The organism is Paraflavitalea devenefica (assembly GCF_011759375.1).
GTDB classification, from domain to species: Bacteria; Bacteroidota; Bacteroidia; order Chitinophagales; family Chitinophagaceae; genus Paraflavitalea; species Paraflavitalea devenefica.
Genome location: NZ_JAARML010000003.1, coordinates 576,714 through 692,056, shown reverse-complemented (window position 1 = coordinate 692,056; position 115,343 = coordinate 576,714). Strand labels below are relative to the sequence as shown.

The 115,343-nt window shown below is 46.4% G+C and carries 83 protein-coding genes and 6 tRNA genes (1 of these 89 only partly in view); 31 read left to right on the top strand and 58 right to left on the bottom strand.

Translation table 11 applies throughout. From position 1 onward, the window contains the following. Window positions 1-22: 22 nt before the first annotated feature. Window positions 23-1,231 (top strand): sensor histidine kinase, encoded by a 1,209-nt coding sequence (locus tag HB364_RS21135; protein WP_167290308.1) that lies wholly within the window; start codon window positions 23-25, stop codon window positions 1,229-1,231. 14 nt (window positions 1,232-1,245) lie between these two features. Here the strand turns inward: HB364_RS21135 and HB364_RS21130 are convergent, their stop codons facing one another. Beyond that, entirely contained in the window at window positions 1,246-1,719 is a 474-nt protein-coding gene (locus tag HB364_RS21130; RefSeq protein WP_167290307.1) for a carboxymuconolactone decarboxylase family protein, read from the bottom strand. 176 nt (window positions 1,720-1,895) lie between these two features. Beyond that, the gene (locus HB364_RS21125) at window positions 1,896-3,863 is read right to left on the bottom strand and encodes a glycoside hydrolase family 97 protein (protein WP_167290306.1); all 1,968 of its coding nucleotides are present in this window, start codon (window positions 3,861-3,863) and stop codon (window positions 1,896-1,898) included. A 391-nt stretch (window positions 3,864-4,254) separates the two neighbouring features. Here HB364_RS21125 and HB364_RS21120 point away from each other — a divergent pair. The 3 genes from HB364_RS21120 to HB364_RS21105 all read left to right on the top strand — a co-directional run bounded on the left by HB364_RS21120 (window position 4,255) and on the right by HB364_RS21105 (window position 6,500). Beyond that, window positions 4,255-4,328 (top strand) — tRNA-Asp (locus HB364_RS21120). A 544-nt stretch (window positions 4,329-4,872) separates the two neighbouring features. Further along, the gene (locus tag HB364_RS21110) at window positions 4,873-6,102 is read left to right on the top strand and encodes a hypothetical protein (RefSeq protein ID WP_167290304.1); all 1,230 of its coding nucleotides are present in this window, start codon (window positions 4,873-4,875) and stop codon (window positions 6,100-6,102) included. A 131-nt stretch (window positions 6,103-6,233) separates the two neighbouring features. Continuing rightward, complete coding sequence (locus HB364_RS21105) at window positions 6,234-6,500, top strand: hypothetical protein (protein ID WP_167290303.1); 267 nt, start codon at window positions 6,234-6,236, stop codon at window positions 6,498-6,500. A gap of 14 nt (window positions 6,501-6,514) precedes the next feature. On the opposite strand, the gene HB364_RS21100 is transcribed toward HB364_RS21105, so the two are convergent. Further along, the gene (locus HB364_RS21100; protein ID WP_167290302.1) at window positions 6,515-7,012 is read right to left on the bottom strand and encodes a hypothetical protein; all 498 of its coding nucleotides are present in this window, start codon (window positions 7,010-7,012) and stop codon (window positions 6,515-6,517) included. A gap of 162 nt (window positions 7,013-7,174) precedes the next feature. Here HB364_RS21100 and HB364_RS21095 point away from each other — a divergent pair, with 162 nt between their 5' ends. The 6 genes from HB364_RS21095 to HB364_RS21070 are packed head-to-tail and all read left to right on the top strand — an operon-like array spanning window position 7,175 to window position 13,684. Beyond that, window positions 7,175-7,384 carry a helix-turn-helix transcriptional regulator gene (locus HB364_RS21095; RefSeq protein ID WP_167290301.1) on the top strand — a complete coding sequence of 70 codons (210 nt, stop codon included), beginning with the start codon at window positions 7,175-7,177 and terminating at the stop codon, window positions 7,382-7,384. Between the two features lies 1 nt (window position 7,385). Next, complete coding sequence (locus HB364_RS21090; RefSeq protein WP_167290300.1) at window positions 7,386-8,672, top strand: DNA double-strand break repair nuclease NurA; 1,287 nt, start codon at window positions 7,386-7,388, stop codon at window positions 8,670-8,672. 11 nt (window positions 8,673-8,683) lie between these two features. Next, complete coding sequence (locus HB364_RS21085) at window positions 8,684-10,519, top strand: ATP-binding protein (RefSeq protein ID WP_167290299.1); 1,836 nt, start codon at window positions 8,684-8,686, stop codon at window positions 10,517-10,519. A 6-nt stretch (window positions 10,520-10,525) separates the two neighbouring features. Next, entirely contained in the window at window positions 10,526-11,428 is a 903-nt protein-coding gene (locus tag HB364_RS21080; protein ID WP_167290298.1) for a class I SAM-dependent methyltransferase, read from the top strand. A 5-nt stretch (window positions 11,429-11,433) separates the two neighbouring features. Then, complete coding sequence (locus HB364_RS21075) at window positions 11,434-12,189, top strand: DUF5131 family protein (protein WP_167290297.1); 756 nt, start codon at window positions 11,434-11,436, stop codon at window positions 12,187-12,189. 1 nt (window position 12,190) lies between these two features. Then, entirely contained in the window at window positions 12,191-13,684 is a 1,494-nt protein-coding gene (locus tag HB364_RS21070) for an RNA-binding domain-containing protein (protein WP_167290296.1), read from the top strand. Between the two features lie 305 nt (window positions 13,685-13,989). On the opposite strand, the gene HB364_RS21065 is transcribed toward HB364_RS21070, so the two are convergent. The 6 genes from HB364_RS21065 to HB364_RS21040 all read right to left on the bottom strand — a co-directional run bounded on the left by HB364_RS21065 (window position 13,990) and on the right by HB364_RS21040 (window position 17,926). Beyond that, window positions 13,990-14,727 carry an alpha/beta fold hydrolase gene (locus HB364_RS21065; RefSeq protein ID WP_208420033.1) on the bottom strand — a complete coding sequence of 246 codons (738 nt, stop codon included), beginning with the start codon at window positions 14,725-14,727 and terminating at the stop codon, window positions 13,990-13,992. 115 nt (window positions 14,728-14,842) lie between these two features. Then, the gene (locus tag HB364_RS21060; RefSeq protein ID WP_167290294.1) at window positions 14,843-15,655 is read right to left on the bottom strand and encodes a DJ-1/PfpI/YhbO family deglycase/protease; all 813 of its coding nucleotides are present in this window, start codon (window positions 15,653-15,655) and stop codon (window positions 14,843-14,845) included. 54 nt (window positions 15,656-15,709) lie between these two features. Further along, window positions 15,710-16,396: a putative quinol monooxygenase gene (locus HB364_RS21055; RefSeq protein WP_167290293.1), complete on the bottom strand. Its 687-nt coding sequence runs from the start codon at window positions 16,394-16,396 to the stop codon at window positions 15,710-15,712. A gap of 141 nt (window positions 16,397-16,537) precedes the next feature. Beyond that, window positions 16,538-17,104: a carboxymuconolactone decarboxylase family protein gene (locus tag HB364_RS21050; RefSeq protein ID WP_167290292.1), complete on the bottom strand. Its 567-nt coding sequence runs from the start codon at window positions 17,102-17,104 to the stop codon at window positions 16,538-16,540. Between the two features lie 16 nt (window positions 17,105-17,120). Further along, the gene (locus tag HB364_RS21045) at window positions 17,121-17,690 is read right to left on the bottom strand and encodes a cupin domain-containing protein (protein ID WP_167290291.1); all 570 of its coding nucleotides are present in this window, start codon (window positions 17,688-17,690) and stop codon (window positions 17,121-17,123) included. A gap of 11 nt (window positions 17,691-17,701) precedes the next feature. Further along, on the bottom strand, window positions 17,702-17,926 hold the full coding sequence (locus HB364_RS21040; RefSeq protein ID WP_167290290.1) for a 2TM domain-containing protein: 225 nt from the start codon (window positions 17,924-17,926) through the stop codon (window positions 17,702-17,704). A 285-nt stretch (window positions 17,927-18,211) separates the two neighbouring features. Here HB364_RS21040 and HB364_RS21035 point away from each other — a divergent pair, with 285 nt between their 5' ends. Both HB364_RS21035 and HB364_RS21030 read left to right on the top strand, forming a co-directional pair. Further along, window positions 18,212-20,686 (top strand): histidine kinase dimerization/phosphoacceptor domain -containing protein, encoded by a 2,475-nt coding sequence (locus HB364_RS21035; protein WP_167290289.1) that lies wholly within the window; start codon window positions 18,212-18,214, stop codon window positions 20,684-20,686. A 12-nt stretch (window positions 20,687-20,698) separates the two neighbouring features. After that, the gene (locus HB364_RS21030) at window positions 20,699-22,678 is read left to right on the top strand and encodes a sigma 54-interacting transcriptional regulator (RefSeq protein ID WP_167290288.1); all 1,980 of its coding nucleotides are present in this window, start codon (window positions 20,699-20,701) and stop codon (window positions 22,676-22,678) included. 155 nt (window positions 22,679-22,833) lie between these two features. Here HB364_RS21030 and HB364_RS21025 read toward each other — a convergent pair whose 3' ends face one another. The 3 genes from HB364_RS21025 to HB364_RS21015 form a co-directional block, all read right to left on the bottom strand. Next, on the bottom strand, window positions 22,834-23,280 hold the full coding sequence (locus tag HB364_RS21025; RefSeq protein ID WP_167290287.1) for an SRPBCC family protein: 447 nt from the start codon (window positions 23,278-23,280) through the stop codon (window positions 22,834-22,836). A gap of 255 nt (window positions 23,281-23,535) precedes the next feature. Then, window positions 23,536-24,246 carry a hypothetical protein gene (locus HB364_RS21020; protein ID WP_167290286.1) on the bottom strand — a complete coding sequence of 237 codons (711 nt, stop codon included), beginning with the start codon at window positions 24,244-24,246 and terminating at the stop codon, window positions 23,536-23,538. 117 nt (window positions 24,247-24,363) lie between these two features. Then, the gene (locus HB364_RS21015) at window positions 24,364-25,341 is read right to left on the bottom strand and encodes a hypothetical protein (RefSeq protein WP_167290285.1); all 978 of its coding nucleotides are present in this window, start codon (window positions 25,339-25,341) and stop codon (window positions 24,364-24,366) included. Window positions 25,342-25,841: 500 nt separating this feature from the next. Between HB364_RS21015 and HB364_RS21010 the strand changes: the two genes are divergently transcribed. The 12 genes from HB364_RS21010 to HB364_RS20955 all read left to right on the top strand — a co-directional run bounded on the left by HB364_RS21010 (window position 25,842) and on the right by HB364_RS20955 (window position 45,401). Beyond that, the gene (locus HB364_RS21010) at window positions 25,842-26,567 is read left to right on the top strand and encodes an outer membrane beta-barrel protein (protein ID WP_167290284.1); all 726 of its coding nucleotides are present in this window, start codon (window positions 25,842-25,844) and stop codon (window positions 26,565-26,567) included. An 83-nt stretch (window positions 26,568-26,650) separates the two neighbouring features. Next, a complete protein-coding gene (locus tag HB364_RS21005) occupies window positions 26,651-28,588 on the top strand; it encodes a hypothetical protein (protein ID WP_167290283.1) in 1,938 nt (645 codons plus the stop codon). A gap of 12 nt (window positions 28,589-28,600) precedes the next feature. Next, the gene (locus tag HB364_RS21000) at window positions 28,601-37,084 is read left to right on the top strand and encodes a SpvB/TcaC N-terminal domain-containing protein (protein WP_167290282.1); all 8,484 of its coding nucleotides are present in this window, start codon (window positions 28,601-28,603) and stop codon (window positions 37,082-37,084) included. Between the two features lie 134 nt (window positions 37,085-37,218). Beyond that, window positions 37,219-40,239, top strand: a complete 3,021-nt coding sequence (locus tag HB364_RS20995) for a sensor histidine kinase (RefSeq protein ID WP_167290281.1) — start codon at window positions 37,219-37,221, stop codon at window positions 40,237-40,239. 62 nt (window positions 40,240-40,301) lie between these two features. Beyond that, the gene (locus tag HB364_RS20990; protein ID WP_208420032.1) at window positions 40,302-40,925 is read left to right on the top strand and encodes a response regulator; all 624 of its coding nucleotides are present in this window, start codon (window positions 40,302-40,304) and stop codon (window positions 40,923-40,925) included. A gap of 71 nt (window positions 40,926-40,996) precedes the next feature. After that, the gene (locus tag HB364_RS20985; protein ID WP_167290280.1) at window positions 40,997-42,400 is read left to right on the top strand and encodes a TlpA family protein disulfide reductase; all 1,404 of its coding nucleotides are present in this window, start codon (window positions 40,997-40,999) and stop codon (window positions 42,398-42,400) included. Window positions 42,401-42,499: 99 nt separating this feature from the next. Next, window positions 42,500-42,820, top strand: coding sequence for a hypothetical protein (locus HB364_RS20980; RefSeq protein WP_167290279.1), 321 nt, complete (start codon window positions 42,500-42,502; stop codon window positions 42,818-42,820). A 193-nt stretch (window positions 42,821-43,013) separates the two neighbouring features. Continuing rightward, entirely contained in the window at window positions 43,014-43,337 is a 324-nt protein-coding gene (locus HB364_RS20975; RefSeq protein WP_167290278.1) for an ArsR/SmtB family transcription factor, read from the top strand. A gap of 6 nt (window positions 43,338-43,343) precedes the next feature. Further along, the gene (locus HB364_RS20970; RefSeq protein ID WP_167290277.1) at window positions 43,344-43,811 is read left to right on the top strand and encodes an SRPBCC family protein; all 468 of its coding nucleotides are present in this window, start codon (window positions 43,344-43,346) and stop codon (window positions 43,809-43,811) included. 6 nt (window positions 43,812-43,817) lie between these two features. Then, on the top strand, window positions 43,818-44,201 hold the full coding sequence (locus HB364_RS20965; RefSeq protein ID WP_167290276.1) for a DoxX family protein: 384 nt from the start codon (window positions 43,818-43,820) through the stop codon (window positions 44,199-44,201). 11 nt (window positions 44,202-44,212) lie between these two features. After that, window positions 44,213-44,791 (top strand): YdeI/OmpD-associated family protein, encoded by a 579-nt coding sequence (locus HB364_RS20960; protein ID WP_167290275.1) that lies wholly within the window; start codon window positions 44,213-44,215, stop codon window positions 44,789-44,791. A 34-nt stretch (window positions 44,792-44,825) separates the two neighbouring features. After that, entirely contained in the window at window positions 44,826-45,401 is a 576-nt protein-coding gene (locus tag HB364_RS20955) for a DUF4256 domain-containing protein (RefSeq protein WP_167290274.1), read from the top strand. 51 nt (window positions 45,402-45,452) lie between these two features. Here HB364_RS20955 and HB364_RS20950 read toward each other — a convergent pair whose 3' ends face one another. The 3 genes from HB364_RS20950 to HB364_RS20940 are packed head-to-tail and all read right to left on the bottom strand — an operon-like array spanning window position 45,453 to window position 49,019. Continuing rightward, on the bottom strand, window positions 45,453-46,841 hold the full coding sequence (locus tag HB364_RS20950) for a PorT family protein (RefSeq protein WP_167290273.1): 1,389 nt from the start codon (window positions 46,839-46,841) through the stop codon (window positions 45,453-45,455). Continuing rightward, on the bottom strand, window positions 46,838-47,389 hold the full coding sequence (locus tag HB364_RS20945) for an RNA polymerase sigma factor (RefSeq protein ID WP_246228559.1): 552 nt from the start codon (window positions 47,387-47,389) through the stop codon (window positions 46,838-46,840). Before HB364_RS20945 ends, HB364_RS20950 begins: the two co-directional genes overlap by 4 nt. Before the next feature lie 25 nt (window positions 47,390-47,414). Then, window positions 47,415-49,019, bottom strand: coding sequence for a PKD domain-containing protein (locus tag HB364_RS20940; protein ID WP_167290272.1), 1,605 nt, complete (start codon window positions 49,017-49,019; stop codon window positions 47,415-47,417). 166 nt (window positions 49,020-49,185) lie between these two features. On the opposite strand from HB364_RS20940, the gene HB364_RS20935 reads away from it, so the two are divergent. After that, window positions 49,186-50,466 (top strand): TCR/Tet family MFS transporter, encoded by a 1,281-nt coding sequence (locus HB364_RS20935; RefSeq protein WP_167290271.1) that lies wholly within the window; start codon window positions 49,186-49,188, stop codon window positions 50,464-50,466. A 96-nt stretch (window positions 50,467-50,562) separates the two neighbouring features. Here the strand turns inward: HB364_RS20935 and HB364_RS20930 are convergent, their stop codons facing one another. The 10 genes from HB364_RS20930 to HB364_RS20885 all read right to left on the bottom strand — a co-directional run bounded on the left by HB364_RS20930 (window position 50,563) and on the right by HB364_RS20885 (window position 65,546). Then, entirely contained in the window at window positions 50,563-51,906 is a 1,344-nt protein-coding gene (locus HB364_RS20930) for a MutS-related protein (RefSeq protein WP_167290270.1), read from the bottom strand. A 1-nt stretch (window position 51,907) separates the two neighbouring features. Next, entirely contained in the window at window positions 51,908-53,257 is a 1,350-nt protein-coding gene (locus HB364_RS20925) for a MutS-related protein (protein WP_167290269.1), read from the bottom strand. Window positions 53,258-53,274: 17 nt separating this feature from the next. Continuing rightward, a complete protein-coding gene (locus HB364_RS20920) occupies window positions 53,275-55,575 on the bottom strand; it encodes a Gldg family protein (protein WP_167290268.1) in 2,301 nt (766 codons plus the stop codon). Window positions 55,576-55,611: 36 nt separating this feature from the next. Beyond that, on the bottom strand, window positions 55,612-56,532 hold the full coding sequence (locus tag HB364_RS20915; protein WP_167290267.1) for an ABC transporter ATP-binding protein: 921 nt from the start codon (window positions 56,530-56,532) through the stop codon (window positions 55,612-55,614). 117 nt (window positions 56,533-56,649) lie between these two features. Next, window positions 56,650-57,558 carry a zinc-binding metallopeptidase gene (locus HB364_RS20910; RefSeq protein WP_167290266.1) on the bottom strand — a complete coding sequence of 303 codons (909 nt, stop codon included), beginning with the start codon at window positions 57,556-57,558 and terminating at the stop codon, window positions 56,650-56,652. A 29-nt stretch (window positions 57,559-57,587) separates the two neighbouring features. After that, entirely contained in the window at window positions 57,588-59,105 is a 1,518-nt protein-coding gene (locus HB364_RS20905) for a RagB/SusD family nutrient uptake outer membrane protein (protein ID WP_167290265.1), read from the bottom strand. Window positions 59,106-59,124: 19 nt separating this feature from the next. Further along, window positions 59,125-62,700 carry a SusC/RagA family TonB-linked outer membrane protein gene (locus HB364_RS20900; RefSeq protein ID WP_167290264.1) on the bottom strand — a complete coding sequence of 1,192 codons (3,576 nt, stop codon included), beginning with the start codon at window positions 62,698-62,700 and terminating at the stop codon, window positions 59,125-59,127. Between the two features lie 41 nt (window positions 62,701-62,741). Next, window positions 62,742-63,920: a FecR family protein gene (locus HB364_RS20895; RefSeq protein WP_167290263.1), complete on the bottom strand. Its 1,179-nt coding sequence runs from the start codon at window positions 63,918-63,920 to the stop codon at window positions 62,742-62,744. Between the two features lie 98 nt (window positions 63,921-64,018). Next, window positions 64,019-64,564: an RNA polymerase sigma-70 factor gene (locus HB364_RS20890; RefSeq protein ID WP_167290262.1), complete on the bottom strand. Its 546-nt coding sequence runs from the start codon at window positions 64,562-64,564 to the stop codon at window positions 64,019-64,021. Between the two features lie 115 nt (window positions 64,565-64,679). Continuing rightward, a complete protein-coding gene (locus HB364_RS20885) occupies window positions 64,680-65,546 on the bottom strand; it encodes an MBL fold metallo-hydrolase (RefSeq protein ID WP_167290261.1) in 867 nt (288 codons plus the stop codon). 124 nt (window positions 65,547-65,670) lie between these two features. Here HB364_RS20885 and HB364_RS20880 point away from each other — a divergent pair, with 124 nt between their 5' ends. Next, a complete protein-coding gene (locus HB364_RS20880) occupies window positions 65,671-67,638 on the top strand; it encodes a M1 family metallopeptidase (RefSeq protein WP_167290260.1) in 1,968 nt (655 codons plus the stop codon). Window positions 67,639-67,727: 89 nt separating this feature from the next. On the opposite strand, the gene HB364_RS20875 is transcribed toward HB364_RS20880, so the two are convergent. After that, window positions 67,728-68,540 carry an alpha/beta hydrolase gene (locus tag HB364_RS20875; protein ID WP_167290258.1) on the bottom strand — a complete coding sequence of 271 codons (813 nt, stop codon included), beginning with the start codon at window positions 68,538-68,540 and terminating at the stop codon, window positions 67,728-67,730. Window positions 68,541-68,718: 178 nt separating this feature from the next. Between HB364_RS20875 and HB364_RS20870 the strand changes: the two genes are divergently transcribed. The 4 genes from HB364_RS20870 to dapA all read left to right on the top strand — a co-directional run bounded on the left by HB364_RS20870 (window position 68,719) and on the right by dapA (window position 72,867). Further along, a complete protein-coding gene (locus tag HB364_RS20870; RefSeq protein ID WP_167290257.1) occupies window positions 68,719-69,090 on the top strand; it encodes a BlaI/MecI/CopY family transcriptional regulator in 372 nt (123 codons plus the stop codon). Then, entirely contained in the window at window positions 69,087-70,559 is a 1,473-nt protein-coding gene (locus HB364_RS20865) for a M56 family metallopeptidase (RefSeq protein WP_167290256.1), read from the top strand. The genes HB364_RS20870 and HB364_RS20865 overlap by 4 nt, the downstream gene beginning before the upstream one ends. Before the next feature lie 165 nt (window positions 70,560-70,724). Further along, entirely contained in the window at window positions 70,725-71,696 is a 972-nt protein-coding gene (locus HB364_RS20860) for an acetyl-CoA carboxylase carboxyltransferase subunit alpha (RefSeq protein WP_167290255.1), read from the top strand. 289 nt (window positions 71,697-71,985) lie between these two features. Continuing rightward, entirely contained in the window at window positions 71,986-72,867 is an 882-nt protein-coding gene (dapA, locus tag HB364_RS20855) for a 4-hydroxy-tetrahydrodipicolinate synthase (protein ID WP_167290254.1), read from the top strand. A 112-nt stretch (window positions 72,868-72,979) separates the two neighbouring features. On the opposite strand, the gene HB364_RS20850 is transcribed toward dapA, so the two are convergent. The 19 genes from HB364_RS20850 to rplK all read right to left on the bottom strand — a co-directional run bounded on the left by HB364_RS20850 (window position 72,980) and on the right by rplK (window position 106,803). After that, window positions 72,980-73,882 carry a ribonuclease Z gene (locus HB364_RS20850; RefSeq protein ID WP_167290253.1) on the bottom strand — a complete coding sequence of 301 codons (903 nt, stop codon included), beginning with the start codon at window positions 73,880-73,882 and terminating at the stop codon, window positions 72,980-72,982. 140 nt (window positions 73,883-74,022) lie between these two features. Next, window positions 74,023-75,018: a bifunctional heptose 7-phosphate kinase/heptose 1-phosphate adenyltransferase gene (locus HB364_RS20845; RefSeq protein ID WP_167290252.1), complete on the bottom strand. Its 996-nt coding sequence runs from the start codon at window positions 75,016-75,018 to the stop codon at window positions 74,023-74,025. An 83-nt stretch (window positions 75,019-75,101) separates the two neighbouring features. Next, a complete protein-coding gene (locus HB364_RS20840) occupies window positions 75,102-76,544 on the bottom strand; it encodes an APC family permease (RefSeq protein ID WP_167290251.1) in 1,443 nt (480 codons plus the stop codon). A gap of 159 nt (window positions 76,545-76,703) precedes the next feature. After that, entirely contained in the window at window positions 76,704-77,294 is a 591-nt protein-coding gene (locus HB364_RS20835; protein ID WP_167290250.1) for an OmpH family outer membrane protein, read from the bottom strand. 214 nt (window positions 77,295-77,508) lie between these two features. Then, window positions 77,509-81,801 (bottom strand): DNA-directed RNA polymerase subunit beta', encoded by a 4,293-nt coding sequence (gene rpoC / locus HB364_RS20830; protein ID WP_167290249.1) that lies wholly within the window; start codon window positions 81,799-81,801, stop codon window positions 77,509-77,511. 114 nt (window positions 81,802-81,915) lie between these two features. Then, window positions 81,916-85,719 (bottom strand): DNA-directed RNA polymerase subunit beta, encoded by a 3,804-nt coding sequence (gene rpoB, locus HB364_RS20825; protein WP_167290248.1) that lies wholly within the window; start codon window positions 85,717-85,719, stop codon window positions 81,916-81,918. A 322-nt stretch (window positions 85,720-86,041) separates the two neighbouring features. Then, complete coding sequence (locus HB364_RS20820) at window positions 86,042-87,055, bottom strand: LacI family DNA-binding transcriptional regulator (RefSeq protein WP_167290247.1); 1,014 nt, start codon at window positions 87,053-87,055, stop codon at window positions 86,042-86,044. A gap of 469 nt (window positions 87,056-87,524) precedes the next feature. Continuing rightward, window positions 87,525-89,822 carry a GH92 family glycosyl hydrolase gene (locus tag HB364_RS20815; RefSeq protein ID WP_167290246.1) on the bottom strand — a complete coding sequence of 766 codons (2,298 nt, stop codon included), beginning with the start codon at window positions 89,820-89,822 and terminating at the stop codon, window positions 87,525-87,527. A 135-nt stretch (window positions 89,823-89,957) separates the two neighbouring features. After that, window positions 89,958-90,656 (bottom strand): basic secretory protein-like protein, encoded by a 699-nt coding sequence (locus HB364_RS20810; RefSeq protein WP_167290245.1) that lies wholly within the window; start codon window positions 90,654-90,656, stop codon window positions 89,958-89,960. 9 nt (window positions 90,657-90,665) lie between these two features. Continuing rightward, the gene (locus HB364_RS20805) at window positions 90,666-92,954 is read right to left on the bottom strand and encodes a GH92 family glycosyl hydrolase (RefSeq protein ID WP_167290244.1); all 2,289 of its coding nucleotides are present in this window, start codon (window positions 92,952-92,954) and stop codon (window positions 90,666-90,668) included. A gap of 198 nt (window positions 92,955-93,152) precedes the next feature. Beyond that, window positions 93,153-94,829, bottom strand: coding sequence for a RagB/SusD family nutrient uptake outer membrane protein (locus HB364_RS20800; RefSeq protein WP_246228558.1), 1,677 nt, complete (start codon window positions 94,827-94,829; stop codon window positions 93,153-93,155). A gap of 52 nt (window positions 94,830-94,881) precedes the next feature. After that, a complete protein-coding gene (locus HB364_RS20795; RefSeq protein WP_167290242.1) occupies window positions 94,882-97,866 on the bottom strand; it encodes a SusC/RagA family TonB-linked outer membrane protein in 2,985 nt (994 codons plus the stop codon). A gap of 328 nt (window positions 97,867-98,194) precedes the next feature. After that, complete coding sequence (locus tag HB364_RS20790; RefSeq protein WP_167290241.1) at window positions 98,195-99,205, bottom strand: LacI family DNA-binding transcriptional regulator; 1,011 nt, start codon at window positions 99,203-99,205, stop codon at window positions 98,195-98,197. 112 nt (window positions 99,206-99,317) lie between these two features. Continuing rightward, a complete protein-coding gene (locus HB364_RS20785) occupies window positions 99,318-100,874 on the bottom strand; it encodes a RagB/SusD family nutrient uptake outer membrane protein (RefSeq protein ID WP_167290240.1) in 1,557 nt (518 codons plus the stop codon). Window positions 100,875-100,904: 30 nt separating this feature from the next. Next, window positions 100,905-104,057 carry a SusC/RagA family TonB-linked outer membrane protein gene (locus tag HB364_RS20780; RefSeq protein WP_167290239.1) on the bottom strand — a complete coding sequence of 1,051 codons (3,153 nt, stop codon included), beginning with the start codon at window positions 104,055-104,057 and terminating at the stop codon, window positions 100,905-100,907. 413 nt (window positions 104,058-104,470) lie between these two features. After that, entirely contained in the window at window positions 104,471-104,872 is a 402-nt protein-coding gene (rplL, locus tag HB364_RS20775; protein ID WP_449406436.1) for a 50S ribosomal protein L7/L12, read from the bottom strand. 141 nt (window positions 104,873-105,013) lie between these two features. Beyond that, window positions 105,014-105,547, bottom strand: coding sequence for a 50S ribosomal protein L10 (rplJ, locus tag HB364_RS20770; RefSeq protein ID WP_167290238.1), 534 nt, complete (start codon window positions 105,545-105,547; stop codon window positions 105,014-105,016). Between the two features lie 68 nt (window positions 105,548-105,615). Continuing rightward, window positions 105,616-106,308 (bottom strand): 50S ribosomal protein L1, encoded by a 693-nt coding sequence (gene rplA / locus HB364_RS20765; protein ID WP_167290237.1) that lies wholly within the window; start codon window positions 106,306-106,308, stop codon window positions 105,616-105,618. A 51-nt stretch (window positions 106,309-106,359) separates the two neighbouring features. Continuing rightward, a complete protein-coding gene (rplK, locus tag HB364_RS20760) occupies window positions 106,360-106,803 on the bottom strand; it encodes a 50S ribosomal protein L11 (protein ID WP_167290236.1) in 444 nt (147 codons plus the stop codon). A 369-nt stretch (window positions 106,804-107,172) separates the two neighbouring features. On the opposite strand from rplK, the gene HB364_RS32945 reads away from it, so the two are divergent. Continuing rightward, window positions 107,173-107,619: a hypothetical protein gene (locus HB364_RS32945; RefSeq protein WP_208420030.1), complete on the top strand. Its 447-nt coding sequence runs from the start codon at window positions 107,173-107,175 to the stop codon at window positions 107,617-107,619. Window positions 107,620-107,749: 130 nt separating this feature from the next. On the opposite strand, the gene nusG is transcribed toward HB364_RS32945, so the two are convergent. From nusG to HB364_RS20690, 13 genes are all read right to left on the bottom strand, one after another. After that, on the bottom strand, window positions 107,750-108,319 hold the full coding sequence (gene nusG, locus HB364_RS20750) for a transcription termination/antitermination protein NusG (protein ID WP_167290235.1): 570 nt from the start codon (window positions 108,317-108,319) through the stop codon (window positions 107,750-107,752). Next, window positions 108,319-108,513: a preprotein translocase subunit SecE gene (secE, locus tag HB364_RS20745; protein WP_167290234.1), complete on the bottom strand. Its 195-nt coding sequence runs from the start codon at window positions 108,511-108,513 to the stop codon at window positions 108,319-108,321. Before secE ends, nusG begins: the two co-directional genes overlap by 1 nt. A gap of 100 nt (window positions 108,514-108,613) precedes the next feature. Next, window positions 108,614-108,684, bottom strand: a tRNA-Trp gene (locus tag HB364_RS20740). Window positions 108,685-108,851: 167 nt separating this feature from the next. Further along, entirely contained in the window at window positions 108,852-110,039 is a 1,188-nt protein-coding gene (gene tuf, locus HB364_RS20735; protein ID WP_167290233.1) for an elongation factor Tu, read from the bottom strand. A gap of 202 nt (window positions 110,040-110,241) precedes the next feature. Then, window positions 110,242-110,313 (bottom strand) — tRNA-Thr (locus tag HB364_RS20730). 81 nt (window positions 110,314-110,394) lie between these two features. Continuing rightward, a tRNA-Gly gene (locus tag HB364_RS20725) sits at window positions 110,395-110,467 on the bottom strand. Between the two features lie 90 nt (window positions 110,468-110,557). Further along, window positions 110,558-110,640 (bottom strand) — tRNA-Tyr (locus HB364_RS20720). Between the two features lie 79 nt (window positions 110,641-110,719). Beyond that, window positions 110,720-110,795: transfer RNA gene (locus tag HB364_RS20715), tRNA-Thr, on the bottom strand. A gap of 473 nt (window positions 110,796-111,268) precedes the next feature. Continuing rightward, window positions 111,269-111,568, bottom strand: a complete 300-nt coding sequence (locus HB364_RS20710; protein ID WP_167290232.1) for an HPF/RaiA family ribosome-associated protein — start codon at window positions 111,566-111,568, stop codon at window positions 111,269-111,271. 295 nt (window positions 111,569-111,863) lie between these two features. Further along, on the bottom strand, window positions 111,864-112,772 hold the full coding sequence (locus HB364_RS20705; RefSeq protein ID WP_167290231.1) for a tyrosine-type recombinase/integrase: 909 nt from the start codon (window positions 112,770-112,772) through the stop codon (window positions 111,864-111,866). Between the two features lie 3 nt (window positions 112,773-112,775). Then, window positions 112,776-113,483, bottom strand: coding sequence for a class I SAM-dependent methyltransferase (locus HB364_RS20700; protein WP_167290230.1), 708 nt, complete (start codon window positions 113,481-113,483; stop codon window positions 112,776-112,778). Next, window positions 113,476-114,189 carry a glycosyltransferase gene (locus tag HB364_RS20695; RefSeq protein WP_167290229.1) on the bottom strand — a complete coding sequence of 238 codons (714 nt, stop codon included), beginning with the start codon at window positions 114,187-114,189 and terminating at the stop codon, window positions 113,476-113,478. The genes HB364_RS20700 and HB364_RS20695 overlap by 8 nt, the downstream gene beginning before the upstream one ends. Before the next feature lie 27 nt (window positions 114,190-114,216). Continuing rightward, window positions 114,217-115,343 carry the 3' portion of a DUF6056 family protein gene (locus tag HB364_RS20690; protein WP_167290228.1) on the bottom strand. Its footprint extends 376 nt past the window's final position, so 1,127 of the gene's 1,503 nt are visible here — the last part of the coding sequence; the start codon falls outside the window, past its right edge; the stop codon is at window positions 114,217-114,219.

Sequence of the window (115,343 nt, the reverse complement as noted above, 5' to 3'; positions counted from 1 at the left end):
ACGCGTAAAATTTTATACTACTATGAAAAGTCCTTCTCCCGAAAGTGTAAAACTGCTCGTTACTACCGTACAGGAACTATCGCTCGCCCGCGATCTTGATACTGTCATGAAGATCGTGCGGACAGCCGCCCGGAAACTGACCGGCGCTGACGGAGCTACTTTTGTACTGAGGGATGGCGATCTCTGCTATTATGCCGAGGAGGATGCCATCAGCCCCCTTTGGAAAGGAAGCCGTTTTCCCATGGATATCTGCATCAGCGGATGGGCCATGCTCAATCGCCAGCCGGCCGTGATCGAAGATATCTATGCCGACAGCCGCATTCCCGCCGATGCCTACCGCCCCACCTTTGTAAAAAGCCTGGCTATGGTCCCCATCAGGACCATTGACCCTATCGGTGCTATTGGCAACTATTGGGCCGTGCAGCGGCAACCAACAGAAGACGAAGTATGGCTCCTGCAATCCCTGGCCGATATTACCGCTGTTACCATGGAAAATGTAAACGTGTATGCAGAACTGGAACAGCGGGTGAAGGAGCGCACCTTACAACTGGAAGCCATCAATAAAGAACTGGAAGCCTTCTCCTATTCCGTTTCCCATGACCTGCGCGCACCACTCAGGGCCATCAGGAGCTATACGGAGATCCTGCAGGAAGATCACGTTGGCAATCTTAGCGACGAAGGGCGGAGAATAACCAATAAGATCATCAAAGGCGCTACCGATATGGGCCTGCTGATTGATCACCTGCTCACGTTTTTTAAGACCGACAAGAAAGAGCTGGCCAAAACCACCATCCCCATGAAGACAATGGTTACAGACATTGTCGACACATTGAAAATACCTGAAAAAGAGCGCAACATTGAATTCCATATCGGAGAGATGCCGGACGCCAAGGGCGATCCATCACTCATCAAACAGGTATGGGAAAACCTGATCACCAATGCCGTAAAATATACCGGCCATAAAGAAAAAGCTGTTATCGAGATCGGTAACCACAATAATGGCAAAGGAAACGTATACCACGTAAAAGACAATGGCGCAGGCTTTAACATGCAGTATTACGACAAATTGTTTGCTGTGTTCCAGCGCCTGCATACCGCTGAGGAATTTAACGGTAACGGTATCGGCCTGGCTACCGTGCAGCGTATCGTTCACCGCCATGGCGGACAAATATGGGCCGAAGGAAAACCAGGCGAAGGAGCCTCCTTCTTTTTTACCTTGCCTTCCTTTTGATTTATGCCATCCGGTTATTTTACCGCTACTGTTTTTTCCCAGGGTTTGGAATCGGTGACTGGTGTGCGGAAAGAAATGTTCATGCGGTTGTAGGTATTGACAGTAGTAACAGCTAGTGTGAGGTCAATAAGTTCTTCCTCCGAAAATTGTTGACTTACCTCCTCGTATACTTCATCGGGCACATGGCCTTCCCTGACATTGGTCACCGCTTCTGCCCAGGCCAGTGCCGCCCGCTCCCGGTCGGTATAAAAAGGCGCTTCGCGCCAGGCATTCAACAGGTATAACCGTTGTTCGGTTTCGCCATGGGCGCGTAGCTCTGCCGTATCCGCATTCAGGCAGAATACACAGCCATTGATCTGTGATACCCTGACATTGATGAGCCTTAAGAGAGATTGTTCTACTGATGACTTCGCCAGGTACATGCTTAATCCAAATAATACTTTTGTGGCGCCCGGGCCTTTTTGATAAAAATTGATTCGCTGTTCCATTTTGTATGTTTTTTATTGAACAATGTTGAACTACACCTGAATAATGACCGGGCCGAACAGAATTGGACAGGGAGTCTCCACTTTTTTTAAAATATTTGTAGGCCAGGGTATTAAACATACAAAAAGCCCTGAATTGCTTCAGGGCCTTACTTAATAGGGAAAAAACGATGTTCTTTTTATAGTGGGGAGAGAATAGCGACCCATCCGCCGCCGGAAGCCATTTTCATGTTTAGTATATCTCCTTTTTTTACCTGCCTGGTCTCCAGTTTATAGTCAACGGCATATTTGGCGGCATTCACACCGTCGGTAAGTATATCCATCCTGTAGTTGCCTTCAGGGAGAAAATCGAGTTTAGCTTCGAGTGTTCTTTCCTCCCAATCGGTCATAGCACCTATGTACCATTTTTCGCCCTGCTGCCTGGCCACCGCAGCATACGTACCGATCTTACCCTGCAAGGGAATGCTCCGGTTCCAGGTAGTGGGTATGCCGGCAATAAACCGGGTGAAGGCTGTATCCTGCAGGTAGAGCGAAGGCGTTTCCGCCAGCATCTGAAGGGGGCTTTCATATAGTACATACATAGCAGCCTGGTGTGCGCGTGTGCCGCGACTTACCGGTTGGTTGAAGGAAACCTGAAATTCTTTTTTAACGGAGTTGCGCATGGCGCCGGGCGTGTAATCCATCGGACCAGCCATCATCCTGGTGAAGGGCAAGGTCAGGTTGTGCTCCGGCGTTATATAATCGGCCCATTTGTTGTTTTCCAGTCCTTTCACGCCTTCGTAGTTGATCACGTTTGGATATTTCCGGTTGAGGCCGGAAGGTTTGTAGGCGCCATGGAAATCTACCAGCAGTTTCCTTGCCATACAGGCTTTGGCCACCCTTTCATAATAATTAACGGTGTATTGATCGGCTCTTTGTATGAAATCGACTTTGATCCCTTTTACGCCCCATGCTACAAACCGGTCCAATAGCGAATCCGTTTTTTCGTCTATGGGGCGCCACAGGCTCCATAAGATGATACCTACTCCTTTAGCCGCTCCGTACTTTACCAGTTCGGGCACATCAATTTCTTTGCGGGGCGCACTCACATCGGTGGTCGTGCGCGACCAGCCTTCATCGAGGATCACGTATTCCAATCCAAAGCGGGCAGCAAAATCAATATAGTATTTGTAGGTCTGGTTGTTGATACCCGATTCAAAATTCACCCCGAAGAGGTTGTTGGCATTGTACCAATCCCAGGCCACTTTGCCGGGTTTTATCCAATCGTAATTCCCTTTATCCGCAGGCGTAGCCAATTGAAAAACCAATTCATTGGAGAGCAGCGATACATCGTCGGGCGCGATCATGATCAGTCGCCAGGGCAAGGTCCTGGTACCTTTCGTATCAGCAATATAGGATGCTTTTTCAGCCAGTACCTCCCTGCGGTCGGTCCGTGGCGCCACATAGCTTTTTAATACAGCGGGCGGGAATTTGCCTTCCAGCTTTCCGCCTCCTTTTGGAAAGAGGAAGAGGTTGGGATAATCGTAGAGGTCACTTTCGGTAATGACCAGTTTTGTGCCGCCGGGTGTGGACTGGTACAGGGGCAGGTAAGCATATTTGTGCTGGGGAATCGTATCCAGCTTCTTTTTGTTAAACAGCGCTTCATAATGGGAGATGAATTCCGGGTTGTTCTCTTCGGGCCACCAGGCCAGGTTGTTGGGATCGAGGTTAAAATTTACTTCTTCGGCGTCTACTTTCAGGGAAGGCTCTTTTCTACCCAGCTCAAAGCGGTAGGCAACGCCATTGTTGTAGGCCCGGAAAACGAGCGTAATGCCGCCGGTAAATAACAGCTTCAGTTCTTTGTAGGTATCGGGTATCCAGGAGTTCTTTACCGGCACGATGGAGAAGATAGAATCCTGGTGGACAGTGGTGAATTGCCTGAGCAGGTGTGTTTTGTGGGCCGGGAATTTCTTCCCATCGAGCGTAATGGAAATGCCGGAGGGGGAAAGAATCGTTTCATTCTTAAACAGCACGCTCCATTGAATGGTGCTGCCCGAACTGACCCTGATGATGATATTACCATCGGGAGAGCGGAGTTCGTGGTCGGCCGCCTGTACAGTGTATAGACAAAGGCAAGCTGCTATAAAAAGACACATGAATTTTCTCATAAACTAAAGGCTGGCTATTTGAAATTACCAGTCGCCAAATTACGAGGTCTGGCAGAAAGGCCTTAAAGGGATTTTAACCAGGAATGGGCGTATTTGCACTTGTTTGGGGTAGCCGGTAGGGCGCTTATGGCTGGACATGAGAACCGGATGCCTGGTGGGGATTTATTGGGAAGATCCCGGTGGTCATGGGGCTGGGAAGAAAAGTTTCAGAAATATGATTTTTTTGTTGGTTCGAATAAAAAAACTGCTATCTTTGCCATCCCAAAAACGATAAAACGGTGAGCAGAAGGGATTGGTTACGAGGGGTTTGCAGTTTGGGACGGTGATGCGGGTTCAACTCCCTTACCGGGTACAAAAGAAGTTCTTCAGCGATCAATTCGCTCAACATATTGGATCGGTAGTTCAGTTGGTTAGAATGCCGCCCTGTCACGGCGGAGGTCGCGGGTTCGAGTCCCGTCCGGTCCGCATCTAAGGTTCATCAGCAATGATGGACCTTTTTTGTTTTTATAGGGCTTTACTTTCAAGGGATTGAAAAAGCACCAGCTCGTTCTTCCCTCCTTTATTTCAGCTTTGGCAATTTGTTTCAACGACCTCAAATCGACCTGCAGGATTATCCGATGCGAGGCCGCAAAAATGTCAAGGAATGGTGCTACCAATTTCCCTCACTTGTCGTGCGAAAGAGTTCATGAAGATGGAACGGCGACTGTGTTTATCCAGTACTGTTACAAAGCACCTAACAGAACACTGCTGCATACGGGAATCAAAATCCCTCCAAATTATTGGAACCAAAACAACGATGTGTTTCCGAAAAATTACCCCCCTTTGGTAATGCCGCTCAACTAAACAAGGAACTCGGGCGACAATTATGAAGATTAGCGGGTACAAACGAACTAAAGATTTTTATAAATATATTCGGATTTCACCCGAAGAAGCAGCGCAAAAAATAAAAGAACTCTGGTTGGCCCGTGATGAATGAGGTTAGTGCGGGGTAATAATTTAACATATATGTATGAAGAAAAAGCGTAGATCTGTAAATTCTTATACTGAAGTCGAGCTAATTCAGATAGCAGCAAAACACAAAACTAAATCTGATTTTTTCGAGAATGAAAGAAATGCACATAGGGCTGCCAAAATTCTTGGTTGCTTCGATCGTTGTGTTGCCCATATGGAAGAAAAGCAGAAACCTAAAGGATATTGGACCAAAAAATTGTGTAGAGTTGAAGCTCTAAAACATAGAAACCGTTTTGATTTTTTCAAAAATGGTTCCGCCGCTTATCAAGCCGCTCAAGACAAAGGTTGGCTAGATGAAGTGTGTACTCATATGGTTTCGAAACGAAAAACAAAAGGCTTTTGGCGCGAAGGTATTAATTTGATATTAGAAGCCATGAAATATGAATCACGAATAGAGTTTTGTAAAGGATCTCCAGGAGCTTACACAGCCGCGCAAAGTATGGGAGTAATGGATGATATTTGCGTGCATATGCGTAGGATCGGTAATGCCCAGAATAAACTAGTGTATGCATATGAATTTTCAGATAAATATGTCTATGTAGGACTTACTTTCGATATGAAAAATCGTGAAAAACACAGAATTAGTTCTCAGACTGACGCAGTCACAATGTATCGCAATAAATCCGGTCTTATCCCTACCCTCATAATAAAAACAGATTTTTTGCCTGTACGTGAGGCCGCGGAAAAAGAAAATGAATGGGTTAAACAGTATTCAATTAATGGTTGGACTATATTGAATAGAATGAAACCTGGTGCTGTCGGTGGCAATATTATATTGTGGACAAAAGGCAACTGCTTAAAGGCAGCTAAGACATGCGCGTCACGAAAAGAATTCTATTCTAAGCATGCCTCGGCCTATGGAGCTGCTCTCAAAAATGGTTGGCTGGATGATTGCTGCAGTCATTTTAAAGGGAAAAGGAAACCTTACAAACATTGGACTGAAGAAAACATTTTAATGGTTGCTAGAGATTGTAAATCAAGAGTTGATTTTGAAAATAATTATGGAAGTGCTTATAACGCTGCCATGCAGAAAGGTATATTACAAATGGTGTGTGCACATATGGCATATTTGAAGAAACCCAATAACTTCTGGAATTATGAACGAATAATTGAATTTGCGAGGAATTGTGAATCAAAGAATGAATTCATAAAAAGGTATAAGGACGCATATCAAGCCGCAAGAAACAAAAAGCTTCATTACCAGCTTTATTCTGATATGGAGTGGTAGGGCTTATGCCACTGAAAATATTTGAACGAAAGTAGTTTAAGTTAAACTAACATTATTATTTCAAATAAGGTAGTACCGTTCTTCACTAAATCTTGCATATACATAACGTTTAGACTGGCAACCTACCTAAAATGGAAGGCAGGAACAAGCTAAGTGTACTTAGAAGTAGAGGAGTTCAGGGTAAAATGAAAAAGTGGACCGTCAGGCTCTTTGCAATTTCGGTTCAAGCTGGTTTAAAACCTGTAGAACAGAAGGGGAATTTAGTGCCTCAAAAAAGATCTTGCTGCCCTTTAGTATTTCCGCCCGGTCTTTCACCGAAAAAAAAACTGGATATTTATAAAGGCGGGAAAGGTTTTGTTTTAGTTTGTCCTTATCTGAACCAAACAATTGATTCATAAGTTCGGCCGATTGGTTATTGACTGCTGGTAGTGGAAACTGACCCATTTTTGAGAAAACGTAAAAAATAATGGTCAAAGTCGGGATGGGAAACTGCGTCCGTTTGCACTTTTTGGCCGATTCTACCTGGCTTAATAGGATTTCCTTCTCCGCCACTCGTATCTAGTTTGGGCATAAAATTGGAATAAAATGCCGGTAAATAGATAAACCCTGTTAGCGTTAGGAAGCTCCCTAAACCACCCATAAAAACAGAAGGTAATACCTCTCGCCAATCCGTGTAAAACGGTATAGTAATCAATAATCCAACCGTTAGGATAATCCCAAAATTGGAGAGTACTTGCCGGAACCAGTAATGGGCAGCCATTTTCCGCCGGGTAGCCTGGAAGGGCCAAAAAGGGAATTGTTGATGGTTTTGTTGGTGCTGGTTGGCAAATTGCTCCGCAATGTAGTTGGTATACAATGGTTGGTTGAAAGTTATAGCCGATATCAACTTCCTCAAATCCAGTCGATCCATATGATAAGTATTTGATGCAATTACAATCAGGCAGCTTAAAAAGTTGAAAAACTGAAGAAGTCAATGTCAATTCTTTGAAATTCCATAACTCATTTAAAATTGATCTAATTTGTTCGTATTTAGATGAAATTTGTATATATATTTGCGTATTACGCTAAAATCATGACAAAAAACGAAATAAACAGGCTTCGCGTGGTGCTTGCGGAAAAAGGCTTGACTAATAAATGGTTGGCTGAAAAAATGAAAAAAAATCCAACAACTGTTTCTCGATGGTGTAATAACGAAATGCAACCATCTTTAGAGACATTATTGGATGTTGCCAACGTTCTAGGAGTGGATGTAAAGGATCTTTTATGGTCATCAAAAAAATAAAATGAATGCTTTGGAAAAGGATATTTTAAGCGCTTTTACTGGCATATTGGATAGCTTAGTTGACGGCGAAAAATACGATTCGCTTCCTCCACGGGGGCCGATTGATTTGCCTTTTTCTTCGGTATCAGATGAGGAGTTGGAATCAATTGATCAAGATATTTATGGCGAAGATGAGGAAGATGATACAATGATTGATGCGAATCTAATAAAGGTTATAGAATCTCCAGAAATTAAGGAAGTGAAATTTCCTGGATCAAACGAGTTGGATGGTTTAAATATAATAGGAATTACCGGTGCTAATAATAGAATCTTAACAACGTCATTTCATTTAATTCTCGCACGATCATCGATTGTAAACTTTAAATATACCAAGGGTTTTGATAAACCATACTTCTATACAAAAAGTAGAGATGCGTCTGCAATCTTAGTATTAGACAACAATATCTTTGATAGTGCATACACTTTGCACACTTATAATGAATTAATTAATTCTTCAGATAGTCCAATTTATGATCATCTCTTAAAAAGTAAGGGTCAGGCTTTTATTTTCAAATACAATTACGAAAAATTTAAAAAGGCTCCAAGTTCTCAATCTCTAGGTTTAGCGGTTAAGTTCCAACATTCACTCGAACTTCTTTCAATTGATGATTTTGAGGTTGCAGATAAAAGTCCTTTGGTCTGTATAAAGGATGGGGCACTCTTTTCAAACAGTAGTAAAGTTTCAGATATCCAAAATGGGTTACAGAAATTATTGGGGTGGTCAAACAAAAAGAAAACTTTTATTGCATTGTCGTCAAAGATAACTGACTCTAGAGTGTTAATTAATACTTTAAATGCATATCCTCATCTTATAGAGAAATATTTCCCAAACCAGCATATTACAGGTAGAGTCATTAATTCCTTTGGTACAGATGTCTTGCTTCTAAAGAAAATACTGAAACCTGGATACCGTACTCCACTAATAGAGTACGTCGAAAAGACTAGGCAACAGATTATTGAAAAGGAAGGCTTTGAAGGATTGAAACCTCTTACCTGCTACTATCATAAAAGGGCTAAACCTTACAGTTTTGTAAGGATCGAAATCCCCAAATTTATGTGGCAGGAAAACAAACAGCAAGTTGAATTTGCAATATCAGCAGCAATCTGGCAGTTTGAGTTAGGAGGAGATAAACCATTAGTAATTGCTGCTGCATCTGAAAGATGTATATTAGATCATGACCGTACGTTAATCGAGCAACAAATGAAAGCCGCATTCGATAAGAAGAAGCTTGGGTTAGTCGAATTCTAAAATTCTTTAAAATGTCACAAAACAGCGAAACGAAATCACATATGCTGGAAGTTGCTAAACCATATCACGATATTAATACTCCGTTTTCTATTGATGAAAAAGGAGCTCTAGCTGAATATGTAATAAATGACCCAGAAAAGATGCCACAATTGGCTTTAGGGGCTTCGATATTGATCAGGGATAGAAAGACAGAAGGTATTGTCACTAATGATTATAAAGATTTTTGGTATGCAGGTAGGATTATAGGTTTGAAGGCTGTTTCACCCTTTAATCCAGAAAGGACAAGCATGCTTTATCAGGAGGATAACCTTATGGATCCTACTGTGCCACTTGAGGAAATCAATGGACCCCACACCCACCAGCCGATGGTAATACAGGTGGCTTTAACAAGAGAATTGTCTCCTATTGCTGGAAAACCTGGGGAGTTTGTAGATTCTGCTGTTCAAAGGCCACCTTCCGGTCATAGTAGGCTTTTTTTCCCAAAACTAAAGCATGAAGATGATGATCCATCTCCTACCTTAAAAGACATCTTAAGAGTAAAAGACAAGGGGCTTAATCTTGGCATGATTGGGTTTGGAAATAAACCGTATGGATGGAATGATAGAGAGTTTATTGAGTATAAATGGGATATTGACAGATTAGACAATAAGCACATCTTCATTGTGGGTGAAAGTGGATCAGGGAAGACTGTTTTTCTAAAAAATCTAGCATATGAGATACGGAAGCATGATAGTAAAAACAAAATAATTCTTACTGATGTACAAGGTGATATTTCGCAACTACTTTTTTGGGATTTTGTAGATCATATTCAGCCTTCAGGATGGCAACCTGAAATCGATGAAAAAGTTTATGAGCAAGCAAAACAGCTATTTGGCAAGTTCAGATTAATTGTACCAATGACTCGTGATCCGTATGCGGATTCGGAGGTAGCTTCTCTTATTAAATTGGCACAAAAAAGATCAGTAGATGTTCGTAGGATTAGTTTACGCTTTCAAGACTTAGATTCGCCAAGGGACGCTGAGTATCTTTTTAGAACTAGCTCAGAACAAGCGGCGTTGTTAATTGAGGATATCGCAGATGGATTGAAATCCAGCGGAGAGCCAGCTTCTTTATCTAGGTTGCAGACTGCGATTTCAAGATTGCTTGCAAGAAATACAACTCCTCAAATTACGATCCCTACGAATGGCATTTCCTATTATCGGAGCACATTTGAAGCAAGTAAAAGGGCGTTACGTAGTTTAGAAGAGTATTTCGATATGGATCCTACAGGTTTGCAGGAGGAAAAGAACCCACTGGATGATTTTGACTTTGACGGGACAACAATTCTTTATTTGGATCATTTAAATCAAGATGAACGATTAATGTGGGAAATGCAACTTGTAAGCTGGTTGTATAAAAAAAAGAAACATATGCAAGATACATATGTATTTTTCGACGAAGCTCATCAGATCATTCCAGCTACAAATTCAAGTGGATCAAATGGAAGCGCAGAAGTATTTAGCAGATTGAGATCGAATTTTGAGAAGCTGGCACGAGAAGGGCGGAAATTTAGGTTAAATCTTGTACTAAGTACTCAAAATCCTCAAGATTTGCATCCAATTGTGCCGGAACAATGCCCCACTAGAGTGGTAATGAAAATCAATCCGAAAAATGCGCAATATGCCTTTCTTGATAAAGAATTAGCTTATGTAGCCAATAGCTTCAGTCAGGGACAGTTTTGGATACAAAGTCCATTTAATGGAACTCCAGATTGGGTAAGAGTTCATAGTGTTGCTCCCCCCATTCCTCACTCCTCAATGGATATTTTTAGACAGAAGAGGTTGCAAATGGCTTTAAAAGAAAAATAGATTATTATGGCACTAGAAAGGCGAAAAGCAAACACTATTCCTTTATCATGGAGTCCTGAGGATGAGAGGCTGCTATTAAAATATTTGAAAAAAGAGTCTTTCGATGCGCAATTTCTAATGGAATTATTTCCTGGAAGAACACTTCCTGGAATTAGAAGTAAAGTTCGAAAATTAAGAATAAAACATGACCTTTTTGGCGAATCCTATCGGGATCAGAAAGAAGACTTCACAACACAAATAGCTCGAAAAGTAAAGCCTAAACATGTCTTTGATGCTTATGCAGGAGCTGGGCATCAGACTTTTAAATGGACAACTGTTGCTGACGTTGTTTATGCCTCTGATATAATGAAGTCAAAATTGAAGCAATTTGAGAAAACAGCAAGAGAAAATAAATTTGAAAAGGTAAATACGGGTGATTGTCTATGGAAATTGTTTACGAACGGGGATAAAAAAGTTTTCTTCTTTATGGGAGATGCTCTTGATGCTGCTGCTGACTTAAAAGTAAATAAACTTCGAATAGATTTAGTTGATTTAGATACATGTGGCTCAACCTTACCAATATTGCCTACGTTGCTAGTTCTGCTAAAACCTAGGCATATAGTTATAACCCATGGCGAATTCCATTCTATGCGTTTTAAAAGGGAGGATGTCTTGCGCAGGCTGTTTTTGCATAGAGATATCAGTAAAAACCCTTTTCCTATGGATGTTGAAACAATGAGTAATGAGTTGGATAAAGCAGTAAAGATTGCTGGCCTTCGAGCACACAATGAGACTACTGATTCATTTTGGTTAGATCTTAAAGAAGAAAAATGGTTAGGAGGAAAGTTTCATGGTATGCTTCGGAGATATTATAAAGTATCGAAGCCTTCGGCAACTGCCGATTGTATAAATGAGCTATCAAAAATCTAGCTCACATGAACCGATCAAATATTGAGTGGACGGAAGTTACATGGAACCCAACAACTGGATGCACTAAAATTTCTCCTGGATGCAAATACTGCTATGCTGAGCGTTGGGCAAAGATGCAACAAAAGCGAGGTATTGCACAATATAAAAATGGATTTCAACTGTCGTTAGCTCCAAATCGATTATTTGATCCAATGAGATGGAAAAGACCCTCGAAAGTTTTTGTTAACTCAATGAGTGATCTTTTTCATGAAGATATACAAGAGCCTTATATTAATCGCATTTTTCAGATTATGAATCAAACACCGATTCATCAGTTCCAGATATTGACCAAACGAATTGATAGGGTAGTAGGATTATCTAAAAGCTTGTGCTGGTCAGATAACATCTGGTTAGGAGTTTCTGTAGAAAGTGAAGATGAAGCTGGAAGAATTGACTTGTTAAAAAGGTCTTCTGCTCAGATTAAATTTGTATCCTTTGAGCCGCTATTAGGTGATATATCTTATAATAATTATTATGGACTATCTTGGATTGTGGTAGGAGGTGAATCTGGAGGAAGGGCAAGGAAGGTTGAAAAGGAATGGGTTTTGAAAATTAGGGATAATTGTAAGAGACAAAATATACCTTTTTTCTTTAAACAATGGGGAAAACGTATTTTTAATCCCGACTTAAGCGATCCTACACTTGTAAAGGCGCATCCCTTGTATGCAAAGGGTGGCTGTATGATTGATGGACAAGTATATAAAGAATTTCCAACTAAATGAAATGGCAATACCAATAAATATAGACGACCTTGTAAATGCTAAAACGGTGGAGTCGGTCAGAATTGAATATAAACGCGGGTGGAATCCTGAGGAGGTTATTCATACGATGTGTGCTTTTGCAAATGACATTAATGAATATGGGAGTGGTTATATAATAGTCGGGATTGAAGAAAAAGATGGCATTCCAATTCTCCCTCCTGTTGGAGTCCAGCTTAATCAAATTGACAAGATTCAAAAGGAGTTTATCGAACTTTGTTTTAAAATTCAGCCCAATATTTTTCCAATCATTGAGCCAATTGTCTACCAAGATAAGCATATAGTAATAATTTGGGTGAATACTGGCGAGGAACGACCATATGAAGCTCCGAATACACTTGGACCTAAAGGACAACTGAAACAGTACGTTAGACCTTCTTCGGTTACTATTCCGGCAACTCGACGGTTAAAAGAACGACTAAATGAATTAGCGTCATATAAATATTTTGATGATCGGATAAATACCAAAGCGAGTATTAATGATTTGGACTTGGGGCTAATTCAAGCATATCTGCAGGAAATTAAAAGCACTTTATACGACGAGATTTCTGGACTTACTTTGACCGAAATAGCTATAAAAATGCAAATTGCAAGGGGGACGCCGGAAAACATTAAGCCTTTAAATGTGGGTCTTTTGATGTTTTGTAAGCATCCAGAGAAATTTTTCGAAGGCTGTGTTACAAATTTAGTTGAATTTGAGGACGAAGCCGGAACTAGATATTCTGAAAAGAAATTCCAAGGTCCTGTTCATATTCAAATAAGACAAATAATGGATTATTTGGATAGTAATGTAATTAAGGCATTTGTTCGGAAGAGTGAATCGCAAGTAGAATCAAGGAGATATTTTAATTATCCCTATCAAGCTTTGGAGGAAGCAATTGTAAACGCATTATATCATAGAAGTTATACAAATCCGACTCCAAATGAAATTAGGGTATATAAGGCAGGTAATGATCGTAGAATTGAAATACTTAGTTATCCAGGTCCATTGCCTCCTATTGATGAAGTGGCTTTAGCGCAACTAAGAATTACTGCTAGAAATTACAGGAATTTAAAACTTGGTGATTGGCTTAAAAATATTAGGCTGGCAGAAAAATATGCAACCGGCATTCCTACAATAGTGAGTTCTTTGAGCAACAATGGTTCTCCTAAACCGATTTTATCGACCGATCCTGAAAGGTCTCTTTTTATGGTAGTAATTCGTATTCATCCAGATGTGCCGTTTGAAATCAATGTTGATAGCGAAAATTTCGAGGTTTACACTCTAACAGATAAACAACAACAAATTTTGGAGAAATTGATGATGGAACCTGCAATGGACGAAGAAATTCCAAAATTATTTCAGTGGAGTATTTCTGACGAAATTAGCTTTTTACTTAAAAACGGGTTAATTGCAATGAAGGGCAATATATACTTTATTACACCCAAAGGAAGAAATGCATTAAAAAGCTCTTTTTAATATTGTGTTGTTTTAACTCGTAAGAATTTAAATCATTAGACATATTTTGTATTTTAATGTCAAGCCACATAAACCCAGGTAAGGTTTGGTGCTTTTGTTCTTTAAAATCGACCTGCAAGTCGACCTCGAAAATTAAAATGCTGATTTTTAGCAAGATACAAACCGGTGGGTTATCCCGTCCGGTCCGCATCTAAGGTTCATCAGCAATGATGGACCTTTTTTGTTTTTATAACACTTCTGGAAGTAAGAACGACCAACCTAATCAATTGATCGTTCTTTGTATTCTACCATAATGTAATAGTATGTTATTCCCCAATTTTAAACAACAGGTTTGCAACCTCATGCGGTTGGGACAGAAATGGTGAGTGGCTTGTATTAACAGCATATACTTTGGAGATACCTGCCCCCGCTATCATCCGGTCCTGTAACGCAGGTGATATCACAATATCCTGGAGCGTTTTAATGTAAACTTTTTCTACTGCACCAAAATGATCATTGGTTAAGGTAACCTTGTTGGTAAAGGGAATTGCCGGTTCAGGGCTATAGTTGGCAAGAACTTTTTCTTTATCTGCCTGTGTACCGTCATTTATAAACAGCCAGGTGAGGCTGTCACGCTTTACATCCAGTGTCAATTGATCGGCAGATGGTACCAGCAGTGGGCCCAATTTTGAATCCGGGTCTGAAAAGGCAAGATCAGTAAGGGCCTGCCCTGATGATGGAAGGAAAGCTCCGATGTACACCAGCTTACTGATCTTTGAAGGAATTTTCTCTGCCACACTTGTTACAACCATGCCACCCAGGCTATGTCCAACAAGGATAATCTTGCCATTTACCCTGGAAATGGATTCGATAACCTTATTGCTGTAAACATCCAGGCTAAGCTTATACGCGGGAGTAGTGTCGGCACCGTGACCGGGAAGTTCTACCACAATTACCTGATTGCCACCTTTAAGCAAGTCGGTACGTACTGCATCCCATACATAAGGGGCCTGCCATGCGCCATGTACCAGTACATAGGTTTGTGAGTTAGGATTAGCGCTCATATCATTTTTAATGTTTGATGCAAGTAAGGAAATTATTAGTGCTGCTGTCATTAGCGATGAAATTGTCTTTTTCATTTCCTTTAATTTTTATAGTTGAAGCCTCCTTTGTGGCTGATTATTTTTTGATCAGCCAACTTTCCACTGCCCTTGAAAAATCAGCCACATCAATAGGATGCCTGCTGGTGATCAGGTTTCCATCTGTTACCACAGGTTGTTCCAATACCGTTCCTCCCGCATTTTTCAGATCCACCTGTATGTTCCAATAACCTGTCAGCTTTCTTCCTTTCAATATATCAGCAGAAGCCAGCACAACCGGGGCGTGACAGATGGCCGCAATCAGTTTTCCCGACTTGTTGAAATCCTGTATAAACTTTATCACGTCCTTGTCATAGCGCAGGTTATCCGGGTTCCATGCGCCGCCGGGAATGAACACGGCATCGTAATCACTTACCTTGATCTGGTCTGCCGTGCGGTCGAATTTTATCCAGCCTACAGGCTGCAGGTATTGTATGGCCATGATATGCGTTTTTGCCATTTCAGGATACATAAGACCATACCTTTCCGGGGCGGGATTATATTTTGGCGCCACGATATCTACTTTAGCTCCCAGTTGCTTGAAATACCATACGGGACCTAATAATTCAATTTCCTCAAAGCCATCAGCAGCAATCACCGCAATCTTTTTTCCTTTCAATACAGTTGAATCCTTTACAGGAGTAAAAAAGAATGCCCGTAAGTCTTCGTTTCCCGGAGCATTCAATAATTGCGATACTGGCATGTTGACAACTACAGAAGGGGATGCCAATTGGTTCAATACAGATAATTCATGGTCATTGATCTGTGCGGCTTTTACTTTTACCTGGGCATCAGCATTAAATGCAGTAAGTGCACCTATTCCTGCCAACATGATTTGTTTGATCGGTTTCATTTTTAAGTTTTTATTGTTATAAGTAATGTTGTTTATTAATCTATGAACCTGTCATTACCGCTTTTTAGGCGCAAACGCTATAAGCCTGTGAAGGCCTGTTTGGAAAGGTTGTTTTTTGATGCTGGTATTCAAATAATCGATCACAGGCTGTATAGGAGGAAAGCTCAGGTGATATTGGAAGGCGTCTTCACTCCGGAATTTTTCATAGGTAACAAACTGAGTGCTGTCTTCTTCCAATTGTGAAAGCTGGTAATTGATAACACCTGGCTCACCCCGGAATTGCGGCATGGCCCTGTGGTACACATCTTTAAAAGCACCTTCAGTTCCTGCCTTGCTATCCACAAACAACATGATAGTGATCGGCTTATCTTCCTCCTCCGGCTCTCTTCTCCATTCTTTTTTTGAGATCGGCTCCAGGTCTTTTACGTAGATTGTTTTTGCAGGTTGTACCAGCTTCTTTTCAGCTAATAACTTTATCAATTTGAATTTTGCGCCGTTCCTCCTGGTCTCCAGTCCGCTTTTGCTATCCCATCTTTCTATGACCCATAATATGGAAGGGTTTTCCTGTTCATAATAGGCTTCTGCCATGATGTTTCTTTTATCGGCAATAGCCTGTCTCACATACTTACGAAGGAGCTTGCGAAACTTCTTTTTATACCCTTTTTTTACCTCGTACCGTGTCAATACAGTCACTTCTTCGCCATTGTATGCCAGGTGTTTGGCATTGGATAATTTTTCCATTGCGTATGTGTTGCTTACCAGGAGGCACATTGTTATCAATACAAGCGCCTTGCTGGATAGTGATAAAAAAACTTTTGCTGTCATGCTTTTGGTGTTAGTCTTAATCAATTACAGTGGATATGTCAGTCGAAAAGAAGGGGGCTACACAAAGGGAGGCGCAGGCATATCAAATCCGTTCAGGATCATGGCGATGAGGCTGTAGCCGCCTACCAGGAAGAAGAGCTCTGCCACACCATGCTGCCCAAGCAACTGTACTGCCTGCTTATAAGTGGAAGCCGGAACAACATGACCAGCAACCAATGCATAAGCGACATTATGCGCGATGGTTTCCTGCACATTTAAACCATAGGGATGACCACCCGCTGCAAGCGAAGCGATGATATCATCCGGCAAGCCAAATGCTGCTGCCATGATCTCATGTGCATACAGTTCGAAGCGGGCGCCAAAGGCAGCCCCTACAGTAAGTATGGCTACTTCACGCACCCGCTTGTCGAGGGTTGCGTGCATGTCAAGGGTTCGTAAAAAGCTCAGCGCTGGTATGCCGAACTGCGGGTAGTGCAGCATGGGCGGGAAAGGGCCCAGCAAGGCCCCCCGTGCATCGAGCATGTTTACCTGGCTTTGACTCCGGCCAATGAGACTGGCAATCTCGTCATGCACATAGCGGACCTCCGGGCTAAGGGAATCCGGAGGTAACGGTCTTATACGCATACTGTTAGTTTACTGGTTAGGTAATTTCATTGGTGAATTCGCCATCGATCAGGATGAAGATCATACGGCAGGGCTTGCCTGACCGGTTTGCCCAGGCATGATTGGTGCCGTTCTGAATAACAATATCACCAGCCTGAATGGTCGCCTCTCCGCGATCAAGGACCAATGTGATCTCGCCCTCCAGTACGATCCCGTAATCGACCGTTTTTGTCCGGTGCATCAATGGATGAGGAGCTGCTTCATCTGATGTAGACGCTTTCTCATCACCCATTGACCTGAATTTGGCAGCCGCATCTGTGGATGTAAGTTTTCTTATTTCTTCGCCTTCCGGTGGAAATTCGATCGCCCGGATACGCGTACCGCTTTTGGGTGGCGGCAATACCAATCCTTTCTCATCCGGCTCATAGGGCCGGGCCTGAATTAAAGCAGGTGTTTCTAACGTATGCCATACTTCAAAGAAGGTAGGCCCTCCAGGGCCGCCCACCAGTTGTGTATGTACAGGAGGTGCATCAGAAATAATGATGGCCTTCCCGTTTGCATCATGACCTGTTACGATACGTCTGAATGTTTTTTGTTGCTTATCCATGATGCTGTTCTTTAATTGTTCTTTGATTTTTTAAAAACAAATACACCCAGGTAGTGGAAGAGTACGCCGATTGCCCATGCCGGGGTGGACCACAACGGCCAGGGATAGGTCCGATCGGTCAGGTACCATACAAGCCAGATTGCAGGGGTGGCAAGGAGGAAAACAATTAAGTGGATCCTGAAACCCTTTTTAGGGTCGATAGGCGTAGGGGCGCCCCATTGAGTTGAATGTGTCATACAATTTGTTTTGCGTATTATGGCTACTTGCATGCCATTTGGCAGCAACAATCATATCAGGAAAGCGTAAATTCTTAATAAACTGGAAGGCAATTTTTTAGGGAACTATCTATAAGGTGAGCCCGAAAGAAATACTGGCAGGCTACTCCGAAACATTGGAGTTCCGGCTCCGAAACTCCAATGTTTCGGAGTAGCATTTCCCGTTCCGCCGCCCGGAAAGCGTTAACTTTCAATTCAGTTTTGCTTTGCAAAAGATTCTGTTACAATATGCAAAAAGAAAAAAATATGTCCAGGGTGGTTCTTATGTGCATGCTGTCCGGTGTATTGATATCTTTTGACGGGCAATCTCAAAGCGCCGTTAAACAAGTCGTTTCGGGATATTCCTACTATCACCCGTCTAAGGACAAAGAATCATGGCAAAGGCTGAACTTGTTGCTTAGCTCCACTTATATCGTTGTTGCCAAGGAAGGACTGGTTGATCATGACACCTGTTTGTATACAGCCAGCCGGTCGCTGGGGTTGAGCCGGTTTCCGGTGCTGGCAGAAGGATTTGGTGACGGGGCATTGTTTGCGCAATCGCAATGGATAGACCGGCGGGAGGCAGGTGTTGGCATGCAGCAGCTTGCCAAAGCAACAGGCCGTAAGCGGCTGGAACTGCTGTTGCTGCTGGGTTCTTACTATGCTTTTCAACCCGGTAATTATTCCAGGTATAGAGACAGTGTTGACTATTTTCTAAGTACGGCCATTGCAGAAAGCAGGTCTTTGAAAGAAGAAAGACTGGGCAGGATAGGGCTTTGCCTGCTTGGAAAAATGTATGTACAGGTCAATCACCCCAAAGGTGATTCTATTTACAATCTCCTGATCGATCAATGCCGGAAAGCCGGCGATAAAGCAACAGAAGCAAGGGCATTTGCCTACCGGGGCATGTACACGGCTCCTATGCAGGCCACCTTTCAAGGTAAAGTGACGGACTTACAGACAGCGTCGGGCCTGTACCATAGCCTGGGCAACACGGAGGGGGAGATCAATGCGTTGACTGACCTGGGTTATATGCTCGTGGTCTCCGGGCAATTGGAAGCTGCCAACAGGATATTCTTACAAGCGATCAGGCTGGAAGAATCTATTCATTATCCCTACATCCATTATAATTCGGACGCTATTGCGATGGTTACATCTTTTCAGGGGCAGTTTGGGGAACCATTGCGCTATGCATTGCAAACGATCAAAGTTGCCGAGAGCAGCCGTGACAGTATCGGATGGGCTCATTTTTATAGTCGCTTATCGGGTTTGTATGCTTTAGAGGGCAGGGAAGACAAGGAGCGATATGATCTTACGCAAAAAGCATTGGACCGGTTTGTGATCGACCGTGACCCGGCGGGATATGGCGTGTTGAACGACATTGTTTCCTACATGTGTGGGCAAGGCCGTTCACAGGAAGCGCTCGACCTGGCGATGGCTATATCAAGAAAGGTAAACGCCCCGTCGAATTTGGCAGATCAATTCCGTTATTTCAACGTGCTTGCTACCTGTTATACATCCCTTGGGAAGCTGGACCTGGCGGAGCTATACATCAAAAAGATGGATTCACTGGAGACGTTGGCCGAAGGCATCAGAGGACCATTTTTGAGGGGCACGGTCAATGATCAGTTTGCCCATTTATACCTGAAGCAGGGGCAATACGGAAAGGCAAAAGCATATTTTGAAAAACTGATCGCAACACCTTTGATGATCAACCAGGAGCTATCGTCCAACCTTTATGCGTATCATTGGCTGATCCATATCGATTCAATTATGAACGATCATGTGTCCATGACAGCCCATTACAGGAAATACAAAGCGTTGCTGGATTCCAATTTCAAGGTGACAAAAATACGACAGGCGGAAGAGCTGCAGGTGATGTACGAGACACAGGAAAAAGAAGATCAGATCGCCTTATTACATGAACAGGCAACACTGGAAAAGGCCAATTTGGAACAGGCAAGACTGGTAAAAAATTTAACGCTCGCAGGTATTGCCGCCGTATTGATCATTGCGGGGTTATTATACCGGCAAAGCCATTTGAGACGAAAGAATAATAAAGTGGTGACTCAAAAAAACGTACAACTGGAACAGCTACTTACGGACAAGGAATGGTTATTAAAAGAAATACACCATCGTGTAAAGAACAATCTTCAAATGGTAATGAGCCTGCTCAATTCGCAAGCCGTGTATATCAATAATGATGCTGCGTTCACTGCTATCCAGGACAGTAAGCGCCGGGTATATGCCATGTCGCTGATCCATCAAAAGCTTTATCAGTCTGAAAATATTGCTTCCATTGCCATGGCTGAATATATCAATGAATTGGTAAACCATGCTCAGGACAGCCTTGGCACGAGGAACCGGATCGTTTTTGAACAGGCTATTGAACGGTTAGATCTTGATGTATCGCAGGCAGTGCCGTTGGGATTGATCATTAATGAGTGCATCGTGAATGCCATTAAGTATGCATTTCCCCATGAACGGAAGGGAATGGTGCGTATCAGTCTGCAACATGACGGAACTGATCAGTTATTACTGAATATATCAGACAATGGCATTGGTTTGCCAGTGGATGTTGATCTAATAGAACATAGCTCGCTGGGGCTTGAATTGGTGCAGGGACTTGCCAGGCAATTGAAAGGCCGGTTCAATATGGTAAATAATAATGGCCTGCATATTACGATCAGGTTTGCCCTTATCAGCAAACAAATAACGGACGAAACTTTGGCTAATTTTTAAACAACAGATCTTATGAGTAAAAAAATACTTATTGTAGAAGATGAATTTGTTGTAGCCAATGATCTGCGGTTAATATTAAGGCAGGCTGGTTACAGGGTAACTGGCATTGCCACTTCCGTGGAAGAGGCCGATGAACTGCTGATGAAGCATAAACCTGACCTTGTGATCCTGGATATCCGGTTGGAGGGAGATCAGTCGGGCATTGATCTTGCCAGGAAGCTAAGGGCCGACAATATCGCTTTTGTTTATTTATCCGCTTATGCAACCCAACCAATACTGGAAGAAGCAAAGACAACTGATCCTTATGGATTTCTTGTGAAGCCATTCAGGGAACAGGATCTGCTGATCACGCTGGATATCGCATGGTATCGTCACACCAATAGCCTTGAATCAAAATTGCGGCAGGAAGAATATTTACAAAAACAGTTAGCAGCAATAAGCAATGAAACTTCAGATGCTCCCCGGAAATTGTTGAAGGTAGCCAGGGCGATACAGTCTTTTATACCATTTGATCTTATTACATCGGGAATCAGGCCACTGGATGCTGAGCAGTTGGGTGATGCGGGATATCTGCGTATCGGGTTTGATGAATACCAGTTTGTCGGTGAAAAGGAATTAATGACCATTACAGGTTTACATAAAAACGAGCTTTCTGTAATCATTGGAAACAGTCATACAGATAGCAAAGCAGGGGTTTATGGCAATGAGCCTGCAACAAAAAAAACTACTAAGACTTCGCTGCAAAGGATCATGTTGGATCATTTCCAACTGAAGTCATACCTTGTATTTCCGGTTACTTTGGGCTACGGACTATCCGTTCACTATTTCTTCTACAGCCGGCAAGCCCGTATTTACACCAAAGACCATATTGGCCTATTGGGACGTTTGAAAACCTGCCTGGAAGAGCTGGCCGAAAAAACAATTTATTATGGTACGGAATCAGCCGTGGCAATAAGCCGGCCTGTTTCTACCAATAAGATACCCGATGAAGTAATGAGCCATGCCGGATTCAAAAGCATTATCGGAAGTCATCATCTGTTATTGGCTGCATTGGATCTTGCGGCACAGGTAGCACCCTATAGTACTTCTGTTTTATTACTGGGTGAGAGTGGTACCGGAAAAGAGCGCGTAGCGCAATCCATACATTCACTTTCGCCCAGGAGGAAGGGGCCATTCATAAAGGTGAATTGTGCTGCTATTCCAGCCACATTGATTGAGTCTGAGTTGTTCGGTCATGAAAAAGGCGCTTTTACAGGCGCTATTGAAAAAAGAAAAGGCAAGTTCGAATTAGCTGATGGCGGAACTATCTTTTTAGATGAGATCGGAGAATTGCCACTTGCCCTGCAGGTGAAATTATTACGTGTTTTGCAGGAAAGGGAAATTGAATATGTAGGGGGAAGTTCACCGGTAAAAGTTAATGTCCGCATTGTGACAGCAACCTACCGGAACCTTGAAAAAGAAGTAGCAGATGGGAATTTCAGGCTTGATCTGTATTATCGTTTAAACGTTTTTCCTATCACCCTGCCACCCTTGCGGGAACGGAAAACGGATATCGAAGCACTATCTCTATTCTTTGCAAATAAGTTTTGCAGGGCTTTCAATAAGCCATTCCATGGTATCGCTGCATCCATGATGGAAGAACTGTATGCATACCATTGGCCGGGGAATATTCGCGAACTCGAAAACGTCCTGGAACAATCCGTTGTACTCAATGATGGCAAGTCAGCATTGCAATTAGCACGGAAGCTTTCCCTAACAACTTCCAAACTGGCCGTTAACACGAGTGTCAATACCCTTGAAGAGATGAAGGATATTCATCGGGAAACTGAAAAGGAATATATTACTTCCATTCTCAGAAAAACAAAAGGCCGGATACGGGGGATCAATGGCGCTGCGGAATTACTGAATATTAAACCTACCACCCTGGAATCAAAAATGGCTAAGTTGAATATAAGGAAGCAGGATTTTACCAATGCAGGGGAAAAATCATAGCCCTGCCTCTCTGTTACTCCGCACCGCCACGGCGGGCCTTCCTTTAAAAAACATCAGTTATACAACTCCTGCTCTTCCCGGCTTAGCAGGGCTATCTCCCAGCCATGCAGCATTTCCAGTGTTGAATCGGTGTTGCTAATCAGTTGCTCTGTGTGCTATTGCAACTTACCAGTATTTATCAACGGCAATAATTTGTTGCGTAGATATTGAGCCCAGGTCGGAGCACAGGCTTCATAACATTCAAATGCTGGATTCAACCCTTCGTGGGTAAATACGAGTTCGGTTTTACCCCCTTTTTCTGAAATGTCAAAAATCACTTTGGTACCCGTCCACTCATGCTTCTCACCAACAAAACTCAGTTCACTTTCCGTTACCAGCCATACCACTTTTTTGTTGGGTATTACTTCTACCAGTTTTTGTTTGCTATAATGTACGCCATCTCCGGCACGAAAACTAAACTCATCACCAGGTTTATCCGTATTGCCTATGATTTCTTCAGAATAATATCCTGACCACCAACCACGAACGTTGGTAATAGCCTTAAACACTTCCTGAGGAGTTTTCTCCGTTGTTAGCGTGAGCGTAAAATCTGTTGTTGTCATTTTCTTGTAGTTTGTTTTGATAATACTTGTTTTTGAACACCGGTGACGAACAGACCATCGGCACCAGCATCCTGATAATGCGCGTATACACAAAACTAAAGTTCAGCGTCTCAGCAGATGGGGTATAAAATGGACTTTATAGCGGGTTGATTTGGACATAGTATTTGCAACAGCCAATAATTATTGGAAGCAAGGCGGGAGAAAAGAATTGTACGGGGAAACGACCAGAACTGCGTAGAACAATTCAAAAGAACATCAGTTATACAACTCCTGCTCTTCCCGGTTTTGAAGGGCTGTTTCCCAGCCATGCAGCATTTCCAGTATTGAATCAGTGTTATTAATCAGTTGCTCTGTGTGGTGGAGGATGGTATCGAGGTAGTGAGCTACATACGACTTAACCAGTACACGGCTATTATTTTCGGTGCCGGCTGATTCTTTTGTTAAAAGCAACTCAAAGTGTTGAAAATATTCCATGATCTGGTACTGGTAATCTTCCATAACGTTGTACACCTTGCTCACCCATTCACTATTTTCCGGCTGGCTGTTTACTGCGGTACTGCATACTGTGGTGGAGCAGGCAATCATTTGAAGACCATGCATCGTAAAAGCATCGATCAGGTCCAGGAAAGAATGAAGCAGGGTTATCAAATGATTATAATAATGGGCTGTATACGGTTCTGCCTTGGCCTGGGCAGCCAATTCCTGACTGGTCTCCTGTACAAATGCGTATAAGCGTTGCGTGGCGGGAATATCATGATTGGCCAGTTTGTCTTGCAGGCCCTGGATAATAGCTTCGTCGTGCAATTGGGGTGCCAGCCATTGACTGAAAGAACGGATGTCAGTTTCGTTGTGGCCAAACGTTTTAACAAGCAGGTGTTGGCAAGGTATTGCTGCTACATCGAAATGACAGGTAGATTCCTGCTGGAATTGCCTGGTAAAACCGCTGCTGAGAAGATAGCGACCCATAAAGTGATTTTTTAAAGTGAAGGATTTAAATCACTGCACAATAATACATCACCGGGGCAGGCAACTACAAGTAGGCGATAGAGTATTCCATTGTATTAATGATTAATCAGCCGGTGGCTAAGGGTATTTATGTAACCCACCCTGGGGCCATTGTTTTGTAGGTGCTGTCTTTACTCCAGCGGGGGCCCTTACTGGGCCGAAAATGGGCGCACAGCTCGGCTTCATCTCGTGTTTCCCTACTTCCTCGCCCACCGAAGCTTCAGCGAACGTGGGATGCCTCAATACATCATTGCCTTCTGGCTCCCCTTCCTCGCTGCCTTGATGCCTTGTTGCCTCGTTGCCTTTTTCTTCCACCCTCACCGCCTCCAGTATCCGCACCGCGCTGCCCTTCACCAACACCTCTTTCCCCTCCACCACCTTATAAAACTCCATACCCAACACTTGTACCATCACCTTTCCGGCGCCCGGTTCCAGCCGGTGTTCAAAACACATCCCTTCCGGCGTTTTCTTACGCAACGGCAACAGCTCACTCCGCTGCACATCCTGCCTGTAATGCCCATGAATAAAATCAATCATTGCCACCCACGATACAATACGGAAATGCGTAGCCGCCACGGGAAACCCTTTTCGCTTCCGGGCAATAAAACAAGGCACTTCCGCCCGGCAGACGCCCGTCTCTACATCCAGTTGATGCGTTAATCGAACAGGCAGCGCCTGCTCCAGCAATAATTGCTTATTAAAATCAAAACCACGCAGCAAACCGGTATCCCCTTTCGAAGCCCGGCGGATTCCCAGTTCACTCACACCATCCTGCCGGGCGGCCCTGCAAAACAAACCATTCATACGCCCGTTCAGGGAAGAACCCGTTTTCCCATTCAGCGCCGTGCCCAGCGCATGACGCAACAACGTCGCCTCTTGGATGGCCAGTTTAAACTCGGCCGCATTGCGCCGTGTACGTTTGAAATTTTCATGCGTCAGCACCTTCTCCCGGGTAGGACCAGGTTTCATACCTGCAATAATACCATCCTCCGTTTTGCGGAACGTCAGGTCAGCAATCGTTCCGCGGAGCTCAATTAAACTGGTCACTTTTGCCATAAGATTGGGTTTTATCCAAACTTACAACGCCGCATACCCCCTTTCCAAATGGGCATGTCCCATTCCGGTCCAAACCTGCACAAATGGCCGATTTGTCCGTTTTTTGCACTTTTTGCACGCCGTAAAAAAGATAATTCATCGGAAACCGTCAGCCGGGGCTCCGCCGCAGGTCCGGCAAGGATGCACAACAGATCAGCCTACCTGGTCGGAAGCCAGAGCCAAGCCAGTAGCAAGATAATAGCAAGACAGTAGCAAGAAAACAAGCCTCAAATGCAGGCGGGACGCGGAAATCGGCGCAGCGGCAGTTGAGCACCAACAGGTAAGAAGAAAGCAGAAAGATAATATAAGCCGCTGTTATTCATATAAATGGAAGTTACAAAAAACGCCGTAAAAAAACTAAAAACAGCCAGTCAATTTCGTGCCTCCCTCCAATTCTCCCATCTTCATGGGATTGCTCCATCCCATATTTTCCACAACCTTTACAGCCAAACACCCAACCCATGCGGATGATCAGGATGGCACTTTGCTGGCTGCTATTACTCTTGTGCCACCGCACTACACATGCCCAGGAATATGCGTTCGGCTTCAAAACCGGGGCCAATTATTCAAAAATAAGCAACCTGTCCACCATCATCCTCAGCGAACCTTACTTTATTAATTACAGCATCACAGAAACAGGCCGCTACGGCTGGCACCTGGGTATCTATTACGATTACAACCTGGTAGATAAACGGCTGGGGTTCCAGACAGAGATCCTGTATGCCAGGCAGGGCGGCAACGTAGAGTTCAGCAACTACGAGCGCGACTTCCATTACAAAATGGAGTTCGCCTACCAGTATGTGAACCTGGTAGGACTGGCCAAATGGTTTCCTTTTGAAAAAACAGTGGCGTTGGGCGCCGGACCATTCCTTGGTATTAACGTAGCTACAAGAAATTTAAAATATACCTCCTGGGGCGAAGGCAAAGAAGAAGCATTTGGTACCGACCTGCAACAACAGCAGCAACTGCGCAATGTGTTGCGGGGCAAAAATAATTTCGGGGTGGCAGTAGATGCGTCCTGGATGATCAAGGACGCGGTGAAGATCAACGGCCGCTTTTACTGGAGCGCCACCAGTGCGGTAGAAACACAGGCCAACTCTTATAATTTCATCGCCACGAAAAATAACAACTCCGTGTGGGAGCTTTCCGTGGGATTCAATATGTCCTCCTTCTTCGAGAGTAACTAAGCACCACCGCCACTGTTAATGACTGACATATCCGCTCTTGAAAACATTAGGTAGTCCTTAGCAAAGCTCTAAATATTGAAACCATGAAAATCGTCGCACTCCTGGTTGTGCTGGGCATTTCTTATTGTGTGGCGCCTGCGCAATCCCCTACCCCCAATCCCGGTGGGGTGGGTGGCGCTATACGCTGGTATGCCGCAGATACCAACAACAACAAGGCTGGCTTACGCAGCCGCTTACCTACTGATACCACCTGGCTCACCTATGATCAGGCCACGCTGCAGCACCTGAATTTTCATCCGGCATTGGTGCTCGATGGCCGGCACAGTCTGCCCGTGCACCTCGGCAGCCGCGATTGGCGCAGCGCCAGCATTTTTACCGTGTACCAAACCACCGATACCGCCCGCGAGAATAGCATCTGGTACACCACACAAAACAGCAACACGGGGTTGGTGCTCACTACCGACCGTATGGCCGATCTGCCGGCCTACCGCTACATGAATTTCTATGATGTCATCAGGCGCCAGCCTAAAGTGAATGTATATGTGCAGCAGAAAGAAAAAGATTCCCAGGCCATTACTTCCCAAACATTACACATCGGCGGCCAGCCCATTACCCCCAAAGTACCGGTGATTAATTTCAATGGACTCATCCCGGAACTGATCGTGTACAACCGCGTGTTGAACAGCACAGAACGGTTGCAGGTGGCTTCCTGGCTGGCGCTGAAATACGGCATCACTTTAACGGAACCCGGGGCTACCTACCTCAACAGTGCGGGCGAAGCCATCTGGCAGGGATACGATTACCCGCAATGGCATCACAATATTGCCGGCATCGGCCGCGATGATACGGCGGGGTTGTACCAGTCCAAAGCAGGCAGCAGCAATACGCCGGGATTGCTCACGGTAACAACAGCAGATCCCCTGGCCAACCATACTTTTTTGATATGGGGCGATAATGATAAACCGTTCATCCCGGCGCCTAAAATAGCCGGCTTACCGCTGATGCTGCAACGCACCTGGCTGATGAAGATAGCTGGCAACACATCCTACTCCACCACGGTACAAATAGATACCAAACCGGTAGACGCGCGCTTACCACTGCAACCCGTTTACTGGCTGGTCATTGATCCATCGGGCAAAGGGAATTTCAACACGGCCGCAACAGCCTACCTGCCAATGACTGCCTTGGATAAGCAGGGCATCGCCACCTTTACCAACGTGGTGTGGGATAAAGATGGGTCCGGTAAAGATGCCTGGACCCTGATCGCCGGGCCAGCCCTGTTATTACAAACCATCATCGATCAGCCTGCCTGCACACAACAGGCCACAGGCAGCCTGCAAACACGCATACTGGGCGGCAAAGCACCATTTCAATTGGTAGTACAAAGCGCCACTGGCGTTATCGCCAACCGGCGCATTACCGATCCAACTACACCCCTTACATTTTCATCCCTGCCCACCGGTAAATATATGATCATCGTTACCGATGCCAGCCAACACAGCTATACAGATTCATTTTATATCAATTATACAGATGTGCCCCTGCCCGCTTTGCAGGCCGGTCAGTATACGTTGCCCGCAGGAGGCACGGTCACACTCAATGCAGGCGCCAGCCTGCCATCCGGTCTGAGCTGGGAATGGAAAGGGCCGGATAATTTTCAATCATTCAGTCCGCAGGTGCGCATTACCAGGCCCGGCGTATACACCATCCGATGCGGTAAGGACGGTTGTTACAATCACCAGGACATAACCGTAAAAGCCATTCCCAACAACAAGCTGTACGATGTAACCGTATTTCCCAATCCATCCACCGGCCGGTTTGCAGCACGGGTTACGCTCGATGAACCGGCGCCGGTAACCATGTCGGTATACACACCGGAAGGCAAATTGACCACGACACAAAAAGGAGATCGCCGCTCCAATTACCTGTTCACCGGTGAGCTGACAGTCGCCGGCATGTATGAACTGGTATTTATAGCCGGGTTATCCAAAACCAGCAGAAGACTGGTAATTGTAAAATGATAAGCGCCACGTATGCAAAAGAAAATTACCTTTCTATTATATTGTTCAGGTGCTGTGCTGGCTGCCGCCTATATCGGCAGGCAACAACCGCCAATGCCACTATTCATAAGCGCGCCTGGCCAGGAGCTGGTAGCAGCAGCAAAAAAGCCGGTCGTTACGCATGCCGGCGCCAGCCACCAGGTAGTGCTTACCTCTGATCCCACAGACGCCTTCATCAACCTGCCCGATGAACCATCCACACAGGGATATGCGCCTACTTCCATCAAAGACTTTGAAGCCGCCGATCCCGCCACCGGCATAGCCATGATACCTACGCCCACGGCCAACAGCCTAGGCAATGCCGTACTGAATTTTACCATGAACCTGCCGCAGGGGCGCCAGGGCATGAACCCGGCCGTCAACATCCTGTACAACAACGAAGGCGGCACTTCCTGGATGGGTACGGGATGGAACCTGCTTACCCCCTCCGTAAGCATCGATACCCGCTGGGGCGTTCCCCGCTATGATGCAGCGCTGGAAACAGAAATGTACCTGCTGAGCGGCGAACAACTGGCGCCCGTCAACAACCGCGATACCTTCGTGGCCCGCACAGCCGAAAAGCGTTTTTATCCCCGGGTAGAAGAAGACTTCAGTAAGATCATTCGCCATGGCAACAGCCCCGCCACTTACTGGTGGGAAGTGGCCGAAAAGAACGGCCGTAAAAATTACTACGGAGGTCGTCCCGGCACGGGCGTAGACAACGGGTCTGTGCTGAAAGACGACAGCGGCCACATCGCTTACTGGGCGCTCACCGAAACCCGCGACCTGAACGACAACAATGTGCGCTACGAATATGAAACCGCAGAAGACCCGGGCCTTACTGGCAGCACCCAGCAGGGCCGGCAGTTATACCTGCGTCGTATATTTTATACCGGTCATGGCAATACCAACGGCGCCTACCAGTTGGAATTCTTGCGCAACAGTCACGTGGGCGATATCACCAGGCGCAAAGACATAGTCATCGACGCCCGCCTGGGATTTAAACAGGTGAGCGCCGACCTGCTGCGAAAGGTACGCATCTGGTATAACAGCACCCTTATACGCAGTTACGAGTTTACATACGCAGAAGGCGCCTTTTACAAAACATTGCTGAAAAGCATCCGGGAACTGGACAATAAGGACAGTTTGTTTTACAGCCAGGACTTCGATTATTATGATGATGTCAGGGACAACAATACCTATAAATCGTCAGCATCTCTATCGCCCTGGCAAATGCCCGGCGATAACATCAAAGGCGGCATCATCAACCCCATACCTCAGTTCGAAGACCATGGCTCAGCCATCAGTGTGGCAAAAGTGAAAAGTGCTGCCGGTGGACTGGTCATTTCGCTGGGTGGTATTGCAGGCGGCGTATGGAGCAAAAAGCTCACTGTGGGAGGAGGCTTTACCTACGGGCAGGATAACCAGGAAGAAATACTCAGCCTCATAGACATCAATGGCGATGGCTTGCCCGATAAAGTGTTCAAGAAATTCGACCTGCTTACCGGTATGCACCTGTATTACCGGCCCAACCTCGGTGGCGGCCTCCGGCAATTTGGCGAGAAAAAGATCATCAACGGAGTGATCGATTTTGGCACCAGCAAAACAGAGAATATCGGCGGCGGAGGACAGGCGCTGCCCTACAACGGCTTTTTCGGCGTACAACACATGACATCCACCACCACCAGCAAAATCTTCTTTGCCGATTTCAATGGCGATGGCCTGATCGATATTGCCGATGGTGGTGTGGTGTATTTCAATCACCTGAACGCACAGGGCGATCCGGAGTTCACCACCAACAGCAAAGAAACACCCAGCCCCGTTTTCGCCGGCAGGATCGATCCCGCCTTCCTGCAAATAGACACCGCCCGCCAGGCAAAACAGGAACGTGATTTTCCCTTGCAGGATGTTATCCGTTTTTGGGAAGCGCCGGTGAGCGGTACCATCAGTATCACCGCACCGGTGCAGTTGATCGAAGTGCCTAATCCAACCGGCTTCATCAATAACAAAAAAGATGGTGTACGCGTAAGCATACAACAAGGTGCCGACACGTTGTGGAGCGCCACCATCGGCCCCAATGATTTCACCCCGAAAACACCCACCAACGTAAGCGGCTTACCGGTCACCAAAGGACAGCGTATTTATTTTCGCCTGCAATCGGTATACAATGGTGAAGACGATATCGTACAGTGGGATCCCATCATTCAGTATACAACTGCGGTAACACTGCAATCGGACCGCCACCATAAAACCAGCCATTACTACCGGGCATCGGAAGACTTTGTCCTGCACAGCAAAAATGCCGTGGGTATGGGCAAGCAGGGAACCATAGCCATCGGTGGCTGGTTTAAAAAACAGGTCACCACTGATTCCGTATTCCTGCAGGTCACGCATCGTCGAAACAATGTGCAAACGGTCCGGTTCATACAAGGCTATAGCGGTAACCAGGTGATCGATCAGGTGGTGCAGGTACCCAATCAGATTGCTGTAGATACGGCCGATGAACTGTATTTCACGCTAATATCAAAGTCTTACATCGATCGCTCCGCCATGCAGTGGTCGCCCCATTATGCCTATGTGGCTTTTACCGATGCAACGCCCGTTACATCAACAGGCGGCAGGCCCACCATGGAAGGCTACCCCATTCCCGACAATTCCAATTACAACCAATGGTTGAGGATAGCGCCGCCAGTTACGGCAGCGCAAAAAGATACTGTCATACTATGGCCGCAGGTAAGCGGAGGCGGCAATGGTACCTTATGGTTTACCATCAAGGGTAATGACACCGTATATGCACGCCGGCGCATATTCGTGAATGGAGGCGTGATGGATCCAGTCGATAGCATCCCCCTCATACGCAATGCCGGCGAACCACTGTTCCTGGAATATGCCACCGATTCACTGGAATTTGCCGCTTACCTCGGGCCAACAGTAGTGAACCAGTATATGGATTCATCCTACGTAGATAGTACAGGCACTGTAAAAGATACACTGGTATTGAAAGGCACATGGCCGGCCAACCTGTATACCAATCCCCCGCAGGATTACCTCGGGGCGCAGTTTCGCGGATGGGGGCAGTTTGCATTCAAAGGCGACCAGGGCAATGTACCGATCAACGAGACCAAGCTGAACCTCGATGAATTCAATAACAGCTACTCTACCGATCCCAACGCCTTTACCGACACGGCCAACATGGGCAACATGCCCAACCCTTCGAAGGCGAACTTCGTCACCCTGTACTCCGATCCCACCCGGCAGTTATGGCTGGGCTACGATACCAGCGTATATGTGACCGCCAATACCATGAGCAGCTCCCGGTTGTACATGCACGATGTGTCGGTAGACAGTGTGCCCGCCGGCGCCGGGGCGATCTACAAAACAAGTACCACCGAAACAACCAGCTACTCGCTGGGCGTCACGGCCTTTGGCGTAGGGCCCAGCGGTGGCTTGTCGTATGCTACAACATACATCGATGCCGACATGATGGACCTCAATGGCGACCGGTACCCCGATGCCATGTACCGCCATCTCGAAGGCGATATCATGGATTGGGATCTCAGGCACGTCATGCAATATACCCTGCCGCATGGCGGATTGGGTGGTAACACTGTTTATAATAACATGGGCGTTGCCGCCACCTATGGGTTTCAAAAAGGCGTTGGTTTAGGCGGGGAATATGAAAAAGCATTCACCGGCAACAAAACCACCAAAGCAGCCAGCGGTGCACAGAATACCGCCAGGGCAGCTATGGGTATTTCAGGCAGCTTGAACTTTAACGACGATTACACTGGCGGCACCTGGATGGATATGAATGGCGATGGCCTGCCCGACCGTATCTGGGACAACGGGCACGTAATGCTCAACCTGGGATACCGGTTTTCTCCACCCGAACAGTGGGACTTCAGGGATATCGACAAGGCGAAGAGCTTGTCGTATGGCGGTGGGCTGGGCATCAACATCGATGGCGGCTCCTTTGAAGGTGGCTTCGGCATATCCCGTACAGAAGGCCGCAATTCTTTTATGTTTAACGACCTCAACAACGATGGCCTGCCCGACCAGCTATCGATGAGCGACGATAAAGTATATGTGCGCTTCAACACTGGCACCGGCTTTGGGCCACTGATGGAATGGAAGGGCTTCAGCGATATAGCAGCCTTGATGTCCGTAGGCGAATCCTTCAACATGGCCGTTACCATCACCATACCCATCTACATTATATTCCTGAAGATCTGTATCAATCCCAGTGGCAACGGTGGACAGGGCGCATCCCGCCAGGAAAAAGCATTTATGGACATTGATGGCGATGGCTATGCCGATTATGTAGAGTCGAAAGACGATGCAGAGCTCATTGCTTCCGCTTCAGCCATTGGACGCACCAATATGCTGCGTACCGTAAAGGGTCCGTTGGCCAAAGCATACTTCACCATCGATTATGAGCGGATGGGCAATACCTTCGATATGCCCCAAAGCAAATGGGTGATGAAAAACGTAACGGCCTACGATGGGGTTCCGGGCGATGGGGTAGATACCATTCGCCGGCGGTTTGAATACGAAGGCGGCCGGCAGGACCGGCACGAGCGGGAATTTTACGGATTCAGCAAAGTCACCACGCGTGAGCTGAATACCGCCGATCAGAACAAAGTATACCGCAGCTACGTGCAGCAGTACTACAATACCAGTTATTACAACAAAGGACTGACCGCTGCCGAATGGACCGAAGATGCAGCAGGCAACAAGTATACACAAACAATATTCACCTGGGACATTAAGCCCGTACAGGACTCTGTACGCTTCCCGGCTTTGAAACAAACAGAAAACCTGTTTTACGAAGGAGCTGTCACCACCAACATAAAAAAGATAACCAGCTATGAATACGATGCACTGGGCAATATCACGCGCATAGAAGATGAAGGCGACGGCACATCCGCCGGCAGGAACCAAACCACCATAGCCTACCACAATGACGACAACCTGTACCTTAAATCGGCGCCGGCTTCTGTAGAGATAGGCGATGCGCAAGGTGTGAAACGTAAACGTGCTACCACGTATAATACATCAGGCGCGCTCATCAAAATACAATCCTTCCTCGCCGATGGTACTGCAGCAGTCACTGATCTCAGTTACGATGCATATGGCAACATCACCACACTCACCAAGCCGGCCAATTACAAGAACCAGCGTATGACGTATACCTTTGAATACGATCCGGCCGTACACAGCTATCCCATTAAGATAACAGATGCATTTGGATATACCACCACCAGCGAATACGATTACCGGTTTGGCGTGGCCACGCGCACCGTTAGCAGGAACAACGAACCCACCCGCTACCAGTTCGATGACCATGGGCGCCTCATTCGTTTCACTGGTCCGTATGAGCTGACAGCCGGAAAGCCCTATACCATCGCCGTCGATTATCACCACAGTGATGACGTGCCGAATGCCGTTACCAGGCACTACGATCCGGAATACAACAGCGATATCAACATCCTCAACTTTGCAGATGGATGGGGCCGATCTATACAACTGAAGAAACAAGTTTCTTTATTTAAAGGAGCATCCCTGGCCGATGAAGAAACGATGGTGGTTTCAGGTACCGACGAGTTCGATGCATTTGGACGCGTGATAAGGTCCTGGTATCCCGTGCTGGAAGCCATCGGCCCCGCTACCGGAAAGCTCAATGGCGACCTGGGCAAATTCAAATCGAGGACCGTCTTTGATGTTACCGACCGTCTGGTAAAACAGGTATACGCAGACAGCGCTACCACCACGATAGCCTGGACATCCGGCAACAGTGGCCTCAGCATGATGGTGACCGATGCCCTGGGCAACCGCACAGAAAAGCTGAGCGATGTGCATGGCAATACCCGATTGCTAAAAACCTATACGCCAGGTGGCGTGCTCACCACCCGCTACGATTACAATGCGATGGGAGAAGTGGTGCAGGTGGTAGACCATGCAGGGAATGCCTTTACCGCCACGTACGACAACCTCGGTCGCAAAATAGCAGCGCAGCACCCGGATGCCGGACAAACCACTTTCGAATACGACCTGGCCGGCAACCTGCTCAAAAAGGTCACTGCGCGGATACGGCAGGAGATCACGAATGGCGGAGCAATACAATACCAGTATGAGTACGATCGCCTCACAGAAATAGATTATCCACGCCAATACCAGAACAAAGTAAAATATACCTACGGCGCACCTGGCACGGGCGCCAAAGCAGGCCGCGTCATATTGCAGGAAGATGGCAGCGGTGGACAGGAATTTTACTACAGCATGCAGGGCCAGGTGGTGAAAACCATCCGTACCGTATTGACCAGTCCACGCTTTGCGACCACCTATGTAAGCGAACAGGCATTCGACTCCTGGAACCGCCTTAAAAAAATGGTGTACCCCGACGGCGAAGAGATCATGTACCATTACAACAAAAGTGGTGGCCTTAAAAGCATGGATGGCCTTAAAAAAGGAAGCAGCTACAAATTTATCGACCAGTTGGGATACGATGAGTTTGATCAGCGCGTATACATGCGGTACAGCAACGGCACCGAAAATACCTACCGGTATGATAACCTGCGCAGGCGGCTTACACAGTTGCGCGCCTTATCGCCCGCCGGGCAGCCCATGCTGAACAACACCTACCAATACGATGCGGTAAACAATATAACAGGTTTTGTCAACGATGCACAGGCCGGTGCTACCAGGCAGGATTACCAGTACGATGCGCAGTATCGCCTGGATTCTGCCACCGGTGAGTTCAGCGGCTCAGCGCGTTTTGGGTTGAAACTACAGTATGATAACCTCAGCAATATTGTACACAAGGCATGGTATGGCCCCACCAGCGAAAACAATTACAACCACAACTATACGTACGGTGATCATGCGCCGCACCAGGCTATCCAGATCGGTCCCAACCAGTACAGGTACGACGCCAATGGCAACCAGTTGGGCTATGGTGATATTGAAAACTTTTACGACGAAGAGAATCGCCTGATGGCAGTGATCAACAAGGGCATACTGAACCAGTATACCTACGATGCCGATGACAACCGCGTAGTAAAAAGCAGCGGCGGTATGCAAAACCTTTGGTTGAACGGTGCACCGGCCGGCGCGGTGAACCATGCCGATAATTATACCGTATACGTAAGTCCTTACGTGGCCGCGAAAAGATCGGAATTTGTCAAGCATTATTATATCGAAGGCCAGCGCATAGCCAGCAAGCAGGGGCATGGCACCTTCACCAATATTACCTTTCCACAAACAGGATTAACAGCCGGTGGCGTGGATTACATGAGAAGAGCCGCCCTGATCGAAAAGGCGCGCAACGAGTATTATGCTTCCCTGGGCGTAAGCCCCGGTCCGCCCACCGATAAACTGTTCTGGGCCAAACCCGAAAACACCGGCATTGCGGCACCCGTATTTGCCGATACCACCGCGGCCGATGTGCCGCCCGGCTGGCCAGGAAATACTGTTGGTCCGCCCAATGGTCCGCCGGTTTTTGTAAACGCCATTCCTTCGCGTGATTCGGTAAAAGCCGGTTATGGCTTTGAAGAGGCCGGGCATATATACGAAGGCAGCATTTATTTCTACCACGTCGATAATACCGGCAGCACCAACTACGTCACCAACTTTAAGGGCGAAGTGACACAGCAGGCAGAATATGCTCCCACCGGCGAAATATTCTTTTATAAACAGACCGGTTCTTTTGAAACACCTTACCTGTTCAATGGAAAAGGCCTCGATGGAGAGACCGGCTATTACAATTACAACACCGCATACTACAATCCCGCACTCAGCCAGTGGCTCACGGTGCCCGATCCTTCCGGCGATGGGTATCCCGGGTATGGAGGTGGCGTCTATAGCCTCACAGGCAATAATTCGGTCGGCGACATGGTGGCCAACCCGTCGGTATCGAAGGTCAGCTACAGCGGATCGACAGACGCGGAATCGGACCTGGTGGAAAACAAGGCCTCCGAAGGATCGAACGATAAACTATCGAAGGACAAACTCAAAAAACTCAACAACAACCCCAAACGGAAAATACTGGCCAACAGGTATGCAAATATTCTATTGGAGAACCGATACAACAGGAACTTAGCGAACAACGACGACCCGGTGGCAGAACTGCGAGCCACGCCTGCTGCCGCGCCTACGCCCAACCTGTCGCCCACGCTCGATGATGATGATGGTATGTGGAGCAACCCGGAAACCTACGATCGCGACGATAATAGTCCCGTGCGCGTAGTACGCCGGAACTCAACAAGCAACCAATCTGGCCTGAACCGGCAGCGTAGCCTTTCAACCGTGAAACTGCACAGGAACAGTATATCGGCTATCAGGTTGCATCCGGCACAACGGTTAAGTATTGGTGACAATCTGCCCACTACCCTGCACATCAAAGCTCCGGTGCGCAGGAACACCGGGTTCAGGAACAGTTTAAGCAGTGTCAGGAATTCGATTTCTGTAAAGCGGAGATAGGGTTTGCACTACATAAGACTCCATATGCACGTTATGTGCTATATGTCCTATGTGGTGCTTTTCTAAAATTGAAGTAATTTTCCACAACCCAAACCCAACCGCTGAAGAATACTGCCTTAATATCTTTCCTGGTTATGTGGCTTCCCCTGACTATAGGGGCACAGACTTCCCTGCAATATACCCGCCTCACCGTAGAAGACGGCCTCAGCAACAATTCCGTTCAATGCATATTGCAGGACAAGGCCGGTATACTGTGGTTTGGCACCAACGGCGGATTGAACCGCTACGATGGCACTTTTTTTATCCAATACAACATACTAAGCCAGCCTGCCCTCAGCAACAGTTCCGTCACGGCCATCATGCAGGATGAAAAAGGGCTTATCTGGATCGGTACCGAAAACGGCCTCAACATCCTCGATCCCTGCACCAATACCATCCGGCAATTTGTTCACCAGGATGCCATGCCGTCTTCATTGCCAGCAGGCCCCATACGCAGTATTCAACAATTACATAATGGGCGTACCTGGGTAATGGGAGAAACCTGGCTGTCTGAATTTTCCGGCGACAGGCAATTCACGCAGGTTGCTATCGACAGCAGTTTGCTGAGAAAAGATATGGTGTTGGCTTCGGTTACTGAAGTAAGCAATGAACTGGTTTGGTTGTCTTACCTCGACCAGCCCACTACGCTGGTGAACAGACGTGCTACAAACAGCGGGCAACACATCGGCCCGGCTGTAACATATTTGAATGACTACTCGAAAATTTACATTGATGGCCGGCACGTTACCTGGGGTATTTCCAGTTACGGCATCAGCCGGTATAATAAAGGCGCATTTGACAACTGGTTGAAAAATCCCTATGTTGTCAGCGGCCCTAATTTACACCTGCGCGCCGCTCATTGCGTGGATGCAGCCGGCAATGTATGGCAGGGCAATGACCGTGGAGGACTGGTGAAATACGACTTACAGCAGCGCCAGGTAACAGATTACAGCTCTTTGCTGGCAACAGTAAATGCCTCCATCGTATTTTGTTTGTTCAAAGACAATAACAATACTATTTGGGCGGGAACCGATAATGGCATCATCAAACTGTCCAACCGCGAAGCGTCGTTCGCCAATCTGCCGTTCATCATACAGGGTCAGGAACTGAAGAACATTCGCTGCCGGCGAATCATGGCCGACCGTTACAATAACCTCTATGCCGGAACAGAGAATTACGGGTTGCTGAAGCGGACACGCACCAGCACCGGCGGGGATACCACCATTGCGTTGTCTACTTTTGGCGCACCACCCATCACGGTGTTGCCTGTTGTTAACAACACCATTCATTTGCCACTCGATGGCCGGTACGACATTGGCTATGTCTATGATATGTGGTACGATGGTAAAGACTTGCTGTGGATGGCAGGGTATGGTATCAGTCGCTATAACCTGCAAACGGGGGTGATGGATATTTTCCAGGCAAAAGGCGACGAGGCTGCCAGGCAGCAAAGCATCACCCAGTTCAGTCTTGCCTGGGATGGCCGGCTGTTCTGGACGGGCGGGCAACACAACCTGTTTACCTTCGATCCCGTTACCAGTGAAATGTGGCCTTTCCGCGATCAGAACGGCCACATGCCTTTTGAAGAGCTGCCTTGCTGGAGCCTCGTCCTAAAAGGTGAATGGTTGTGGGCCGGGTCGGCCAATGGATTATACAAAGTGAATACCCGCACCAGGGAAGTGAAGAAAGAGCCTGTACATCGCGTACTCGATTTCGGCATCAATGATATTACCTTCGATGGCGACAGCAGTTGCTGGATCAGTACGGCCGGGGGAGGGTTGATCTGGTACAACACCTACACCAAAGAAGTACAACAATACACCAATAAAGATGGACTGAGCAATAATACCGTTTGTGGAGTGCTGCTCGATGCCCGCCGCGATTGCTGGATCACCACCTATGCCGGGTTAAGCTATTTCAACCGGCAAACCGGGCAGTTCACCAACTTCTATGCAAAAGATGGATTGAATACCGATGAGTTCAACCGCAAGGCCCTGTACAAAATGCCGGACGGAAAAATGATCGCCGGGGGACTGAATGGCTATATGCAGTTCGATCCCGCAAAAGTATTCACCACCGTCAGGCCCGTTACCATAGCCCTTACCCGCTTCAGCAAGATCGACCGTGATGGGTTGACCATCGATTCCATATTCAACCTGCAGTCATTTACCAATGCCGTGATAGCGCCCGGCGATAAATTCTTTTCCTTTCACTTTATGCTGTCAGACCAGTATGACCCTGCCGGTAACCGTTTTTTCTACCAGTTGCAGGGCGTGGACGATGCCTGGCATCCAATAGGCAACCAGCATTTTATTTCTTTCAACGGGTTATCGCCCGGTAGTTATACCCTGAAAATAAAAGGCAATACAGGCGGCGGATCGGGCAGCATCAACGAATTGACCATTCACATATTGGTGAAGCAGGTGTTTTACAGGAGCATTTGGTTTATGCTATTGGTGGTAGCCGCCATTGCCGCCATTGCCTGGCTCATCGTACGCTACCGTATACGCCAGGTAAAAAAGATCCAATACCTGCGCACCCGCATTGCCAGCGATTTACATGATGATGTAGGCAGCTCGCTCGTTCGCATCACCGTACTGGCTGATGCCGGTAAGCGCGATGTCCTTACCACCGATATAGCGGAGCAACTGGGCACTATTTCCGGTATCAGCAGAGGAGCTATCTCCACCATGAAAGATGTGGTATGGAGCATCGATGCGCGGAACGATACCATGGACGGTATGATCCAATATATGCAGGAGCACCTGCACAATATGCTTACACCTGCCAACATCGACTTTGAGCTGAACCATACAGGCATTACCCAACAGGAAAAACTGACCATGGAATTCCGCCAGCATGTATACCTCATATTTAAGGAGGCCATCAACAACGTAGTGAAACATGCCGGCGCTACCCGGGTGCAGGTGGAGTTACACAAAGCGAACGGGTATTTTATTATGCAGATAAAAGATGATGGAACCGGATTACGGGAAAAGAAATTCAATAGCGGACATGGGTTGTACAATATGCAGTTGCGGGCCGGGCGCTTAAAAGCGTCTTTCGATATTATTTCAGATAAGGGAGTTACCATACTGCTGAAAGTGCCTGTATAAATTATACCCCTTATATGGGATAGGAGATATAGGATCGTACGATTATCTTTAAAAGCATTACGATGATTCACCTCGCTTTAATAGAAGATGATGAAGTGGTGCGGCGCTACCTGGCCGCCTTCTTTGCCGGCAGTGACGGCATACAGTGCAGCATCGCCGCGGGCTCGGTAGATGATTTTTTCGATAAAGCGCAGCAGATAGAGCAGTTGGACATTGTGTTGACCGATATCGGCTTACCCGGTCAATCGGGCATTGAGGGCATACCCGGTATTAAACGAAAATTCCCCGACGCATCCATCGTCATACTTTCCGTATACATGGACAACGACCGTATTTTTCAGGCGCTTTGCGCCGGCGCAGTTGGCTATTTACAAAAAGATACCGCCCTGGAAGAAATTCTGAATTGCATTCATACCATTTATAAAGGCGGGTCAGTTATGTCGCCCACCATTGCCCGTAAGGTGGTAGATTATTTTGCCCCCAAAAGGACCTACAATGAACCCCTCACCGCCAAGGAGCAGCAGGTGATCGCTGCCATGGTAGACGGGTTGAGCTATAAAATGATCGCCGCCCGCCTTGGCATTACCCTCGAGACCGTTCGCCAGCATATTAAAAATATTTACCGCAAGTTGCAGGTCAACAGTAAAAGCGAGGTGATTGTAAAGTCGTTGAAGGGAGAGATATAGGGGGTATGCACCGTGAGCATTATTTGTTTAAGACCATTTATGGAAATTAACCGCCGGTGCATCTCAAGGCCATGAAATGGTCATTCCTCTTCCTGCTTGCCGCCATTCGCGTATCGGCCCAAACTGCTGAGCCCCCCAAAACTGTAATGGCTGTCCGATTCGACAACAGGAGCCAGCTCATATTCAACGCGCTCAGCGAAGACCAGACAGGTACTGATATTTCTTTCCGGAACCCCGGCCGCACCGACACTACCGTCACCAAACACCTCTCCTATCAAAAGCCCTTTCATATTTATTATGCCAACGTTGATGTTAGCCAGGATGGTAAAACGTTTGCCGCCACCCAGCGTAGCCTGCTCCTCTTACCCGGCGATAGCGTTGTGCTGGATCGAAATGGCCGTCATTTTGTTTTTGGCAGCTATAGCCCCGGTTACCTGGATGAACTGCTGGACCTGACCGGTCTGTACTTCCCAGGCTTTTCTGTTATTACCAAACAGCTACAGACCAAAGGTTTGGCGGGAATGATCAAGGATATTCAACAGCGGTATATAGACAATGAAAGAAAGATCAATGCCTTTGCTAAAGAACCACCAGTGACTGAAGCCCTGCACAATTTCAATTATCTGATCAAGGCAAGGGGTATTATGGCCATACCCAAGGAACAGGCTGCCACTCCTGCCGGTAAAAAAATACTCGATAGCTGTTATACCGGGTTTGAAAATAATATTTCAAAGATAGCAGCGCTGCAATCTCCATTTACCCACTCCATACTTTATAATATCCTTACCTATCGCACCTATAGGGCCGGAAAGCCCACCACCAATATCTGGGATTATTTTGCGACGACAGACCCCAAAATTGCTTCAACAGAATTGTACCGCTCCTTCCTGCTCAACCTATTGCACGGCAATTACAAAGGCAATACCGATCAATTAAAAAACAACATTGCACGAATAAAAAAAGCCGGTATCGAAGATCCCCGGTATGATTCATTGTTACAGGCGAAGATAGCGCTGCGGGAAAACCAAACCCTGCAGGCAGTGGCCAGCATGGAGGATATTAAAGGTGCCCTGCTCAATTATTTTAATTTTATCCGGTCGCAAAAAGGCAGTTATCTCTTTGTTGATTTCTGGGCATCCTGGTGCGGCCCCTGCCGCAGGCAAATGCCTTATTTGAAAAAACTGCTTCCCGATTTTGCCGGCAAGGGAATCAAATTTATATCCGTCAGCATCGATGAAAATGATAAAATAGATGATTGGATCGCTGCCAGTAAAGACGAAGGCCTATACAACAACCCTTATAATTTCCGCCTTGAACAGGGTTCGCACAACAAGTTGTTGAAAATACTGGAAATACGTTCTGTACCGAGGTATCTTTTGTATGATCCCGAGGGTAAATTAATCTCCGCCCAATTCATTACACCCGATAAAAAAGAATTTAAAGAGCAATTGCTCAAGGAGATCAAAGCAAAATAACCTGGTATACGATCACCATAGTTTCTTTAAGTTTTCTATTATTTAGTATATTACGCTTAAGCATACTTCTTTTTAGATCACTTCAAAAAACCTATCGTTATGAAACAAACACGTGCCATTACTTTACTGGTATCCATTTTTCTCTGCTTCGCACTTCAAGCCCATCGTCCGTTTGCCACCTGGAATTACAATGGCGGCTCAGGTCCCCAGATTGTAGTTACCTACGATGGCAGCCTGTTACACATTGGCCCGAATTCTTATGATCAGCCGTTGCGGGTAACCTGGTCTACGCCCAATGGCCCTTACAACGAAGTGGTGTATGGATCAACTTTCTATCCTTACAATACCTACAACTTCGTCATCAGCGGAAGATCTTCTTCGACCAATACCAGTTCGGATTCTTATTATAACTATTATTAAAGGGCATTATCAATGTTAACGCATTTTGATTCGTGTCACCCCGGAGTAGCAACCGGGGTTTCTTTTTTTACCGCCGTTGCCGGTTGTGGGACCGGGTGGGATAAAGGCCCTGTAGAGCCCATAGGGCTTTCCGTTAAGAAAAATTTGCGTAGCTAAATAACTACATATATATTTGTAGTCAAATAGCTACGCAATGAACCTAAGACGAGACGTATTTCAAGCCATAGCAGACCCCACCAGAAGGGCTATACTGTTATTGGTAGCCTCCCAAGCCATGACCGCAGGGACCATAGCCTCCAATTTTGACACCGCCAGACCCACCGTTTCAAAACACCTGCAGATACTCACGGAGTGCGAATTGCTTGAACAAGAGCAAAATGGCAGGGAGATCTACTATCACTTAAACCCACAAAAGATGAAAGAAATAGCAGACTTTATAGAGCCATTCCGCCAATTGTGGGATGACCGGTTCAATAAACTGGAAGCCATCATGAAAAAATACAAACCCAAAAAATAGCACAATATGGAAAGAAAAACAAAGATCCATGCCGAAGCCGGCAAACAGGAATTAACGATAACCAGGGAGTTTGATCTGCCATTGGAGCTGCTTTTTAAAGCCTATGAAGAGGCGGAAATTGTTGAACAATGGATGGGGACGAAAGTGCTGAAGCTTGAAAATAAGAAGCACGGCGGCTGGCAATTTCAAACAACAGATGCCCAGGGAAACGTGGTATTTCAGGCCAATGGCGTCATCCATGAGTTTGTGCCAAACCAGAAGATCACCCGGACATTTGAAATGGACAATGCCCCTTTTGACGTTCAGCTTGAGTTCCTGGAATTTGAAAAACTTACCGACGACACCAGCAAACTCAATATGCAAATAGTATACAGAACAATCGAACTGAGGGATCAAATGCTGAAGTTGCCTTTTGAATATGGCTTAAATATGGCACATAACCAATTAGAACAGGTCTTAAGCAAATTAAAATAACACGTCATGACAAAGAGAAATAAAATCATCTATTGGATTGCCACCATCTGGCTTGCCCTGGGCATGCTGTCAACTGGCATGGTACAGCTTTTAAAAGTGAAATCTGAAACGGATTTTATTATAAATTTGGGATATCCTGCCTATTTCCTAACTATACTGGGTATCTCTAAAATAGTGGGCGTTGTAATAGTGCTGATCCCTAAATTCCCTTTACTGAAGGAATGGGCATATGCCGGCTTTTTCTTTACCATGTCGGGAGCTATCTTTTCGCACATTGCATCAGGCAGTGCCATCAGTGAAATACTGCCCCCGGTGCTGTTGTTGGTCCTGACTGCGGTATCGTGGTATTTCAGGCCGGTGAGTAGAAAAATCGTTTTGGTTAATCAATAAAATGAACAGCAATGAATCCCAAAGTTGATTTTTACTTCAGTAAAGACAATAAATGGCAAAAAGAGTTGGAAAAGCTGAGAACCATCACGCTCGCCTGCGGACTGAACGAAGAATTGAAGTGGGGTTGCCCCTGTTACACATTTGAGGATAGGAACATCGTCTTAATACATGTGTTTAAAGAATACTGTGCGCTGCTGTTTTTTAAAGGAGCCCTGTTAAATGATCCCAACGGTATCCTGGTCCAGCAAACGAAGAACGTTCAGTCGGCACGCCAGATCCGGTTCACCAGTGTGCGGGAAATAGTTGAAAAAGTATCTGTCCTGAAGGCCTATATTTATGAAGCCATTGAGGTGGAAAGAGCCGGTTTGAAAGTGAAACTTAAAACGACTGCAGAATACAGGATCCCTGCAGAATTTCAAAAGAAATTAGATAAGAACCGCGCCCTGAAAACTGCCTTTGAGGCATTGACGCCAGGGCGTCAAAGAGCCTACATTTTTTATTTTTCAGCAGCCAAACAATCCAAAACCCGGGAATCAAGGGTGGAAAAATATTTGCCTAAAATTCTCAATGGAAAGGGATTAGAAGATTAGTAAATTCTACCTCCATAGAAATAAATAGTAAAGCATGAGCAACACTAAAAGCAATAAAAAGGAGTTGTCACGGGAACAACGTGAAGAACTACTCAAAGTATTGAAAGCCCGTTTTGATAAAAACAAGGTGCGCCATAAAGGCCTTGAATGGGATAAAGTACAGGCAAAGCTGGAAGCTAATCCTAAAAAACTGTGGTCGCTCGATGAAATGGAAATAACCGGCGGTGAACCGGATGTTATTGGTTATGATAAAAAGACGGGCGAATACATTTTCTGTGATTGTTCCGCGGAAAGTCCTAAAGGCCGCAGAAGTATTTGTTACGACGGTGAGGCATTGGAGTCAAGGAAAGAACATAAACCGAAAAATAGCGCTATAGATATGGCAGCCGAGATGGGCATTGAGCTTTTAACGGAAGAACAATACCGGGAGCTGCAGCAACTTGGAGCGTTCGATACGAAAACATCAAGCTGGGTACAAACTCCTGCTGCTATCAGAGAACTCGGCGGCGCCCTCTTTTGTGATCGCCGCTACGACCATGTCTTCGTATACCACAATGGTGCAGACTCTTACTATGGCGCCAGGGCATTCCGTGGCTCGCTCAGGGTCTGAACTTTGTACAAACAATGAAGAGAGAGATCATCTGCTGTCATCACAGCTGGTTTATTCTTGTTTGGACCTCCACAGCTCAAACCTTAAAAAGAGCTGCATGGAACTATTCTTTTCTTCTTTAGTACCAATACCTGGCAATGTAAATCGTATATAAGGCTGCAGTCCGAATGCGTACCGCGCTCCGATGGAAAATCGCTTCCACTTGTATTGAGATTCAATGACTGCCTGAAAATAGGAGCTGGCAAAGGTGCCCGAGGTATCCTCTTTAATGCTTACCAGCCCTTTAAAAACAACCGTATTGGTCTGATTCGTGTTGTCGTGCTTAATGATTTCCTGGTCTGACAAGGCTGCATAGAATTTATTCCAGATCACTCCCCCGCCAACTGACCAATTGGGCGATACATAGTAATTGAATGTGAGGGGAAGCTGGTGATAGAAGGTTTTCTTTAACCGGGCGGTTGAATTGGTTACATAACGGGGATTGGAACCCGTATCGATGATGCTGGCCTGGTGGTAGGTAAATTCTTTCGAATACTGTGGTGCGCCATACTTGAATTCGGCCTGTAAAAACCATTTGTCTTTTTTATTCAGTCTTACAAATACAGATGGTATATAATCCGCCAGGGAGCCCTTCCGGCCCGTCGAACTGTAAGGCGTGGCTTTTTGACCGCCCATGGGTAATTGCTGTTGCAGGGACAGGCCGGTTGAAAAGAACAGTTTGTTCTTATTGCTGCTATCCGTTGCCGGCGGCTCTTTCTTTGCGGCAGCAGGAGGACGGGATTTTTTGACGGAATCCTTCTTTAGTGGAACGTCTACAGGAGTGTCGGCTCTATTGACTGTATCGAATGCTTTTGTGACAATTGGTGTATCCTGTTTGATAACATCCATACTGGCCGTATCTGTGTCCTCTCCTCTCCAGGTGTTATTCTTTTGGGTTCTCTTTTTAGGGAGGTTGCCTTTTTTGCTCTTGCTCACACTGCGGATTTCCGGGTTAGCCTGTTTATCTATTTTTCTCCTGTCCCTGGCTTTCGTTGCTCTTTCCATTGAATCTATAACAGGATGGTCTTCATTCGTGTGGGTCTCCGGTTTGTTGTTGTGATCCAAATTGTTTTTTCCACCTGATTGATCAGACGGTTTGTTATCGTGCTTACTTCTAGCGGACTTTTTCTGATCCATTTTTGTGGTAACCTGTTGCCCGGTATCACCGCCATTATGCAGGAACTGCTTTTCGGGCCTTAGTATCCACCATCCCAGACCGAGTATTACCAACAACACGCCCAGCAACCCGCAGCCGGGACGCCACCAGAAGACAATGGCCTTGTCGTCATCGTCTTCTTTCAGCCTCCTGGCCATGTCATCCCATGCCGCATTTTCATCCGGCAAGGGGATGTCGGTCCATTGCTGCTGCAATTGTTGTTCGTATGGTAATCTTTCGCTCATGTACCTTGTTCCTCTTTGGTAATCAGGTTTTGCAATGTCTTTCTGGCCTCACTCAGGTGCCATTTACTGGTACCATCGCTGATACCCAGCATCTGGGCGATCTCCTTATGACTGAATCCCTCCATTACATACAGGTTGAAAACTGCCTGGGTTGCCGGAGGCAACTGTCGCACCAACCGTAATATATCCGCGGAAGACATTTTTGCAAATACATCAGGCGGCAAGTGTACACCTGCCGCCTGATCCAATTCTTTCCATGCTGACTTTGAATTTCTTGCCTTAATAAAATTGAGGCAGCTATTGATCACTATTGTCCGAATCCAGGTATAGAGTGTTGCCTTCCGGGCGTCATATGCATGAATATTTTCATATACTTTATAAAATCCAGTGTTTAAAACTTCTATTGCGTCCGCCTCATTTTGGGTATACCTGACACAAATGGTCATCATAGCCCTGTAAAAGTTACGGTACAGCAACTCCTGAGCCCTGCGGTCTTTGTTTTTACAACCGCTGATGATCTGGTTTATGTTCTCCTGTTCGTTAAGCAAGTACTGATCCTTCTTTCACCTCTTTTTATAATTTCTGGAAAACACTTCTTTTCCGGTTGTTGCCATACTGGATATCTATATAGTACAGTCCACGCTGCAGTTTGTCTACCGGTATACTGATCCTGCTTTGCCCTGTTCCGTAAGCTTTTTCGTTGGTATACACCGGATGGCCAAACGAATTGATTACGGTTATTTTTACTTTTGCCGACTGTACAAGGTCCAAACGAAGCTGTACCTGGCCGCCCTGAACAGGATTGGGAAAGGAAGTGACAAAGCCTGCTGCCGGACTATAGTTTACACTCACCGTATCGCAGTAAGATTTGCTGCACCCATTTAGGGTGAGCAAATGTAAGCATACCCGATAACAACCCGGACTGGTAAACGTGTGTACGGGATTGGCAGTATTGTACGTCACGGAATCTGTACTGGTAGAGTCACATCGTTGGATCATCCAGTGGTATGATATGACTACTGTGTCGCTGCTGACAGCCGTAAACGCATATTGGTTGGGCTGTGAAGGATTAACGGTATAAGTAAAAGACGCTGACCAGTTACAGTTGCCTGTTGTGTCAACGACTGTTGTGTCAACATAAATACTATCGCATTTTGATGACCTACAGCCGGCCGCCGTTTTAATAATGAGGCAAACGAGGTTGAAGCCCGGGTCCAGCAACTGGTTGAATGCCGGTGCGGAGGATACCGAATCGCCGTTCACCGTCCACTTGTAGGACAGGATGCTTCCTCCCGTGGAAGTGGAATAGAAGTAATATTTGTTCGGGTAAACAGAGTCCTTCATAGCTATAAAGGAAGCCTTGCAGGTATCTGGCTTTGGTATGATAATGACAGAGCGACGCGCGGTATCGAAGCAACCGGCGGCTGAATCTATAATGGTCAGGATAACGCTATAGGTGCCGGGGGCACTGTACAGGTGTGTGGGCGACTGCAGGTATGAAACAGAGCCATCGCCAAAGTTCCAGTAATACGACAGGCCGGGGATCAATGGGGTTGGCGAAAAGCTCACCTGTGCTGCATTCGCAGGACCGTAGGTATAGGTAAAGAAGGCCGACCAATTACAGTTGCCTGTTGTGTCAACATAAATACTATCGCATGTAGATGATGTACAGCCGGCCGTCGTTTTAATGGCCAGGCAAACGAGGTTGAAGCCCGGGTTCAGTAACCGGTTGAATGTTGGTGCGGAGGATACCGAATCGCCGTTCACGGTCCACTTGTAGGACTGGATGCTTCCTCCCCCCACGGTGGAAGTAGAATAGAAATAATAGCGATTGGGGATAATAGAGTCTTTTTTCGCAGAGAAGGAAGCGGCGCAGCTTGCCGTAAAGCTAATGGTGATGGTTTGCTGGGCCGAATCACGGCAATTGTTCAATGAGTCAACCACATAATGTTTGACCACATAGGTGCCCGGCAAATTATAAGTATGTGTTGCATGGGCGCCCCATCCATAGGTGCCGTCCCCGAATTTCCAGCTATGCGCTAAATAGAGGCTGGAATCGGCAGCGTATAATTGTATGGTAGCCCCATTAATGCTTGTATAAAAAGCAGGGTTGCATTGGGCCTGTATTTCTTCCTGCAGGAAGAGACCGAGTAGTAGGATAAGTATAAGTTTTCGCATAGTATCACAATTTGTTGCATATACCACCGGGCGCCCCCTGGGGTTGGGTAGGTTGGGAAATAATTTGGGGCATAAAGACGCATTTCGCCTGTAAAATGACGTAATCACCTCCTGTATTTATGAATATATCGTCCTATGTTTGCTACGCTTTAATTTTTAAACCTTTATGCACACATCCAGGAAATCCGCTATTGGCTTTATATTCGTTACATTACTGATTGACGTAATGGGATGGGGATTGATCATTCCTGTAATGGCCGACCTGATTGCCCAGTTAAAACATATACCGGTTAATGAAGCCAGTACTTATGGAGCCCTTTTATTGTCGGTTTTTGCTATTACCCAATTTCTATTTGCACCGGTCATCGGTAACCTGAGCGACCGGTACGGCCGCCGGCCGGTTTTACTGTTTTCCCTGTTGGGTTTTGGCATTGATTATATTATCCTGGCATTGGCGCCCACTTATGGATGGCTGTTTGTAGGCCGTGTGATTGCCGGTATTACAGGCGCCAGTTTTACTACTGCCACCGCCTATATTGCAGATATCAGTACGGATGAAACATCAAGGGCCAAGAATTTTGGCCTGATCGGTGCTGCTTTTGGTTTGGGCTTTGTGCTGGGACCGGCACTGGGCGCCTTACTGGCCACCTGGGGCATACGCGCACCCTTCTATGCTGCCGCCGCCCTTTGCCTGCTGAACTGTTTATACGGGTATTTCTTATTACCCGAATCATTAAGCAAAGAGAACCGCCGGCCCTTTGAATGGAAACGCGCCAACCCCTTTGGTTCCCTGCAATTTTTAACCAAACACCCTGAGATCGGTGGCCTGGCCTTTGGCTTTTTCCTGATCTATCTGGGGGGCCAGTCTGTTCAAGGCAACTGGAACTTCTTTACTATTTACCGGTTTAACTGGACTGAAAAGATGGTAGGGATTTCACTGGCAGTCGTAGGCGTACTGGTGGGAGCTGTGCAGGCCGGGCTAACAAGGGTGGTTGTACCTAAGCTCGGAAATGAAAAGAGTATTTATGTGGGTCTGTCGTTATACACCCTGGGCCTGATCCTGTTTGCGTTTGCCACACAGGGATGGATGATGTTTGCTTTCCTGGTGCCCTACTGCCTTGGCGGTATTTGCGGTCCCTCCCTGCAATCCGTTATATCTGTTCACGTACCGGCCAACCAGCAGGGCGAGCTGCAAGGCGCCCTTACCAGTTTGATGAGTCTTACCACCATCATTGGCCCCCTGATCATGAACAGCACATTTACTTATTTTACTACGAATAAGGCGCCCTTTCATTTCCCGGGCATACACTTTTTGATCGGGGCTGTATGTATGCTGCTCAGCATTGTTATTATCTGGAAGGTATTGAACCGGGAAAAGAAAGTACATCCTGAATTATCGGAGGCATTTGCCCATGGGGGCAGCCAGGCAGACACACCTGTTCATTAGGATAGTGATAAACTCGTTTTTCAAAAAAGAAGGCCGTCACGTATGGACGGCCTCTTTACATTCAAAGGGTCAGCATTGTGCTACATCAGAGGCGATTTATGCTAAGGCTTTTCCGCTTATAATATCTACAATACCTTCATTGGTAATGATCATCATGCCATGCCGGTCGGCAGATATGCCTTCCTGTAGTTGATAGGTATACCGCGGAACCTGTTTATCCATGATAGTGGGGAAATACACAAATTGCATATTGGAACAACGTTCCCGCAACACTTCTCCCGCTTCCACAATGTGTGTAGATACAATGAAGGTGCAATTCCGGTTCTCTCCAAACGCCTCTGTAACGGCCACGGTAGCATCATAAGCATCTTTCACATTGGTTCCTTTGAACAGCTCATCAAAGATGATGACCAGGTTTTGGGAACTACTTACTGCTTCCGCCACCTGCTTTACCCGCAGCACCTCTGCATAGAAATGGCTATAGCCCATGTTGAGGTTATCCGGCACATTGATGGAAGTAAACAGGCCGTCCTGTACCGAAAAGGTCATACGCTCTGCCGCAACAGGAAACCCCATGTGCGCGAGGTATAACGCTATCCCAAAAGATTTCATGAAGGTAGACTTCCCGGCCATGTTAGCGCCCGTGAGGAAGATCAGGTTACGATCATAATCTGTATGGACACTATTGGCAACGGCCCCTGCCAGTTGGGGATGGGCCACATTGATCATTTCAATCCGGTTGGCGCCTTCCACAAAAGGGTTGGCCCAGGCATAGGTAAATTTGCGCTCTCTGGCAATCCGGGCAACGGTAATGCATACATCTGTTTCATAAAGTAACTGCATTACCCGGTCGAGTTCCTGCTGGTGCTTATACCGCAAGAGATGATCATATTGGATTACTTTCAGGAACGGCAATTCGGTGGCACCCCGCCCGGCCAGCACTTTTTGCAGGCCGGCACTATGCAACACCTGCTTTACTTCCCGGATGGCAGCCAGGTAAGGATGCTTGTTTTCCCCTGTATCCAGTTGGGTAAAAAAATCATGTAGGGCATGCAGGAACTCAATCATTGACAGCATGCCTGCATGGATCATATCGTATTCCTTGTCGGCGCCGATCATACGCAATAGTTTTTTCCGGCCTAGTATGAGCGCGGATCCTGCCACACTACTGCCGCCAACAGCGCTCCTGTACTGCTCCACGGCTTCACACAACTCCTTCCCTATTGGGAACGCTATATTGCCGGCCTGGAAGTACTGGAATATACTGCTGCGGGTATTAATCGCTTCCGCATCGGAAAGTGGTTGCCGGAACATGGATTCCAGCAATTGTTCTCCTCCCCGGGTGTGCGTATGGTTAAACAAGCTGAAGATGGAGGTCCCATTGTACCTGCCTGCCATATTCAGGTCATCCAGCGTCTGTTTATCTACCGTAAAACTCATGTCAAACTGATTTTAGTTTAGGCCGGCGGCTTTTGATGATACCGATGATGTTCTCATTGTTGATGATCATCATACCATGGCGATCGTTGGTAATCCCGGTAGTGAGCTTGTACGTATACTCCGGCATGCTGCCTTTCATCACCGTGGGGAAGTACACAAAGTTGATGTTGTTACACTGCTGCCCCAACACCTCGCCGGCCTCAATGATATGGGTAGAGATGATAAAGGTGCAATTGCGTTTTCCCGCAAAAGCGGCTGTCACCGCCACGGTGGCATCGTACGCATCTTTTACATTGGTGCCCCGGAACAGCTCGTCGAAAATGATCACTATATTCTCTGTACGGTTCACCTGTTCTGCCACTTTTTTCAGGCGTAATACTTCCGCATAAAAATGGCTATAGCCCATGTTGAGGTTATCGGCCAGGTTGATGGTGGAAAACAGCCCCCGTTGTACGGAGAATTCCATGTGCTTTGCAGGCACGGGGAATCCCATGTGCGCCAGGAACAGGGTAATGCCCAGCGTTTTCATGAAGGTAGACTTACCGGCCATATTAGCCCCCGTGAGGAAGATAATGTTGCTATTGCGGTCCACCTGTACATTATTCGCTACCGGATTGGTGAGCTGAGGATGGTACATACCTTCTATCCGCAAAGTGTTATTGCTTGCTTCCAAAGCCCTGGCAAATGTAAAGTCCCGGGCTCCTGCCACCCCGGCAACCGCCATATACACATCCATGTTGTAGATGTAATACAATAGCTTTTTTATTTTATCCCTGGCTGCAAACCGCAAAGCCTGGTCATATTTTGCTGCTTTGGCGTAGGCTAGTTTTTTACACCCCTTCTCTCCCCACATCCAGGCTAATTGCTCATCCTGCAGTAAGGCATGCATTTCATTCACTGCTGCCTGGAAAGCGGCAGGTACCTGGGCTGACTGGATCTCCCGCAAGAGATCATGCAGCGAGTTGTATATTTCAATGGTAGCGATGATGCCTTTGTGCAATAGTTCATAGTCAGTGTCCGTACCCATGTAATTGCGCAGCTTACGCTGCAGGCTATCTTCCCCGGCGGTAATCATGGTACGCTCATCTGTATTCGCCAGGTAATATTCAATAGCATCGAACGCATCATTCCGGAAAGGAAAAGCAATGTTTTTTTCCTGGAAATACTGTATGATATCGTTCCGCTTGTTGATCTTCTCTATATCCGACAGCGGGTACAGGAACATTTCTTCCAGCACCTGCGCCCCGCCCCTGGTTTGCGTTGTGTTAAACAGGTTATAGATGGCGCCGCCCCGGGATTTACCGAAAATATTGAGGTCATCCAGCGTCTGTTTATCTGTAATAAAACTCATGATAGCTCATTTAGTATTTATCTTCCCCTTCTGCGGATCCAAAGCACCAGGGCGCTTAGTAACAATATGCCGGGAAATACCCATACCAGTGTTGTTTTCAGGTTAAACATTCCCTGTTTATCCAGCGAGGTTTTGTCGTCTTTGAATTCAGGCCTGCGCACATCAATAGGCACTTCATTGTCCGACATCCAGTAGAAGGCGCCCATGATCAGCGAATAGTTGGCTGCCCCTACATTCTGACGGCTGATGCTGATCTCTCCATTGCTGATGCAATCTGCATCACCGAGGATGATGATCTTTTGCACTTTATTGCCTGCTTTCCGGGACAGGGCCAAGCCAGTGGCGTAGGATTTCTGCACCTCGCCTATTGCCGGGTTCAGCTTTACTGTGTCATCAATGAAGTTGGTGGTTTCTATTTCATTCCAACTGGAAGAGTCGGATACGAAAAGCGGCGTCACGGCAAACCCTTTATCCGTTGTATACTCCAGTCCCACTGTAGAAGGCATGGTAACCACGCGGTGGCGCTTCCGCATGTCATCATATTGATAGATCAGTTTGCCAGCTTCTTTGGTTGGTTTTGAAATAATGAAATCCGGGAGGAAACCATCTTTGGAACTTACCAGCGTGCCCGGCGCGAAGTGTACGCCCAGTGGGGCGATCAACGCATCCATCGCCTGCTGACGCCTTGCTTCTCCTGCTATGAGCAAGTTACCTCCGCGGGCGATGTATTTATCGAGGTTGATTTTTTCGGCATCTATTAAGGCATTTCTCATGTCGGCAATGACCATGACATTCACGTCTGCCGGTACCTCTTTATCCAATGCTACATCGGCCACATCAAAACCCTGGTTAATGAGTGAATAGCGGAAAGGTTTATCCTGTGCAAAACGGTTATAATTCCGGTCGCCCTGCCTGTGGTTATCACGTTCTCCATGTCCGCGCAGAAATCCAACTTTAGGCAGTGCTTCCATGGTCAATCGTTTCAGCGCTGCCGTGATCTCTGTTTCACCCGGCAATATGGCCTGATCATCAAAGATCCGAAGGAAGGTCTGCTTCCCGTTCTCCCGTACAATGGAGCGCACAAACGTATTGCCTTCTGACGAGAGGTCAATTTCTTTCCTGATGGCTTCGGGCGATATCACGAGCTTGCTGCTCATTTCCTGGTACTCCGCTATTTTCTCCATACGCTGCTTACCGGTCATATTGGGGTAACGCTTTGCCAATCCCGGGTTATCCACCGAATCATAGTAATACACGAACTTTATTTTAGTATCTGGCTTGAACCTTACGTATTGCCTGAAGCGGGTAAGATCCGCATTGACGTATCTCGGGAGCGCAATCCACAGGTTCTTGTCATCCAGCATATTGGTATAAGAGGTGATGGTAAGACCGCCTTTCAGCTTTTTGATCACTTCCTGACTGCCGGGTGTAAGGGTATTCATTTTCGTGGAAGTGGCATCATAAAAAGTCATGAAGGTTGGGCGGGAGGTAATGTACCCTAACAATAAAGCTATTGTTACTACTCCCATGTACTTTGCCCAGGAAGCAGTCCAACGGGTCTTTTGCCGTGCAGCCTGCAACCGGATGATCGCCAGCATGAGAAATAATACCATTACAATAAGGAAATACAGGAAGTCTTCACTCACAAATAAACCAGCCAGGAATGAGCTGGCGCGGCCCGCAATAGATAGCCAATAGGTAAGATCACGCACAAAGGCAATATCCTGCCAGAGTGTACTCATGTAGTTTAATATCGCCAACACGGTCAAAGTACCCATGGCTGCTACCACCTGGTAAGCAGTAAGGCTGGACATAAACAAACCGATAGCTGCATAAGCGCAAATGAGCATATAAACACCCAATAAACCCATTAGTATCGCTTTCCACTCAAAAGCCTCCACGAAATACCCGGCCGTAAACACGTAGACCAGCAGGATCATAACGAGGAGCAGGCCATATACCAGCATGGACAGGAACTTGCCCAGGATGATCTGCGTATTGGTTACGGGAGAAGAATATAGTAGTTTGATTGACCCACTGGCAAACTCCCGGCTCATGAGCCCCATGGTTAATAAAGGAATGTACAGGTACAGGTAACTCAGCACGTTTACGTATAAGCCGTATTGCGGATTCGCAAATACATCGAGGCTAAGACCGGAAGCTTTATATCCCTGTAAAAAATATTTTACCCAGCTTTCCATGGCAGTCGTAAATCCCATGCTGGTTTGCACCGTAAAGATGATAATGATGAGCCAGGCTACCGGTGAGAAGAATAAGGTTTGCAGTTCTGCACGTGCTATGTTAAATACGGATTTCATTATAGTGTTAGACTTTTTCTTTTCCTGTTTTAAAATCTATTTCTTCGACAATTCGGCAAAAATGGCATCGAGCGAACTCTTCTCGGCAAAGATCTCCGTGAGGCGCCAGCCACGGGCAACGCTCGTTTCAATGATGCGTTCCTTCACATCCTGTCCATCAGTAAACTTCAACCGGTATTTTGGCCCGCCCAGTTCTTCCACCCCGGCTATGCCCGGTATGCTGCGCAGCTCATCAGCAGGCGGCATGGAGATCATGGTAACGATGAGGGTATTCGGAATAATGTAGTTATCGAACTCATCCACGGTACCGGCAAATACCACGCGCCCCTGTTCGATCATCCGGATATGATCGCAGGTAGCCTGCACTTCAGACAGAATGTGAGTAGACAGGATGATGGTGCGTTCTTCTGCAATTTCTTTTACCAGCTTACGGATCTCCAGGATCTGGTTAGGGTCCAGGCCATTGGTGGGCTCATCCAGCACCACAAATTCAGGATTGTGAATGATGGCCTGCGCTATGCCCACCCGTTGCTGATAACCGCCGGATAGATTACGGATAAGGCGTTTCCGGAAATGCGTAATGGCACAACGGCCCATTACATCGGTGATCGCTTTTTCTATTTCCTGTTTGGGGATATGCCGCAGCCGGGCACAGTAACGCAGGTATTCCTCTACTGTGAGATCGACATGCAGTGGTGGCTTTTGGGGGAGGAAACCTATGTGTCGTTTGGCTTCCACGGGATTGTCCCGTATGTTGATGCCCCTGATAAACACATTCCCTGCTGTTTGCTTCAATACACCACACATAATGTTCATGGTGGTAGACTTACCAGCTCCGTTGGAACCCAGCAATCCGTAAATACCATTTTTGGTGATCTCGAAATCAATATCCCGGATAGCCCATTGTACACTATACCGGTGGGACAGCTTTTCTACTTTTACAATTGGGTCATTCATACAATCGCGATAAACTTATTTTTAGTTTTTAACATGAGTACGGTGTACAGTTGATTGTCAGGGTGAGTCGCCCCTGGAGGGCGACCCACCCTTCGACAAGCTCAGGCTGACAGCCTATTATTTGCCGGCATTTCCGATGGCCTGGAGGTCTATTCCAAATGTTGACTGGAAATAGGCTATTACCATATCATACTTCTTTTTGATGAGCCCCTTAGTGTCCACCGCCGGATGTAATATGCCTCCCGGCGCGGTCAGTTCCGCATAAGAGTTCGACACGATGGCTTTCATGTAAAGATCCAGGTCTTTGCCAGCGTCCAACAGCCAATAACCAAGTGCGCCCTGCGGATAGTAATTGTTCCAGACGAGTGTTGAATAATTGGTCACTGCCGCAAAAGCCGCCGTGGGTTTAATGGCTCCTTTTAAACGGGCAAGCATCAGGGTGGCCGTATGCAGTTGGCTCTTCAACGCATATTTTTCTGCTGCTGTGATGTTGTCCAGGTAGGTACCTCCATAAGACACAGCAAAATAATCAGGCCCCTGGTAGAAATCTAAAAAACTCGGCCAGTTATCAAGCGGTTTTCCAGGTCCATTATACGCATAATATAAACTATCCAAGAGGTATACCTGCTTCGGCAATGCCTGCTTTAATAAGGCATCAGGATAGTATTTCAGCCAGATGTCTTTTAACATATCCAGTTGCTTACCTACATACGCCTCTTTGGCCGGTACGTCAAAATAACCATGCTTGGTAGTTGAATCTTTTACCGGATCGTATACACCCCCCAGATAATAATTGATGTTGTAATACAAGTCATGGGGAACATATTTATACAGGAACAGGGTTTGATATTTTTGGAACAGTTGCAGGATATCTGCATCGTACGGATGATTACCCTGTGGTAAGGTATGATCGCCATACACGCCTTCCTTCTCTTCGGAAGGCGTGAGCTTACCTTCTTTCTTACATCCTGTCACGAGGCAGGATAGTAGCAATAAAGCGATGAATAGATTGGTCGCTATCTTCATATCAATTAGTTTAAGCGTGTAGCATACAATTAAGGATTGGGTACCAGTTCAGGGTTCTTTGCCAGCACGGAGCGGGGAATGGGCAATACATAGCGCTTGTCGCCTTTCTTCAATACATACTCCATCGGCGCCTGGGATGCCGAGATACGGAACGGGTGCCGTATTTCGGGCATGCCATAGCGCCGCAGGTCGAACCAGCGATGATCTTCAAAATTTAGCTCCCGCCTGCGCTCATCCCGGTAAAAATCAAGCAGTGCAGTACCGCTATAATCTACGGGTACATAGGCTACATTGCGGGTATCGTACCGGAAAGAACGCAGATGGTTCAGGTCGTCCATGGCAGCTTTCCGTAAGGTTTCCTCGCCATTCTTGAGATAGAGCTGGATATTGCTTTCAGCCCTGTTCAGGTACATTTCCGCTACCCGCATGCCTTTGGAGGGTTGATTGTATAACGATCCGCCAAACTTGTCGCCGGTAATAACATCCAGTATGGTCTGTGCCCCATCGAGGTAATCCCAGCAGAAAAAATAACGCATCCGCAAGTCGCCCCGGTTAGCCGTATTGTTGGGATCGTATTCATACTTGCTGCGCAGGTCGGGTGAAGCAGCATAGACGGGAGGGCCATAAGGGCCGAGCCGTATATTCTTGTACTCATAGTATCCTCCGTAGCCCATCCAGATGGCTTCGGGGCTCTCGGAGCTGTATACCCCTATGGCCGGCTGATAATTCCAGATTGGGAATTTTATGCTTGCCAGATTCAGCAGGCCGGCATTACGGTCAAGCGCCTGGGTGGCATATTGCGCGGCCTTGTCCCATTTTTCCATATACAGGTACATACGGGAAAGCAATCCCTTTACAAATACATCCGTTGCCCTGTACTTACTGTTATTCGTTCCATATTGCTCCAGCAAAGGCAAAGCTTTCAAGAGGTCTGCCTCCACCTGTTCATAGGTACGGGCTATGGATACCCGGGTGGGATAAGCATCATGTACAACAGGCGACAGTATGAGCTCCACACCGGGCGAAGTGGTAATGTCTACACCCGCTGCATTGTAGGGCTGCGCGAATAAATTCACCAGCATAAAATAGAAGAAACTCCTCATCGCCAGGGCCTGTCCGCGTACATTTTCCCGCTCCTCCTCATTGCCCCTTACTTTATCAATCATGTCCAGCACCACATTACAACCCATGATCCGGCGGTAATAATGATCATAAGTGTCTATATCATCCGCCACATCCGCATCTGCCATGCTTTCGAACATATTGTCCTGCCAGGTATAAGCACCCGCATACCGTTGGTAGCTGGCCGGGGCTGCCTTGTGTGTATTGAAATTACTGGTAGCATCATCCGTCATCAGCTCGAGGTAGGCATGAAAACTGGTTTGGCTGGAACCTGCCGGGTATACCTCCCCCATCAACAGTTGTTGCAGCTCGCTCACGGTGCTTGGTTTCACCTCATCCTGGCTTTTCTCTTCGAGGAATTTGCTGCATCCACCCAGGCCCAGGAAAAGCGCCGCACCTAAAATGTATTTATAGATTGTATGCATGTTAATCAGGTTAAACAGGTTAGAAACTTACATTTACTCCCATGGAATACACGCGCGGTATCGGCTGGTTGCCTGTAGCCACTTCGGGGTCCATGCCTTTATAATCCTTGCTTACAATGATAAAGGGATTGCTTACCGCGGCTGTTACTGCTACACTTTTTACATGGATGTGCTTCAGGAGCTGGTTCGGCAAGTTGTAGCTAAGTGCAATATTATTGCAACGCAGGAAAGAGGCATTGACCACCCGCGCATCCGAATAATTGTAGGTATCATATACCTCCAGGTATCCATCATAGTCGGGCAACCATACCCAGGGTGTTTTATAGTCCCATCCCACGGGATCCCAAACCATGTTCGGGATACTGGGAATATTGGTAAACTGTTCATCGCCCGGCTTTCTCCACCGGTTCACAAACTCTTTGGGCAGGTTATTGTAGGCACTGGGTAATCCTGATCTGTCAAACATCCGGTACAATAACCGCTTACCGCCAAGCGCCACATTAAAGGAAGCAGATAACATCAGCGACTTGTAACGGAAGGAGCTGGAAAAGCCGGCCGTGAAATCGGGGTCAAACCTTCCGGCATATTTCATGTATTCGGTAGCGTCATTCTCTATTTTTGGATTTTCGGCCAACGTTGGAATGTTAAACAGCGGGAATCCATTGGTGGGGTCCAACCCTTTAAAATCAAATACCCAGAAGGAAGAAACTGCATATCCCTGCCTGTATAGCTTCCCATCCACTGCTGCCTGCCAGGAGTCATTACGGGGCAGGTCGGAGTTCAATGAATTCTTGTTCTTGGAAGTATTCATAGACATGCTCCACACAAAATCTTTGGAGCGCACCAGGGTGCCACTCACAGTAAGCTCAATACCCTCGTTTTGCATGTTACCGGCATTCACCGGCATATTGATAATACCATAAGACGAGGGTACTTCCTTATAGATGATCATGTCTTCTGTGCGCTTGTTATAATACTCCACCGATAGGGTAAAACGGTTCTTAGCAATGCCAAGGTCAAAACCAAGGTTAATGGTTTTTGTTTTTTCCCAGCGCAGATCGGCATAGCCTAACGATTTGATCTTTAGTGCAAATTCGCCGGTAGTAGCATTCACTATTTCGCTGGGTAACTGAGCAATAAGATCGGGGCCTACATTCTCCGCTACGTTTCCCTGCCAGCCATAGGAAGCACGCACATTCAGTTCACTTAGCCAGCTTTGGTTGGCCATCCAGGGTTCGTTGTGCACATTCCAGCGAACGCCTCCAGCCCACACAGGTAAAAAGCGATGTTTCTTATCCTGGCCAAAACGGTTAGAGGCATCCGAACGCAAACTTCCTGATACCACATAACGTTCATCAAATGAATAGGTCAGGCTTCCATAGTAAGAAAGGAAATTGGCCTCCCGGTCTACCACCACATTTTTCATCTCCTTATACAGTGCATTATCTATATAGCTCGAACCACTGGCAACCAGGCGCGGAGGCAGGGTAATATTCCGGCCCCGGTCAGGAAAATAACCAAATACGGTTGATGACAGGCCATTCGTTTTCGTACTACGCATTTCCTGGCCCACCAATGCGCCCAACCGGTGGCGTCCCACCAGTTTATTCCAGGCAAGGCTATTTCTCCAGTTGAACGAAGTTGTGCGCGCTTCTGAAGTATTCAATTCGCCGCCATGCGGTAATGGTGATTCTTTATATTTCTGGGACCCTACCGGAAATTCTCCATAATTATAGCGCCTTTTAATAGCTATATAGTAACTCTGTTCTGATGCGTAGGCTTCACCCACCGCATTGCTGGAGGTGGCTCCCAGTAAGCTTTCGAATCGGAGTGTGGGACTTATAACATAATTCACATTGAGGCTGGCATTGAAATTACGTTGATCATTGGTATTACCTGTCTCCGCCAGCTCATTCAATATATTGAAATTCATAATCTGGCTCCAGGAGTATCCCTTGTCGTAAAACTTCCAGTTGCCCTGCTCGTCATAAGCGGGAATAGCACGGCTTGTTTCCTGTGCATAGGTAAAAGGATCTACCTGGTAAAAGCCATTTGTTTTGATCATGTTGGCGTTTAAGCGCACGCCGGCAGTGAGTTTGTTTGACAATTTTGCATCGAGGCTCACAGATCCATTCAGTGAGCGGGAGTCGTTTCCCTTTGCTATACCCAGGTTTTGGCTCATAGCAAGAGAAGTATAATAGACGATCTTGTCGGTACCGCCGGAAATACTTACTGTATGGTTGTGGCTCAGCGGAGTCTGGTATAAAAGATCAATCCAGTCGGTGTTTACCGTCTCCAGCGCTTTTACCTCCTTGTTAAATTGTTCATAGCTGATCTTCTTGTCGAGGTAACGCCTTAATACTTCCTCATAACCTACGGCTTCTGTTACCACCGAACCGAGTATCCGCCTTTCGTAGATCTCGCGGGAAACAGCTATCCGTTCCTTTGAATTCATCAGGTTCAGCCGGTCATAGTTCAGCTTTTCTGTTATTGCAATACCACCACTGTAATTTACCGACATACTGCCTGCCTTTCCCCGTTTGGTGGTGATCACAATAACACCATTGGCCGCCTTCACTCCATATAGAACAGTGGCGGCAGCATCTTTCAGCACGGTAACGTCTTCAATATCGTTTGGATTGAGCCAGGCAATGGAGTTACCAATGAAATTGCGGATCATGTCAAAATTATTGCCTACATCATTCAGGGAGGAAGCCTGGAAAGGAAGCGGGTCTGTTTGAATGATCCCATCCACTACCCATACCGGTTCCTGGTTACTTAATAAAGTAGAAGTACCGCGTACCCGTACTCTCTGGCGGGTACCTACCAATCCATTCGCATTCATAACCACCGTGCCGGGCAGTTTACCCTGTATCATTTGTTCAATACTATTGGTACCGTTGTAGAGCAGGTCTTCCCGCTTGACCGTATTGGCCGATCCCACCATTTCCGATTTACGGATAGCCTGGTAGCCTGTTACTACTATCTGCGACATCTCCGCAGGCACTTCTTCCATTTTTACATTGTGTGTATAGGTATCGCCTTCTTCCACACGAACAGATACCTGGAGTGATTTCATACCTACATAGGTAAACCGCAGGGAAGTGCGCCGGCCTACCAGCATGGTATATTTACCGGCGGCATCTGTAAGGGTAGACCTTCTTGTGGATACGTCTTCCACACTGGCCCCTGCCAATGGCGCTCCTTTGGAATTGGTGACCACACCGCTTACGGTAACAGCAGGATCTGCCGGTTGTTTTTCGTTGCGTTCAGGAACTTTACGCTTAATAATTACGGTATTCTTTTCGATAGAATACTGCATGTTTGTTCCTGCCAGCAACTGGTCGAGCACTTCAGACAGCTTCTTTTTGCTGACATTAATCGTAACAGGCGGGTTTTTGTTGAGGTCATCAACGCTGTAGAAGAAACCCAGGTCAGTTTGCTTCCTGAGTTCATTGAATGCATCTGACAGGCGGGCATTCTTCAGATTGAGCGATACCAGTTTCTCAGGGTCCTGGGCTTTCGCGGAAAGCATTACAAGTAGTCCCGAAGCCAGCAGCAGGCTTCGAAACACCTTCACCATAAGCATGTTCATAATGTTGATGTTAGTTTGGTTGATCCTTCGTTTAAGGTGCACTATTTTGACACGACAGGGCTGACAAGAATGGTTTTTCCCCTGATACTGAATTTTAGGTATCCTACTTTTTCTATTATGGTAAGCACATCTTCAATCTGTTCAGTTCTGCGCAGCATGCCACCGAATTTCCGGTCCTTCAGTTGCGGTGATGTAAATTCAACGGCAAAGTCATACTGGCGACCAATATTGTTCATGACTTCTTCCAACGGTGTTTCTTCAAATATGATCAGGCCGTCTTTCCAGGCTGTATAGGTATACACATCTACTGCTATCTTTGTAAAGGCTCCGTTGACATACACGCCTTGCTGGCCTGGCTCCAGCTTTGTGGCAGCAGTACCGGTACTCAGTTTCACCGATCCATGCGCCAGTGTGGTGGCATACCGGGATGTATAGGTATTCACATTAAACTCCGTTCCCAATACCTGTACATCCATACCGCCTGCTTTCACAATAAACGGCATGGCGGTATTCCGTTTTACTTTGAAATAGGCTTCCCCACTTTCGAGAAAAACCTCCCGCTTCGCTACACCACCGAAGTGAGCCGGGTAACGCAGTTTCGTTTCTGCATTCAACCATACCTCTGTTCCATCGGCCAGTTCAATTTTATATTTTCCTCCCCTCGGAACGATCAGTGTATTAAATGCTGCTGGCCTGAGCACATCTGCGGCGGCAGTGTACCTGAGCAGGGCCGTATCAATGTTGACCACATCTACCTGCTCCTGGCGTATGGTGGAATCAGGGGTTTTATTGAGCTCAATGCTTTGGCCATTGGCCAATACCAGTACCGCCTGCTTGGGATTAACCGGTTGCGTAATGTATTTCCCGGCAATAACAGGCTGTGTCAGCTCTTCATTACGCTTGCCATTCTTCAGCAAGAACAAAGCCGCTGCACCCAACATCAACAATCCGGCCAATACGGCTGCGTACCGCAGGAAGCGCATACGAACCCTTCTGCCAGTCAATGGCTGTTGTATGGAGCCAGACAATTTCTGCCAGGCTTTATCTTCATTCATACTGTCCAGGAACACAATGGCATTGCCTGTTAATTGTTCCTTTTGCAACAGGTTGATCAACTCCCGTTCCTCAGACGTCAGCTTATTCCATTGCTCCTCTGTTGGCCGTTCACCGCTATGGATAGCCTTCAGCACTTTTTCCCATGATGGTTGTTGCATGTTCATCGTTGATAGTATTAAGTCGCAGCGACGCGCCTGCGGGGTGACAGTATTGGCAAGTTTTTTTTAAAAAAAGTAATTAGCTGATTATCAGCTTGTGAAATCTACCGGAGCCAGATAGAAAGGAGGATAATGCCCAATGCATCATCGGCTACCCGCTCCCTGACAAAGGCATAGGCCCTTTTCATCTGGGTCTTCACCGTATTCAGGGATATGTTGTTCTTTTCAGCTATCTGGGCATAACTAAGCCTGTCAATTACATGTGAGAGGAAGATCTTTTTTCTTTCGGCAGGAAGTAATTCAATCACTTCCATTACTTTGGAAGTGACGGATTCGCCTGCTACAAAGATCTCCTTGTCTTCCAGTGGATTGGCGTCATCCGGAATAGCGCTCAATTGTTCGTCGGATAAGGTTTGCTGTTTGCGAAGGAAACTGATAGACAGATTCTTAACCGCCCGTGTTGCATATCCCTGGAAGGAGTTGATGGTGGTGATCTCTGTGCGGCGTTGCCATAAATTGAGGAAGAATTCCTGTACAATATCTTCAGCAGCATCCTGGTCTCTTACAATACGGAAAGCAACCAGGCAAAGGAACCTGTAATGTTGCCTGAACATGATTTCATACTCCGCTATTGTAAATGCTGATGTCATTTTCTATATGGTACATAAGTAAGGTTTGAATGGTAAGGTATCTGTAGAGGTGAGGTGGTGAAATTAAGTTTTTTTTTGCAGAGACGCAATCCGGCCCTTCAGCCTGCCATTAAAATTAAAACAGGGAGAGTTGCTGCTGCCTGGGCTGTGCAGGAGGAGGAGCAGCCAATACAACAGGCTCAACAGGCCGCTTTACAGTTGTTAATGCTTCACCGGAAGATTGAATGTGGTATACAGCTGTTTCTTCAAAACGGGAGGCTACTATGATAGCAGTATTATGGGTATGCTGATCGAATAAGGCTTTCACCAGGGCAGGATCATTGTTATCTTTTGACAGGTGCGACAGTAGCAGATGGCTCATGAAGGGAGGCCTGTGCGCTTTAAACAATTCCAGCGCCTGCGCATTAGACAAGTGCCCATGACCACCCCGTATGCGGTTCTTCAGCATCGCCGGATAACGACCGTTCATGAGCATATCTTCATCATAATTGGTTTCGAGGAAAGCCGCATGGCATTGCTGAAAATGGTTAATAAGATGCGCACAAGGCTTACCAATATCTGTAAAAATACCCACCCGTACAGTAGCAGAGGATACTGTAAAACTATGGGGATCAAACGCATCATGGAATTTGGGAAAGGCGGAAACTGATAGTCCGCCAATCTGTACACCGCTGTAAGCCTGAAAAGGAATTACCTGTGCTGCATCCAGTTGCAGACCACCCTGTTGCAGCGTTCCGGCAGTGATGTATACCGGCAGCTTGTGTTTTTTTGCCAGCACCGGGATACCCGCTATATGATCTGAATGCTCATGCGATACAAAGATGGCTTTGACTTTTCCCATGTCCAGGCCCAGGCGCTTCATGCGCTTCTCCGTTTCCCGGCAGGAGATGCCCGCATCTACAAAAATGGCATCCTCATCGTTGCCGATGTAATAGCAATTACCATTGCTGCCGGAATTGAGGGAGGCGATGTATAATGACATGGGACTGCAAATTACTAAAATCTTTACCAGATTAAAAAGCTATACTATTTGATTAATGGTGAGCCCCGACTTTATCATTTACTTATATTTAGGCCTTTCTTTCACCAAACCAATGTTTTTTGTCATGATTGTTCTATCCAAAAGGTTTATCACTGGTTGTTTATTGGCAATGAGCCTGCAGGCCGCTGCACAAACCACTTCGGTGTATGACCAGCATGAAGCTTTTGCCCCCTTCTTCTATCCTGCCTATGGCGATGAAATAAGAACAGCCGACGGCACGCCGGGTCCAAAGTACTGGCAGAATAAAGCCGATTATAAAATTGAAGCGTCGTTGGACGATGTTCAACACCGTGTGGCGGGCAGTGTGCAGATCACTTATACCAACAACAGTCCGCAGTCCCTCCCCTTCCTGTGGCTGCAACTGGACCAGAATATTTACAGCCTGCAATCACGGGGCGTGGCCGCCACTGATATTACCGGTGGACGCTGGGCCAACCGCAATGCGTTTGATGGTGGTTATGCCATTCAATCAGTCACCTTGATTGAAAATGGAAAGGCAACTACTGTTCCTTATGATATAACAGATACCCGCATGAAGATCAGGCTGCCGAAAGCTGTGAAAGGCAATGGCGGCAGCACACAACTGAAGATCACCTATGATTTCACAGTGCCGGAATATGGTACCGACCGTATGGGCAGGCTGCAAACCAAAAATGGCTGGATCTATGAAATAGCCCAATGGTTCCCGCGCATGTGTGTGTATGATAATGTACAGGGCTGGAACACACTGCCTTACATGGGGCAAGGAGAGTTTTACCTGGAGTATGGCGACATCACGTATACTATTACTGCGCCTTCCAACCATATTGTAGTAGGTTCCGGAGAGTTACTGAACCCACAGGAAGTACTGACCGCCGAACAGCTCAAACGCTGGAATGCTGCCAAAAGCAGTGATAAGACAGTGTTACTGCGTGCAGCCACAGAAGTAACGGATGCTGCTACCCGCCCCTCCGCTACCAAAACACTTACCTGGAAGTTCAAATGCCTCAATACCCGCGATGTGGCCTGGGCCAGCTCTACCTCTTTTGTATGGGATGCCGCCCGTATCAACCTGCCGGGTGGTAAGAAATCGCTTGCTATGTCGGCCTATCCTGCCGAAGTAGCACAGGATACTGCCTGGAGCCGCTCTACAGAATATGTAAAAGGCGCTATTGAGTTTTATTCTGATTACCTGTATCCCTACACCTACCCAATGGCGGTGAATGTCGCCGGTATTGTAGGTGGTATGGAATATCCCGGTATTGTATTTTGCGGCGTGCGGGCTAGGAAAGGTGGCTTATGGGGTGTCACCTCTCACGAGTTTGGCCACAACTGGTTTCCCATGATCGTAGGTAGCAATGAAAGGAAATTCCCCTGGATGGATGAAGGCTTCAATACCTTCATTAATACACTGGCCGAAAAGAGTTTCAACAAGGGAGAATATGCCGGTAACCGCGCTATGAACGCACGGACCTTTGTAAATGCATTCTTTGGACCTAATGCAGAAAGCATTTCTACCGTACCTGATGTAACGAGCCTCCCCAACCTGGGCACTGTTGCTTATCGCAAGCCAGGCTTTGGCCTACAATTATTGCGCGAGAATATCCTGGGTCCCGCCCGGTTCGACAGCGCTTTCCGCTATTATGTACACAAGTGGGCTTTCAAACATCCTACACCTTATGACTTCTTCCATTGCATAGAGAACCATGCCGGGGAAACACTCGACTGGTTCTGGAGAGGCTGGTTCCTGAATAACTGGAAGATCAACCAGGCTGTACAGGATGTAGCCTATGTACAGAATGATAGTACAAAAGGAAGCATTATCACGATTTCCAACCTGGAGAAGTTACCGATGCCTGTAGTGGTAGAAGTAACAGAAGAAAATGGCAAGAAGGGCCGCGTGCAACTGCCGGTGGAAATATGGCAGCATGGCGCTACCTGGAAGTTTATTTATAAATCTACTTCTAAAGTACAGCGGGTAACCATTGACCCTGATAATACATTACCGGATGTAGATCAGAAAGATAATAGCTGGCCGAAGCAGGGATTTTAGAAGCCGGCAAGTAGCGAGAAGCAAGTGGCGAGTGGTGAATACCCACTCGCCACTTGCCATTTACCACTTGCTTCTTTTTACCAGAATATCTATTTCTTAAAATACTTACTCATAAACAAGAGCTGATAGCTCACTGCATTCTCCCAATACTCCCAGTTATGAGCGCCTGGCCGGGAAATGAAATCGTGCGGGATATTCCTTTCCAATAATTTTTCGTGCAGGTTTACATTCACTTTATAAAAGAAATCGCCTGTACCGCAGTCAATGATCAGGGTCGGCGCATCCTTCGCCAGTAAATGCGTAAGATTAATGACACTGTTCTTCTCCCATTGCTCCGGATTGTCTTTATAACTGCCAATGCGTTTGGCAATGTCCCAATTCAGGGGGAAAGGCCGCAGGTCTACTCCGCCGCTCATGCTGCCTGCTGCACCAAATACATCCTGGTGGCGAAAGGCAAGGTATAAAGCACCATGCCCTCCCATACTCAGACCGGTAATGGCCCTGCCTGTTTTGCTTTTAATGGTGCTGTAATGATCGTCTATCCAGTTGACCAGTTCTTTGGATACATAGGTTTCATATTTCCAGGTATTATCTGCCGGGCTGTCAAAATACCAACTGGAAAAATTACCATCCGGGCACACGATGATGATATTATACTGGTCTGCATACTCCGGCAAGGCCTTTACTTTCTTCACCCAGTCGGCATAGTTACCGCTGTATCCATGCAGCAGGTATACCACCGGATAGGCCTTACTTTTATCATAAGCCACCGGCCTGATCACTACTGCTTTAATATCTTTTTTCATGGAAGGACTGAAAGTAGTGACAGTATCTACGGTACCGGCAAAAACACAAACAACCAACAACATTAACAAAGTGATAGCAATTACTCTTTTAAACATGTGGCGAATCATTAGGTATGTAATGAATTAATAGTGAGGTGTAAATATATAAAAAAAGCTGCGGCAAGGAATTCCTGCTGAGAGCCTACAGGCTAACAGCAGCTTGTTACTAAAAAATATATTTGTTTGAGTAGAACATTGTTCTACATTTGTAGAACAACATCTAAATATGTAGAGCATGCAATTAACCAAAGCAGAAGAGCAATTAATGGAATACCTCTGGCAGTTGGACAAGGCTTTCCTGAAAGACCTGATAGATTGTTTCCCGGACCCTAAGCCGGCTACAACTACGGTAGTTACCCTGCTGAAAAGAATGCAGGATAAGGGGTTTGTAGACCATAAGCTATTCGGTAATTCCCGGCAGTATTACCCTAAGGTTAAAAAGACAGATTATTTTTCAAAACATGTAAATGGCATGATCAAGCATTTCTTCAATGACAGTGCCCTGCAGTTTGCTTCTTTCTTTACCAAATCCACCAAACTCACGGCAAAGGAACTGGAAGAATTAAGAAAGATCATTGACCAGGAAATTGAAAAAAAGAAAAAATGATCACCTACATTATCAAAGCCACGGTATGTTCCATTTTATTGCTGCTGGTATACAGGTTCCTGTTACAGCGCGAAAAGATGTACGCATTCAACAGGGGGTATTTATTATTCAGCATCTTGTTTTCCCTGCTGGTGCCCTTCATCACCTTTGAGGTAAAACCCGATTCCATCGTACCGGAAGACATTCCCCTTCCCCTGGTGATCACTTTGGAAGAAACCGCACCGGCACAGCCTGTAACAACAGAAAAGGGGTTATCCTTATTGCAGGCCGGCATGATCGTGTATGTGCTGATCACCGGCATTCTATTAACCCGTTTCCTGCTGAACCTATACCGCATCCGGCAAGCGATAGCCGGTAATAACGTGCTGCCCTACCAGGGAGCCAGGCTGGTATTGACCAATCATGATATTCCTGCCCATAGCTTTCTTCATTATATTTTTATCAGCCAGGCAGATTATAACAATCCCGGTACCCGTACGGTATTACTTACCCATGAATTATCGCATATACGGCAAAAGCATTCCTGGGATGTATTGTTCATAGAACTCCTGCTGGTCTTTTGCTGGCTGAATCCTGCCTGGATATTTTATAAAAGGTCCATTCAGCTCAACCATGAACTGCAGGCTGATGATACCGTTATCAAAACACATCCTGACATTCGCAGTTACCAGCATTTGTTATTGGAGAAAATACAACAACAGCCCGCTGTGTCGCCCGCCAGCAGCTTCAATTATTTTATCACCAAAAAACGGTTAACCATGATGACAAAAGCCCCCAACAGCAAACGAATTGTTTGCCTGCAACTGGCCTTACTACCATTATTCCTGGCAGCGGTTGTCTTATTCAGCGAAAGAACCTATGCGCAGGAAAAAAAGGCGCCGGCAAAGAAAGTGCCGGAGAAAGTAGCTCCGGAAGGAGAAGCGCAGGATACAACTCCACTCAAAAGAAAACCAATAATTCTTTCGCTTGAAAAGACTTTACCACCAGGACCCGGCGCATCAGCGGAACAATTGAATGAGTTCAAACAGCTCGTTGACAAAGGAGCTACCCCCGAGGGCAAAGTTATCAGCTATAGGTACTCCAAAGAAGACAAACAAAAGCTGAAGGCCATATATGCCGATATGAGTGACCAACAAAGGAGGGAATTCCCAGCAGTGATATTTAGCAAACCACCAGTCCGCAAATCGCCCACCACCGCCCAGCTTCAATCCTGGGGCGATGCTGCCATGTATGGAGTATGGATTGATAGTAAACGCATCAGCAATGCCGAACTGGCCAGCCACAAGCCCGAAGACTTTGCCCTCTACTACGAAAGCAGGCTCGCTAAAAATGCGGTTAATTATGGCAAGCACTATGTGCAGGTAGACCTCTATACCCAGGAAAGTTATAATCGTATGTATACAGAAGGAGAAGAGTCGGTATACGTGATTAAAAAGGTGGATCTTAAAGTTCGTGCAAAAAAGAAATAAGTCTATTCATTATCAACATCTTACAGTTTATTCCCCGCCGCCCGGCCCCTTTGCCCGCTCCATTGCCTGATGGACGGGCTTTTTGGCAATACATTAGCCGCCATTAAGAAACATTCGTAAAAAAAGGTCTCAACCCTTAATTTTACAGCTTTATATTTCCTGTTTATGCCGCAAGACAAAAACCGCCAATTTCTGGATTTTGAAAGACCCATTAAAGAACTGTTTGATGATATTGAAGGGCTGAAGCAAAAGGCTGAAAAAAGCAAGATTGACCTGAGCGACCCCATAAAGAAGCTGGAAGAACGGGTAATAGAAACCCGTAGGGCCATCACCCAGAACCTCACCCCCTGGCAAAAAGTACAGTTGAGCCGCCATCCCGACCGTCCCTATACCCTCAAATACATTGATAAGCTGACGACTGATTTTGTGGAGTTATATGGCGACCGCAATGTACGGGACGATAAAGCCATGGTAGGCGGTTTTGCCTCCCTGGATGGCAAAACAGTCATGGTGATCGGACAACAAAAAGGTATTAATACAAAGGCCCGCCAGTTACGCAATTTTGGTATGGCCAATCCCGAAGGATACCGCAAGGCCCTGCGCCTGATGAAACTGGCCGAGAAATTCAATAAGCCGGTAATTACCCTGATAGATACGCCCGGCGCTTATCCCGGCCTGGAAGCAGAAGAAAGAGGACAAGGGGAAGCCATTGCCCGCAACATCTATGAAATGATGCGGCTTAAAGTGCCTGTGATCTGCGTGGTAATCGGTGAAGGAGCCTCTGGTGGCGCCCTGGGTATCGGTGTGGGCGACCGTGTGTTTATGCTGGAAAATACCTGGTATACGGTTATTTCCCCCGAAAGCTGCAGTTCCATTTTATGGCGTAGCTGGGACCAGAAAGAAAAAGCAGCCGAACAGTTGAAGCTTACACCGGATTATATGCACCAGTTTGGCCTGATTGATGAGATCATTCCGGAACCTGTTGGAGGCGCTCACTGGGATTATGCAGAAGCCGCTAACCTGCTGAAACCTTACCTGATCAATACCATCAATGAACTGAGCCAGTTAACGCCTGAGGAACGCATCCAAAAGCGCATTGAGAAGTTTGGTAAGATGGGCTTCTGGGATGAGATCTAAAAGCTGCCCTTTTTTGCTGTCTGACTTACATATAAAGTCATTGTTTATAGATATACAGGCAGTTTCACTTAGAAAAATTTGGGTGGAATATATTTGCTGATTATTTTTGGCCCTCATCATGCAACTGATAAAGAAACATACAAAGCAAGTCAAGAAACACTCCATGTACGGGGAAGGTTAAGGACAGTTTTGTATGTCTGAAATATATTGAAGCCTTCCTGTAACAGGAGGGCTTTTTTGTTGCCGGTGTTTTTCCTATTCGATCATCAATCATAAAACCAACAATAGCATGTCGCTCAGGCAAACGTTAGCAGGTACAGGCGTAGCACTGGTTACCCCATTCAAAGCTGATTCAGCAGTGGATTTCGACGCATTAGGCAAACTCATTGATTTTGTCATCAAGGGTGGCGTTGAGTATGTAGTGACGCTGGGCACTACCGGCGAAACCCCTACCCTCAATAAGCAGGAGAAGAAAAACATTATAGACTACACGTATGAAAAGGTAGGTGGCCGTGTGCCGGTAGTAGTAGGTATTGGTGGTAATGATACACAGGAACTGCTGAAAGACCTGCAATATTTCCCGCTTGAGAAGGCCGCGGCTGTACTGAGCGCCAGCCCTTATTATAACAAGCCCTCACAGGAAGGTATTTACCAGCATTATAAAATGCTGGCAGCCGCCTCTCCCAAACCCATTCTGCTGTACAATGTACCCGGCAGAACAGGCCGTAATATGACTGCCGCCACTACCCTGCGCCTGGCCAACGAGGTAGCGAACATTGCCGGTATCAAAGAAGCCAGTGGCGATATGGCCCAATGCAGCCTTATCCTGCGCGACCGCCCGGCCGACTTCCTGGTAGTGAGCGGTGATGACGCATTGACCTTTGCACAGGTAGCCACTGGTATGGATGGCGTGATCAGTGTGGCCGCCAATGCATTCCCGAAAGCCTTCACAGATATGGTGCGCTATAGCCTGAAAGCAGATGTGGTGAACGCTAAAAAACTGAATGATCAACTGATAGAAGCATACGACCTGATGTTTGCAGAGAATAACCCGGCTGGAGTGAAAGCATTCTTAACTGAGCTGGGACTGATTGCCAATAACCTGCGGCTGCCAATGACACCGCTGAGCAGTGAGCTGTATCAACAGGTAAAAGCATACCTGAAGAAATAATAAACAAACTGGGTTAGTAAGCGGCGTGAAGCATATTTCTACTTTGGGAATGGCTTTGCGCCTTTTTTTATCTCCTGACAGGAATGTAGTTTTCGCCCCCTGGACATCAGACTCATACCTTATAGGTAACGCCTTCCAACGCTAAATCAGTATTGGGAAACACTTCACAGGCTTCTTCCTGGAAGATATCCAGCTTATCATATTTGGAGCTGAAGTGACCGATCAGTAAACGGCCCACATTGGCCTTTTTCGCAATACAGGCAGCCTGGGTGGTTGTAGAATGGAAGCGGCTGGCGGCCCGGTCGTTGAGGTCTTTCAGGTAGGTAGTTTCGTGATACAGGATATCCACCCCCTTCACTTTATCAATCAGCTCTTCATCATAGAGCGTATCTGCACTATAGGCATAAGACTGGGGCTTTGGCGCCGGGTCTGTGACCCAATCATTGAGGATGCGTTGCCCGGTTTTTGTCTCATAATCTTCCCCCTGCTTAAGCCGGTCATAGAAAGAGGCCGGTACCTCATGCCGGATCGCTTTTTCAGGATTCACACGCCGCGGCGCTTTTACCTGGTCAAAACGGAAACCCCAGCAGGGAATGCGGTGCTTGGTGGTAAAACAGGATATCTTAAACCGGTCGGTCTTTACCAATACCCCTTCCTCCTGTAAAGGATGAAAATGCAGTTGGTAAGGCAGGATGGTAGCAGCCGCCTTTAATTGAAGGTCCAGTATTTCTTTCAGGGGAGCGGGGGCAAACAGATGAAGCTCATGTTCCCGGTGTAAGAGCCCCATGCTGTTGATAAAGCCGGGCAGGCCAAAATAATGGTCGCCATGCAGGTGCGAAATGAAGATATGGTTGATGCGCCCCCAGCGAATACGGTATTTTGATAGTTGTACCTGGGTACCCTCCCCGCAATCTACCAGGAATAAATGATCGTCCAACGTCACCAGTTGTGAAGTCGGATGCCGGTCGTATGCCGGTAACGCTGAATTATTCCCCAGGATAGTGACTGCGAGCATTCCGTAAATAAAGGGTTAAACTGCCGATAAGACGATCATACAGCCCATTCTGCTGCTTATCACCGCTAAAATAACTGATTACCACCTAATAACGTAAATCAATAACATTCAATTGTACGTAAAATGTCTGGCAAATATCCTTATTTCAGCAACAGCTTGCACTCATTCAGTAATTTCTCTTTATTAATGGCTACGGTACCTACTTCCTCACATACCAGGCCACCGGCTATATTGGCCACTTCGGCCATGAGGTCAATGCTTTTTGTAGCCGTATAGATCAGGGAGGCTACCGCAATCACGGTGTCACCAGCCCCGGATACATCGGCTATATTGCGTAAATGGGAAGGAATGATGCGGGATGCTTCCTGGTTATGATAAAATACGCCTTTCTCGGAAAGCGTAATGAAGGAGATATGATGATGCAGTTTTTCCTGCAACTGTTGATGAATATCCGACAGGGTGGCCATGTTCACCTCTTCCACCAGCAGGTTCAATCCATCCTTCACCTCTTTCATATTGGGCTTAAAAATGTCTACCCCTGCATAGGCAAAGAAATTCTTACGTTTGGGGTCTACCGTAGTAATCACCTGGTGTTGTTTACAAAGGGCTATTACTGCTTTGATCACCTTTTCGGTAAGTACCCCTTTGTTATAATCCTCCAGTATAATGGCCTGTGGCTTTTCAGTAATAATATATTGCTCTATCTGTTGTAACAGGGCCTGTTCATCGGCCGGGGAAAGATCTTTGGTCGTTTCTGAATCGAGGCGCATCATTTGCTGGTTACGGCTTATAATGCGCACTTTATTGGTAGTAATACGGTTGGATGACTCCAACAGGTAAGTGGTATTGATCCCGGCCTGGTTAAATAACCCTTTTAATAACTGGCCATCATCGTCCTTACCCGTTACCGACAAAGCGGCTACCTGTGCTCCCAGGGACACCAGGTTCAGGGCCACATTTCCCGCTCCGCCAATGCGGTGTTCCCTTTTATCCAGGGCCACCACGGGTACCGGCGCTTCCGGCGAAATACGGTCTACATGCCCCCACCAATAGGTATCCAGCATCACATCGCCCACTACCCCTATTTTGATACCACCGAACTGAGCAAATAATTTATCGAAATCAATGATAGCCATATGATGACGTTCTTTTAGCACGCGCAAGATATTGCATTTTCCGCAGAGCCTTCTATAGGCTACTCCGCCGAATAAATTGCGCCTTAGAGGTCTATCGCCGCTTTTTTCCGGGACACGGCTATATAGTACAGGGGTATGCCCACCAGTACAATACCCAGGCCGGCGCCTGCGTATACGGGTTTCATGATGATCAGGAATACGCAAAAGGTCAGGGCCAACATGATGTATATAGCCGGCAATACCGGGTATCCGAAAGCTTTATAGGGACGCTCGATATCGGGTCTCTTCTTCCGCAATACAGCAATACCTGCAATGGTAAGCGCATAGAACAATACTACCACAAAAGAGATCATATCCAACAGATCGCCGTAGCCGCCGCTGAGGCATAATACAGAAGCCACGATACATTGCAGCCACAAGGCAAACTCAGGCACCGCATTCTTATTAAGGGTACCTGTTTTCTTAAAGAACAGCCCGTCATTGGCCATGGTATAATATACCCTGGCGCCTGCAAGGATAAGTCCATTGTTGCAACCAAAGGTGGAGATCATGATCATTACGGCAATAACAATGGAGCCATTACTTCCAAAAATGGAGTTGGAAGCAGACACTGCCACCCGCTCTCCCTCTGGAAAGGCTATTTCATTTAAAGGTAATACGTACAGGTACATGAGGTTGGCAGTAACATAGATAATGGTCACTATCAACGTGCCCAGAAAAAGGCTAAGACCAATATTCCGCTTGGGATTCCTGATCTCACCGGCAATAAAGGTTACGTTGTTCCAGGAATCACTGCTGAAGATAGACCCTACCATGGCTGCTGCAATCGCGCCTATTAAAGCGGTGCCGCCGATAGCAGTCCAGTTGCCCTCCTTTATGAAGTTCCCACTGGCGTCCCTTTCCAGTTGCATGGCATTCAACCCGGTTTGCCAGTTCTCTTCCCAGAAGCTGTTTTTGACCAATAAGAAACCCAAAATGATCAATCCGAATAAAGAAAGCAACTTAACGGTAGTAAAGACTGTTTGGATGATCTTACCGCCTTTAATCCCCTTGGTATTGGTATAAGTAAGAAAAACGATGAGGGCGATACCCAGCAATTGAGCGGCCGATATCTTCAGGCTGCCAATGTTAAATAAGATATTACTTTCTCCCAACTCCGGAACAAGGTAAGCCGTATACCGGCTGAATGCTACTGCCACTGCTGCAATCGTAGCTGTTTGTATTACCGCAAAGAAGCTCCAGCCATACAGGAATCCGGCCAAAGGATTAAAAGCTTCTTTCAGGTACACATACTGACCACCTGCTTTCGGAAACATGCCGCTCAACTCACCATAACTCACCGCCGCTGTAATAGTCATGAAGCCTGTGATAAGCCATACCATAATAAGCCAGCCCGCGCTACCGGTATAGCGGGTAATATCTGAGCTTACAATAAAGATACCGGAACCAATCATAGAGCCGGCCACCACCATGGTAGCGTCTATCAGACCCAGTGAGGGTTTAAAAGCAGGTTGTGTTTCAGCCATAGCAGTAATTAAGGGTCAAAGTGTTTTAAAATAAATAACCTTGAAGATAAGGAAATCAGCCATATACAAGGCACAAAAAAACGCAGCTATCGGATAGCTGCGTTTACCTATTTTAACGAACTCTAATCAGTTCTGAGTGTCTTTACTTCCAGTGGGCTACTACTTGCTTTTCTTCTTGCTCTTATATTGCTCATTGAGTCCCCTTACAAGATCAGCAGTAACATCATACGCTGAATCCTTGTAATACATAATGAATCCCGGTTCATACGAAAAGATATAAGCATACCCTTTTGTCTTATTATATTCTGACAGGTAATCTTCGATCTGTTTGCGCATGAGCTTGGTCATGTCCATCTGCTGCGTTTGCAGGTTTTCACCCAACTGGGCTTCGCGTTTGCGGTAATTCTGCTCCATGGTTGACAGTTCCTTCTGCGCTGCTTCCTGATCAGCTTGTGATCTTGCCTCATTCTGCAACTGCTGGACCCTCCTCTGGAAGCGGGTTTTCAGGTCCTGCAATTCCGCATTCGCAGCACTTTCCTTCCCCTTCATTTCCTCCAGGGCATCTTTGTAAAAAGTATAATTGGACTGTAATGAATCAATGTCAAAGTAAGCGATCTTAAAACTATTTTCTCCGTTCTTACCTGTTACCACAGCTACTTCCTTCTTCTCCTTAGGGGTAAAATGCAGGTAAAACAACACACCTGTAAGCGCAAGAGCGATAATACTTAAAATAGTAGAGATATTCCTCATTCCAACCTTTTTTGCAAGATAAAGTCTTGCGTTAAAAGAAAATTGTTAAAACTTTTAACATGCCGTTGATAGCATCAAACCAACAAGATATAAATTAATTCCATTCACCCAACAGCATTATTTGCAACGATGTATTTATATGATCTGCCTCAATAAAAAAAGCAGGAAGCTTTCGCTTCCTGCCTGGTATATCTCTTACAAATACTTGCTGATCTTACTCATCATCATCAAAGCTCATCGCTTCACGGGTAGTTTGCAGCAGTTCATACTCTTCCTTGCTACCTACCACCATGTTCTCAAAGTCACGCAAACCAGTACCAGCCGGGATCGGGTGGCCTGTGATCACGTTCTCTTTCAGACCAAGCATGTCATCGCTCTTACCCTGGATGGCTGCTGAAGACAGTACCTTCGTTGTTTCCTGGAACGAAGCCGCTGAGATCCAGCTTTGTGTACCCAGTGATGCTTTGGTAATACCCAACAGAACCGGATGAGAAGTGGCCGGATTGGCATCACGGAATTCCACCGGTTTCTTATCGGAACGACGCAGCAGGGAGTTCTCTTCACGGATCTCACGCAGGCTGGCAATCTGACCGGCGCGCAGCTTGGAGCTTTCACCCGGATCACTCACTACCTTTTTATCAAAGATCCAGTCGTTCTCTTCGTTAAAGTCAAAGCGGTCTTCCAGATCTTCCTCCAGGAAGCGTGTATCACCTGGGTCAACGATCTCAACTTTCTTCATCATCTGCCTTACGATCACCTCAATGTGCTTATCGTTGATCTTTACACCCTGCAAGCGGTATACTTCCTGAATTTCATTTACCACGTACTCCTGTACAGCGAAAGGTCCCTTGATGGAGAGGATATCGCTCGGAGAAACCTGACCATCGGACAGGGCTGCACCAGCTTTGATGAAGTCGCCATCCTGTACCAGGATCTGACGGGTCAATGGCACCAGGTATTTCTTCACTACGCCGTCTTTCGCTTCTACCACAATCTCGCGGTTACCACGTTTGATTGCGCCGAAGGCTACCACACCATCAATTTCGCACACGATAGCGGGGTTACCCGGGTTACGTGCTTCGAACAACTCTGTTACACGTGGCAGACCACCGGTGATGTCACGCTGCATACGCAGGGTACGCGGGATCTTCACCAGTACCTGACCGGCACGTACATCTTCACTTTGGTCCACAATGATATGTGAGCCCACAGGCAGGTTGTACTGCTTCACATCTTTACCCTCTACAATAAGGGTCGGGATCTTATTCTTATCCTTCGTTTCGATAACCACTTTCTCGCGGTGACCAGTTTGTTCGTCGGCCTCTTCACGGTAAGTGATACCTTCAATAACGTTCTCAAACTTGATCTGACCGGCGATCTCAGCAACTACTACGTTGTTGAAAGGGTCCCAGGTACAGATCACATCACCTTTCTTCACATTCTGTCCATCTTTCACTTGCAGGGTAGCACCATAAGGCACGTTATTGGTGATGAGCAGGCGGTCATTCTTCACATCCACGATCCGTAACTCACCCGTACGGCCAATTACTACCTGTATCTTGTTGCCTTCATTATCTTCAGCGGCTACAGAACGCAGACCATCAAACTGTACAGTACCGTCAAACTTAGCGATGAGTGATGATTCTACAGAAGCAGAACCAGCCACACCACCCACGTGGAAGGTACGCAGTGTAAGCTGTGTACCAGGCTCACCGATTGACTGGGCAGCGATGATACCTACCGCATCACCTTTCTGTGTGATGTTACCGGTAGCCAGGTTCTTACCATAACATTTCACGCACACACCACGCTTGCTTTCGCAGGTCAGTACAGAGCGGATCTCTACAGTTTCAATGCCGGCTTCTTCAATTTCTTTACCAATATCTTCTGTAATAACGGAGCCAGCTTCTATAATGAGTCCGTCATTTTCAGGATTGTATACATTATGCAGGGAAGTACGGCCAATGATACGATCGTACAGTGGCTCTACTACCTCTTCATTATCTTTCAGTGCACTGATGGCAATACCACGCAGTGTACCGCAATCTTCTTCTGTAATAACAACGTCCTGGGCAACATCTACGAGACGACGGGTAAGGTAACCGGCATCGGCTGTTTTAAGGGCCGTATCCGCCAGACCTTTACGCGCACCGTGCGTAGAGATGAAGTAATCCAATACGTTCAGACCACCCTTGAAGTTGGACAGGATCGGGTTTTCGATGATCTCACTTCCGGATGAACCTGATTTTCTCGGCTTCGCCATCAGACCCCTGATACCGCAAAGCTGTTTGATCTGTTGTTTGGAACCACGGGCGCCGGAATCAAGCATCATGTACACGGAGTTGAACCCTTGCTTGTCACTGCTCAGCTCACGGATGAGGGTTTCAGTGATGCGGGTATCTACCCGTGACCAGATGTCTACGATCTGGTTATAACGCTCGTTGTTCGTGATAAGACCCATATTATAGTTGTCCCAAACCTCATCAACTTCACCTTTCGCATTATCCAGCACTTCTTCTTTGATAGAGGGGATAATCAGGTCATTGATGTTGAATGACAGACCACCCTGGAAGGCTGTACGGAAACCAAGCTGCTTGATGTCATCGAGGAACTTGGCTGTTTTGGGAACGTTGGTGATTTTGATAATGTCACCAATGATCTCACGTAAGCTCTTCTTCGTCAGCAGGGCATTGATATAACCTACTTCTTTAGGCACAAACTGGTTAAACAGTATACGACCTACAGTAGTGTCGATCAACTTTCTTTTCAGGGTACCATCATGTTCACGAACATCAACTTTTACCTTGATATTAGCATGCAGGTCTACACGTGCTTCGTTATAAGCGATGATCACTTCTTCAGCACTATAGAAGGCTTTACCTTCACCACGCACTACTACATCGCCCATTGTTTTCCTTCCCTTGGTAATGTAATACAGACCGAGTACCATGTCCTGTGAAGGCAGGGTCATCGGAGCACCATTCTGCGGGTTGAGGATGTTATGGGAAGACAGCATCAATAACTGTGCTTCCAATACAGCCGCATTGCTCAGCGGAACGTGTACCGCCATCTGGTCACCGTCGAAGTCGGCGTTGAACGCAGAACACACGAGCGGGTGCAACTGGATGGCTTTACCTTCAATGAGCTTGGGCTGGAAGGCCTGGATAGATAACCGGTGCAGTGTCGGGGCACGGTTAAGCATTACCGGGTGACCTTTCAATATGTTTTCGAGGATATCCCAAACCACAGCTTCCTTACGGTCTACCAGCTTACGGGCAGATTTAACTGTTTTTACGATACCCCTTTCAATCAGTTTACGGATGATGAACGGCTTGAACAGTTCGGCAGCCATGTCTTTCGGCAGACCGCACTCGTGCAGTTTCAGCTCAGGACCTACCACGATTACAGAACGGCCGGAGTAGTCAACACGTTTACCCAACAGGTTCTGACGGAAACGTCCTTGTTTGCCTTTCAGTACATCACTCAGTGATTTCAGCGCGCGTCCACCTTCTGCTTTAACGGCATTGGATTTACGGCTGTTATCGAACAGGGAGTCTACCGCTTCCTGCAACATACGTTTTTCGTTACGCAGGATCACCTCAGGCGCCTTGATCTCCAACAACCTCTTCAGACGGTTGTTACGGATGATCACACGACGGTAAAGGTCGTTCAGGTCGGAAGATGCAAAACGGCCGCCATCCAGGGGAACGAGCGGACGCAGTTCCGGCGGAATAACGGGGATGTATTGCATTACCATCCACTCAGGACGGTTGGTGATGCGGCTGTTTGCTTCACGGAACGCTTCCACCACACTCAAACGCTTCAAGGCATCCGCCTTACGTTGTTGTGATGTTTCGGTAGCAGCAGCATTACGCAGGGAGAAGGACAAAGTATCCAACTCTATGCGTTGCAGCATATCATGTACCGCTTCGGCGCCCATCTTGGCAATGAACTTCAGGGGATCTTCATCAGGCAGGTATTGATTCTCCTTCGGAAGATTTTCCAGGATCTCTAAATATTCTTCTTCAGTAAGCAGGTCACCCATCTTTAATCCGCGATCTTCACGGATACCAGCCTGGATTACTACAAACCTTTCATAATAAACAATGGTTTCCAGTTTCTTGGAACTTACCCCCAACAGGTAACCAATTTTGTTAGGTAAGCTCTTAAAGTACCAGATGTGTACTACTGGCACCACCAGTTTGATGTGGCCCATACGCTCACGACGCACTTTCTTCTCTGTAACTTCTACACCGCAACGGTCGCACACAATACCCTTATAACGGATACGCTTGTACTTTCCGCAGGCGCACTCATAATCCTTAACCGGTCCGAAAATACGCTCGCAGAACAAACCGTCACGTTCAGGCTTGTACGTACGATAGTTAATAGTCTCAGGCTTCAATACCTCACCATAGCTACGCTCCAAAATAGAATCCGGTGAAGCCAAACCGATCGTGATCTTCGAAAAGGTGGCCCTGGGACGATTATCTTTTTTAATAGCCATATTTGAATTTAGCTTTTAGCTGTTAGCCTTTAGCGATTAGCTGCAGGCAGTAATTTTAATTATCTCTGCAAAGGGGATTGGCTACCAGCTAACTGCTAATAGCCAATGCCTTAATTATTCAAACTTCAGATCGAGACCCAAACCTCTCAGCTCATGCACCAACACGTTGAAGGATTCAGGGATACCGGCTCTTGGAATGTTATCACCTTTCACGATGGCCTCATAGGTCTTCGCACGGCCGATGATATCATCCGATTTCAGCGTCAGTAACTCCTGCAGGATGTTGGATGCACCGTATGCTTCCAGTGCCCACACCTCCATCTCACCAAAACGCTGACCACCGAACTGCGCCTTACCACCCAACGGCTGTTGAGTAATTAAGCTGTATGGTCCGATAGAACGGGCGTGCATCTTATCATCCACCATGTGGTGCAGTTTGATCATGTAGATCACACCCACGGTTGCCTTCTGGTGGAAGCGCTCGCCTGTTTCACCGTCAAACAAATAGGTGTGACCAAAGCTTGGCAGGTTGGCCTTATCAATATGCTGCGCTATTTCTTCTACGGTAGCACCATCAAAGATCGGTGTAGCGAACTTCACACCCAGTTTCTGACCAGCCCAACCAAGAACAGTTTCATAGATCTGTCCGAGGTTCATACGGCTTGGTACACCCAAGGGATTCAGTACGATATCTACCGGTTCACCATCATGCAGGAATGGCATATCCTCTGCACGAACGATCTTGGCAACGATACCCTTGTTACCGTGGCGACCGGCCATTTTATCACCCACTTTCAGCTTACGCTTAACAGCGAGGTATACTTTAGCCAGTTTCAATACACCGGCAGGCAACTCATCACCAATAGAGATGTTGAATTTCTCCCTCTTATAGCGACCGAGTTCTTCGTTGTACTTGATGTTATAGTTGTGCAGCAGGATGTTGATGTTGTCATCGATGGCAGCATCACCAGTCCAACCCAGCGGGTTCACGTTCTGATAGTCAATGGAAGACAGGTTCTTCGGATTGAACTTAGCGCCCTTACCGATCTGCACTTCACCGAAGTTGTTGTTTACACCGGCAGAAGGTTTGTCCTTCAGCAGGGTTTGCAGCTTGCTCAGCAGCAACTCCTTCAGCTCTTCTACGTTCTTTTCGTGAACCTTTTCCAGTTTTTCCAGGGCTGCCTTCTCACGGATCTTGGCGTTCTTATCTTTCTTGGCGCGCTGGAACAGTTTTTTACCGATCACCACACCTTCCACACCGTTGGGTGCTTTCAGCGAAGCATCCTTGGCATCACCTGCCTTATCACCGAAGATGGCCCTTAACAGCTTCTCTTCAGGAGTAGGATCGCTTTCACCTTTAGGTGTGATCTTACCGATCAGGATATCACCTTCCTTGATAGCAGCACCCAGGCGGATGATACCATTTTCATCGAGGTCTTTGGTAGCCTCTTCAGAAACGTTGGGGATATCTGGTGTCAGTTCTTCTTCACCCAGCTTGGTGTCGCGCACTTCCAGTTCATATTCGGAAATATGGATAGAAGTGAACAGGTCTTCGCGGGCTACTTTTTCATTGATAACGATGGCATCCTCGAAGTTGTAACCTTTCCAGGGCATGAATGCCACGCGGAGGTTACGACCCAGGGCCAGTTCACCAGCCTGTACAGCGTAGCCTTCAGTAAGGAAGTCGCCTTTTTTCATACGCTGGCCTTTCTTAACAGCCGGCTTATGGTTAATACAGGTTTCCTGGTTCGTTTTAATGAACTTGGTCAGTTTATATATTCTCAGATCGTCTTCGAAGCTCACCAGGCGGTCACCTTCTGTACGATCGTAACGAACATGAATTTCACTACCATCTACATACTCTACAACACCTTCACCTTCAGACAGGATCTGAACCCGCGCATCACGGGCAGCCTTACCTTCCAGACCTGTACCCACGATGGGGTTTTCAGGACGGATAAGCGGCACAGCCTGACGTTGCATGTTTGATCCCATCAACGCACGGTTGGCGTCATCATGCTCCAGGAACGGAATCAGCGAAGCACTCAAACCTACAATCTGGTTAGGCGCTACGTCCATGAACTCCACCTCTTCTTTTTCAAGGATCGGGAAGTCACCTGTTTGACGGGAAGCGATCTTCTCTTCTACGAAATGACCTTTCTCGTCCAATGGCGCGCTGGCCTGGGCGATCTTGGCTATATCTTCTTCTTCTGCACTTAAGAATGTCAGTTTCTTCAGGTCTACTTTACCATTGTCCACCTTGTGGTAAGGTGTTTCGATAAAGCCCATCTCGTTGATCTTCGCGTGTACGCACAGCGTAGAGATCAGACCGATGTTCGGACCTTCCGGTGTTTCGATGGTACACAGACGACCGTAGTGGCTATAGTGTACGTCACGAACCTCAAAGCCTGCACGCTCCCGGCTCAAACCACCAGGTCCGAGTGCGGAGATACGACGCTTGTGCGTGATCTCACTCAGCGGGTTGGTTTGGTCAAGGAACTGAGACAACTGAGAAGTACCAAAGAAGGAGTTGATCACAGATGACAATGTACGGGCATTGATCAGGTCAACCGGAGTGAACACCTCATTGTCCCGGACGTTCATACGCTCACGGATGGTACGGGCCATACGGGCCAGACCAACACCGAACTGAGCATATAACTGCTCACCTACGGTACGTACACGACGGTTGCTGAGGTGATCAATATCATCAATTTCCGCTTTACCGTTCGTCAGGCGAACGAGGTACTTGATGATCTCGATGATATCTTCTTTGGTCAGTGTTTTTTGCTCCAGCGGCTGGTTCAGGTTCAGCTTGCGGTTGATCTTGTAACGGCCAACCTCGCCGAGGTCATAACGCTTGTCGCTGAAGAATAACTTGTCGATGATACCGCGGGCGGTTTCATCATCAGGAGCGTCAGCGCCGCGCAACTGGCGATAGATGTGTTGCACCGCTTCCAGCTCACTGTTGGAAGTATCTTTGTTCAATGTGTTGTAGATGATCGCGAAATCACCACCCACATCTTCTTTTTGTACGAATACGCTTTTCGCGTCCATGTCGGCGATCATCTCGATGGCTTCTTCATCCAGCACGGTATCGCGCTCCAGCACCACTTCGTTACGCTCAATGGATACTACCTCACCGGTATCTTCATCCACGAAGTCTTCTACCCAGGTTCTCAATACGCGGGCAGCCAGGCGTTTGCCCAGGTAGCCTTTCAGTGATTTCAGGTCACCGTTCACCTCATCGGCCATACCGAAGAGTTCCAGGATGTCCTTATCAGTTTCGTAACCGATAGAACGCAACAGGGTTGTTACCGGGAATTTCTTTTTACGGTCGATGTAGGCATACATCACGTTATTGATATCTGTGGCAAACTCCATCCAGGCGCCCTTGAAGGGGATCACACGGGCAGAGTAGATCTTGGTACCATTGGGGTGAATGGATTGACCGAAGAATACACCGGGTGAACGGTGTAACTGCGATACAACCACCCGCTCAGCACCATTGATCACGAAAGTACCACGAGGAGTCATGTAAGGAATGTTCCCTAAGAACACATCCTGTACAATAGTTTGGAAATCAACGTGTTCCTCGTCATTACAGCTTAAGCGCAGTTTCGCTTTCAGCGGAACAGCATAAGTCAATCCACGCTCCATACACTCTTCGATGGTATAGCGGGGCGGGTCAATGAAGTAATCCAGGAACTCCAGCACGAAGATGTTACGCGTGTCGGTGATGGGGAAGTTCTCCTTGAACACCTTGAATAACCCTTCGATGTTACGCTTGTCCGGAGTAGTCTCTAACTGGAAAAATTCTTTGAATGATTGAATCTGTACTTCGAGTAGGTCAGGAGCTTCGGCTAAATTTTTGATCTTACCAAAGTTGATCCTGCTTTGCAATTTTGTTGAAGACATATTGATTAAAACCGGTTTTTTAGTTGTTCGAACGTTCAAAAAATCATCAAAAATCGTCTATACACAAAAAAATCACAGGAGAACAATTAAGTTCTCTGTGTCATGAAAATGAAGTAGTTATGTAAATTTGGCCATGTAATAACGTACCCCAGCTAATTAGCATTGTGAAAAATGGACGGCAAAGGTAATGAAAAAACCTCAATATTTCACAAAATTTGTTCCAAAAGCGGGCGTAAGCACATTTTGGATTCAGAATTCCGAATTTAAGACGGCCGCGCCAAATAGACAAGTAAATAAACGTTTTTCCGGCGCATTGGTTCACTTACGTCGTGCCCCTGACTACCAGCTTGGCCGGTAACTGCACCTTGTTCTTCCTGACCGTCTTGTTCTTGCCCAGTTGAGACATGAGCAGATTAATAGCCGTTTTGGCGATCTCCTCTACCGGCTGTTCAATGATCGTGATCCCCGGCGGGAAGAGTCTGAACACATCATGATCATCAAAACTCATCATGGCCACGTCCTTTGGCATGCTCATATCCAGTTGCTGCAGACTTTCTATGCCCAGCAGTCCCAGGTAATTGGTAGCAAAGAACAGGGCATCGAGGTGGGGGTTACTTTTAATGAAAGCGGAGATCTGGCTCAGGGCATCCGCCTTCGATATCTTATAGCCGAGGGAAAGAATATACTTTTTATTAACCGGCAGGTTGGCGGTCTTCAAGCTCTCGATATAAGCCTGCAGGCGGTCTTTGATCTGGATCAGTTGCAGGTCGACCGTAATGAAGCCAATCTTCTTATATCCCCGGCTGATCAGGTGTTTCATCCCCTTTACAACACCCCCGAAATTATCTACCAGCACATGGGGTACATCCATATCGGGGAAATAACTATCCAGCAATACCACCGGTTTCTTATGTTCAATCAGCTCTTCCACATCCTGTTCCATGCCTAATGCCGGGGTAATGATATATCCGTCTACCTGCTGCTGCGATAACATCCGGATGAGCTCCTGCCCTTTCTTGCCATCATTTTCTGTAGCGCAATACACCACTTTATAGCCATATTGTTCTGCCTCTTCCTCAATCACCTTCGCCAGCGCTGCAAAGAAATTACCCGAAATGCTCTCTACTACCAATCCCAGCATCTGTGATTTACCCGTTCTTAACCGTACCGCCACCTGGTTGGGGTGGTATCCCTCCCGTTTGGCAATGGTCACGATCTTTTTGGCCAGGTCATCACTGATCCGCATTTCCCGGGCCTTCCCATTCAATACAAAGGATACGGTAGACGGAGATGCTCCGGTCAGTTTGGCGATATCTTTCAGCGATACACGTTTCATAATGTTGGCAGTAGTTTAAGGGGTGCGATGCCTGTTGCTGCTGGAATCCAGACATTCCCGGGCAAACTTGTAAAACGTAACTTGGCAAGAATCCGTAGTCTTCAAATTTAAGGCATCCGGCCCAACAGCGGAAACTTTTCATGAAAATTGGCGCTTGATCACTGCTGAAATTCAACCTAAAACAATGTTTTGGGGTATTCAGGCACCATAGCTTTGGCAAAGTGGGCGGGGAGTTGTAGTGGAATGCTCTAAGGGTTGCCTGGGAATGGTCAGGGAATGGTCTAAGAGTGCTCTGGAACAGTACTGTGTATAGAGCTATCCCAGTGCTATCTTAGTACTACCTCTGAGCATTCCCCTAGCCTTCCACTACAACGACTCACCCATTCCACCAGCTTAAATGAGGATGCCACACCAAACCAATTACTCATCGGTCCAATGTGGCATCCTGTTATAAAGGCCGGTTACCGGACTACTTCTTCTTTGGCTTCTCCCCCATCACAAACACCAGCTTACCGCCATCGTTAATATCGCTGTGGGTAAGGTACAGGCGGTTCAGCGGCTGCCCGTTCAGCAGCATCTTTTGTACAAATACATTCTTATCGCCCTGGTTCTGTGCCTCAATGGTAAAGGTTTTACCATTTTCCAGTTGAATGGTGGCACCATCCACCGCCGGACTGCCAATAGCATATTGGTCAGATCCCGGCGCTACGGGATAAAAGCCCAGTGCGGTAAAAATATACCAGGCGCTCATCTGCCCGCAATCATCATTACCGCCCAGTCCATCAGGCGTGGGCTTAAACTGCTTTTTCAGGATCATGCGCACGCGCTCCTGCGTTTTCCAGGGCTGGTCGGTCCAGTTGTATAAATAAGGTACGTGGTGGGAAGGCTCATTACCATGTACATAATTACCGATAATGCCATCACGGGTAATATCCTCTGTTTCTGCAAAATACTTATCGGGCAGGTGCATGGTAAACAGGGAATCGAGGTGCGCCACAAAACGTTTCTTGCCGCCCATCATCTCAATCATTTGTGCCGGTTCATGCGGTACATACAGACTGTAATTCCAGGCATTGCCTTCAATGAAGCCCTGGTTGTGGGTGCTCAATACATCAAAAGCCGCGCGGAAACTGCCATCGCTCAGGCGGGGACGCATGTAGCCGATAGAAGCATCATACACATTTTTGAAGTACTGCGACCGCTTACTGAACTCATCATAGATATCCATACGGCCCAGCTTTTTAGCCATTTGGGCAATGGCCCAGTCGTCATAGGCATATTCCAGTGTTTTTGACACAGAAGAGCCGTTCTTGTCTTCCGGCACATACCCCATGCTCATGTAATAACTGAGGCCATCATAAGTACCATGACGCGCTGTTGCAACACAGGCATCCAGGGCCTTATTGGCATCAAACGGCGCATTTCCTTTGATCACTGCATCGGCAATAAGCGATACGCTGTGGTAACCGATCATGCACCAGTTCTCATTGGCATAATGGCTCCACACCGGCAGCATGTGTTGGGCACTCTGGTCATAATGCGCCAGCATAGATTTGATCATATCTGCATTACGTGCAGGTTGCACCAGGTTGAAAAAAGGATGCAGGGCTCGGTAAGTGTCCCACAGGGAGAAAATGGTATAGTTGGTAAATCCATCTGCCTTGTGCACATTCTGGTCGAGCCCGCGATAAGAACCATCCACATCCATATAGGTAATGGGCGTCAGGAAGGCATGGTACATGGAAGTATAAAAATTCTCCTTATCGTCTTTGTTCTTTGACTGGATGGTGATCTTCGCCAGTTCTTTATTCCAGGCATTTTGCGCCTGTTGCTTTACCTGGTCGAAATCCCAGCCCGGCGCTTCGGTACGCAGGTTCTGTAAGGCGCCTGCTGTACTTACAGGAGACAAGGCAAACTTGATCTTGATCTTCTCGCCGGCCGTAGTCTTGAAATCAAAATAAGCCCTTAACTGCTTGCCCGCCATTTCGGGGAAGTTCTTCGTTTGGTCAAACTTACGCCAGAACCCCTGGTACACCTGGCGTTTGGAGAAGTTCTTATTGCCATACTGATAGAAAGGCTTGGAGAAGCTCATGGCAAAATAAACAGTCCTTGTTCTTCCCCAACCATTGGTTTGGCGATAGCCGGTAATGAGGGTATCATTCTCCACCCGCAGGAAGGTCCACACATTCTTGTCCTCATAATTATAAATACCATACATCAGGTCGAGGATGATGTGGGCATTGTCTGATTTAGGGAAAGTGTACTGGTGAAAACCTACGCGGTTGGTAGCCGTCAGCTCAGCCAGGATATCATGGTCATCCAGCTTTACTTTATAATAGCCGGCTTCTGCCACTTCATTGCTGTGGGAAAACCTTGAACGGAATCCCGTTTCGGGAGCATCGGCCGTACCGGGATTCATTTGCAGCTCACCTACTGTGGGCATGATCAGGAAATCACCGAGGTCGGAGTGGCCGGTACCGCTAAAGTGGGTATGGCTAAATCCTACGATCGTTTTGTCTTCATACTGATAGCCAGCACAATATTTATATACATCACCATTGTACTTTCCATTCATTTCATAGGGGATGGTATCTGTATCCGGGCTCAGTTGCACCATGCCAAAAGGCACGGTAGCGCCGGGATACGTGTGCCCCATCCGCTGGGTACCGATAATTGGTTTTACATAAGGGACAAGGTTTTCAGTAGTTGTTTGCGCGGCACACCATACCGGTATACTTAACAAACCACTCAGCAATAGATTTCTCATTCTTTCTTTAGGTTTAAAAACTTTCAATTGGTATTCCTGCAGTGGTTCGTGAAGACACGAACCATGGGAAAAACTTTCAAGGGATGACTCCGGCGGCTGTCTCCACCCGCCGGAATTGTATTTCGTTTAAACAGATCAGATCACAGGGTTCTTCGCATATTCTCCCCACAGTTCATCCAGTGTTTTGCCGGTCAGCTCCTGCCAGATCTCCGGCTTGTAGGTCTTTGTACGCATGGCATTGTCGAGCTTATTCACCAGCTTCTTATTGAAGTTCTTTTCTGCCCATACCAGGAAGCGGGCAGTGATCCTATAGCTATTGGTATAATGATGGGCTTGATCATATTTAGGCAATGACCATTTGCCGGCCTCATTGTTTACACCAAATACATAGCGCACGTAATCGGCAATACCTTCCGTAAGCCATCCTGGTCCGGCGCCATGTGGATAGGATTGTACAATATGCATGGACTCATGCGTTACCACATCCAGGTCTTCCGGGTGGCTGGCCATCCATTTGGGGTTCACCCGCACAACACCGCCACCGGCAGCAGCCACACCATCATAACCGGGATCGATAATGAAGGTCACCATCTTCATCGTTTTCTTATTAAAGCGCTTTGCTTCTTTGGGATACACTTTGAAGTAAGTGTCAATCATCCGTTGTTTTGTAACCGTGCTAAACCCGGAATCTTTATTGATAAAAAGAATGGTATACCCTTTCTTTTTGATGGAATCTTTGGAAATAATGCCTTCCGTATCGATGTGGTTCCAGTCGCGCTGGGCAAAGGAAGCTACGGAAATACTACATAATACAAGGAACAGGGGTGCTTTCATGGGTGTTATTTATTTGCTGGTTGAATATGAATAAGGGAATGCATCGGGCGTAGTACCTCTTGTTTTATTGGGTGTGCTGCCCATGTTAAAGTCGAGGGTACCGCCTTTGAAGAGATCAAAATGATCTACCCAGTTTTTGGTGTACACCACGCCATTGCGTTTTACCTGCTGTACATATTTGTTGGCATCGCTGCTGGCCGGCGCATTGATCACCAGTTTCTTTCCATTATCCAGTGTCAGCGTCATCTTCTTAAATAAGGGTGTACCCAATACATACTGGGTAGTACCCGGACATACCGGGTAGAAGCCCATGGCAGAGAAAACATACCAGGCAGAGGTCTGTCCGTTGTCTTCATCACCGCAATAACCATCCGGTGTGGCCTTGTATAATTGCTCCATTACACGACGCACCCAATACTGTGTTTTCCAGGGTTCACCGGCATAGTTATACAGGTAGATCATGTGTTGAATGGGCTGGTTGCCATGCGCATATTGCCCCATATTCATGATCTGCATTTCGCGGATCTCGTGGATAACGCCGCCATAGTAGCTTTCGTCAAATACGGGAGGCATAGAGAATACAGAGTCCAGCATGCCTACAAACATCTTATCGCCACCCATCAGCTTCTTCAGGCCTTCAATATCATGGAATACGCTCCAGCTATAGTGCCAGCTATTGCCTTCGGTGAAGGCATCACCCCATTTGAAAGGATTAAATGGAGACTGGAACTTACCATCCTGGTTCTTGCCACGCATCAGCTTTGTTTCAGGATCAAACAGGTTGCGGAAGTTCTGGCTGCGTTTGGCATACAGGTCCAGCTCTTCTTTAGGGCGGCCCAGTGCTTTACCGAGTTGATAGATGGTAAAGTCATCATAAGCATACTCCAGCGTACGGGCAGCATTTTCATTGATCTTTACATCATAAGGTACATAGCCCAGCTCATTGTAATACTTCACGCCTGCACGGCCTACTGCAGTCATCGGCCCCTCATTGTTGGCGCCATGCAGCAATGCTTCATACAGCTTATTGATATCATAACCGCGCAGTCCTTTAATATAGGCATCGGCCACTACAGAAGCAGAGTTATTGCCCACCATTACACTCCTGAAGCCGGGGCTGCTCCACTCCGGTAAAAAGCCACCCTCTTTATAATCATTGAGGAGCCCTTCCTGCATTTCCTTGTTTATGGCAGGGAACATGAAGTTGAGGAAAGGATATAGGGCACGGAAAGTATCCCAGAAGCCGGTACCGGCAAACATATAACCCGGTAATACCTGCCCATTATAGGGACTGTAGTGAATGATTTTTCCGGCAGCATCGAGTTCATAATGTTTTTGGGGGAACTGCAGCATGCGGTACAGGCAGGAATAGAAGGTCCTTGTCTGGTCAATGGAACCACCTTCTACCAGGATGCGGTTCAGTTGTTTGTTCCAGGCAGCTTTGGCCTTATTCTTTGTAACGTCAAATGCATCGGTGCCTACTTCCCGTTTCAGGGAAATATCGGCCTGTTCGTAGCTGATGAAAGAAGAAGCCACCCGCAGGCTTACCTTCTCCCCTCTTGTTGTCTTAAACCCGATCACAGCGCCTGCATGTCTTGTTGCTGATTCTGTGCCTCCTTTTACCAGGACACTATCTTTCCAGGTGTAAGTAACCGTGAAAGGCTTATCAATATAGATAACAAAGTAGTTCTTGAAATTGGCGGGTACGCCACCGCTGTTGCGGGTGGTATAGCCAATGATCTTCCTTTCTTCGGGGATGACCTTCACATAAGAACCTTTATCGAAGGCATCAATGGTAATGAAAGAACTATCATTTTGTGGGAAGGTAAAACGGAATTGGGCGGCCCTTTCTGTGGGGGCGATCTCCGTGGTAATATCCCAATCGGCCAGGTATACGCTGTAGTAATAGGGCTTGGCGGTCTCGGCCTTGTGGGAGAACCAGCTTGCCCGGTCGTCCTGTTTGAACTTGGCGCCGCCGGTAATGGGCATGATGGCAAACTGGCCATAGTCATTCATCCAAGGGGAAGGCTGGTGGGTTTGCTTAAAGCCACGGATCTTATCGGAGCTATAGGTATAAGCCCATCCGTTGCCCATATTGCCTGTTTGAGGCATCCAGAAGTTCATGCCCCAGGGTACTGCAATAGCCGGATAGGTATTACCATTGGAGAGACTTCCTTTGGAGTCGGTCCCCATCAGGGGGTTAATCCATTCAACGGGGTCAGCAACGGAAGTTACCACCTGGCCAATTGTACTGTTGATACAAGCCAGTGCAACAACGAATTGAATAAGTTTTTTCATGTTTGAAATTATATAGAAATACTGTTTAGGATGAATGCACGCCAAAACACCTCCTAAATTACTGGGCTAAACCGATTTTGCAAAATAATTATGTAGGTGGGGCCTTAAAAAAGAATACCCGGGCCCCTAGGGGAGGGTCCGGGTATTAGATAATACGTAGCCTTAACCAATGGTACGGATCAGCTTTTTTATAATCTGCTATTTAGTATAGCCGTCATTTTGGTCTAGGTTGGGGTTCAGTGCTCTTTGCTGCTGAGGGATCGGATATAATTTCCTGAATGCTTCAGTAGGCTGGTGATCCCACCAGGTGGCCGTGGTGAACTTGTTCCAACGGATGAGGTCCTGGCGGCGGTAACCTTCGAAAATGAACTCACGCCCCCTTTCTGCCAACAATTCATCCATGGTCAGGGTCGTCGTTGTATAGGCAAATGTCGGCCAGTCAGCATCGGTAAATGCACGTTTCCTGCTTGAGTTGATCAAATCAACCGCCTCCTGGGTAGCTACCCCATTGTTTTTGCGCATGATCGCTTCTGCCTTTGCAAAAACAATCATCGTAAGACGGTAAATATGCCAATCGGTGTTATTGTAATTAGGATTAGCAACTGGTATACCGGCAGGTCCTGCAACTTGGTTACCAAGCTTGTACTTGTTAAAGCGTACGCCGCTATTTTCTTCGCCTGTACTCATGTTGGAAGGTAACAAGTTGGGGTCAGTCCCATTTTGTGCAGCCTCTGAGTTTCTCCTGATATTATCAACGAATACCAGTGGTTTTTTATCATACTCATTACCAGTTCCACCAACAACAGGCTTAGTAGGATCAGTAAAATAAAACTGGGGACCTTCCAGCAACCAACCCCTTTTTCTTAAATCCTTGTCGTCATAATTAGTCCACACACCTGGGATCAATACCATACCGTCGTTTCCATTGCGGGAACCACCATATATATCTTTCTGGTTGAAATGGTAGAACTCACCAGTCCAGCTTGGCTGAAAGGAAGCACCGGAGAAGTTGTAGGCAATAGAGAAGATCGCTTCTTTGGATTTATCATTCTCAGGCTTGAAAGCGTCGAAAATGTTAGGATCCAGCGCCATTGCACCATTCTGACCACCAGCTTCACCATTGATTAGCTTGTTGGCAGCAGCAATACACTCATCCCATTTCGGTTTGCCAATCCAGGCGTCTGCATTCAGGTACAGTTCTACCAGCATAGCATAAGCACCAGCTTGGCTCATACGGCCAATCATATCTGCAGAATGCTTGGGTGCCTTGTTAATATTGTCCAGGATTTCCTTTTCAATAAAATTAAATACTTCTTCTCTTGAAGCAGTTGGCGGCTGCGCAGGTTCTCCGATCTTGGTTACGATGGGAACAGCTCCCCATAGATCGGTAATACGCAGGTAGTGATAAGCCCTTAAAAGTTTTAGTTCGGCAATAAAAGCATCTTTTTCTTCCTGTGTAATACCCATGCTGGCAATATCACGCTTCTCCAGGTTCTCAATAGGGTCAGTACACAAACCAAGTCCCCACCACATCAACTGCCAGGCCCTGTTCAGATCACTTTCGTCATTTGGCCAGGTATGGTAGTGAAGCCTTTTCCATTTACCACCATCTTCACCGTGGCGCCCTTTGGTTGGCCAGGCTATCTGATCAGCAGGCATTTCACTAAACCGGTACCAACTTGGTTGGCCTGAAGGTGTAGTCCATGCATTGGCGTGCGTGTAAGGCCTCAATACGGCTGACAGTACCTCGTTCTTATTATTATAAAAATTGTCAGTCAGCATCTGGTCGTAGATATTTTCGTCCAGTTTTGTGCAACCGCTACCTGCCGCCAATAAGAGCGACAAGGCTGTATATTGAATAAGTTTTTTTGCCATTTTCATCTGAAAATAATTTTGAATTATGTCAGGTCAGTAAACCAAATACTTTTTAGAATCCTACACTAAGACCAATCAAAACAGAAGATGTGCTTGGATAAGGTCCGCGGCTATCAATACCGCCACCAAGGCCGGTATCATTTACAAAGTCAGGATCATTACCTGTATATCCTGTGATGGTAGCCAGATTCTGACCAGTAGCGTATACTCTCAAATTTCTCAGGTATTTGGTCTTCAATTTGAAATTATAGCCGAGCGTTACCTCATCCAGTTTAACAAAGTCGCCAGACTCTATATAATAATCAGAGTACATGTATGCACTGGGCGAAGTGCCTGCATTTACTTCAGCATACTTAGTAAAGGAGCTTCTTAACAGGTTGGTCTTTGAGGTAATGTTACCATAAGAAAGTCCCATTGTATTCAGGATCTTATGACCAAATTTTCCTCTTAAGTAGAATCTGAAGTCAAAGTTTTTGTATTGGAAACTGTTTGTCATGGAGAGATAAAACTTTGGAATGGAATTACCTGCAACAGTGAGATCGGTTGTGCTCTTATCAAATGAGTTATTGATATCTTTATTCAGCACTTTTTCTCCTTTCCTATTGTAGAAAAGCCATTCTCCATTAGGTTGAAAACCGGCAAAACGTTTAGCCCAGAACTCACCAAGATCACCTCCCTCATAGGTTCTGATAGCATTTCCCAAAGCACCAAAACCTCCAATGCCGCCATATTCACGATAAGGAAGCTTGTATATTTCGTTGGAAAGTTTATCCAGCTTGTTTTTGGTGGTATTACCCGTAAAGTCGAGACTCCAGGTGAAGTTCTTTGTTCTTACCGGAATCGCATTGATGGTCAATTCAATACCTTTTGCTGAAATAGTACCAACGTTGGTGTAGATGCTCTCTCTTACAAAAGGAGGCTGTGGAGAGGTATAGGTCTCCAACAAATCTTCCGTTTCGCGTTTGTATACTTCAATTGAACCATTTAAACGGCTGTCCAGCAAAGCAAAGTCAACACCAATGTTCAATTCGTTCTTTTTTTCCCAACGTAAATTAGGATTCGGATTCCTGTTCGGGCCATAGGTTTCGCGGTACACGCCATCAGGATACCTGTAAATTCCGCCACCGCCCAATGTAACGAGTGAAGAATAGTTGCCAATACCCTGGTTACCGGTAATGCCATAACCGACACGCAGTTTCAGGTTATTGATCACATCGATATTCTTCATGAAATTCTCCCTGCTGATATTCCAGGCAAGTGAGGCGGCAGGGAAATTCCCCCACTTGTTGTTGGCACCAAAACGGGAAGAGCCTTCACGACGCAGTATAAATTGCATCATGTATTTTTCCTGGTAGGCGTAGTTTACTCTACCAAAGAACGCGATCAGGGTATTATCACCTTTGTAGCTGCTGACACCTTTACCAATATTGTTCAGGGTGCTTCCGGCATTGAGGTTATTTTCCCTGAAGAGATCATTTACAAAACCGTAGTTGCTGGCGCTAAAACCTTCATATACGGAATAGCGGTAGCTGTAACCGGCAATGGCGCCAATATTATGGTCATTTTTAATGGTCCTGGTGTACTCAATGGTAGGCTCCAGGGCATAGTCAATATTCAGTGTAGTAGCCCGGCGTGCATAACCGCCATTTTTCTGGAGGTCATTCTCTTTGGAGAATTCAGAAGCCAATTCTCGGTACTCACCATCTATATAACTGTCGCGTTGTACTGAGGCAAAAACTGCCCCTTTCAATCCTTTCAGTATTTCCAGGGTAGCACTTCCGCTGGCTGCAGTAGTTTGCTGCTGCCTTTTATTGGTTTCCTGGTGTAATCTCGCTACCTGATTAGTACTCGTTCCTTCAAATAACCAAGTTCCGTCGACATCATAATGAGACAAAGTTGGGTTCTTAGTCAACTGGTCTTCCCAGCCACCACCACCCAACAGGTTGGCATTGTTGAAGTTTGTAGCCAGGTTCAACTGTACAGTTAAACGGTTATCCAAGCCTTTTTGGTTGAAACTTAACCTTCCTCCATACTCCTTACGACCATTCTCCAAAGCAAAACCTTGCAGATCTCTGTAGAAAACACTGGCACGGTAGTTACTATTGACAGTACCTCCGGAGATACCCAGCGTATGGTATTGAGTAGTATTGGTTTTATTGATTAAAGCCTCAAAAAAGTCAGTTGTTGCACCATAATCGGTATAGCCTTTCAGTTGACCGGATTGCATAGCAGCCCTGAACTCTTCAGGAGTGAAGAAGTCAGGTCTTTTATACAGGTACTCTCTTCTTACGTAGGTGGAATAATCATAACGCGCAGGGCCTGCCTTACCTTTTTTGGTAGTGATCAAAATAACCCCACCATTGCCCTGCGTACCATAAATAGCAGCAGCAGAACCATCTTTCAATACATCGATGGATTCAACGTCATCCTGCTGCAGAAGATCAAGGTTACCGCCGGGAATACCATCAATGACGATCAAAGGAGACTGATCACCAGTCAGAGAAACTACGCCACGAAGCTGAACAGTAACACCAGAGTTAGGGTTAGAGCTGCTTCTTCTTACGTTAAGACCAGCTACTTTACCCTGGATCAGATCAAGGGCATTGCGCGCGCCGCTCTGCCTGAAATCTTCAGCACTAACGTGGTCTACAGCCGTAGTTACCAGTCTTCTCTTCTGTGTACCATAACCCACAACCACTACGTTATCGAGTGATTTGCCACTGGGAGTCAGCATAGCATCAACTGATCCTGAAGAGCCAATAGCTACTTCCTGCTCGCCATGACCAACGAAAGAAAAAACTAACATTGTAGCACCTGAAGGAACGGTGATTTTGTAAGTACCGTCGATGCCTGTTTGTGTGGAGGTAGTGGAGCCTTTTACTGTTACAGTAACTCCGGCTAAAGGTTGCTTGTCTGTTGCATCAGTTACCTTACCGGTAATCGTTCTCGTTTGAGAGAAGGCGGTGACGGATAGGAATAGCAGTGCCATTAGGCAAAGCATACCCGTCCGCACGAGGCTGGAACGTCGCTTTTCCATACGCAAGTGTTTTGTTTGGGTTTATTGTTTGTATTAAAAGTCTTCGTTTAGCAATTATTTATGCATTGCCGTTTATATAAACCCGCAATAACCGGCAATTCCATATCCTTCCAAGGTTAACACTAAAACGTTTTAGCCATAGGACAAAAAAAATATTTGGTCTCTATTAATCTATTGTATTACAAAGAAGCATGTTGCACAGCAATAAGGTATAATAGTATGGTAAGGAGATTGGAACACAGCTTTACCCCGTAAAGCGCGGGCCAATATTACGCAACTAAACCGATTTTGCAAAATAGAAATACAATAGAATGTTAATTAGCCGTTTTTACGTAGACTCTCTAACGATAAAATTCGCTGCAAGTTGGAGCTGATTTTTTTTCAGGGTTATCTTATTGTTACCGAGTTGCTGCATCAGGATATGAATAGCAGTGCGGGCAATGGCCTCTACCGGTTGCTGAAGAACGGTAATCCCGGGCAGGTGTAAACGGAAAATATCATTGTCGTCAAAACAAATAACGGCCAGGTCGCGGGGGATCGTTAATCCAATGGCCCTGATACTTTCCAAACCAAGTATACCCAAATAGTTGGTGGCGAAGAATACAGCGTCGGGTTTATTCTTTTTAAGGAATTCTGTTATTTGCTCTATAATAAGTTCCCGGTCGCCATTATAATTTACTTTCAGTATGTACTTTTTCTTTTGTTCGGGACTGCTGCCAATGGCGTTGGCATAAGCTTCCTCCCGCTGACGCATCTGGATCAGGCCCGACTCAATGGTAACAAAGGCTATTTTTTTATATCCCTTTTTAAAGAGGTGCTCCATTCCCTGCATAACGGCCCCGCTATTATCTACCTGTACATACGCGGCTTCTATACCCGGGAAATAACGGTCCATTAATACCAATGGCTTTTTATGCTTTACCAGCATTTCAATATCCTCTTCCATGCCCAGTGTAGGCGTTATCAGATAGCCATCTACCTGGCGCTGGGTCAACATGCGCAGTAATTCAACTCCTTTTTTACTTTTATTCTCTGTACTGGAGTAAACCACTTTGTAGCCAAACTCCTCTGCTTCATCCTCAATGGTTTTGGCTAGCGATGCAAAGAAGTTGTTGGAGATGTCTTCCACCAACAGCCCCAGTATTTTGGTTTGCCCCGTGCGGAGGCTCACCGCCACCTGGTTGGGCTGGTAGCCCATTTTTTTAGCCGTTGCCAATACTTTATTCTTCAATTCGTCACTGATACGCATCTGGCTGGCTTTACCGTTCAGGATAAACGATACGGTTGAGGGCGAGGCCCCTACCATTTTGGCAATGTCTTTCAGTGATACTCTTTTCATAAGCAATGAGAAATAGTAATAAACTGCTAATCTAAACCATTCCGGTCAATAAAAAACCGGCCGCAGCGCCTGAAGGCTCTCCGGCCGGTTATTGTTAATCCTGGTCATGCTGTTATTCAGGGTAACCGGGATTCTGCGGCTTTAAGTTCGTATTGTTCCTCAGTTCACTGGTGGGAAGCGGGAAAAGCAGGTGTTTCTGTTCCAGCTTCGCGTTATTGTCGGCAAAGGTATGCCCTACAAAATCCACGAAAGCGTTGGAGCTTTCCTTATAGGCTTTTCTCAAACGCACCATATCAAACCAGGTAATGCCTTCATAACACAGCTCATGCCACCGTTCCCTCCACACAGCTTCCCGGAAACTGTTCTTTGTAAAGGTTGCCAGGGCCGGTGTAGTAAGCTGGGCCCTGTCCCTGATCTTCTTCAAGGCATTCCAGGCATCAGTATTAGGCGCTGCAGCAGCTTCATTCTGCGCCTCAGCATAGGTCAACAGTACCTGGGCAAAACGTATTTGCGGCCAGTTCAGGTCGCTTTGCGTAGTACCGGCCACTCCCAGGGTACCATTTGCTATGATGTCAAAATGCTTATAGATGTAAGGAGCCCCAAGGTTCTTCAGCGCACCATTCCCTTCAGTATAATAGGAAGTATAATAAAATCCCTGCCTGTCTACCGTACGAAGGTCGCCCGCTTCATACGATGCATAGAAGGCCGGCGTAGGTACCGTACTGCCTACTTCTGTACCATAAGCAGATACGCCTTTAAAGTTGGGCAGTAATATAGGTTGAATAGGATTACCGGCTACGGAAGCCAGGTATTGGATCTCAAAGATGTGTTCCCCTTTGTTTTCCTGGGCCAGGTTGTGCAGGTCGCCATAGTTGGTGAATAAACTGAAAGCGCCATTGCTAATGACTTCCTGGGCTTTGGCGGCAGCGAGGGTATAGTACTCCGTTCCTTTATTCAAGGGCTGGCCTGCCATGGTGAGGTATACTTCGGCCAATAAAGATTTGATGGCGCCTAAGGAAGTTTTACCGGTAGCATCAGCCCATGGCAAACCCGATGCTTCTGCAGTGGTAAGGTCGGCTACGATCTGGTCATATACAGTCTGCACCGGAGCACGGGGAGGCGCAAAGCTGCTGTCGGAAGAACTATAAATAGGTTTGGTCAATAAGGGAATATCGCCCCATAATCTTACGGCATAGAAATAAGCCCATGCGCGCAGAAAACGGGCTTCTCCCAATACTTTGTTTTTCCGGGCTTCCTCCATGTCAATGGCCGGAACTTTATCCAATACAAGATTGGTTTGTGCAATCACATTGTACAGGCCATTCCACCAGTTGTTCACCAGCAAATTGTCGCCATTGTATACTAACCCGAAAAGGTTATTGAGGTCCGAGTTCTGGGCAGTTTCCGTACGGGCAGTGCCGGTCACTGCTTCCAGCATGGAAAAGTTCTGTACAAATATGCCGGCGCCTTCTCCTATGAACCGGGTACGGGCATAGGCGGCAGCAATCGCAGCATCGGCATGTTCAGGTAAAGTATAGTAGATATCAGGGCTCAGGTTGGAAGGGTCATTGTCCTCTTCGAGGAACTTAGTGCACCCCTGCCCTGCCATTAGCAATAAAGACAAACAACAAAGAAGAATGGTGTTATATTTTATGGTTGAGTATTTCATATACGCTGACTTTTTGAGTGAAGAAAGGGATTACAGGCTCACATTTACGCCCAGTGTGTAGGTGGTTGGTTTGGGATAATCAAAGAAAGTTTGTCCCTGCGCAAATGGCTGGCCATAGGTAGTAACCTCCGGATCATTGCCGCTGAATTTGGTAGCCAGGAAGAAGTTCTGCACAGAAGCATATACCCGCAGCTTTGAAAGTCGCAACCGTTGGATGAGGGAAGGCGCAAAGGTGTAACCCAGCAGGATATTCTTTCCCCGGATAAAGGAACCATCCTCCATCCAATGGGTATCCACATTGGTAACATACCCGGCTTTGCTGTTCCTGATAGCCGCTATCGGCGTATTCTGGTTATCGGGCGTCCAGGCATTCAATACAGAAGCAAAGCTGTTGGCCAGCGCCTGGCGGTCTTCACCGGAGTGCTTGGTCATGTTCAGGACGTCATTGCCATATACGTATTGAAGCTCTACGGTAAGCTCGAAGTTTTTGTATTTAAAGGTATTGAACAGGCTACCCCATCCGTCAGGATTACCATTGCCAATGATGCTTCTGTCGGCATCATTGATCGCAGAATCGCCGTTTACATCGAGGTACCTGATATCACCGGGTAAGATGTCTTTGCCGCCACGATAGCTGGAGAATTTGGCTGCTTCATCGGCATCTTTGGTGCCCCATGTACCCAGGCGGGTAAGTCCCCAGAATGAGCCCACAGGCTCCCCTACGCGGATGATACCGGTTTGGTTGGTGAAGTTGGGATTGCCTACCCCAAAGATGTCAGCCGGTGTAGCGAGGGCCAGTACCTTATTCTTGTTCATGGAAATATTAAAGGCAGTGCTCCAGGTGAAATCGGCCGTGCTGATATTCACAGTGCCGATAGAAATTTCCAGCCCCTTGTTTTCCATGCTGCCGATGTTCCTGTAAATAGACGGATAACCGGTAGAGCGTGGCACCGGCGCATTTAGAAGCATATCAGTCGTTTTACGATAATACACATCCGCTTCCAGCAATACCCTGTTGCCCCAGAGCCCTACTTCCAATCCCAGATCGGTTTGGGTTGTTTTTTCCCAACGGAGGTCCGGGTTGCCGAGACGTCCCAGCCCTACGCCCGCTGTACGGGTGTTATTGATAATAGCCGCATAATCAGAACCCAGCAGTGATAAAGCGGAATAGGTAGGTATCTCAGAGTTGCCTGTTACACCCACGCTGGCACGCAGTTTCATATTGGATATAACAGCGCTGTTCCGCATGAAGTCTTCATCCGATACCCGCCAGGCCAATGCAGCCGAGGGGAAGAAAGCGTATTTATGATTTTTACCAAACTTGGAAGAACCATCTACCCTGCCTGTTAAGGTGAGCAGGTATTTATCATTCAACACGTAATTGAACCTGCCAAAGTAAGAGTTGAAGGCAAACCTTGACCGGTTGGAAGACCCGGGAATAGGCTTGCTGGAAGCGCCGAGGTTATTGGCCTGAAAGTAATCGGTAGAGAAGTTTTCTGCCCCTACCCCATTATTGTAGATATTGGTTTCCTGCCAAGAGATACCCAGCATACCGGTAAATTCATCATTTTCCCGGAGTTTCTTTTTGTAAGTAAGGTAGCTTTCCGAAGACCAGTAGGACTCCCGGCCATTGGCCACATTGGAAGTGCCGCGCTGGTCCAGTGATATGTTGGACAAGCTTCTGCCATTGTATTCGGTCACATTACGGGTAGCGATATAGGCGCCCAATATTGTTCTTAACTCCAGCCCTTTGGCCAGGTAGATATCGGCGTACACATTCCCCAGCGTAGTTTGGGTAACCATTTCAAACTTACGTTCATTGAGGATGTGCACAGGATTGGAACCACCTTCTGCATCGGGGTAGTCTGCATTATCGGCCCATTTACCATTGGGATATTTAACAGGTAAAAAAGGAAAGCCCTCTGTGATCATACGCACGGAGTTAAGACCACCGGTTCCCTGGTCCACAATATTTTCTTTCTGGTTATTATAACCCAAAGTACCACCCACTTTGAGCCAGCTCTTGATCTTACTGTCAAATACAAACCGGCCCGAATACCGTTTCAGGTAAGAGTTCAACAGCAGCCCATTGTCATTACGATATCCCAGGAACACACCATAGTTATTGTCTGCATTCCCATTGGAAAAGGATACCTGGTGATTCTGTGACAGCTTGTTTTGCGTGGAAGCTTTCAGCCAATCGGTATTGTACAGCGGATCACCATTGGCATCGAACAGGGAGGGTATGTTTTTACGCTTTTCCCGGGGATCCTGCAGGGAAGTATAGTTGCCGGCAGCCCAGCCGTCGGCATCGTACACTTTGATGTTATCATAAGCAAGGTCTTCCACCGCCACATATTCTTTCGCATTCAGCATTTTTACCCGGTGTGGGCCAATGGTAGGAACGCCCAGTTCCACATCATAAGTAACCCTTCCGCCGGAGGTGCTGCCCCGTTTGGTGCTTACGAGTATAACGCCATTGGCGCCACGTGCGCCATAGATGGCTGTAGCAGAAGCATCTTTCAGCACTTCGATAGCCGCCACATCGCTGGGATTGATGTAGTCGATCGCATTGCTGTTCTGTGTTTGCGTACCTACGGGGATGATCACTCCATCAATTACGTACAGGGGGTTGTTGGAGGAATTGATAGAACTGAACCCGCGTATCCGCACGTTGCTTTGTCCCCCGGGCCGGCCCGAGTTCGTATTAACCTGTACACCCGGTATCCTGCCTGCCAGGGCCTGGTTGAGCGATACGGCCGGTCGCTCGGCCAACTGCGCGGATCTCACGGAACCTACGGCGCCCGTAAGATCAGATTTCCGTTGGGTGCCGTATCCGATCACTACTACATCCTGTAATGACGTGCTGTTGGCAGTTAGTAAAGCATTCACTACATCAGATGAACCGACCGGTACTTCAATACGGTCATACCCCACAAAAGAGAAAACCAATGCCTTAACGTTTTGTGGAATTTCAAGCCGGAAAGTACCGTCGCTACCGGTTTGGGCGGCAGCCAATGCCCCTTTAGCCTGAACAGATACACCGGGCAGTCCAATACTGTCTTTGGAGTCGGTAACCTTTCCGGTGATCATTCTTGTTTGAGCAAACGCTTGTGTGGAAAAAAAGAGCAGGAGTAGGCATAGCCATCCTGTCTGCCTGAAGTTGGAATGTACCTTTTTCATATGCAGTTCTAAATTTGGTGAACAAGCTTACAGAACAGTACTGTCCATAGGCCTGCTATAGGTGCAGTAAAAACTGCGGGGTCAATCGTTAGCAAAGCCACTGATCAAGAGCCGGATAGAAAACCAGTACTGTAATAAGAACCAATAAGTACAACTTCTACGTTGGCGTTAGGGGATGGTCAATAGAGACATGAATCGTTGGTTGTCAACGATCAGGAGTTCACACGGTAATAAAGATTGGGGAGAGTGCATTCAATATTAAGCAACTAAACCGATTTTGCAAAATAAGTTTACGAAACCGTTATATTAGGAAGGCAGCGAGGCAACAAAGCAGAATGGCAATGAATTTGGAGAGGATGGGCAATAAAAAACCCCGGTCGATGACCGGGGTAATTATGTGAGCAGAAACCTGATTAAGCGATTTCAACATCAGCACCTGCTTCTTTCAGCTTAGCAACCAGTGCTTCAGCATCAGCTTTGCTTACGCCTTCTTTAACAGGCTTGGGAGCGCCGTCTACCAGATCTTTAGCTTCTTTCAGACCGAGACCAGTCAGATCTTTAACGATCTTAACTACGTTCAGTTTGTTAGCGCCACCATTTTTCAGGATAACGTTGAAAGAAGTCTTTTCTTCAGCAGCAGGAGCAGCAGCGCCGGCAGGACCAGCAACAGCTACTGCAGCAGCAGCAGGCTCGATACCGTACTCATCTTTCAGGATCTTAGCTAATTCGTTAACTTCTTTTACAGTCAGGTTAACCAACTGTTCTGCAAATGATTTTAAGTCTGCCATTTTACATTTTTTAATAACCGCCTTCATGGATCAGGCTCTTACATTTTAAAGCCCTCACTCCGGCGGAGGTAATATAATTTGTCTTCACTTATACCCGAAGACTTGGGTGTTATTTGGAGCCATTAGCTGTTAGGTATTAGGCTATTAGCCTTTGGCTGCTAAATACAATTACTGAGCCCTGTCCTCCAGCGCTTTTACCAGGCTGGCCAGTTTGCCGCCGGCATTCAGGCCGCTGATAACGTTCTTCGCAGGAGATTGCAGTAAGCCGATGATTTCGCCGATAAGGTCGTTTTTGCTTTTCAGAGCAGTCAGTACCTTCAGTTGATCATCACCTGCAAATACATCACCATCAATGAACGCAGCTTTCAATACGGGCCTTGTTTCATCTTTCTTTCCTGCTTTGCGGAAATCGGAGATGATAAGGGCTGGTTCTTTGGCATTTTCACTGAACATGATGGCGGTAACACCGTTCAAAGATTCGAATACACCGGAGTAACGTTTTTCGTCCAGGCTTTCGAGTGCTTTTTTGATGAGGGTGTTCTTAGCCACTTTCATTTCGACATTCTTATCGAAACAAATACGACGCAGTTTACCAACCTGCGCAACGGTGAGAGATTCTGTATTGGTAATGTAGAAGTTGTTGTATTGAGAGAATTTCTCCTTCAACGCATCAATTACTTCATTTTTTTCTTGCTTGGTCATAACGCAAATTTTTTGATGTTTTCGCTGTCAGCTTCCCTTACGGATAGCCCATGAACGCGTTACAAATTTTAGTTCATTAAAGATTTGGTTTCTACTGGAATAGAAGGACTCATGGTACTAGCCATGAATATGCTTCTCAAGTAGGTACCTTTTGCAGAAGATGGCTTAGCCTTGATGATGGCGTTGATCAGCTCCAGGCTGTTCGCAGCAATCTTTTCGGGGCTGAAGCTTACCCGGCCGATAGAAGCATGGATAATACCTGCTTTATCTACCTTGAAGGCAATTTTACCACCTTTCACCTCATTTACAGCAGCAGCTACATCGTTGGTAACTGTACCTGTTTTGGGGTTTGGCATCAGGTTACGGGGACCCAGTATTTTACCCAGTTTACCAATCTTGGGCATCACGGAAGGAGTAGCTACGATCACATCTACATCTACCCAGCCACCTTCAATTTTTTGTATGAATTCATCCAGGCCTACAAAGTCAGCACCGGCTGATCTTGCATCGGCTTCTTTATCAGGATTGCATAATACCAGTACACGTTTTGTTTTACCGGTGCCATGGGGTAGGGTAACGGTACCACGGATAGCCTGGTCGGCCTTTTTGGGATCTACTCCCAAACGGATGTGCAGGTCTACAGAAGCATCAAATTTGGTAGTATTCACATCTTTCACGATCGTAGATGCTTCTTTGAGTGAATACACTTTGTTTTTATCTATTTTAGCGTCTACCGCTTTTCTTTTTTTAGCGATTCCCATTGTCATTCAGTTTTAAGGAAGCCCCCGCAAGGATGCGAAGACTGTGAAGATTTAATTTTCCCAGGGAGCTTTACCATCCACTGTAAGTCCCATGCTACGGGCTGTACCAGCCACCATTTTCATAGCACTTTCCAGGGTAAAACAATTCAGGTCGGGCATTTTGTCTTTGGCAATAGCCTCAACCTGGTTCCAGTTCACTTTACCTACCTTATTGCGGTTAGGTTCTTTAGAACCACTTTGCAGCTTGGCAGCTTCCAATAACTGAACAGCAGCGGGAGGAGTCTTGATAACGAAGTCGAAAGACTTGTCGGAGTAAACAGTGATTAAAACAGGAAGCACTTTTCCTATTTTGTCTTGCGTACGGGCGTTGAACTGCTTACAGAATTCCATGATATTGATACCTTTGGAACCCAAGGCAGGTCCGATAGGAGGCGCCGGATTGGCCTGACCACCTTTTGCCTGTAGCTTTACGAAGCCGGTAATTTCTTTAGCCATTTTACTTTGATTTATTGGTTCAAACGACCTTTTTCGGCTGGATTGCCAATACTTGGTCTCCCAAATTCCTCTACCCCCGTATAGCGGGGACCATAAAGAACTTATAATTGGGGTCGCAAAGTTATGAAAAATATGGTAAAAACAAATCTTTTTCTGGTACCGTGGAAATGCCTCAAAGTTATGCCAGACAGGGGTTCCGGGCGCGTCTATTTTACCGTTAGCTGTATCTGATTCTGCAATTCGCACTGTTTTCTAATGGGCAAACTTCTTATGAATTTTTATTTTTTGAATTTTTCTACGTAGCTTTTGCATTGAATTGCAACTTGCTGCAATATATTTTCACGAACAACTCAAAAAATATATCACACTATGGCCAAAGCAAAGAAAAAAACAGCTAAAAAAGCTGCTCCTAAAAAGAAGGCTGCCCCCAAGAAAAAGGCAGCCAAAAAAGTAGCTAAAAAAGCACTGAAAAAAGTAACCAAGAAAAAAGCGGCTCCTAAAAAGAAAGCAGCTCCCAAGAAAAAGGCAGCTAAGAAGGCAGCTCCTAAAAAAGCAGCCAAAAAGGCCGTGAAGAAAGCTGCGAAAAAAGCTGCCAAGAAAGCACCTGCTAAAAAGGCGCCAGCCAAGAAAGCACCTGCGAAGAAAAAAGCAGCCAAGAAAAAATCAGCCCCTAAAAAAGTGATCGCTCCGGTAGTGGAAGCCCCGGCACCAGCTCCGGTGATTATTGACGAGCCTGTATATGATGAGCCTACACCAGTTATGGAGGAACCAACAACTGATGAGCCTGCAACAGGTGATGACGACGATAATCGTTAAGCTATCGCGGTAAAAATAAGTAAGCCTTCCTGTTGATGCCGGAAGGCTTTTTTATTTTGCACCATTGTGTGATAATAAAAAAGCCACCATATGCATGGTGGCTTTTAATCAGGTATGTGTTGTAGCAATATCAGCTTAGTTTTTCTACCTGCATGTAGTTGAGCTCAACAGGCGTAGAACGGCCGAATATTTTTACGGTTACTTTCAGTTTCTTCTTCTCATCGTTCACCTCTTCAATAATACCATTGAAGTCGTTGAATGGTCCTTCGATGATCTTGATGGTTTCACCAACGATGAATGGCTCGATCATGCTAACACCGCCGGCTTCTGCCATTTCATCCATTTTGCCGAGCATTTTATTGACTTCGGCTTTACGCAACGCAATGGGATTTTCCTTACCGAGGAAGTGGATCACACTGGTGGTATTTTTGATGGCTTCGCGCAAATCGTCGGACAGTTTTCCTTCTGTTACCTCGATCATCACGTAACCGGGATAGTAGTTCCTTTCCCGCATTACTTTTTTTCCGTTCTGTACTTTGTATACTTTCTCTACCGGAAGAAAAACCTGTTTTACAACCTCTCCCCATCCGCCACGGGAAATCTCTTTATCCAGGTACTCCTTCACCTTGCGCTCTTTTCCACTCACCACGCGGAGCACATACCATTTAGTTTCCTGTTGTTGAATAGTTTGATTTTCCATTATTTGAATAATGAATAGATAAAATTAAGGCCGGTTTGGGCAGCGAGGTCCATTACCCACACAAGGGCTGTAATGAGCAGGGTAGCCACCAGCACAATCATAGTAGATTGCTGCAGTTGCGCCCAGGTAGGCCAGGTTACTTTTTCCACCAACTCCTTGTACGATTCCTGGAAGTAGGTTGTTACTTTGTTCATATAAACAATTTGAAAATTTGAAGATTTGCTAATTTGAAAATGAAAAGACCGGCAAGCGCCATTTTCAAATTTTCAAACTAACTCATTCTCAAATTATTAGCACGGGCACTAGGATTCGAACCCAGATCAAAGGTTTTGGAGACCCGTATGCTACCGTTGCACCATGCCCGTGTATTCAATTTATCCCGATTTTGTAACCCTTTGTGTATAAGGGGCTTAAACGGGCTATGTAAAGAACTTCCTTTTTAGAACAAAGTACCTGAACCATAAGGTTCAGGTACTTTGCAAATATACGTCTAAGCTTTCATACTCAACCCCTAAAAGGGGAAAAGCAGTGCTTATTTTATGATATCAGTAACCTGACCGGCACCTACTGTACGGCCACCTTCACGGATAGCGAATTTCAGACCTTTCTCCATCGCGATGGGTTGGATCAGTTTCACAGTCAGTGAAGTGTTATCGCCAGGCATTACCATCTCAGTACCAGCAGGTAATTCAACCTCGCCAGTTACGTCGGTAGTACGGAAATAGAACTGAGGACGGTATTTGTTAAAGAACGGCGTGTGACGGCCACCTTCTTCTTTGCTCAGTACGTAAACTTCGCCTTTGAATTCAGTGTGCGGAGTGATAGAACCTGGTTTTACCAGTACCATTCCACGACGAATTTGGTTCTTTTCAATACCACGTAACAGCAGACCAGCGTTGTCACCAGCTTCACCCTGATCCAGGAGTTTGCGGAACATTTCCACACCTGTTACAGTAGAAGACAGGGGAGCATCCATCAGACCTACGATCTCGATGGCTTCACCTACTTTAATACGACCACGCTCGATACGACCAGTAGCAACAGTACCACGACCAGTGATGGAGAATACGTCTTCCACACTCATCAGGAACGGCTGATCAACAGGACGGGGAGGCAGCGGGATGTAAGTATCAACAGCTTCCATCAGCTCGTCGATAGCTTTTACCCATTTTTCTTCACCAGCCAGAGCGCCGGTAGCAGAACCTTTTATGATAGGTGTATTATCTCCGTCGAAACCATAGAAAGTCAACAGTTCACGAATTTCCATTTCCACCAGTTCGAGTAACTCGGGGTCATCAACCAGGTCAACTTTGTTCATGAAAACCACCATACGGGGAACACCTACCTGACGAGCCAGCAGGATGTGCTCTTTTGTTTGGGGCATAGGACCGTCTGTAGCCGCCACAACCAGGATAGCGCCGTCCATCTGGGCAGCACCGGTAATCATGTTCTTCACATAGTCAGCGTGACCAGGACAGTCAACGTGGGCATAGTGACGATTGGCCGTTTGGTATTCCACGTGTGCGGTATTGATGGTGATACCACGCTCTTTTTCTTCAGGTGCGGCATCAATTTCATCATATTTTTTCGCCTGCGCCATACCTCTTGTAGACAAGATGGTAGTGATAGCAGCAGTAAGGGTGGTTTTACCGTGGTCAATGTGGCCAATGGTACCAACGTTAACGTGAGGTTTATCCCTCTTAAAAGTCTCTTTTGACATCGTTATCTGTTTTTAGTTGTGTGGTTTTACAATGTTTGTTTTTTATCATGTAGTCGGCACCAGCTATGCTAACAAGCATTTTGTGCGACGCACATTCTAATTGCTTTTCCCGCCAAAACGGGATCATTCTCCACTGATCCGGATGAGCTTTGTTTTGACAGGCGGCTCATCAAGACCCCTGTTTACAATTTTTAAAGAACTGAGCCGTTAGTGAGAATCGAACTCACGACCTCTTCCCTACCAAGGAAGTGCTCTACCACTGAGCTACAACGGCTTCTCAGTCATTGAAGTCAGTGCATCAAACCTGCCAAATGGTACACCATTTGATCCTGTTTGATATGACTTATCAATTCAGAGCGGGAGACGAGGCTCGAACTCGCCACCTATAGCTTGGAAGGCTATCGCTCTACCAAATGAGCTACTCCCGCTTGTTGCTTAAAACTGAACATTGAATATTGAAAAATTGCCATTGTAAATGCTCAATTTTCAATATTCAATGCTCCTGATCAAAGAGCAAGTGGGCAGAAGAGGATTCGAACCTCTGAAGTCGAAAGACAGCGGATTTACAGTCCGCCCCATTTGGCCGCTCTGGAATCTGCCCTTATTATAAAATCCGAAATGGTTGCAATCAGATCCGAAGCTACAACTGTTTCAGCTTCGTACCCCAATCCGGGTTTTATTGGAGCCACTTGTCGGAATCGAACCAACGACCTACTGATTACAAATCAGTTGCTCTACCAGCTGAGCTAAAGTGGCAATTTTGCTTCTCAGGCACTCTAATCGAACCAGCGACCTTCCCGATACAATCGGGATGCTCTACCAGCGGAGCTAAAGTGGCCTGTAAAACGATTGTTGAAGCTGGTAAAATATCCTGACATTCAACATTCTAAAGAACTTCCCGCACACTCACCGGTACCCTGCTTATTTTTTGGGAAGGCAAAGGTAAACGAATTTGTTAAATACAAAAACTTTGACTCCAATTTTTTTTGCTTGTTTTCAATCCTTTGCATTCACTCCTGCCCTTTCCTTCAACAATAGGTTAAGAGGGCAAATTGCACCCTTTCCTTATTTCGGGCCGCAAGATATTGCTTTGGTGCAATCATAACACCATAAGCAGAAAAGAAATTATACACTGGTAACAAACAGGGGCCTGTAACCCGGAACGGACCTGAGGAGGGAGTATAATAAAAAAAGCTGCCCCGGGTACGGGGCAGCTTTCAATCTTTTTTTTAAGCTGCTTGCTTTTCTTTTTTTCTTTTGACCTGGTTTACCAGGGAGTCCAGCGCATTGTCGAAAGACTCTTCAAATGACTTGGAGGATGCTTTTACAAAGAACTGGTACCGGGGTATCTGGACGCGTATTTCTGCGATTTTATCTTTGATGTTGTGAACTACATTATCCAGCTTTAGAAACACATCTACCTTGATAATGCGGTCATGAAAAGTGTTGAGTTTTTGAAGTTTTTTGTTAACATAATCTACCAGTTTTACATCGGGAGTAAAACGCACGGTCTGAATGTTGACGTTCATAACAATCGCATTTTAAACTGTGAACAATAAATAAAGATCTTGAGGAGTAAATACTGTTACATAGGCGAGAGCTTTTTAACTCCTATGAAGTTAATACAGCATCTTTTTCTTTCCAAATTAAATTTCCTGTTTGCAGCACTAAAAATATAACGTGTTACACCATTAAGTTGTTATGGTTTTCAGCATTTTTTTTTACACCCTTTACTTACTTACAACCCAGATTTAACGATTGTCTGTTATACACTTATCGTATTGGTTAACAATCTGCTAAATTCCGTGCAAAATCGATACGCCTTTATGCTTTGGGATGTGCCTTTTTGTACACATCCTTTAGCTTCTCGATGGTGTTGTGTGTGTAGATCTGTGTAGCAGCAAGGCTGGAATGCCCCAGTAATTCTTTAACAGCATTGATATCGGCGCCATTATTCATGAGGTGGGTAGCAAAGGTATGGCGCAATACGTGCGGGCTCTTTTTATCGATCGTGGTAACTGTTTTCAGCCAGTTATTTACAGACTGATATACAGACCTCGGCGCCAGTTTTTTGCCTTTTTCATTTACCAGCAGGTAAGTCGTATCCGGCGTTTTCAGTTCGCTTCTTTTCCGGCTGATATAGCCTTGTATGGACGCTATTAATTCCGGGCTTACCGGCACCAGGCGTTCCTTGTTGCCTTTGCCCAGGATCTTCAGGGTGTTTCCGGCCGCATTTACCTGGCTTTCCCGGAGGTTTACGAGCTCCGACAGGCGCATGCCGGTATTATAGAAAATGGACAGGAGCAGTCTGTCGGTATGCCCCCGCCAGGTGTCGGGAAATTCCACGTGGCTAAACAGGGTATTCATGTCCTGCTGTTCCACATATTGCGGCAGTTTTTTACTGATCTTAGGGGCTGTAACACTGCTCATGGGCGTTTTTTCCAGGTTGCCCCGCCGTAAATGGTATTTGAAGAAAGACTTGAGGGAGGATATCTTACGATTGATGGTTCTAGCCGACTTGTTCTCTTCTTTCAGGGCGGCCAGCCAGCTCCTGATCATGGAGGCTGAGATCTCCGTCAGGGCGGGGTTTACCATTTCAAATTGATCGGCCAGGAATTTGGTAAACTCCTGCAGATCATCCTGATAGGCCAGCACAGTGTGCCGGGAATACCTTTTTTCGAAGGTGAGGTAGGCTATGAACGCTTCCAGGGCATTATGATCGCTTATTGCCATGATCTAGCTTTTTACGGGCATATAGCCAATATATACCCAGTCCCCTTCAATGTTTGAACAGTCATATTTTTCCATTTCTACCAAATTCGTCAACAATTCCTTTTGAGGGAAAAAAAGAATATGTTCATCCAAAGTATAGTAAAAATAACGCTGTTTCGGCGTAATGATAATGATCTTTTTCCTGGCAACCCTTTTAAGCTCTTTTACCAATTCGCGGGCCTTATAAATATGTTCAATAGTGTGCGTACAAAGAACCAGGTCAAAGGCCTTATCGGCAAACGGCAAACAGGTCGCCTCTGCCATTACAAACGATATATTTTCAGGTAACTTCCTGGTCACGAAATCTGCCCCATGGAGTTCTATTCCGGGATAAGCTTGTTTTATTAGCCCAAGCAGGTGACCTTTTCCACAGCCAACATCCAGCACCGATTCCACCTGTTCGCTGCAATGATCCATGATGATCCGGATACCGTTTGCGGAAACATCAGTTTGCCTGTCGGATGAGATGGAATGGATCTTTTCATAGAATTGCTGCAATTGTGCCGGGTCCCATTCAAAATACTTTTGCTTAAAATCCATCAGGGTAGTAACATGCTTACCCCTGTAAGCCCAATAGTAAAATGGATACATGAACCATTTGTTGTCCCTGATAATGGGAGGAACACATTCATCCATTAAAAACCGGATAATGTTTGTCCATTTCCTATTCATCAATGCGATATTTTCCGCTTAGATCATTGATTAAGATCCTGACCAGGCCAAGTAACATCAACAGTCCGTCTTTCATTACTTTCACAGAAGTGGTTGGCTGTGGAAACACATGAACGGGGAGCCTTGCAATGTGATAATTATTTTTCCTGGTAATAAACAATATTTCCACATCAAAAGCAAAAGAGGTAAGCGTAGCCTTGCTAAACACTGCTTTCGCTATAGGGGCCCTGAAACCTTTTATTCCGCATTGACTATCCCTGATCCCTTTAACATACAAATTACTGATGATCCACGAAAGGATACGGCTACCCCATTTCCTGGAACTGCTAAGCGTATCGGGAAACCGGGACCCTGGTAAAGTCCTGTCGCCAATGACCACATATTCCGTTTGCAGTTTACCCATTATTTCATGAATGATGGAAAGGTGGAAGGGGAAATCGCCGTCCATGAACAGGATGATATCGCCCGCAGCAGCCATCACCCCTCTTTTAACAGCCATCCCTTTTCCTGCATTCTGCTCATTCCGGATGTAGCTACAGGTATGATGACGGGCAATCTCCCCTATCCGCTCACCGGACTCAGAACCATCATCAACAATAATCAACTCATAATCAATATTTTGAGCTTTCAATACAGTAATCAGGTCGGGTAACCCCTCTTCCAGCCTCTTGCATTCATTATAAACAGGCAATACGATACTGATCATCTTTAGGGAAAGTATTTCTCCGGGAATTTATTTCCGACTATTACGCAACAGGCCCCATCTTACAAATTTGCCATTTGTACTCGCTATGGTATCTATTCCATAGTATTCAGCATAAAAATAAGCATATTCCTTCTTGTTGGGTTCGTCTTGAAAATAAGAAAAGGAAGGAGGCATTGTAAATTCATCCATAACGAAATTGCCTTTATCCTTATACTTTTCCTTAATGAGAAGCGCCACTTCTTCCTGGTAGGGTTTTATAGTTGCCAGATTCTTTCCATTGGCTTTTTCGCGAAAGATCACGGCCTCTCTTTGTTTCAATACGGCAGCATGTAAAGGGGCTTCCACCAGGTTCTTCATCAACTGCGATGAAAATTCCGACCCTATCAGTGCAAGGCAGTATGCCAAAGAAAAAACAGGAAGTACCAGATGCCGGTTGTCATGTATAACACGTAGAAGCTGCTGTATCCGGGCCGCATTCATCAGCATTATCCACCAAAATCCCAGCAGGCTGATGCAGACTATAATATTAGTGGCACGTGGGGGAACGATTTCGCCACCTATCTGCCTTATCACCAGATTAAAACAAAATATCATTCCCACTACACAACCTGTCTCTGCAAGCCAGTTGCTTTTTTTGGAAGCAAACCAGGCAACGACCGGTGGCTTAAGATAACCCGAAGCGATAAGAATACCCAGGCAGCTCAGATAGAACAAGGAACTGGAGAAAATGCACTGTACGGTTTGCCAGGTACGGAAAGTTGCGCCGGCTACAGACGTGGCCCAGGATTGATTTTGTACAAAATGGCCCGCACGTGCGTCGTTGCCCGGTATTAGCACAGACGCTATCAACAGCAATATAGCCAGGATGGCGATAACAATGATCTGCACAGGAACCCGCTTGCCCGAACCAAGGATGGTAAGACCAATTAAAAAGGGTAAGGCACAAACGTAGAATAACATGATTTCGTTGCAACCACCCAGCAGGCAGGTAGCCACGCAAATGATGATCATCTGCAACCATTTGCGTTTGGGTGGAGCTTTGAACAACGAAAAATAGGCGCAGATCAACAGTAAAAAAAAGGCAAATGGCACCAGGTAGGTAACACTGGTAGCCACCCAGTAAATAAAAGAGGATACTTCAGGTACAGTATCAA

Excerpts from the sequence above, each read along its gene's own strand:
- dapA (WP_167290254.1), top strand. The coding sequence starts at position 71,986 with ATGTCGCTCAGGCAAACGTTAGCAGGTACAGGCGTAGCACTGGTTACC.
- HB364_RS21045 (WP_167290291.1), bottom strand. The coding sequence starts at position 17,690 with ATGGATAAGCAACAAAAAACATTCAGACGTATCGTAACAGGTCATGAT.
- HB364_RS20705 (WP_167290231.1), bottom strand. The coding sequence starts at position 112,772 with ATGGCAATAAGCGATCATAATGCCCTGGAAGCGTTCATAGCCTACCTC.
- HB364_RS20820 (WP_167290247.1), bottom strand. The coding sequence starts at position 87,055 with ATGAAACGTGTATCGCTGAAAGATATCGCCAAACTGACCGGAGCATCT.
- HB364_RS20875 (WP_167290258.1), bottom strand. The coding sequence starts at position 68,540 with ATGTTTAAAAGAGTAATTGCTATCACTTTGTTAATGTTGTTGGTTGTT.
- HB364_RS20695 (WP_167290229.1), bottom strand. The coding sequence starts at position 114,189 with ATGATCAGTATCGTATTGCCTGTTTATAATGAATGCAAGAGGCTGGAA.
- HB364_RS20795 (WP_167290242.1), bottom strand. The coding sequence starts at position 97,866 with ATGGAAAAGCGACGTTCCAGCCTCGTGCGGACGGGTATGCTTTGCCTA.
- HB364_RS21125 (WP_167290306.1), bottom strand. The coding sequence starts at position 3,863 with ATGAGAAAATTCATGTGTCTTTTTATAGCAGCTTGCCTTTGTCTATAC.
- HB364_RS21005 (WP_167290283.1), top strand. The coding sequence starts at position 26,651 with ATGAAAATCGTCGCACTCCTGGTTGTGCTGGGCATTTCTTATTGTGTG.
- HB364_RS32945 (WP_208420030.1), top strand. The coding sequence starts at position 107,173 with ATGGCCAAAGCAAAGAAAAAAACAGCTAAAAAAGCTGCTCCTAAAAAG.
- rplA (WP_167290237.1), bottom strand. The coding sequence starts at position 106,308 with ATGGGAATCGCTAAAAAAAGAAAAGCGGTAGACGCTAAAATAGATAAA.
- HB364_RS21070 (WP_167290296.1), top strand. The coding sequence starts at position 12,191 with ATGGCAATACCAATAAATATAGACGACCTTGTAAATGCTAAAACGGTG.
- HB364_RS21095 (WP_167290301.1), top strand. The coding sequence starts at position 7,175 with ATGACAAAAAACGAAATAAACAGGCTTCGCGTGGTGCTTGCGGAAAAA.
- HB364_RS21025 (WP_167290287.1), bottom strand. The coding sequence starts at position 23,280 with ATGACAACAACAGATTTTACGCTCACGCTAACAACGGAGAAAACTCCT.
- HB364_RS21080 (WP_167290298.1), top strand. The coding sequence starts at position 10,526 with ATGGCACTAGAAAGGCGAAAAGCAAACACTATTCCTTTATCATGGAGT.
- HB364_RS20700 (WP_167290230.1), bottom strand. The coding sequence starts at position 113,483 with ATGAATAGGAAATGGACAAACATTATCCGGTTTTTAATGGATGAATGT.
- HB364_RS20850 (WP_167290253.1), bottom strand. The coding sequence starts at position 73,882 with ATGCTCGCAGTCACTATCCTGGGGAATAATTCAGCGTTACCGGCATAC.
- HB364_RS20810 (WP_167290245.1), bottom strand. The coding sequence starts at position 90,656 with ATGAAAGCACCCCTGTTCCTTGTATTATGTAGTATTTCCGTAGCTTCC.
- HB364_RS20920 (WP_167290268.1), bottom strand. The coding sequence starts at position 55,575 with ATGAAATCCGTATTTAACATAGCACGTGCAGAACTGCAAACCTTATTC.
- HB364_RS20980 (WP_167290279.1), top strand. The coding sequence starts at position 42,500 with ATGAAACAAACACGTGCCATTACTTTACTGGTATCCATTTTTCTCTGC.
- HB364_RS20910 (WP_167290266.1), bottom strand. The coding sequence starts at position 57,558 with ATGAAGATAGCGACCAATCTATTCATCGCTTTATTGCTACTATCCTGC.
- rplJ (WP_167290238.1), bottom strand. The coding sequence starts at position 105,547 with ATGACCAAGCAAGAAAAAAATGAAGTAATTGATGCGTTGAAGGAGAAA.
- HB364_RS20805 (WP_167290244.1), bottom strand. The coding sequence starts at position 92,954 with ATGAAAAAACTTATTCAATTCGTTGTTGCACTGGCTTGTATCAACAGT.
- HB364_RS20800 (WP_246228558.1), bottom strand. The coding sequence starts at position 94,829 with ATGGCAAAAAAACTTATTCAATATACAGCCTTGTCGCTCTTATTGGCG.
- HB364_RS21060 (WP_167290294.1), bottom strand. The coding sequence starts at position 15,655 with ATGAAACCGATCAAACAAATCATGTTGGCAGGAATAGGTGCACTTACT.
- nusG (WP_167290235.1), bottom strand. The coding sequence starts at position 108,319 with ATGGAAAATCAAACTATTCAACAACAGGAAACTAAATGGTATGTGCTC.
- rplL (WP_449406436.1), bottom strand. The coding sequence starts at position 104,872 with ATGAAGGCGGTTATTAAAAAATGTAAAATGGCAGACTTAAAATCATTT.
- secE (WP_167290234.1), bottom strand. The coding sequence starts at position 108,513 with ATGAACAAAGTAACAACCTACTTCCAGGAATCGTACAAGGAGTTGGTG.
- HB364_RS21015 (WP_167290285.1), bottom strand. The coding sequence starts at position 25,341 with ATGGCAAAAGTGACCAGTTTAATTGAGCTCCGCGGAACGATTGCTGAC.
- HB364_RS21010 (WP_167290284.1), top strand. The coding sequence starts at position 25,842 with ATGCGGATGATCAGGATGGCACTTTGCTGGCTGCTATTACTCTTGTGC.
- HB364_RS20880 (WP_167290260.1), top strand. The coding sequence starts at position 65,671 with ATGATTGTTCTATCCAAAAGGTTTATCACTGGTTGTTTATTGGCAATG.
- HB364_RS21065 (WP_208420033.1), bottom strand. The coding sequence starts at position 14,727 with ATGAGCGCTAATCCTAACTCACAAACCTATGTACTGGTACATGGCGCA.
- HB364_RS21035 (WP_167290289.1), top strand. The coding sequence starts at position 18,212 with ATGTCCAGGGTGGTTCTTATGTGCATGCTGTCCGGTGTATTGATATCT.
- HB364_RS21075 (WP_167290297.1), top strand. The coding sequence starts at position 11,434 with ATGAACCGATCAAATATTGAGTGGACGGAAGTTACATGGAACCCAACA.
- HB364_RS21090 (WP_167290300.1), top strand. The coding sequence starts at position 7,386 with ATGAATGCTTTGGAAAAGGATATTTTAAGCGCTTTTACTGGCATATTG.
- HB364_RS20860 (WP_167290255.1), top strand. The coding sequence starts at position 70,725 with ATGCCGCAAGACAAAAACCGCCAATTTCTGGATTTTGAAAGACCCATT.
- HB364_RS20965 (WP_167290276.1), top strand. The coding sequence starts at position 43,818 with ATGACAAAGAGAAATAAAATCATCTATTGGATTGCCACCATCTGGCTT.
- HB364_RS21055 (WP_167290293.1), bottom strand. The coding sequence starts at position 16,396 with ATGGAAAAATTATCCAATGCCAAACACCTGGCATACAATGGCGAAGAA.
- HB364_RS21030 (WP_167290288.1), top strand. The coding sequence starts at position 20,699 with ATGAGTAAAAAAATACTTATTGTAGAAGATGAATTTGTTGTAGCCAAT.
- HB364_RS21100 (WP_167290302.1), bottom strand. The coding sequence starts at position 7,012 with ATGGATCGACTGGATTTGAGGAAGTTGATATCGGCTATAACTTTCAAC.
- HB364_RS21000 (WP_167290282.1), top strand. The coding sequence starts at position 28,601 with ATGCAAAAGAAAATTACCTTTCTATTATATTGTTCAGGTGCTGTGCTG.
- rpoC (WP_167290249.1), bottom strand. The coding sequence starts at position 81,801 with ATGGCTATTAAAAAAGATAATCGTCCCAGGGCCACCTTTTCGAAGATC.
- HB364_RS21020 (WP_167290286.1), bottom strand. The coding sequence starts at position 24,246 with ATGGGTCGCTATCTTCTCAGCAGCGGTTTTACCAGGCAATTCCAGCAG.
- HB364_RS20970 (WP_167290277.1), top strand. The coding sequence starts at position 43,344 with ATGGAAAGAAAAACAAAGATCCATGCCGAAGCCGGCAAACAGGAATTA.
- HB364_RS20710 (WP_167290232.1), bottom strand. The coding sequence starts at position 111,568 with ATGAACGTCAACATTCAGACCGTGCGTTTTACTCCCGATGTAAAACTG.
- HB364_RS20955 (WP_167290274.1), top strand. The coding sequence starts at position 44,826 with ATGAGCAACACTAAAAGCAATAAAAAGGAGTTGTCACGGGAACAACGT.
- rpoB (WP_167290248.1), bottom strand. The coding sequence starts at position 85,719 with ATGTCTTCAACAAAATTGCAAAGCAGGATCAACTTTGGTAAGATCAAA.
- HB364_RS20790 (WP_167290241.1), bottom strand. The coding sequence starts at position 99,205 with ATGAAAAGAGTATCACTGAAAGACATTGCCAAAATGGTAGGGGCCTCG.
- HB364_RS20900 (WP_167290264.1), bottom strand. The coding sequence starts at position 62,700 with ATGAACATGCTTATGGTGAAGGTGTTTCGAAGCCTGCTGCTGGCTTCG.
- HB364_RS20930 (WP_167290270.1), bottom strand. The coding sequence starts at position 51,906 with ATGAGTTTTACGGTAGATAAACAGACGCTGGATGACCTGAATATGGCA.
- HB364_RS20835 (WP_167290250.1), bottom strand. The coding sequence starts at position 77,294 with ATGAGGAATATCTCTACTATTTTAAGTATTATCGCTCTTGCGCTTACA.
- HB364_RS21105 (WP_167290303.1), top strand. The coding sequence starts at position 6,234 with ATGGAAGGCAGGAACAAGCTAAGTGTACTTAGAAGTAGAGGAGTTCAG.
- HB364_RS20915 (WP_167290267.1), bottom strand. The coding sequence starts at position 56,532 with ATGAATGACCCAATTGTAAAAGTAGAAAAGCTGTCCCACCGGTATAGT.
- HB364_RS20995 (WP_167290281.1), top strand. The coding sequence starts at position 37,219 with ATGTGGCTTCCCCTGACTATAGGGGCACAGACTTCCCTGCAATATACC.
- HB364_RS20840 (WP_167290251.1), bottom strand. The coding sequence starts at position 76,544 with ATGGCTGAAACACAACCTGCTTTTAAACCCTCACTGGGTCTGATAGAC.
- HB364_RS20885 (WP_167290261.1), bottom strand. The coding sequence starts at position 65,546 with ATGTCATTATACATCGCCTCCCTCAATTCCGGCAGCAATGGTAATTGC.
- HB364_RS21085 (WP_167290299.1), top strand. The coding sequence starts at position 8,684 with ATGTCACAAAACAGCGAAACGAAATCACATATGCTGGAAGTTGCTAAA.
- HB364_RS21050 (WP_167290292.1), bottom strand. The coding sequence starts at position 17,104 with ATGCGTATAAGACCGTTACCTCCGGATTCCCTTAGCCCGGAGGTCCGC.
- HB364_RS20925 (WP_167290269.1), bottom strand. The coding sequence starts at position 53,257 with ATGAGTTTTATTACAGATAAACAGACGCTGGATGACCTCAATATTTTC.
- HB364_RS20960 (WP_167290275.1), top strand. The coding sequence starts at position 44,213 with ATGAATCCCAAAGTTGATTTTTACTTCAGTAAAGACAATAAATGGCAA.
- HB364_RS21135 (WP_167290308.1), top strand. The coding sequence starts at position 23 with ATGAAAAGTCCTTCTCCCGAAAGTGTAAAACTGCTCGTTACTACCGTA.
- HB364_RS20865 (WP_167290256.1), top strand. The coding sequence starts at position 69,087 with ATGATCACCTACATTATCAAAGCCACGGTATGTTCCATTTTATTGCTG.
- HB364_RS21130 (WP_167290307.1), bottom strand. The coding sequence starts at position 1,719 with ATGGAACAGCGAATCAATTTTTATCAAAAAGGCCCGGGCGCCACAAAA.
- HB364_RS21110 (WP_167290304.1), top strand. The coding sequence starts at position 4,873 with ATGAAGAAAAAGCGTAGATCTGTAAATTCTTATACTGAAGTCGAGCTA.
- HB364_RS20975 (WP_167290278.1), top strand. The coding sequence starts at position 43,014 with ATGAACCTAAGACGAGACGTATTTCAAGCCATAGCAGACCCCACCAGA.
- HB364_RS20940 (WP_167290272.1), bottom strand. The coding sequence starts at position 49,019 with ATGCGAAAACTTATACTTATCCTACTACTCGGTCTCTTCCTGCAGGAA.
- HB364_RS20815 (WP_167290246.1), bottom strand. The coding sequence starts at position 89,822 with ATGAGAAATCTATTGCTGAGTGGTTTGTTAAGTATACCGGTATGGTGT.
- HB364_RS20935 (WP_167290271.1), top strand. The coding sequence starts at position 49,186 with ATGCACACATCCAGGAAATCCGCTATTGGCTTTATATTCGTTACATTA.
- HB364_RS20780 (WP_167290239.1), bottom strand. The coding sequence starts at position 104,057 with ATGAAAAAGGTACATTCCAACTTCAGGCAGACAGGATGGCTATGCCTA.
- HB364_RS20895 (WP_167290263.1), bottom strand. The coding sequence starts at position 63,920 with ATGAACATGCAACAACCATCATGGGAAAAAGTGCTGAAGGCTATCCAT.
- HB364_RS20905 (WP_167290265.1), bottom strand. The coding sequence starts at position 59,105 with ATGCATACAATCTATAAATACATTTTAGGTGCGGCGCTTTTCCTGGGC.
- tuf (WP_167290233.1), bottom strand. The coding sequence starts at position 110,039 with ATGTCAAAAGAGACTTTTAAGAGGGATAAACCTCACGTTAACGTTGGT.
- HB364_RS20990 (WP_208420032.1), top strand. The coding sequence starts at position 40,302 with ATGATTCACCTCGCTTTAATAGAAGATGATGAAGTGGTGCGGCGCTAC.
- HB364_RS20985 (WP_167290280.1), top strand. The coding sequence starts at position 40,997 with ATGAAATGGTCATTCCTCTTCCTGCTTGCCGCCATTCGCGTATCGGCC.
- HB364_RS21040 (WP_167290290.1), bottom strand. The coding sequence starts at position 17,926 with ATGACACATTCAACTCAATGGGGCGCCCCTACGCCTATCGACCCTAAA.
- HB364_RS20890 (WP_167290262.1), bottom strand. The coding sequence starts at position 64,564 with ATGACATCAGCATTTACAATAGCGGAGTATGAAATCATGTTCAGGCAA.
- rplK (WP_167290236.1), bottom strand. The coding sequence starts at position 106,803 with ATGGCTAAAGAAATTACCGGCTTCGTAAAGCTACAGGCAAAAGGTGGT.
- HB364_RS20785 (WP_167290240.1), bottom strand. The coding sequence starts at position 100,874 with ATGAAATACTCAACCATAAAATATAACACCATTCTTCTTTGTTGTTTG.
- HB364_RS20870 (WP_167290257.1), top strand. The coding sequence starts at position 68,719 with ATGCAATTAACCAAAGCAGAAGAGCAATTAATGGAATACCTCTGGCAG.
- HB364_RS20950 (WP_167290273.1), bottom strand. The coding sequence starts at position 46,841 with ATGAGCGAAAGATTACCATACGAACAACAATTGCAGCAGCAATGGACC.
- HB364_RS20845 (WP_167290252.1), bottom strand. The coding sequence starts at position 75,018 with ATGGCTATCATTGATTTCGATAAATTATTTGCTCAGTTCGGTGGTATC.